This window comes from Corynebacterium hiratae, from assembly GCF_009708045.1.
Classification (GTDB): Bacteria; Actinomycetota; Actinomycetes; order Mycobacteriales; family Mycobacteriaceae; genus Corynebacterium; species Corynebacterium hiratae.
In genome coordinates, this window is record NZ_VIOG01000008.1 from 1 (window position 1) to 114273 (window position 114273).

The window sequence follows — 114273 nt, forward strand, 5'->3', positions numbered from 1 at the left end:
AGCCAACCAAGCCGACTGAGCCGACGAAGCCGACCAACCCGACCGAGCCAACCGAGCCGACCAAGCCAACCGAGCCGACCAAGCCAACCGAGCCGACGGAACCGACCGAGCCAACGAAGCCGACTGAGCCAACGAAGCCGACGGAACCGACGGAACCGACGGAACCGACCAAGCCGACTGAGACTCCGGATGACGGTGACGGTAAGGATAAGGACGACAACGATGGCAGCTCGAAGAAGTCTGACCTGCCGTGGTGGCTGCTGCTCATCCCGGGTCTGGGCCTCATCAAGCTCATCATCGATGGTGGCAACGGCGGTGACGGTGGACATGATGGTGGCCACGATGGCGACCACAACACTGAGGTCACCGAGGATGGCGGCCGTGGCAACAACCACGGTGAGCCGACCGAGGAGACCGGTGACAACACCGGCCGCGATGACCGCGAGGTCACCGTTCTGGACGCAACTCCGCCGGAGGACTCTGGTCAGCCGCTGCCGTCCAACGCAGAGCGCGTGGAGATCAAGCACGTACCTTCCGGTGCGACGAAGCTTGACCCAGGCATGAAGGACTTCATCAAGTAGTCCAGACGGCAACACCATCCCAGCCCTCACGGGTTGGGATTGGTAGGGGCAGAGAACAATGAGGACAATCCCCTCCAGGGTGTAAAACGCTGGAGGGGATTCGTCGTCTGATTTTTAGTCTATTGTTTAGAACGAATAACTAGAGCCAATATTTTTATAAGCTAAATCTCAGAAGCTAGAACGTAGAAGTTAGGAGCGAGGAATAGAAAATGACTGATGATGGTGAAAAGAACGGTATCCCGGAGTATCCCGGTGAATCCTCTGCACCTGAAGACCGCGCCAGCGAAGCGCAGCAGGTAGGCGATGAGAAGAAGAGCAACAAGAAGCTGCTCATCGGTATTGCAGCGCTCATCGCGATTATCTTGGTTATCGTACAGCTAGTGCTCTATGCGGGCCGCAGTGAAGACGATTCCGCGGAGACGAATGCGGCTGAGGAACAGACGTCAACCTCGCAGAGCGTTGAAGCTGAAGCGCCGACAACGAACAATGATCCCTTCGTGGATGACTCGGGTGAGCAGGAACACGAGGTAGAACCAGCACCGGGTGAGTTTCGGGGTTTTGGCGCGATGTCCTTGGGCATTAACGATGAGTTCGCGGCCGTGGACCCGATTCAGGTCACTGATACCGGCATGCTGATTCCCCCGCACGATGTACAGCGCTTGGGCTGGTACTCCGCGTCGGCAGTGCCGGGCGAGGCTGGTCCGGTGGGCTCCAGTGTTATTACCGGTCACATCAACTACCAAGGTCAGGGCACGGGCTTCGCAGAGAAGTTCACCACTATGGAGTTAGGCCAGGAATTTACTGTCTTCATCGATGGTGAGGAGCGTCGATTCCGCGTGACCGAGGCGCCGTACCGCCTGCAGAAGGGGGCGGGTTTCCCGGACGTGGTCAATGACACGCAGGGAGACAACCGCTTGGTCCTCATTACCTGTGGCGGCAAGTTTGTGGGTGGTCAGCTTGGCTACGAAGACAACATCATCACCGTGGCGGAGCCGGTGGCACCGGTGGAGGGTGCTGAGGCACCGGTAGATGGTGGCGTCGAGGCGCCTGCTGAGGCACCGGCGGCTTAAGCTGTCGCAGCGGCCTAAGCAGGTGTACTGCTTACGCCGCAGACTGCTTAGGCGGAGGCCTCCTGCAGGCGGGCAATATGTAGCGTCAGGTAGGAGACCTCATCGGGGGTTAGGGCGCTGTCGAGGCGCAGCTCAATAAGGTTGGCCACCATCTGGGCGGTCTCGACGGCATCGGGGTAGCGCGCGGAGATAGCGGTGGCTACTTGGCGGTCGTCAGAGTCGAGCTGCTGGTGCTCCGCCATGCGCACAAACAGGTAGCGCAGGTGCGTGATGAAGCGGGCGACGGAGATGTCCTCGCTGTTGAGTTCCGTGCCGTTGTGGGAGCCGATGACGGCCAGGATCTGCTGAATCAACCCCGTCATGCGGTAGGTGCCGGAAAGGTCTCCTACTGCGAAGCCGGCGTTGACCAGGTGCAGGGTAATGGCCACGGCTTCGTCGGCAGCCAGTGGTGTGTGTAGGCCTCTGTTGATGGCGGTGAGTAACTTCTGCGCGAGGCTAAAGTCCTCGGCGTAGAGGTGGCGGACCTCAGCCTCGAGGGGATAAGACACCGTGTTGCCGCGGCTGACAGCGCCGTGGATGTGATCCGCAATTGCCACGACCAGCGTGAGCTTGCTGCGTAGAGCCTCAGACATGTCCACGGAGTGCATGGCGTCGATAATCAGCTGCACGTACTCGCCGGGGATGCCGGCGATCATGGCGGCTAGGTGATCCGGGTCGCGGCCGGAGTCAGGAACGAAGACCTTCACCACCTTGGCCGGATCAACCTTAGTGCCAGGCTTTGCTTGGAAGCCGATGCCGCGGCCGGTGACAATGACGTCCTCCGCGCCGCGCCGTGCGAGCACGACGTTGTTATTGAACACTCGCAACAGTTGCACAAGGCACCTTTCTGGTTGAGGTGAAAACGACTAAAGCCGGCCACGATGGCGGATACATCGAGCCAGCTTAGTCAGGGTGCGCTAAAGGGGCGCTAAAGGTTCCCTAGGGGGTGCTTTAGCGGGTCGTGGTGATGACCGTATCGCCGGCGGAGGCGTGGTTGAGGCCAGCCGGGGTGACGGCGGCCAGTGCCTTGGTGTTGGTTACGGCCAGGACGATGGTGGTGTCGTAGCCGGCTTCGGTGACCTTGTCGAAGTCAACGGTGGCAAGCAGCTCGCCCTGCTTGACGGTATCGCCCTTCTTGACGGCTGGAGCGAAACCTTCGCCCTTCATCTTCACGGTGTTGATGCCGATGTGGACGAGGACCTCCACGCCGTCCTCAGTCTTGATGCCGTAGGCGTGGCCGGACTTCATGGCGCTGACGATCGTGCCGCTCACCGGGGAGTAAACGTCATTGCCCTCAGGGACGATGCCCACGCCATCACCCAGTGTTCCAGCAGAGAAGACCGGGTCATCGATCTCAGCCATCGGGACAACCTTGCCGGCAGCCGGGGAAGCAATGTCGGTGGTGGTGCCAGCGGCGGGCTCAGCAGCCTGGGCCGGGGCGTCTGCCTTCGTGGCGGTTGCGGTGGCAGCGCCAGCACCGGCGCCGGCAGTGGCGGTGGCTGCGGTTGCGGGGGCGTCGGCAAGCGCGGCGTTGTCAGCGTTGTCGGCGTTGTCGAGCTCGGCCTTCTCGGCGGCCTCGCGGGCGGCCTTGGCCTCAGCGCGCTCCTCCGGGGTGCGGTAGTCGGTGAAGAGGATGAGCAGGAAGGCCACGAAGAAGGCCACCGCAATAGAGATGGCGTACTTGGCCATCGGGGTGAAGACCGGGATGGTCAGCAGTGAGGTGAAGACGAAGGCATTCGTCGTGATGCCGTTGGAGCCCAGGGTCAGCAGGGCCACGGTCAGGCCGCCGGCGAAGCAGCCCACCAGCATGCGCGGGTAGATGCGCTTGTAGCGCAGGTGGATACCGTAAAGGGAAGGCTCGGAAATACCGCCCAGCAGGCCAGCCAGGAGTGCAGAGCCGGAGGTCTGGCGCATTACGGTGTCGCGGTCACGGATGGACAGGGCCAGCACACCAGCGGTAGCGCCGAAGCAGGCAAAGTTCCATGCGCCCATGGGGCCCTGGATGAAGTCGTAGCCCAAGGTCTGGATGTTGACCAGCATGAGGGCGTTGAGCGGCCAGTGCAGACCCAGCGGGACCAGGAACGGGTAGAGCATCGGGATGGCCAGAGCGAAGACGAACGGAGCGTTGTCATTGAGCCAAGACAGGCCAGCGCCAATGCCGTTACCGGCCCATACGCCGAAGGGTCCAATGATGAAGGCCGTTAGCGGGATGAGGAAAATCAGGGTCAGGAAGGGGACGAAGACCATGTGGACTGCGGACGGGATGAGCTTCTGGAAACCCTTGTAGAAGAGCGCTGCGACGGCGGCCATGATAAGCGGGACGAAGACATTTCCGCCGTAGTCCTGCAGCTGCATTGGCAGGCCGAAGATATCGATGGAGCACTGCTCAGCAGACAGCGTCTCGTTGGTCACGCATTGGACGGCTGGGTTGTCGGCGAGGCCGGTGAACTCCGGGGTGAACATCGCGAACATGACCGCAGCGGGGACCCAGGGGTCGATGCGCAGCTTCTTGCCGGCGTTATAGGCCACCATGACCGGCAGGAAGAAGAAGACGGAACGCCACATGGCGTCGACGAAAAGCCAGGATGCGGGCTTATCCTCAGCGCGGAAGTCGACGATGCCTAGCGCATCCAGCACTGCGGCGAAGGCAATAACTAGGGAGGCACCCAGCAGCACGCCCAGGATGGGGCGGAAGGAATCCGAGAGGTACTCGAAAAAGGTATCCATCCACGGCAGCTTGCCCTTGGCCTTGGAACGGGCAGCAGCCTTGACATCGTCATTGGAGCGGCCGGTAGACGCGCCGGCGTTCTTCATCTGCGGGAGAGCGTTGATCTCGTCATAGACCGTGGCCACGTCGCCGCCGATGACCACCTGGTAGTTGCGGCCACCCTGGGGCACAGCGCCCATGACCTTGGGGATAGATTCGAGTGCTTCCTTATCGGCTTTGGAGGCATCAGCCAGCTCGAAGCGCAAGCGCGTGGCACAGTGCGTGAAAGAGGTGATGTTCTCCGCTCCGCCGATGCCATCCAAGATGGCTTCGGCTGCCGAGCGAGTCTCTGTCGACATGAGAATCCTTTCGAGAGTAGGCAGGCACTGTGGCTAAAAACCACAAAAGACCTAGGCCACAATGGTTCATAGCGAACCATCCCCACACGGCTAAGAGTGGGGAGCCTAGGTCTTGCCCGAAGTAACAATCCTGGTTAGGACCCTACTCCGAAGTGATCACGAGGGGCAAGTTTCTGTGGGATACCGCACTCTATGGTGGTGCGGGGCGCTGGTGGCCTGCAACGTTGGGGATATGAAGCCTCGCTTTGGCGGCGCGAAGGGGTGCGTTCCCGTACTGTGAAAGTGTCGTAGTGTCACTGTGTGCCCAGTTTGTGAGCCCGGGTACACGCTTTCTAAGCAGAGAAAGGTTTCTCATGACCGCCAAGTCCTCACGGAATTCCGCCTTTATTAGCGTCATTGGGCGCGGCTTCGACGGATTGGACGTTGCTGCTGTGGCTCAGGAACTGGGGGCCACCTTCGCCCAGGTCGATGACCTGGGAACCACGCTCAGCGAGGTTCTGGAAAATGCCCCCGCGGGCAACCTGGTCCTCCAGGGCACCGGCGTCATGGATTTTGATGCCAAGGCCGCGGCCGCCCTGGGCCTGCCCTTTGTCCTGATTTCTAACGCGCCCGCCCGCGCGGCGGAGTTGGCGCTGGGCCACGCGCGCTCTGTGGGCGCTACGGTGGTCGGCGCGTTGACCGACGTTTCCTCGGTTCCCGGTGCGATTTCTTCCCTGGAGGAGATCGAGCCCTATATGTCCGCCGAGCTCTTCCAGAAGCAGCTGCTGGACCAGGCCCGCGAGGTCGGAGCGCACATCGTTTTGCCGGAGGGCGAGGATGACCGCATCCTTCAGGCCGCGGGTGAGCTCATCAAGGGCAAGGTGGCGAAGCTGACGATTCTGGGTGACGGGAACGTCGAGAAGCGCGCCCAGGAGCTCGGGATCGACCTGTCCGGTGTGGAAATCATCAACCACCTGGAATCCCCACTGGTGGAGGAGTTCGCCGCGGACTTCGCGGAGCTGCGCAAGAAGAAGGGCGTGACGCTGGAGCAGGCGCGCGAGACCATGCAGGACGTGTCCTACTTCGCCACGATGATGGTGCACAAGGGCTTGGCTGATGGCATGGTCTCCGGCGCGGCGCACACCACGGCGCACACCATTAAGCCTTCCTTCCAGATCATTAAGACCAAGCCGGAGGCTTCCGTGGTTTCCTCCATCTTCCTCATGGTGATGCCGGGCCGCTTGTGGGCCTTCGGCGACTGCGCGGTGAACCCAAACCCGACACCGGAGCAGCTCGGCGAGATCGCTATTGTCTCCGCGCAGACCGCCAAGCAGTTTGGCCTGGACCCGCGCGTGGCGCTGCTGTCCTACTCCACGGGTACTTCGGGCGCTGGCCCGGATGTGGAGAAGGTGGCGCAGGCCGTCGAGGCGGCCCGCGGTATCGATTCTTCCGTGGCGGTGGATGGTCCGCTGCAGTTCGACGCTGCCTGCGATCCAGGCGTGGCGGCCAAGAAGGCGCCCGACTCTGACGTTGCGGGTAAGGCCACAGTTTTCGTCTTCCCGGACTTGGAGGCCGGCAACATTGGCTACAAGACGGCGCAGCGCACCGGTGGTGCACTGGCGGTGGGCCCGATTCTGCAGGGCCTGAACAAGCCGGTCAATGACCTCTCGCGTGGCGCGACCGTTCCGGACATCATCAACACGGTGGCTATCACCGCGATCCAGGCAGGGGTGAAATAGATGGCGTACGTACTCGTTCTCAACTCGGGTTCCTCCTCGGTTAAGTTCCAGCTGGTGGACCCGGAAAGCTCGGCCACCGATACCCCGCTGGTCTCCGGCTTGGTGGAGCAGGTCGGCGAGCCGCAGGGTGCTGTGACCGTGAAGACGGGCGGTGAGGAATTCAAGGAAGAGCTGGAGATTCCCACCCACTCCTTCGGCCTGGACCGCGCGTTTAGCATCATGCATGAGCACGGCGTGGGCCCGACGGATGTGGAGGTCATCGCCGTGGGCCACCGCGTGGTGCACGGTGGACGCCTGTTCAGCGAGCCGCAGCTCATCGTGGACCAGATCGAGTCCATGATCGAGGACCTCATCCCGCTCGCGCCGCTGCACAACCCGGCGAACCTGGACGGCATCCGCGTGGCGCGCAAGCTCTTGCCGGAGATCCCGCACGTGGCGGTCTTCGATACGGCCTTCTTCAACCACATGCCGCCGGCGGCCGCACTCTACGCGATCAATAACGATGTGGCCTCGCAGTATGACATCCGCCGTTACGGTTTCCACGGCACCTCCCACGAGTTTGTCTCGCAGCAGGTGCCGAAGCTGCTGGACATGGACCCGGGGCACGTCCACCAGATCACGCTGCACTTGGGCAATGGTGCTTCGGCGGCGGCGATTCGCAACGGCCGCCCGATCGATACCTCGATGGGCCTGACCCCGCTGGCTGGTCTGGCCATGGGTACCCGTTCGGGCGATATCGATCCGGGTATCATCTTCCACCTCTCGCGTGAGGCAGGTATGTCCATCGATGAGATTGATGACTTGCTGAACAAGCGCTCCGGTGTGAAGGGCATTGCGGGTGTCAACGACTTCCGTGTGCTGCGCGAGCGCATTAACAACGAGGACCAGGACGCCTGGCTGGCCTACAACATCTACATCCACCAGCTGCGCCGCTTCATCGGCGCGTACATGATTGCGCTGGGCCGCGTGGATGCGATCACGTTTACCGCCGGCGTGGGTGAGAACGATACCGAGGTCCGCCAGGATTCGCTGTACAACCTGGACATGTACGGCATTGACTTCGATAAGGAAGCGAACCTGGTGCGCTCCAAGGAGCCGCGCATGATTTCGACCGCGGACTCCCAGGTCAAGGTCTTCGTGGTGCCGACCAACGAGGAGCTGGCGATCGCGCAGAAGTCCGCGGAGGTGGCCGCCATGGCTCGGGAGGCGGGGCTGTACTAAGCCGAGCGTCGGCTATGCCGCCGGCCGGTAGCGCTGGCGGCTAGAACATCGTGACTGGGCGGACCTTGTTGGCCAGGTCCACCAGCGCGTAGCGGTGGCGGGCGAAGGGGGCCTGGCGGGCCAGTGCCCGCAGGGTATCCGCCAGGCCGTAGCGCAGGCCGCGCTGGGTGAAGGGGAACTCGAAGAGATCGTTGGGGGAGGCCGCAGCATTGAGGTCTGATTCGCGCAGGAAGGTCAGCCCGGCGGAGATGACCGCGATCTTGATCTGCAAGAAGCGCGGCTCGTTCTGCGGAATCTCCTCCAAGCGGCGGGCGGCCCTGCGGATGCGGGACTCGGAGAGATCGTGGACGATGAGCTGCAAAACCGTGGTCAAGCGGGCCATGCGGTGGTGGCGCGAGGCGTTGGGGACCTTATCCAAGGTGGCCACGGCGAGCTCAACTTGGTGCTCGGCGCGCAGCTGGCGGGCCAAGCCGAAGGCGGAGGAGACAGTCGTCGGGTTCGTCGCCCACACGATGCCGTAGAGGCGCAGCGAGTTGAAACGCAGGTGGGCGGGGTCATCGGTGACGTGGTCCCAGATGCCGGGCTGATCCTCAAAAGCGTCATTGGGCAGATCCGCGAGCGAGGTGGTGAGGTTGGCGCAGGCGCGGGCAACGGAGGCGTCGATCAGCGCGGCCTCCGAAAAACCTAGCTGCTGCAGAATGAGCTCATTGACCGCGCCGATGGCCAGCTTGGGGGCGGCCTCACCAGGCAGCACGTCGAGGACGTGGGCGAAGTGGGCTTGGGCCTCGCGGTACTTATCCAAAAGCAGCTCGGTCACGCCGGAGTACCAGTGGAAACGCCAGTCCCTCCCCAGGCGGTCCTCGATGGAGTTCAGCCACTCGCGGGCCTGGCCGATGTAGCCCAAGTCAATCATGGAGCGCACCACGCCGAGCGGAATCTCCGCGGACTCCTCATATTCCGGCGCCTCCATGGCCTGGCGAAGTGTTTCCAGCGCTTCCTGCGGCTCCGTGTAGGAGGAACCTTGCAGCAGCGGGGCGCCGATGTCGGAGCGGACGATGAGCGGGATGGGCAGTGCGGAGACCACCTCGGGGGCGGTGATGCGGACGGTGCGGTCGATGCCGTCGATGAGCTGGTCCGTGCGGAAAACCAGGTGCTTCGTGCCGAAGGTCGTACGCTGCGGGGAGAACACCGAGTGCTGGGCCGGGTGCTGGATGCCATCGCGGAGCGCGATGACCTCGCGCAGGACGCCGAAGAGCTGGTCGCGCAGCTCGGAGACCGACGCAAAGCGCTGCTGTGGGTCCGGATCTGTGGCGCGCAAGAGCAGGCGATAGAAGGAGAGGTAGCGGCGCAGCAGCGGCTCCTCCGTGGGGGAAGGCAGGCCGGGCTTGTAGACGCCATCCTCCACCGGCAGCTTCAGCGTCAGGCAGGCCAGTGTGCGGCCGATGGTGTAAATATCACTGGCCACCGAGGGGCCCTGCGTGGCGATTTCCGGGGCCTGAAAACCCTGTGTGCCGTAGATGTGACCGAAGGCGCCGATGCCGGAGACCGCGCCCAGATCGATGAGCTTGACCTGGTCCTCGGTGACGATGATGTTGGAGGGCTTCAAGTCGTTGTAGACCACGCCGCGGGCATGGAGGTAATCCAAGGCGGGCAGGATTTCGAGGATATAGGCAATCGCCGTGTCGACCGGGAAGCGGTCAGTGGCCTGGTCGTTGCGGCGCTGCTTCAGTGAGGGGCCGCCGACGTACTCCATGACGATGAAGCCACCGGGCACGCGGGGGTCATCGATGAAGTTGAAAATCTTCACGATATTCGGGTGCGTGATGTCCGCGAGGAACTCACGCTCCGCCTCCGCGGTGGCGGTCTCCTCGGCGGAGTTGGTGGATTGCATGCCCTTGAGCACCACGATGCGCCCGGAGACGAAGTGGTCGTTGGCCAGGTAAATCCAGCCCAGCCCGCCATGCGCGAGCACGCCCAAGATCTCGTACTGGCCGGCCACCATGTCACCCGGCTTGAGCTGCGGTGGGGCGGCACGGGGCGCGTCCTTGGGATCGATGAGCGCGTCGCGCGGGTTGCCCGGGACAACGAAGGGCAAGGTGGCCATGCCATCGGCCACTTCGCGGTCGGTGCGCTTGGTGCTGCGGCGCTGGCGGAACGTATCGAGCGCGCGGCGCCGCGAGGCTTGCGAGGGGTCCTCTGCTTTGCGGCGATCACGCAGCTGCCCCAGCTCCTCGATGAGCGCGGCGATATTGTCCGAGTCGACGTACTCGCCATCGTCGGGTTGGCCCGTCGCCGTGCCGCTCGTGCCCATGCGATTCGCGGGGGAGAGGCGGGCACCGGTGGCGGCCTCGTAGTCATCGTCATCGTCGTCCGCGAAGGGATCAAAGGGCACGGCGGCGGTGCGGTCGGAGGCTTCGGCGTCGGCGGCGCCGGCAGCTGTTGTTCCCGCGCTGTGCGAATCTGTTGGGGAGACGCTGAGGTGGTGGTCCTCCGAATAGTCGTCATCGTCATCCGCGAAGGGATCGAAGCGCACGGCTTGGGTGGCGTCGATGGTGGCGTCGTTAGAGGCGTCGTTGGAGGCGGGGCGGTCAGCGGTAGTGGCGGCGTCGTTAGTGTCCTCGTGCTCTTCAGGCGTGAGGTGATCGAGCTCATCCTCGGTGAAGCGGTGCGACATTATTGCCCCTCCTTCTTCTCGCCGGGCTGGTCCTTGGCTGTGGAGCTCGGCTGTGATTCCTCTACAGGCGGAGTCTCGTTGAGGTACTCCGGTTCTGGGAGCACGGGCTGCTCCATGTAATTCCCCAGCCAGGTATTGAAGAGCTCCTGCCAGGTGCCGTCGCGGCGGATGCGCTCCAGCGTGGAGTTGATCTGGCGGATGAGCGGGCGCGAGTCATAGGAGGCATCGGGCTTGCGCACGGCCACGCCATAGCTCTGGCTTTCCAAAGGATCGCCGACGATCTCGGTGTATTTATCCTGCGCCAGCATGCCGGATAGCAGGGCGTCATCCACGACGATGCCATCTGTCTGGCCCAGCTGCAGCGCCATGAGGCAATCGCCCCAGGCGCGGGTCTCCAAAATATCGGAAGACGGCGAGTGTTTGCGTATCGCGTCCACCATGGTGGATCCTTTCGCCGCGCACAACGTTAGCCCGGCGGCCTCCGCGATGGAATGGATGCCCGAGTTCTTCAGCACCAGCAACCGCGCATCCGTCTGCATATACGGAATGGAGAAGGCCACTTCGCGCTGGCGCTCGGGGCTAATCGTCATGGTGCGGATGACCATGTCCACCGTGCGATCATTCAGTGCACGAGCGCGGTCGGAGGCCTCCACGAAGCGGAAGTCCACCTTGTTGGGATCCCCGAAGATATCGCGGGCGATTTCGCGGGCGATATCGACCTCGAATCCGCGGACCTCGCCGCTGGCGGTATCGCGGTAGCTGAGCAGGTTATTGGAGCGGTCCACGCCCACGATGAGCCGGCCGCGTGCCAGGATGTTGGGCACGCGCTCCTCCGGCTTCTTATCGTCCGGGCGGTAGGAGCCGTAAACGTCCGCGGTGCTTTGCTTGGACACCTCTCCCGTGCCGGCGGGTTCGATGATGGCGTCCTCCGGCAGCGGCGGCCCCGGGGTGGAGTTGAGATCCGCGCTGGAGGGCAGGATCGGATCCGGCGTGCTGGGCGGCTCCGGCTCGCAGGCGCTGAGTGCCACGGCGGCGCTGAGCAGCAGCACGGCCGCAGTGGCGTGCTGGCGGTGGTCGGTTCGGCGGCGCATCACAGGTACTCCTGCAGGCGGGGGCGGATACCCAGCCACACGGCGATAATCGCGCCGAACGTGGCTAGGAGGACGCCGGTAGACACCATGGTCATGGCATTGAGACCCTGAACCAGGTAGGTGCGCATGGCGTCGCGGGCTTGGTCGATGAGCGCGGCCAGGGAGTTATCCACGGCATTGAAGGCGCTGGCGGCGGTCGGATCACCATCCGGATCGATGGCGGTGGCTTGGTAGAGCGCGGCGTCGTAATGGCCCATGGAGAGATCCTCCATGAAAGCATCGTGGGTGGTTTCCCAATCCTCCAAGGCCTCCTTGGCGCGAGGAATCAAGGAAGGATCGGAGGAGGGGAAGTCGTCGTCGTCAAGCGCCTGCTCATAGTCCCGCAGGGCCCGGTCCACGGAGTACACCGTGGAGTTAAAGTGCACGGACATGTCCTGTTGGGAGGAGCGCAGGACCAGCGCCAGGGTCTCGGAGGTGCGCATCTGCTGGGCCTCAATGCGCGAGGCGGTCAGCGAATCCCAGGGGCGCGACACCGTCTCGAAGCCTTGGTGGCCGGACGCCCACGTGGCGAAGTTGGAGCCAGCGGCCCACACCAGCGCCAGGAACAACAGTCCCGTGGCCACCACGAAACCGCGGTTGAAGCGGCGGCGGGTCAGCCGCCACAGCCACCACTGCGCCAAGCCGAGGAAAATGATCGCCGCGACCAGGCCCGAAAGCGGCACCCACTGCGGGCGGGTTAGGCGCTGCTGTTGCTGGGTCACCTTCGCCGAGGTCAGGGTGAACAGCTCCGCAGCGGCGGGAAGAATCTGGGTGCGCATGAGCGCCGAGGCATTGGACATGTAGGAGTTCGCCACGGCGTGGCCCGCACGGTGATTGACGCGGGCCTTTTCCACCAGGGCGGTGTAGACCGGCAGCTTGCGCTGGATAAACGTGACGAGCTCGCGCACGCGTTCATCTTCGGCGGAGGTGCCGACAATGGCCTGCGTGGCGGCGACGGAGGCGGCGTCGATGGCCTCGTTATAGCGGTCGCGGTTATCCTCCGGCTCCACGCCTGCCTGGACGAAGCCGGTGGTGGCGACGGTATCGGCCAAAGACAGGTTGGTGTAGAGGTGGTGCGCCGCGTTGGACATCGGCTCGGTGGAGGCCAGCAGTGTGTCCAGATCATCGTGGCGCGCGGCCGAGGAGGAGGACATGGAAAAGCCGGCTGCCGCGAGCGCTACGGTGAGAATTAAGGTAACCGTAAACAGCTTGCCGGGAGTGGTGATGGCGAAGCTATAGAGGCGCCGAATGACCGCGCGGGGCCGGCGAAGGAGCTCATCGCCAGCTGAGTGGGGCGGCTAAAAACTGGCGCGGAGGGCTCGGTGACGTCATCGAGCCAATGATCGCCCCATGATTCGGGGGAGTGCTCGCGCAGTTCGGTGGCCGGGCCGGTCATTCCCTTAGGATAGCGCTCTCGTGCGCCTCGCGCGATGATTTCGGGGGCGTTGGCGCGGGGAGTTTGTCGCGTATCGTGTAAGGCATGTGTGCACGCGTTAACCCAGAACTTTCCGGTGATGGCTGGTCGAAGGGCCCGGGCGGGGTGCCGGTGTGGGGCAAGTTTGGAGCAGCTGGTCTCTTCCTCGTGGCGGGGGATGATGTACTGCTCCAGCATCGCGCGACGTGGACGAATAACGGCGGGACCTGGGGAATCCCGGGCGGGGCGCGGGATAAGCCGGAGTCGCCGGAGCAGGCCGCGCTGCGGGAGACGGAGGAGGAAACCGGAATCTCGCCGGCAGACGTCGAGGTGCTGGATGCCGTCGTCACTGCCGGGCCTTTTTCGGAAGGCTGGACCTATACCACGGTGTTGGCCCGGACGGTTTCGGGGCAGCGCTTGGCCACGACTGCCAACGAGGAATCCGCCGAGCTGCGCTGGGTGCCGTTTGGCCAGGTAGAAGAGTTGGAGCTCTTGAAGCCCTTCCGGGAGGCGCTACCGGGGCTGCTGGGACGCTGGGAGGAACTCACCAGCTGATATAGGAGCTGATACAGGCGGCGGGCAGGAACCTGTGGCACTCTGTAGAGCATGATTGAAGTAGCCGGACTGACCAAACAGTACAAGTCTGTCCGCGCCGTCGATGACCTCACCTTTCAAGTAGAGCCGGGCCAAGTGACCGGCTTTCTGGGGCCCAACGGCGCTGGAAAATCAACGACGATGCGCATGATCCTGGGCTTGGACAAGCCCACCGCTGGCACCGCCCTGGTGCACGGCAAGCCCTACCGCGAGCTGAAGAACCCGCTGCGCGAGGTGGGCGCGCTTCTCGACGCCAAAGCGGTCCACGCCAACCGCACCGCCGCCAACCACCTGCTGTGGATGGCGCAGGCTAACGGTATTCCCACCTCCCGCGTCGATGAGGTTCTGGGCCTAGTGGGGCTGGCTGATGTCGCTGGCAAGAAGGCCGGCGGCTTCTCCCTCGGTATGGGTCAGCGCCTCGGCCTGGCTGCCGCACTGCTGGGGGATCCGGGCGTGCTGATCCTGGACGAGCCGGTCAATGGCCTCGATCCGGAAGGTATTCGCTGGGTGCGCTCGCTCGTGCGGGCGCTGGCGGCAGAAGGCCGCACGGTGCTCATCTCCTCCCACCTGCTGGCGGAGATGGCGCAGACGGCGGACCACCTAGTCGTCATTGGCCGCGGCAGGCTCTTGGCCAATCAGCGCACCTATGACTTTGTGAAGGAAAACTCCAGTGCTTCGGTTGTGGTGCGTTCGGAGCACCTGCGCGAGTTCGGCTCGGCGCTCAAGGAGGCTGGAGTGACCTTCCGCGAGTCGGTCGATGAAGAACAGCGCCCGACGCTGGTGATCCCTCACCAGACCACAGACTACGTGGGCAAGCTGGCCTATTCCACGGGAGTGCCGCTGACGGAATTGACCCTCCACCGCGCCTCACTGGAGGAGGCTTATGTGGCCATGACGGATCGCGCGGTGCAGTACCAAGCGGAGGCACCGCAGAAAGGGGCCCAGCTCTAATGTTTTTCAACACTGTTCACGCGGAGTGGACGAAGCTGCGCACGACGAAGTCCTTCTGGTGGACCACGGCGCTCATCTTCCTCATCGTGACCGGCTGGACGCTGCTGAACTCGCTCAACGCGGGGGAGGCGGTGCTGGGTATTAGCCCGCTGCAGCCGCGGAGCTTGGCCTCCATTCTCCTGCTCATGGGCGTGCCGATCATGATGATCCAGGGCGCGATGATGGTGACCACGGAGTACCGCTACAAGACGCAATCCCTCACGTTCTTGGCCAACCCGAATCGCTGGAGCGTAGCCTGCGCCAAGCTTGTGGTGTATGGCGTGATTGCGGCTGTCATTGCCTTCTTAGGCTTGGTGTACATCTTCGTGTTGGCGGATCTCACGGCAAACGAATCCGCGGCGGAGGCCTTCCAGCCTTTCTCCAGCGACGACGGCAAGCACATGCTGTGGGCCTTCCCCATCGCGGCCTTTGGCGCGGTGCTCTTCGTGCAGGGTCTGGGTCTGCTGCTGCGGCAGACCGCCGGCACGGTGGCGATTTCTCTCATCTTGTACATGGGTCTGGAAAACTTGGTGCGCCTGCTCCCGGTGGTGGGAGACAAGGTCATCCACTTCATGCCGTTTACCGCCTTCCAGAACTGGGCGTTGGACTACGTGGATGAGAACGCCCCGTGGAGCTCGATTGGCTTTGAGGCCCTCGTCTTCTTCGGCTGGGCTGGTGTGCTGTGGATCCTGGGCGTTATCGTGCTGGAGCAGCGCGACGCGTGATCCCTTTTCCGCTTCTGGCGACGTTGGCGCTGTTGTCCGCAACAGCGCCCTTCGCTACTGATATGTACTTGCCGGTGATGCCGGAGATCGTCGCCGATCTGGGCACCACCCGGGCCATGGTGCAGTTGACCATTTCGGGCTTCTTCGTCGGCATGGGCATGGGCCAACTCGTCATGGGCCCGCTGTCTGATGCCATCGGGCGCAAGCGCCTCCTTGTCGCCGGCGCCTTTCTCGCTCTGCTGGCTTCCGTGTTAGCGGCGATGGCCCCGACGGCCTCGGTGCTCGTCGTGGCCCGCGTGCTGCAGGGCCTCGGCGGCGGTGCGTGCGTGGTGCTCTCCCGCGCGGTGGTCCCGGACCTCGTGCATGGTGCCGCGGCGGCGAAAGCCTATTCACTGCTCATGGCGCTCCAAGGTATCGCTCCTGCGGTAGCCCCGGTACTGGGCGGCATCCTGGCGGAGCCGCTGGGCTGGCGCGGCATTTTTTGGGTGCTTGCCGGGCTGCATGCGGTGCAGTTGGTCCTGGCCATCGCTATCGTCCCGGAAACTGCGGGCGGCCGCTCTCGCGATGGGTTGCTGCGCACGGTGGCGGGCAATTACTGGGCGGTGCTGACTAACGCCCGGGTCTGGGGCTACCTGGTGACCATGGCCTTCGGCTTCTGTTCGATGTTTTGCTACATCTCCGCCTCGGCGTTTGTGGTGCAGGACCAGTGGGGATTCTCACCGTTGGGCTATTCGATGGTCTTCGGCATCAACTCCGTGGGCCTCTTCGCGGCCACGTTGATTAACTCGCGCGCGATGGATTCGGTCTCCCCGGCGGTCATGCTGCGCACCGGCGTGACTGGCGTCTTCGCATGCGGGGTGCTCTTGTTGCTATCGGTGGTGCTCGGCGCCCCGGTGTGGGTCTGCCTCATTGTGCTTTTTGCTTGCGTGGCACCGACCGGCTTCATCATGGGCAACGCCACGGCGTTGGCCACGGGGTTGATGCGCCCGCGGGCGGGCAGCGTGTCCGCCATCATGGGCTTTGGCCAGTCCATGTTGGCCAGCGCCATCAGCCCGCTCATGGGCTGGGGCTCGAACGCCGCGTTGACCATGGCCATCGGCATGGTGTGCTGCAGCTTCATCTCGCTGTGCGGCCTCGTGGTATCCACGCGGCTGGCTCGTGGAGCTGCGTGAAGTTCAACAGATGTGCACAACGCAGAGAGCGTTCATGCGTATTATTGGCCGCATGGCTACCCCACGTCTCGCTGAGCTTCGCCTGAGCAAGTTCAAGTCCTTCCAAGATGCTGTATTGACTCTGCATCCAGTCACTTTTCTGACTGGCCTAAACAGTTCTGGAAAGTCGAATGCTTTGGATGGGCTGGAGGTTTTGTCCCGCTTGGCATCGGGGGCAGAACTAGGAGACGCACTTGATGGGCGCATGACCCAAACCGGCCCGATCCGAGGTGGCTCTCGTGGTTGCGCCCCGCATGGCACCGAGAGCTTTGAACTGGGCTGTACCGTTGAATCTGGGACAGATACGTACCGCTATGACGTCGAGGTTCAGGTGTATCCGGAGTTGCGTGTTGTCAAAGAAAGCCTCGTGGGTACCGGATATTCCGTAAAGAGCGGCACCCGCACTAGCGATGCAGAGTTGTTTAAGACCCAGCCGGCAGCAGACAACCGAGCTGGGATCTACACGTTAATTTTTAGCGGAAAGCGTGGGGCAAACCCCACCACACTCTTGCGTGACTCTCGCCTTATTTTGGGACAGATTAAAGCGGTGCTTGCGGGAAAGAACCGCGCGGAGAATTCGGTGTTGAAGGGGGCGTCGATTGTGTCCATGGCGCTTCGATCAGTGTTTCACCTCGATCCAGTCCCCAGCCTCATGCGGGATTACGTCCCAAAGAAGAGCACGCAGCTGAAGCGTAGCGGTGAGAACCTCTCGGCGGTGCTGTGGCAGTTGCACAAGGATTCCCCCAAGACTTTCCAAGAGCTAGGGCAGCTGGCCGCTCACGTGACTGGAGTGGATTCCACACTGGACTTTATTGACTCGCCGTTGGACGAAGTCATGCTGACCCTCGTGGAACACTTCGAAGATGGAAAGCAAGAAAGAACGCCTGCTCGTGAAATGAGCGATGGCCTCCTCCGATTCCTCGCAATTGCAACGGCGCTTAAAACTGCGCCCAAGGACTTGGATATCGAACAGCCACTTGAACTTGGTGATGACGTAGAGAACCCAGTAGCTCAAATTGTCGTCGAAGAAATGGAAAACGGGCTCCACCCTTCGCAGGCGCAAAGAGTTATGCAGATGCTTAGCGAATCCGCACGCAAACATGACTCGCAGGTTCTTGTCACGACCCACAGTCCTGCCATCTTGGACCAGATTTCTGGGGAGAAAAACGGTCAGGTAGCAGTGTGCTACCGGGATAGCAGAACCGGGCAAAGCGAGCTCTCGCCTTTGGTGGAGTTACCGGATTTCGTGGAATCCATTTCCAAGCACAGCTTGGGTGCTGCGGTCACCGCTGGTGAATTAGTCGATGACACCGAAACGCAGATTAGTTTCGAGAACATGAATCGGCTTTTTGGGATCGGCTGATGCGCGTTTACTTCATCGATACCTCTGTGCTGGATAACCTGCTTGCGATTCCTCACAAATGCCAAGCTAAAGAACAAGCCAAAATCGATTTTGCGGAACGCCAAAGTGAGAACGCGAAGTTCATCCTGCCGATTACCGCGGTGATTGAAACCGGAAATCACATTGCGCAGCTTCCGCAGGGCGACGTGAGGCGCAATATTGCGGAAAAATTTTCCCAGATGCTAGAGCTGACCGCCCATCAACAAGCCCCATGGATCCTGCATGGCTTTCAGTGGAACAAGGAGTTCATCACCGAGCTCGTCTCAAGGCACCGTGCGGGTCTATCAATGGTGGATATGATGACTCAGCAGGTTGGTGGCGGCGACCTTTGTATTCTGACTGAGCGCGAGCTGTATAAGCGCGCCACCGGAATTACCGCAGAAGTGTGGACGTACGATGCGGCGCTGGGTGCATATTCTGGATAGGTCATGCCCAATCAAGGGCGAGGCACATCGAGCTCGCGGGCGTGCTCCTACTGCAGCGCTGAAGTCAGGCGCATGACGTTGTCCACGTAGCGGCGCAGCACGCCGCGCTCGTTCCACTCTTCGAGGGTGAGCTCGTGGCAGACCTTCTTGTAGTTGGTGGCCAGCTGGGTGAAATCCTCGATGAGGTCGCCCTTGGCCACCAGCATGGTCGATTCATAGTTGAGGCCGAAGGAACGCATATCCATGTTGGAAGACCCGAACATACACAGCGGTTCGCGCTCCGGCAGGCCCGGGTCCGCCAGGATGAACTTGGAGTGCAGCACGAAGGGCTCGGGGAATTGGAAGATCCGCACTCCCGCCTCCAAGAGTGCCTGGTAGTAGGAGGACTGCGCGTGGTGCACCATGAACTGGTCCGCCTTCGCGGATACCAGGAGCTCCACCTCGACGTCGCGGTAGCAGGCGGTGGTCACCGCCTCCAAGAGGGACTCATCCGGAATGAAGTAGGGCGAGCAGAGAATGAGCTTTTCCTTGGCGTGGTGCACCACCGAATTGAACATGCGCAGGTTGGGTTCCGTGGTGTAGCCGGGGCCGGAGGGCACCAGCTGAAGGTGGTTGGAGTCCGCCGTCATGGCGTCGTCATAGGGCTGCATGTCCAAGGACAGCTGCTCCTCTGATTCCAGATACCAATCCACCGCGAACACCGCGGCGAGCGAAGTGACCACCGGTCCGGTCATCTCGACCATGTAGTCGATCCATGCGCGGTCCTTGGTCTTGTATTCACGCTTGATCATGTTCATCGAGCCCAAGAAGCCAGTATGACCATCAATAACCACGATCTTGCGGTGATTACGCAGATCCGGGCGGCGGAAACGTCCCTTATGCAGCTGCAGCGGAAGCATGAGCCGCCAGTCGACGTCAATCTCGGTGAGGCGCTTGCCCAGCGTGAAGTAGCCCTTGTACTTCAGGCTACCGATCTGGTCCAGCAGCAGTTTGACCTCCACGCCGCGCTCGCGGGCGCGCGCCAAGGACTGGAAGAAAACATCGGTCACCTCATCCCAAGACTGGATGTAGATCTCAATGAGCACGTATTTCTCAGCCCGGTCCACGGCCCGCGCCATCGCCAAGATGGCCTCCTCATAGGAGGCGTGGAGGCCCTTGTTGTGCCCGATGAGGGCCGGGTGCCCGGTGAGGTTGCGGTTGAGCTGGATGAGGGATTCCACCTCCGGGGAAAGCCGCCCGGAGGGATGGTTGGGGGTGGAGGCGGTGACGTCGTTTAGCAGCGCATTGGCTTCTTGCTGAATGCGGTGGCGGCGGCGGTTGATGTAGGGCGAACCCATGAGCAAGAACAGCGGCAGCCCCACGATGGGAAGCACAAGAATGGCCAGCAGCCAGGCGGTAGAGCTGGAGGGGCGGCGGCCCTCGGGGACCACGCCGATGGCGATGATCTTGATGCCATAGTCAATAACCAGCAGCACGAGCTGCCAGACGGAGAGATCGACGTTCACGTTCATGGCAGGCTAGCGCACCGACGCGAAATCGGGGACATCGAAATCTGCGATCAGCGGCACGTGGTCGGAAGTCTTGTCACCGGCGCGCTCCACCATGTCCACCTGGGCGCCCTGGACGAGACGCGCTAGTGGCTCGCTGGCTAGCTGGAAGTCGATGCGCATGCCCTCGTTCTTCTGGAAGCGCAGGGACTTGTAATCAAAGTAGGTCCAGCGCTCTTCTTCGGTGAAACGGCGCGTGACCTCCTGCAGCCCGGCCTCCTCCAGCATTTGAAAAGCCGCGCGCTCGGGCTCGGTAACGTGCGTCTTGCCGCGGAAAAGAGAGATGTCCCAGACGTCCTCATCCCGCGGAGCAATGTTGAAATCGCCCGTGAGCAGTAGTTTCGACTGCACGCGGGTTTCCACATAGCGTGCCAAGGAGTAGAGAAAGTCCAGCTTGTAATCAAAGTGCCGGTCCGTAATCTCACGGCCATTGGGAACATAGAGGGACCAAATCTCAATCCCGCGGATGCGGGCTGAGACCGCCCGGGCCTCGCGCTTTTGCTCCTTGGCGGGGTCCTTGTGGAAACCCGGCTGAGCAGGGAAGAAGGTCTGGACCTCCTCCGGTTCTTCCTTGGATAGGATGGCCACGCCATTCCACTGGTTCAGGCCGTGGCAGGTGACGTGGTAGCCGGCCTCCTCGAAAGGCTCGCGGGGGAACTTCGCATCCGCCACCTTGGTTTCTTGCAGGCAGAGCACGTCGATGTCGTGTTTGGCCAGCAAGTCCACCGCGCGCTGGGCGCGGGTGCGGACGGAGTTGATGTTCCAGGTAGCGATGCGCATGTGGTTTAGGGTACTTGAGGCAGGCGACGGGCGTAACGGTGGCGGTGCTGCTCGAGGAACCCGAGCTTCTCATAGAGCCGGATCCCAGCCGTGTTTCCTGCCACGACCTGCAGGTAGGCCTTCTCCGCACCCTGGGACTTGCCCCAGGCCAGCATGTGCGCGCCCAGCGCGGTTCCCAGTCCCTTGCGGCGCCAACCTTCGGCGACCTCCACGGCGGAATAGCCCAGCCACACGGTGCCGTCACCGGATTCGGTCAGCGTGCCCCGCGTAATCGCGATGGTCTCACCCGTCGGGGCGAGCAGGCGCCCAAAGCCCATCGTTCCGTCGATGCGGCTGCGCAGGTACTCCAGCGCCAGCGGCGGGAGCGCCTGGCCGCGGAAGTGGTAGAGGTCGAGCCACTCGGAATCGGGCTGCTTGTCGATACGGAAGCTGACATCCCCCGGGGCAGGGAGATCTGCCAAATCGCGCACCATCACGAGGATCTCCGGTTCGAGCTCCCAGGCTTCGGGTTCGGCCGCCAGCAGCTTCTCCGCGGAGGCACCGATGCGCTCCGGAATGGCCAGGCACACGGGCAGATCGTGACGGGCATAAAACGCTTCGATCTCTTCCATCGGCACCGGGAGGAAACCCGCGGAAGGGCCGAGCGGCACCGCCGAATTGGAGCGGCCCGTCACGCCATCGCCCGCGCGCATGAGCCACTGCCCATCGGAGGTCCACGTGTGCTCCTTGCCCGGGAAAGCCGCGGCGGTGGCCACCTCGACGGCGCGGATATCGGAGTTGCGCACCGTGCGCGGGGAGAGGCGCTTAATAATCTTGAGCTGCTCCGGCGGAATCTCCACCGCGTCGAGCGAAGACGGGTAGCCGCCGACCTCTTGCGGCCGGATGAGCAGTGGATCCAGGCTGAGCACGTGGCCGATGACATCGCTGTACACGCCGTCGAAATCGCGCCGGGCCACGACGCGCTCGCCCACGGAGACGTCATCGGATCGGAAGATGCGGGACATTAGTCGTCGTGCCCGAAGGGGTCCTCGTCCTCGCCCGGCAGCCAGGTAAGCCCGGCCTCGGTCCACCCGTTGCGCTTGATGACCTTCTTGGCCTGGCGCTTGTAGCGGCCGGTGAGCACGTCGGTGTAGACGAAGCCGTCGAGGTGGCCGGTTTCGTGCTGCAGCATGCGCGCGAAGAAGCCGTAGCCCTCGATGGAGATGTCCTCGCCCTTCTCGTTCTTGCCGGTCACGCGGGCCCAGTCGGCGCGGCCGGTGGGGAAACCCTCGCCGGGGACGGAGAGGCAGCCCTCGTCCTCGGAGCCGTCGTCAGCCGGCATGGTCTCCGGGATCTCGGAGGTTTCCAGCACCGGGTTGATAACGCAGCCGCGGCGCATGCCGCCGTCGGGAAGCTCGGTGCCATTGGGACCGTCGGTGTCGGGGCAATGGTAGACAAAGAGGCGCTTGTTCACGCCGATCTGGTTAGCGGCCAGCCCAACTCCGTGCGCGGCGTCCATGGTTTCGTGCATGTCCGCGATGAGCTCCTGTAGCTCAGGAGAGTCGATGGCTTCGGTGACCGGCTCGGTGGGATTGTGGAGGACCGGGTCGCCGTGGATAACGATGGGACGAATAGTCATGGCATACAGTCTAAGCATGCACTCCCTGTCAGACCTAGACGCCGCGATTTTGGAGTTCGAGTCCCACGCCCCGCGCGATATCGGCGCCAAGGAGGAGGCCATCCGCACGCAGCTGGACATCACTCCGGTGCGCTATCACCAGCGCCTCAACGTGCTCCTGGATGACCCCGCAGCGCACGCCTCCTACCCGCTGTTGGTCACCCGTCTGCGCCGGCTTCGCGACGTCCGCGACGACGTCCGGCGCGCCGCACGCGATAATGCCCCAGACTGAGCGAATCAGATACTAAAGTTGCCAATGTGACTAATGTGAATCCGGAAAACTCTGCCTCGTCCGCTGACCACGCGCGCCACGCCGCCGATTCTGACGCGGCTGCCGCCCCGGCCGCCGCTGCCGCTCCTGCGAGCAAGCTCCCCCTGCGCGGGCTCGCCATGGTGCTCATCGCCGTTGCCGTCATGCTCGGCATGTGGGCGCTCTATGCCATGACCTCTGATGATTCCGAGGACACCGCGCAGAACGCGCCGGCAGGCAACGATGCTGTCGTGTCCGGCCCCGCGACTGGCGGCGCCGAGGGCGACGCTGCTGCCGCCGGTGGCGCGGAAGGAGCGGCGGACAAGAACCGCGAGGAGTCGGATGCTGCCGGTGCTGACGCCGAGGCTGGCGCAGACGGCGATGCTGAAGCCGAGCGTGACGCTGCCCGCGACGACAACGCTGAGGAGGGCGCTGCCGCAGGTAGCCCCGACCGTGCCCAGGCGGAGATCCCCGTCAACGTCTACAACAACTCCGGTCGCGCCAACTTCGCTGCCGATGAGGCCGAGCGCCTGAAGTCCCAACACTTCCACATCGCTGAGGTGGGCAATATCAGCGGTGATGTCCTCGTCGCTCCGAAGACCACCGTCTACTTCCCAGAGGGCGATGCGGCCGCCGAGAGCCTCGCCAAGGAAGTTGCCGCCCAGTACTACGGTGCTAACGTGCCGGCGGAAGCGATTGCCCCGTACCCGGCCGAGCTGACCGGGGACTACACCAAGGGCGATGCCGTCGTGGTTGTCCTCGCGGTTCCTCAAGCCTAGGGAATAAAATCTTATTAAATTCATCCGCCCGACGGATAGGATGAATGGGTGAATATTCCGGAAGAGAACTTCGCCCGCTCGCCCGAGCCCACGCTGGGTGTTGAGTGGGAAGTTGCCCTCGTTGATCCAGCGACCTGGGATCTCGTGCCACGCGGCGCTGAACTCATCGACCGCGTGCGCGCTGCTCATCCCGACATCCACCTGGAAAAGGAATTCCTCCAAAACACGGTGGAGCTGGTAACCGGGGTGTGCCGGACGGTGCCGGAGGCGATGGGGGACCTGCGGGCGTCGCTCAGCGCCGTGCGTGAGGCGGCCGACCCCTTGGGCGTGCGCCTGTGGGCCTCGGGCGGGCACCCCTTCACGGACTTCCGGCAAAACCCCGTCTCCAACAAGGAGAGTTACTCCGAAATCATCAACCGCACCCAGTATTGGGGGCAGCAGATGCTGCTGTGGGGCACGCACGTGCACGTCGGCATCAGCCACGAGGACCGCGTGTGGCCCATCATTAATGCGCTGATGACGAAGTACCCTCATCTGCTGGCTATTTCCGCCTGCTCGCCGGGGTGGGAGGGGCTCGATACCGGCTATGCCTCCAACCGTACGATACTCTACCAGCAGCTGCCTACCGCGGGCATGCCCTACCAGTTTGAGAACTGGGAGCAGTGGAAGTCCTACATGCGGGACCAGGCCATTTCGGGCGTCATCAACCACACGGGCTCGATGCACTTCGACGTCCGCCCGGCCTCCAAGTGGGGCACGGTGGAGGTGCGGATTTCCGACGCCGCCTCCAACCTCCGCGAGCTCTCCGCCATCGTGGCGCTGACACACTGCCTCGTGGTGCACTATGACCGCATGATCGACGCCGGCGAAACGCTGCCCACGCTGCAGCCGTGGCACGTGGCGGAGAACAAGTGGCGCGGCGCGCGCTATGGCATGGACGCGCTGGTCATCACCTCGCGCGAGACCGATGAACGCTGGATCAAGGATGAGCTGGCGGATCTCTTGGTGGAGCTGGCTCCGCTCTCGGAAGAGCTGGGCTGCGCCCGGGAGCTGCAGCTAGTGCAGGAGATCATCGATGGCGGGGCGGGTTATGAGCGCCAGCGCCGCTTGTACCAGGAGACCGGCAGCTGGCAGAAGGTGGTTGAGGCCACCGCGGATGAGATGGAGCGGCTGGCGTAAGTACCGAACGATCAATTAAGGCCCGCCGGGGTTTTCAGGGGCTTAATTGATCGAAACGTCCCCCTAGCTAGCTCTCCGCCACCGCGCGCTTGCGCGGCGCAATGAAGCCCCACACGGCGTAGACCACGATGAAGGCCAGGCAGGACAGCGTCCACAGCGAGGTTGCCCACGGCTGGAAGGATTCGATTGCGTCGAGGTTGGCCGAGGACATGGTGAACCACACGGGCACTGACATGAAGGGCAGCGAAAGCACGAACAAGGCCGCCACGGAGGCAAGCCCCGCGAGCTGCTCACCGCCCTTGCCGGACACACGCGAGCTCACCGCCTGGTTAACCGAGACGAAGACCATGACGATGAAGGGGATGGTCCACACGAAGTGGTGGTACCACGAGAAGGGGGAGACCAAGCAGGTGCTCAGGCCCGTCAGCGCGAACGCTGCCGAGCGGTTGCCGCGCAGGTAGGCGGTGCGCAGCGCCAGGCAGGTCAGCGCGAAGACCACGATGACCGCCAGGATCCACCAGATGCCACCGTCGATGCCGAGCTCGCGGAACATGAGCGAGCGCAGCGACTTCGCCCCGGGGTTGGCATGCTCGCCCACACGCGAGGAGTTGAACATGGCATCGGTCCAGAACACCATCGCATCAGGCACGAAGAGGAATCCGAGCACCACCGTGACGAGGAAGGTAATCACCGCACCCGCGGCAGCCCACCAGCGCTTCTCAAAGAGCAGGGCCAGGCCCATGTAGGCCGGGGTCAGCTTGATTCCGGCCGCCAGGCCAATGCCCACGCCCGGCAGGCGGCGCTTGATAGGCAGGAAGTCAAAGGCCACGAGCAACATGAGGAAGACGTTGACCTGCCCGTAGTACAGCGACCCGTGCATCGTCTCATTCGCCGGGGTCAGCGCGGTAAGCAGCACCGCGATGAGGACGGCCGCCGGGGTCATCTTCACGCCCGCTCGCGGAAGATCATGACGATGATGGCCAGCACTGCCAAGAACATGAGCGAAGGCCAGATAATGGTCAGCGCGTCCTTGCTAAAGAACGGCAAGACTTTGAACAGCAGGCCCGCAAAGGGTGGGTAAGTGAAGGGGAATTCAAAGATATAGGGGGCGTCGTAGAGCAGGCCACCGGCGTTGAGATCTTCGCCAGCCATGCGGTAGATGGCGAGGTCGAAGGGGAGGATGAAGGTGAAGGCCTTGTGGCCATCGAACTGGATGATCTTGTACACCATCACTGCGATGCCCAGTGCGAGGACAGCACACATCGTTGGTACGCCTTGCAACTTCTTCACGTCGACTCTCCTCGCCTGACCACCTATTAGTGCCTTTTGCAGCCTATATTATTGTCCCCTCATTTCCCGGCAGAAAGGTACCGTGTCCTTACTTTCGGCGCATCGAACGCGCGGCCGGGCTCTCGTTGCGTGTCATCGAATCCGGCGTGCCGTACAGACCCTCGCGGCGAGCGATACGCGTGGTTCTTTGTGCGGTCACCGGGCTGGTGATCATGGCGAAGAGGACAAGCAGCACCAAGATGCCCAAGTCGCCGCGCTCAGCCACGCTGAAGCTCTCCGAACCCGTCACCTTGATGATCGCGCCCACGATGGTGAAGATGAGCCCTGTGGTCTGTGGTTTGGCGATGGCATGCACGCGCGCCATCGTGTCCTTAAAGCGCGCCACGCCAATCGCGGCCGCCAAGATGAGGATGGAGCCGACGAGGATGAGGATGATGGAGAGGATATCGGCAATCAGTGCGTAACTCATGAATCCCTCTTCCTAAATCGGGTGACAGAGACCGTGGAGATGAAGCCGAGGAGCGCCACGACGATCATCGCGTTGGAGACCGTCGTGTCCAGCGTCCAGCAGATATAGGTGGCCAGGGCGCATTGGAACATGGCCACGAGTCCGTCCATAGCGATGAGCCGGTCGAGCGAGTTCGGGCCGATGACGATGCGCCACGTGGTGATGAGGAATGCCACCACGAGGAAGCCGGCGGCCACGGTGAGCAGGATGTTATACAGGTCCGTATCCATCAGGGGTGGCTCCTTTCAAAGATGGCAATCATATCGGCCTCGAGCTTGCGTACGGCCGCGATTTCGCGTTCCAGGTCCTCTTCGGAATCGGCGTTCAGCAGGTGGATGGTCAACATGCGGTTGGCAATGTCGATATCGGAGACCGTGCCGCCGGGCTGCAGGTTGTACAGGCTGACCGCCAGCGAGAGAATGAACTCGTTCTCCACTCGCATCGGCAGCTTCACAATCGCCGTCTTCGGCACCGGCTGCGGGCGCACCGCCAGCCAGCCGACCATGATGGAGGCCTCCATCAGCTCCACAAACCACTGCGCCATGAAGACGAGCAGTTTGCCCCAGCTCACCGAAATCCCCGCCACGGGCATGGCCGGCAGCGGCAGCGCAAAGACGATGAAGAGGCTGACGAGCAGGCCACCCACCAGGTTCGCTACGGTAACTTCGCCCATGAGCATGCACCACATGACGACGATCCACACCATGAACCACGGCCGGAAGCGGTGCTTAATACCGGAGAATCTCATCGCGACACCTCCTTTTCATCATCGTCCACGGTCGTGGGGAGTGTAGCCGTCGTGCTTGGCGACGACTTGGTGGTCGGTGCCACCGGTTCCGGATCCGGGAGGGGCTGGCTCCGGTTCTTTCGCGAATCCGCGCCCTCCTCGTAGCGCTCAGCAGGATCTAAGTGGCGCGTCGGGTCCTCGGCGGAGTCACCCAGGACGGCATAGCGGTAGATGGAGTCATCCTGCGCCGAGGTGGCCGCGCGGGTGGTGACACCAGAGATGGGGCCCGCCAGGAAGGACATCGATACCGAGGCGATGACGAGCAGGGAGGTCGACGCCAGCATGCCAAAGGGCACGCGGCCGACGTCATCGCGCTCCTCCAATTCGACGTACTCGGTGACTTCTCCCAGTGGGGAAGGCCGCACCATGGCGAGGTTGCCCTCGGGCGCATCGCCGCGGTCGCGCAGGAATCCCTTGGCCCACACGAGGATCATGACGTAGAGGGTCAGCAGGGAGGTGACCACCGCGCCGCCGATGAGGACCCAGGACAGCCAGGAGCCTTCATTCGCACCGGCTTGGAGCAGCATGATCTTGCCCAGGAAGCCGGAGAAGGGCGGGATACCGCCCAGGTTCATGGCCGGGATGAAGTACAAGATGGCGATGAGCGGCGCGGTGTAGATCAACGAGCCCAAGCGCCGCAGCGAGGAGGTGCCGGCTTGGCGCTCGATGAGGCCCACCACCAGGAACAGCGCGGTCTGCACCAGAATGTGGTGCACCGCGTAGAAGATGGCGCCCGACAGGCCCTGCGCGGTTCCGAGGGCAACGCCGAAGATCATATAGCCGATGTGGCTGACCAGTGTGAAGGACAGCAATCGCTTGATATCCGATTGGGCGATAGCGCCCAAAATACCCACGAGCATCGTAGCCAGTGCGACCCACATGAGAAGGACGTCCAGCCCGCCATCAGTAAAGATCGAGGTGCGCGTGCGGATGATGGCGTAGACACCAACCTTGGTGAGCAGGCCCGCGAAGACGGCGGTGACCAGCGAGGGGGCGGTGGGGTAGGAGTCCGGCAGCCAGGCATCCAGCGGGAAGACGGCCGCCTTAATTCCGAAGGCGATGAGCAGCACGGAGAACACCGCGGTGCGGGTGCCGGCGGGGATATCCTCCATCCGGATGCCAATCTGGGCCATGTTCATCGTGCCCACCGTGGCGTAGACATAGGCCAAAGCCAGCACGAAGATGAGCGAGGAGGCCATGGAGACCATGACGTAGCCCACGCCGGCCCGCACGCGCGCCGGCGAGGCGCCGAGGGTGAGCAGAACGTAGGAGGCCACGAGGAAGATCTCGAAGCCCACGTAGAGGTTGAACAAGTCACCGGCCAGGAAGGACACGTTCACGCCCATGGTCAGCAGCATGTAGGTGGGCAGGAAAGCCGCCACTGGCTCGTCCTTCGTACCGTCGCGCACGCCCTGTGCGATCGCGTACCACATGACGGAGAAGAGGACGATGGAGGAGGTAAAGAGCATGACCGTGGACAAACGGTCCGCCACCAGCGTGATGCCCACCGGCGCGTCCCAGCCGCCCACCTGCAGGGTTTGAATGCCGGTGGTATCCGCGATGGCAATCAGAGCGGCATTCACCACGGCGAGCGTGAGCAGCGAGAAGAAAGCGATGCGGCGCTGCGCATTGGTATTGCGCGCAAAGAGCATCGCCAGCGCAGCAGCCAAGGCCGGGATGATGATCGGCAGGGGGATCAGATAGCTGATATACGGCAGCAACAGATCCACTAGGGGCGAGATGGTCTCACTCATCGGTCGCCTCCTTCACGGGAGCCTCGAAGAACTCGGGGCCAAACTTATCGCCTTCCTTGGTGGTGCGGCCGGTGGTCGGGTCATTAGACGCGTCGTGGTCAGGGGCGGCTGAAGCATTGCCCGGGCGCGAGGCAATCGCCGCGATGGCAGCGTCCTCGGTGTCGTCCTCAATCACGTCCGCGGAGCGGTAGCGGTATTGGCGGTAAGCCAAGGTGAGGATGAAGCCGGTCAGCGCCATCGAAATGACGATGGCCGTGAGGATCATCGCCTGGGCCAGCGGATCGGCGATCTGATCGCCGTAGGGGAGAGAGTTCCGGCCGTCGATAGGCGGCGAGCCTGCCTGGCCGCCAGCCATGAGCATGAAGAGGTTCGCGCCGTTGCCCAGCAGCAAGATGCCGAGCAGCATTTTGGTCATGGCGCGGTCGAGCAACAGGTAGACTCCGGCGCCGCAGAGCACGCCCGCAGCGAGCAGGAGCATGAGATTGGCATCCATTAGGCGTGTCCTTTCTCTGCCGTGGTAGCGGCTTCTTTTGCTTGTGTGCGGCGCGCCAGAGAGCGTGCGCGATCGCGGGCGCGTTGCTTACGCATCTCTTCTTCCTCATCGAGCTTCGCGCCCAAGGAGGACAGCACGTAGAGCGTGAGGCCAATGACGATGAGGTAGACGCCGGCGTCGAAAATCAGCGCGGACGGCAGCGACACATCACCGATGAGCGGTATACCTACCTTCGTGTACCCAGAGGTCAGCGGCGGGTAGCCCAAGAGCATCGGGGTAATAACGGCGCTGAGGGAGAACAGCAGGCCTACCGCCATGGTGCGGCCGCCGTCGAGAGGCAGCGCCTCTTCAAGCTCCTCGCGGCCGCCAGCCAGGTAGCGCAGGATCAGCGCGAGAGCGGCGACGAGGCCACCGGCAAAACCGCCGCCAGGGGCGTTGTGGCCACCGAAGAAGAAGTACAGGGACAGCACCATCATCGAGGGGAAGAGGATGCGGGTGCTCACGTCCACCATGAGCGAGCGGTTGAGCGCCTTTTCGGATTCCACGCCCGCGGCCAGCCAGCGGCGGCCGGTGACCTTCAAGGTCGGGCGGCGGGAGGCACGGGTGAAGCTCTGCGTACGGAAAATCAGCGAGGCAATACCCGTTGCGGCAATGACGAGCACCGTGATCTCGCCGAAGGTATCCCACGCACGCAGGTCCACGAGCAGGACGTTGACCGTGTTGGCGCCGTGGCCGATCTCCTTGGCCAGCTCCGGCATGTACTGCGAGATGGGCTCCTCGCGCCGAGCGTTGATGGCAAACATACCCACCACGGTGACGGCGAGGCCAACGCCTACCGCGAGCCAGGCGCGCAGGCGGCCGGTCTTGGGATCTTGCTTCCACTCGGTATTAGCCGGCATACGGCGCAGCACCAGCATGAAGAGCACCATGATGATGGTTTCCACGAGGAGCTGCGTCAGCGCCAAGTCCGGAGCGCCCTGCAGCGCAAAGATGAAGGACAAGGCGTAGCCGGTCACGCCCACCAGGATGACCCCGGAGAGGCGGTTATCCAGCACCGTGGCGGCCACGGCGGCGATGATGATGATCACCGCGGCGATGGCCTGCCAGGGGTTTTCGGCCACGATCATGCGCACGTTGGTGAGATCGCCGCGGATGAGCATGACGATGGGCAGCACCATGAGCGTGGCGAAGATGACCGTGAGGTTGTATTGCAGCGAACCGCGCTGCGTGGAGGCGGTAATGCGCAGGGAGAGCTGGCGCAGGGCGTTGATGATGGCGTCGTAAGCATCGTCGGCAGAGCCCAATGCGGGGTAGGTGAATTGGGCCTTGGTGAGCGCCTGGCGCTGCCAGTGGAGGAGGGAACCCGCAGCGATAATGATCACGGAGAGCAGCAGCGGGATGGTCCAGCCATGCCACAGGGCGAGCTCGGAGGCGTCCTGCGCCCCAAAGGTGTTGTCCAAGTGCTGCGTGATGCCGTGGGAGAGCGGCAGCGGCAGCAGACCGAAGAAGATGGTGAGCAGGGTCAGCACTGCCGGTGGGATCCACAGGAAGGGGCCGATGTGGTGCATGTTTGCTACCGCCTCAGAGGGCTCGTCCTGGCCCTTGGAGGAGAAGGCTCCCCACAAGAAGCGCAGCGCGTAGGCCATCGTCAGCGCGGAACCGACGACGACGGTGACGAGCAGCATGTTGCGCGGCATGCCGACGAGTAGTTCCTCGTGCATGATGGCCTCGAGCGTGGCTTCCTTGGACACGAAACCCAGCAGGGGCGGGATACCGGCCATGGACATCGCGGGGAGGATGGCCAAGACGTACAGCGCGGGATTCTTCTTGCCCAGGCCCGCAAGCTTGTCGATGTCCCTGGTTCCCGTCGAATGGTCGATAGCGCCGACGATCATGAAGAGCGCGGCCTTGAAGAGGGAGTGCGCGAAGGTCAGCGCCAGTCCCGCCTGCATGGCCTCACGGGAGCCGATGGCAATGATGGTGGTGATAAAGCCCAGCTGCGAGACGGTGCCATACGCCAGAACCAGCTTCAAGTCACGCTGCTTGAGCGCCATCCAGCCGCCGAGCAGCATGGTGAAAGCACCCAAGGGGAGGACCACGAGGTGCCAAGTGGGAATGTCATGCACCGAGGGGGCAAGGCGTGCGACGAGGTAGATGCCGGCCTTGACCATGGCCGCGGAGTGCAGGTAGGCCGAGACCGGGGTCGGTGCGGCCATGGCACCGGGCAGCCAGAAGTGGGCTGGGGCGATGGCGGACTTGGAGAGCGCACCACAGAGAATGAGCACGATAGCCACGGTGAGGTAGGGGGTGTTGGCGAGGTCTTCGGTGGCGGCGATACTGCTGAAAGACCACGCGCCGGTCTGGCGGCCGAGGAGGGTAATACCCACCAGCATGGCGAGACCGCCCAGGACGGTGACCATGAGCGCCTGCTGCGCTGATCGACGCGACGAGGCTCGCTCGCCGTAATAGCTCACCAGGAGGAAAGACAGCAGGGAGGTGATTTCCCAAAAGACGTAGAGCAGCAGGAAATTATCGGAAATCACCAGGCCATACATGGCCGTGGCAAAGCCCACCATTTGGCTGCTGAAGAGGGCGAGGCGCCGCCGGGAGTGGTCGAAATAGCCCCAGCAATAGAGCAGGACCAGCGCGCCTACGCCCAAGATGATGAGGCTGAATAACGCGGAAAGCGCATCCATGCGGAAGCTGACATCGAGGTGCGCTGCTGGCATCCAGTTGAGGTCATAGGCCAGCTGGTTGCCGTCGCGCAGCGTGCCATCGGTCAGCCGTTGGAGCACCCAGAAGAACCCAACCGCGGGCACTATTGCCAAGAGGCCGAAGGAACGGCGGCCGAGATAGAAAATCAGGAAGGGAGCGGCGATGGTGGTTAGAACCAAGGCACAAAAGAGAGTGAGCACGAGGTTGCGGTGGCGTCCTTTCCTTGTCGGGGGACTGGGCTAAACCCACCGCACTGGCGGGCGTCTACTAGTGCTCACGATACAGTCTGAAATCCCAATTTTCACTTTTTCATTTCATGCAGTTATATATGCGTCTCCTGTTGGCGTTCTTCCACGTCGCTAGCGGCTCAGGTTGGAGGGGTACTGCGCCGCCCGCCCGGGATGCCCGGGCCACGGGGGCGGCGCTGCGGTGCGCTTAGGCGAAGCGCTGCAGGAAGAGCGCCTCGGCGATGGCGATCTTTTCAATCTCGGTCGGGTCGACCGACTCGTTAGCGGAGTGGATGGTGCACTGCGGCTCCTCGACGCCGAAGAGTGCGATCTCCGCGTTTGGGTGCTTCTCCTGCAACTCCACGGTCAGCGGGATGGATCCGCCCATGCCCTGGGTGATGGTCTCCCCGCCGAAGGCTTCGCCGAGGCACTCGCCGAGCAGAGCCACCGCGGGCTTTGCCGGGTCGGTCTCGAATCCCAGGTTGGCCTCCAAGATGGTGACCTCGATGTGTGCGCCCCACGGGACGTGCTTCTTCAGGTGCTCGGCCACGGCCTCCGCGGTGGCGCGGGGATCCATGGTGGCGGGGGTGCGCAGGTTGATGTTGGCTTCTGCGGTGGCGGGCACAGCGTTGACGGCCTCGGCCACCGGGGTGGAAGTAAAGCCGGTGATGGTCACTGCCGGGCGGGCCCAAATCATATCCGCGATAGCGGTGGCACCGGCCGGGTCCTGCGCGCCCATGACCTCGGTGCCCTCGAGCATCTGGGCATCAGCGCGGAAGTTCTCCTCGCTGTAGGCGGTGTCCTGGCCCTCGGCCAGCGGCCAGGTGCCCTCGCAATCGACGCCGTCGATAGTCGTGCGGCCATACTCATCCGTCAGGGAATCTAGCGTGCGCATGAGCGCCTTGACGGCGTCGGGAGCCGCGCCGCCGAACTGGCCGGAGTGCACGGCCGAGTGAAGGGTGGAGACCTTGACGTTGATCTGCGAGCCGCCGCGCAGGGAGGTCGTCAGCGTCGGGACACCTACCTTGGCGTTGCCGGCATCGGCGATGAGGATGGCGTCGGCCGCGAAGAGCTCAGGGCGCTCCTCGATGAGTGCGGACAGGCCCTCGCCGCCGCGTTCCTCGGAGCCCTCAATAAGCACGGTGAGGTTGAGGTCGGTTCCACCGTTGGCGTCGAGCGCGCGCAGGGCCGCCAGGTGCATGGCGACGTTGCCCTTGCAGTCAGCGGCGCCGCGGCCGTACCAGCGGCCATCGCGCTCAGTCAGGGTGAAGGGATCAGACTCCCACGCGTCGGGGTTCCCGGCAGGAACCACGTCGTAGTGCGAGTACAGCAGCACCGTCTTCGCGCCCTCCTTGCCGGGGCGCTTGGCGACGATCGCCGTGGAACCATCAGCGGTAGGGATGGCCTCGGGGGTGAAGTTGGCGTCGACAAGCGCGGCGTGGACCCACTCCGCCGCCTTCGCGGTCTGGTCCTCTAGACCCGGCTCGTTGTGGACGGAATTGAAGGAGACGAGCTCCTTGAGCTGGTTGAAAATAGTGTCGCGGTCATTGTTCACAAACTCAGAAATCTTGGTCATGCACTCCAACCTACTCGGATCCTCAACTCGGCCTACCGGCCGCTAGGTAGTAACATATGCACGGTTCTAGTCCATATTGTTTATAAGTTCTTTTTAGAAAGGACCTGACATGGCGTCTACCACCGCCGAAGGTTCCCAGTCCACGCTCCGCGAGCTCACGCTGCGCGGCATCATCATTGGTGGGCTCATCACTCTTATCTTTACCGCCGCCAACGTGTATCTGGGCCTCAAGGTGGGCCTGACGTTTGCCACGTCCATTCCTGCCGCCGTGATTTCCATGGCGGTGCTGCGCCGTTTTGCCGGGCACAACATCAAAGAAAACAACATCGTGCAGACCATCGCCTCTGCGGCCGGCACGTTGTCCGCGATCATCTTCGTGCTCCCGGGCTTGGTCATGGTGGGCTACTGGCAGGGCTTTTCCTTCATCGATACCGCCGCGGTGTGCGCCATCGGCGGTGTGCTCGGCGTGATGTACTCCATTCCGCTGCGCCGTGCGCTGGTGACGGGCTCGGACCTGCCCTATCCGGAAGGCGTGGCCGCGGCGGAGGTCCTCAAGGTGGGCGATAGCACCGGTGAGGAGGGCGAGGCCGCCCACGAAGAGAACACGAAGGGCCTGCACGTCATCCTCTTTGGCGGCATCCTTTCTGCCGTCATGGCACTGCTGGCGGCTATGAAGGCAGCCGCCTCCGAGGTGGCCACCTACTTCAAGCTGGGCCCTGGCGCGACGACGCTGGGTAGCTCCCTCTCGCTGGCGCTGGTCGGCGTGGGCCACCTCGTGGGCTTGGCCGTGGGTATTGCCATGCTCGTCGGCGTGGTCATCTCCTACCTCATCCTGCTGCCCATCCTCACTGGTGGTGAGGGGCTGGGTGATCCGGCCACGCTCATGGACACTGTTGATTCCGTCTTCTCCGGCCGGATTCGCTTCATCGGCGTGGGCACCATGGCTATCGCCGCGATCTGGACGCTGATCAAGATCACCGGTCCGATTGCCAAGGGCATGGCTGAGTCCTTCGCCTCCTCCCGTGACCGCAAGGGCGGCCAGCAGGTAGCGGTGGAGGAGCGCGATATTCCGGCGCCCTATGTCATTGGCACCATCCTGGTCCTGATGATTCCGATTGGTCTGCTGCTGTGGAACTTCGTGCGCGGTACCGATATTCACGACCACATGGCCGTCCTCATCACGGTCTCCGTACTCTTCACCTTGCTCGTGGGCCTGATCATCGCGTCGGTGTGTGGCTACATGGCTGGCCTCATCGGTGCCTCCAACTCGCCGATTTCCTCCATCGGCATCATCGCGGTCATCGCCGCCGCGCTGATCATTGCCGCCGTGACCCGCGGGACGGACGCGGAGCCGCTGTCGCTGGTGGCCTACACGCTGTTTACTGCGGCCATTGTTTTCGGTATCGCGACTATTTCCAATGACAACCTGCAGGACCTCAAGACCGGTCAGCTGGTCGGCGCGACGCCGTGGAAGCAGCAGGTAGCGCTCATCATCGGTGTCCTCTTCGGCTCCCTGGTGATTCCGCCGATTCTGCAGGTCATGCTCACCGGCTTCGGCTTCCAGGGCATGGAAGGCGCTGGTGAGGACGCGCTGGCTGCACCGCAGGCCGCGCTGATGTCTTCGGTGGCCTCCGGTATTTTCGATAACTCTTTGCCGTGGGATCTCATCGGTCTGGGCGCGGCTATTGGTGCCGTCATCATCATCGTGGACGAGTGCCTGCGCCACTTCACCGACAAGTACTCCCTGTCCCCGCTGGCCGTGGGCATGGGCATGTACCTGCCGGCAGCTATCACCATTGTGGTGCCGATCGGCGCTTTCTTGGGCTACTTCTACAACCGGTGGGCGGCACGCCAGTCCAAGCCGGACTTTGCCAAGCGCATGGGCACGCTGCTGGCCACCGGCCTCATCGTGGGTGAGTCCCTCTTCGGCGTGGTCAATGCGGGCATCATCGCGGCGTCGGGCGGCGATTCCCCGCTGGAGATCTTCGAGGGCGGCACGGCAGCCAAGTTCGTGGGCGTCATCCTCTTCGTTACCGGCATTGCCGCGGCGTATAAGTGGACGGCTAAGAAGGCTGCGTCTTAAGAGCGACAGGGACTTCGTTGTGACGGGCGGTTCGGTTTAGCGGGCAGTTTACTTTGATGGGCGGTGCTTTCGCACCGCCCGTTCGTGTTGAATCTTGCAGTCGGTAGGTCTGAGTGCCAGAATGGTCGCTAGCACTTCCACATGGCAAGTGCCAGAAATGAATCAAAATCATCTATGTGGTTGGGGCTGGAGAACACTCGCCAGCCGTGCCGTCGCGGGCGTCCGTCATAGATCCAGACGTGAGTGTCGTCCTCAACAAAGCTTAAGGAGCACAAACACATGGCAAAGATCATTGCCTTCGATGAAGAGGCACGTCGCGGCCTCGAGCGTGGTCTCAACACGCTTGCCGACGCCGTCAAGGTCACCCTCGGCCCCAAGGGCCGCAACGTCGTCCTGGAGAAGTCCTGGGGCGCCCCGACCATTACTAACGACGGTGTCTCCATCGCGCGCGAGATCGAGCTCGAGGACCCGTACGAGAAGATCGGCGCAGAGCTGGTCAAGGAAGTAGCTAAGAAGACTGACGACGTTGCCGGTGACGGCACCACTACCGCTACCGTTCTGGCACAGGCTCTCGTCCGCGAGGGCCTGCGCAACGTAGCCGCTGGTTCCAACCCGATGGGCATTAAGCGCGGCATTGAGGCCGCCACCAAGAAGGTTGTTGACTCCCTGCTTTCCTCCGCGAAGGAAGTAGAGACCCAGGAAGAGATCGCCACCACCGCTGGTATTTCCGCCGCTGACCCGGCAATCGGCGAGAAGATCGCCGAGGCTATGTACACCGTGGGCAACGGCTCCGTAAACAAGGACTCCGTTATTACCGTTGAGGAGTCCAACACCTTCGGCGTTGACCTTGAGGTCACCGAAGGCATGCGCTTCGACAAGGGCTACATCTCTGGCTACTTCGCTACCGACATGGAGCGCCAGGAGGCTGTCCTCGAGGATCCGTACATCCTGCTGGTTTCCTCCAAGGTCTCCAACATCAAGGACCTCGTTCCGCTGCTGGAGAAGGTCATGCAGACCGGCAAGCCGCTGCTGATTATAGCTGAGGATGTTGAGGGCGAGGCCCTGTCCACCCTCGTGGTCAACAAGATCCGCGGCACCTTCAAGTCCGTCGCCGTGAAGGCTCCGGGCTTTGGTGACCGCCGCAAGGCCACCCTGCAGGACATGGCTATCCTCACCGGCGGCCAGGTCATCTCCGAGGAGGTCGGCCTGTCCCTGGAGACCGCTGAGATCGAGTACCTCGGCCAGGCACGCAAGGTTGTCGTGACCAAGGACGAGACCACCATCGTTCAGGGCGCTGGCTCCCAGGAGCAGATCGACGGCCGCATCAAGCAGATCCGCGCCGAGATCGAGAACTCCGATTCTGATTACGACCGCGAGAAGCTCCAGGAGCGCCTGGCCAAGCTGGCCGGCGGCGTGGCAGTCCTCAAGGTTGGTGCCGCTACCGAGGTTGAGCTCAAGGAGCGCAAGCACCGCATCGAGGACGCTGTACGCAACGCTAAGGCAGCCGTCGAAGAGGGCATCGTCGCCGGCGGTGGCGTGGCCCTATTGCAAGCAGCTGATGTCCTGGATTCCCTCTCTGACCTCACCGGTGATGAGGCAACCGGCGTCAAGATCGTCCGCGAGGCCCTGTCTGCTCCGCTGAAGCAGATTGCTCAGAACGCAGGCCTGGAGCCGGGCGTTGTCGCCGACAAGGTTGCGTCCCTGCCAGCTGGCCAGGGCCTCAATGCGGCTACTGGCGAGTACGTGGACCTCATGGCCGCTGGCATCAATGACCCGGTCAAGGTCACCCGTTCCGCACTGCAGAACGCTGCGTCCATCGCGGCCCTGTTCCTGACCACCGAGGCAGTTGTGGCGGATAAGCCGGAGCCGGCCGGTGCAGGCGCTGGCATGCCGGACCCCGACGCAATGGGCGGCATGGGCTTCTAATGCTTAGCTCCCCGGACTGAGGCGTCTCGCGGCCGCAGCCAGTAGCAAAACGAACGCTCCCCACGGTCAACCGTGGGGAGCGTTCTCTATTCTGAGACCTTTTTGTGCCCTTATCTCACCCCGGATGGGGGTAGGCGAGCATGTTCTTGCGGAAAATATCTCGCGCTTTTACTTTGTTTGTCAGGCCTATGAATCGCTAATGGAGGGGCTAGCGTTACGTTCTGAAGAAAATTTCTTGGAGCCTCGCGCCTGACTCTGTTTATTTCCGCAGTTAGGGGCGTTGTTGCTGGTTAGGTTAAGGTCGAGTGAATAAATAACGCTTGTTGCATGCTTGATTCGCAATACTCTTCACCCGAAAAATTAACTCGCCTAAACGCTTGCAAAGTCGGGGAGGTGTGCCAAAATAGTTTCTTGTGACGCCCGCTGAGGGTGTCTGCAAAACCGCAAACCCCTCCGGGCACTTCTGAGTCCGGACTTCACAAAAGGAGACCATAATGGATCTTTCTTTCGTTGCTGATCAGCTGGGCAACTTCGCTGACTTCGCTTCCGGCATCAAGAACCTCTTCCAGGGCTTCGCTAAGGCTTTCGACGTCATTTCCGGCGCTGTCCAGCAGGGTGACTCCTACGAGTTCGCTCCGAAGACCAACGAACTCGACGTTCTGTCCTCCAAGTAAGCTTTAGCGCTCTCTGAGCGTCTTGACTACATAAACTTCAATCCCAAGGAGATCAAAATGGGTACTTTCTCTTCCACCGGCATCCTCGGCGACATCCTGTCCGTCCTCTACGCTCTGGGCGACATGGCTTCCGGCGCCAAGAAGCTGATCGGCCTGCTCTAAGCAGCACGCTGTTCACGCAGAACTAAGCGTTAACCCCGCTGACCCACTTTGGGCAGCGGGGTTTCTCATTTGTATAACCCTGACCGGCTAGTTCAGCGGCGCGGTACGTTTTCGCAAACATGCCCTTGGGATCATGTGCTTTCCGGACCTTGCACGCGAAAACGTACCATCGCGTACGCGGGGCGGGTACGGATCGATCAATTAAGGCCCCAGATCTTCGAGTTTTGGGGGAACTATTTGTGAGAAACGTACATTCTGAGCGGCTGCTGCCGCCCGTTTGCCACTACGGGGGTAAATTGGGCGGCGGCAACCAGTTTTATCGCGCCGGATGCCTGTTTCATAGATAGAATTATTGGCATGGCTGACATTAAAGACGACGAACTCCCCGAGATCGACCTTGCGCAGACCGACGGCTACGTCGTCGATGACTCCGATGAAGACGATCCCTCGCTCATCATGCCGGATGGCTCGCCGGTTGAGACTTGGCGCGAGAACTACCCATACGAAGAGCGCATGACGCGCGATGAGTACGAGTCCATCAAGCGCTCCCTGCAGATCGAGCTGTTGAAGTGGCAGAACTGGACCAAGGAAACCGGCCAGCGCCACATTATCCTCTTTGAGGGCCGCGATGCTGCAGGTAAGGGCGGCACCATCAAGCGTTTCAATGAGCACCTCAATCCGCGTGGTGCCCGCACCGTAGCGCTGGAGAAGCCGTCCCCGCGCGAATCCACGTCGTGGTACTTCCAGCGCTATATTCAGCACTTCCCGTGCGGCGGTGAAATCGTCTTCTTTGACCGCTCCTGGTACAACCGTTCCGGCGTGGAGCGCGTCATGGGCTTCTGTACGGAATCCCAGCACGCAGAGTTCCTGCGCGAGGTACCGATGCTGGAGAACATGATTCTCGGCTCCGGCATTTCGCTGACAAAGCTGTGGTTCTCCGTGACCCGTAAGGAGCAGCGCACCCGCTTCGCCATCCGCCAGATCGACCCGGTCCGTCAGTGGAAGCTTTCGCCCATGGACTTGGCCTCTCTGGATAAGTGGGATGATTACACCCGCGCCAAGGAGGAGCAGTTCCGTTACACCGACACTGAAGAGTCTCCGTGGATCACCATCAAGTCCAACGACAAGAAGCGCGCCCGCATTAACGCGATGCGCTACGTGCTCTCCAAGTTTGAGTACACCAACAAGGACCACGAGCTCGTTGACCAGGTGGATGACAAGATCGTCAAGCGTGGTCGCGACCAGATCGGTGACTAGTCACGTCACATTGACCGCTCATTAGCGGCTCGCGAATTTGCGCCAGGCATAAAGAGAAGAGGCGGCAGGAAATCCTGCCGCCTCCTTTCTTTGCCTACCTAGTGTTTCCAGGGCTCAATCGGGTTGCCCTGCCACTCGGAGTTGCTCGGGACTTGGTCGCCGCGCATGACCAGCGAGCCGGGGCCGACGGTGGCCACGCTGCCGATGACTGAAGCAGGCAGCGCCACCGAATGCGAGCCCAGGGTGGCGCCGGCCTTGATGGTGACGGTATCTAGGCTCATGACGCGGTCCTGGAAGAGGTGCGTTTGCACCACGGTGCCGGGGCCGACAGAAGCGCCTTCGCCCACGAAGCACAAGTCCGTCTCCGGGAACCAATAAGAATCAATCCACGCGCCGCGGCCAATCGTCACGCCCAGCGCGCGCAGGCCCTGGTTGATCTCACCCATGCCATAGGTGTGGGTGAAGAACCACGGGGCGGCGACCGCCTCTACGAAGGTGTCCTGCAGCTCGTTGAGCCACACGAAGGCGGACCACAGCGGGTGGTCGCCGGCGGTCTGCGTGCCCACGCAGATCCACTTGACCGCCACGGTGATCGCCATCGCGATGGCGCCGGCCACCATGAGGATGACACCACCGAGGGCCCAGGCGGCGGCGATGCTGAGGGCGTCGGCAAGCGCGTAAAGCGTCGCCAACGTGCCCGCCAGCAGCATGGCCGAGGTCATCGGCGCCAGCAGGCGCATGGTCTCAATCGCACCACGCGCGGCCTTGACCCCAAAGCCCGGGTTATAGGTGAGGGACTCGCCCTCCACACCGTCCACGTGGGCCTCCACGCGGCGCATGCGCTCCGGCGGGGAACCCCACCAGTTAGCACCGGACTTGGTCTTCTTCGGCGTCGAGGACAGCACGGCCACCAGCGAGTTCTTCGACAGCTTGCGGCCCGGACCGGTGATTCCGGAGTTGCCCACGAAGGAACGCTTGCCCACCTTGGTCTCACCCGTGAGCATCCAACCGCCGCCGAGCTCATAGCCGCCGATCATGGTGTCATCCGCCAGGAAGGCGCCGTCCTTGACCTCGGTGAGCTTGGGCACCATGACGGCCGTGGAAATCTCCACGTCCTTGCCAATCGTCGCACCCAGCGAACGCAGCCACGCCGGGGTGAGCTGCGAGGCGTAGATGGGGAAGAGCTGCGTGCGGGCCTCGTCCATAAGGCGCTCGATGGCCCACAGGCGCCAGCCCTTGGCGGAGCGCACCGGTGCCACACCGGGCTTGATACCCAGCGAGAGGATGCGCACGCCCAGCCAGGTTTGCAGCATGAAGGTGGCAAACGCCGCCAGGGCACCGAGCGGAGCGAAGAAGATAGAGCCGACGTAAGGGGAACCGTCGGTCACCGCGATGAGGGCAACGACCACGGCAGCGCCCACGGCCAGCGCCACGATGGGCTGGAAGGCCAGCAAGATAGAGGTAGCGCCGTAGATGGCTACCCACCACGGGCGGCGCTTCGGGGCATGCGACGGGAAGCGGTGCTTGGAGCGGCCCACCTTCTTGGCAGGAGAGCCGGACCAACGCTGGCCGTCCTTGATCTTCTTGCGCCCAGTGACGGTGGAGCCGGCTTCGACGTGGGCATCCTTGCCCACGACGGTGCCTGGGAGCAGCGTCGAGCGCGCGCCCACGCGAGCGCCTTCCTTGACCTCAATGGCGCCGACGTGCAGGATATCGCCGTCGAGCCAGTAGCCGGAGAGATCGACCTCGGGCTCAATCGCGGCGTGCTTGCCCAAGGTCAGCAGACCCGTCACAGGCGGCAGCGAGTGCAGGTCCACTCCGCGGCCCATCTTCACTCCCAGCGCGCGGGCATAGTTGTTGACCCACGTAGCGCCCGCGATCGAGCGCGAACCAGAAGCATCCGCCCAGCGCTCCGCTGCCCAAATACGCAGGTGCGTGGAGCCCCCGCGCGGGTACTCGCCGGGCTTAATACCGGTGGTGATCAGCCGCGCGCCGAAACCACCGATGGGGATGCGGCCGATGGGGGTGACAAAGATGACGAGGAGAAGGATGACCAGCCACCACGGGGTGGTCATGGCCCACTCCACACCCAGCAGGTTCGCCAGGTTTGAGCCCAGCAGCAGCCAGGCCAGCCACGTCGTGGCGGCCAGCGTCATGATGGGCAGCTGGATGAGTGTTTGCGCGATGCGCGTGCCAGCGCCGACGGGCTTGACCTCGCGGGCAGGCCCGGCGTCTTCGACGGACTCGGCACCGGCAAGCTGCTCCGCCAGGGAGCCTAGGCGCGGGTGGTCGTAGAGATCGCGCACGGCCACGGTGGGGAAGCGCTCGCGGATGCGGCCGACCAAGGTCGCCGCGGCCAGCGAGGTGCCGCCGAGGGAGAAGAAGTCTGCGTTGACGTCCTCGACGGACACCCCCAGGGTGTCCACCCACAGCTCCGCCAGCCACTGCTCGGTGGGGTTGAGGCCGTCTGCCTCCACGCCCACTCCCGGCAGCGGCCACGGCAGGGCTTTCTTATCCACCTTGCCGGAGGTTCGAATCGGCAGCTCATCCATGACGCAGATGCGCGGGACGAGCGCTGCCGGCATGGTCTCCGCTAGGCGGGCGTGTGCCGCTTCGTGGTCGAACCCGGCATCCGGGTCATCCAGGGAGACGTAGCCGACCAACACGGACTCGCCGCCCGGTGTCTTCTGCACGGCCACGGCGGAGTTGTAGACGTTCGGCAAAGCGGCGACGTTAGCTTCGACCTCACCGAGCTCGATGCGGCGGCCGCCAATCTTGACCTGGTCATCGACGCGGCCCACAAAGTACAGGCCGTCCTCTTCCAGGCGCACGTGGTCGCCGGTGCGGTAGGCACGCTCCCAACCCATAGACTCCAGCGGCGCGTACTTCTCCGCGTCCTTCACCGGGTCCAGGTAGGCAGCCAGGCCCACACCACCAATGACGAGTTCACCCACCTCACCGATGTTCACGGGGACGCCGTGCTTGTCGACGACCACCAGATCCCAACCCTTCAGCGGCAACCCAATCGATACGGGCCTGCCGGGCAGCATGCGCTGCGCGCAGGCCACGACGGTGGCCTCGGTGGGGCCGTAGGTATTCCACATCTCGCGGTCCTCGGTGGCCAGGCGGTCCGTGAGCTCCTGGGAGCAGGCCTCGCCGCCGACGATGAGAAGGCGGATGTTGTCCAGGGCCTCGGCGGGCCAGAGGCCGGCCAAGGTCGGCACGGTAGAGACCACCGTGATGTCGCGGCGGATGAGCCAGGGGCCCAAGTCCATGCCGGAGCGCACCAGGGAGCGCGGGGCCGGTACCAGGCAGGCACCGTGGCCCCAGGCCAGCCACATTTCCTCGCAGGAGGCGTCGAAGGCCACGGACAGGCCGGCCAGGACGCGGTCGTCCGGGCCGAGGGGGCCGTGCGGGCTATCCGCCAAAAAGAGGGCAGCTTCGGCGTCCACGAAGGCGGCCGCGGAACGGTGGCTCACGGCCACGCCCTTGGGCTTGCCCGTCGATCCGGAGGTGAAGATGATCCACGCGGTGTCTTCGGGGCGTGGCTCGTCGAAAAGCGCGCCGTCTCCATCGTCCTTTTCGTCGAACGTGGGGCGCGCCTCGCGCAGCATGCGGAAGCCCTCATCGGTGAAGACACCGTCGATGTCGGCTTCGCCGAAGACCATCTCGGCGCGTTCATCGGGGTCGTCGGCGTCGACCGGCACGTAGGCCGCGCCGGCGGCGAGTGTGGCCAGGATGGCCAGGTAGAGCTCGCGCTTGCCGGAGGTCATGCGGATGCCGATGCGGTCGCCGCGGCGCACACCGCTGGCGTGGAGCTCGGTGGCCCATGCGGAGACGTCGGCAAGCAGCTCGGCGTAGGTGAGGATTTCACCGTCGTCGAGGGCCGCGGCCTCGGGGTAGTGCTCAGCGGTGGTCTTAACGATGTCCCACAAGGTGCGCGCGGGGGCGGCCTCGTCGCCGAGGAGGTAGTGCTCGGGGACCTCGGGCATCGCTGGGGTCTCGGGCTCATCGGTGCGGAGGGCGTGGCGGCCCCCGGTACTAGGAAGGTTTTCGGGCTCTGTCATTTAAGCATCACCGCTTTCGGTATCGGCGGGTGCGTCCGCCGCGATGATGGCGGCGGCCAGCTTGCGCAGATGCTTGAGCTGCTTGTTGGTGGATTCGTCGAGGGCTTCGTCCTCGGCCTTCGACACCAGGACGGCAAGCTCCTTGTGAGCTTTCACGCCCTTCTTGGTGGAGGCAATGATTTGGCGGCGACGATCTTTGGCATCGCGCTCACGCTTGACCCAGCTGCGGGACTCCAAGGAATCGAGCAGGCGCACCATGTCGGAGGCGTCGATGGCCAAGGTCTCCGACAGTGCGGACTGGGAGGATGCGGTCTCCGCAACGAGGCAGGTGAGCACCCAGTACTCGCGCAGGGTGGTTTGCTGCGTTTGCAGCGCGGCCTCGACGCCTTCGCGGGTGCGGCGGCGGAGGCGCTCCAGCTGGAAGGAGGGGGACTCCAAGAGCGCGGTCGGAATGGATACAGAATTCAATGAAGGCATGCCGACGATACTACGCGCCTAAGGTGGCAAACTTAAATCATGGGTTGTGGCCCATTAGTTTCAGGTTGAGGCTAGCTTCTGCACGATGAGTGTGTTGAGAGAAACGCCTTCCCGTTCTGCTTCGATGGTTAGGTCTCGGTGAAGTGACTGAGGTATGCGGAGGTTGAACTTCCCCGAAAAGCTTCGCTGCCCGAATGGTTCCGGGATGCGTTCATTGTTGCGTTGCATATCTTCTAGAGTTTCTTCGACGACGCTGCGCAACTCGGCTTCTGCGGTGGCCGCGGTTGTGTCCAGCCATGACAGGGAAGGGAACTCTAGGACTGTGGCAACGAACTCGCCATCTTCTTCTGACCAAGCGGTTTGGTAGGTGTATTTGTCTGCGAGATTCATGATCTGCTCCTAGGGGAGGTGGTCGATGGCGGCTAAAACTTGGCGAATCTGAAAGGGCTTCGCTTTCCCGTTGTGCCCCCTCTTGGATATTGACTCGGGGGTCTCCCTGCCATGGGGTTTTATAAACGATGTGCGAAGTTCCACGCCGTTTCTTTCCGGCGCTTTCTTGGCGTTCGAAATAGAAGTCACATACAAGTTGCAGCTCTGAGAAGCGGACGTTTGTCCGTGAGGCCCGCATCTTTGTGAGGATCTTTTCTATCTTGGAAACCACACCTGTATGGTACCGCAATGGTACCACTAGTGGTTTGGGTAAACCATAGGGCAGCCTTGTGCTTTCCAACCATCCGTGCCGCCCTCGACGTTGATGACGTCCCAGCCCTTGGTGTGCTCCAAGTACTGGCAGACCTGCATGCTGCGCCCGCCTAGGTGGCAGATGACGTAGATGTCTTGGTCCGGGTCAATCTCGTCGATGCGATCAACTAGTTCGCCCATCGGGATGTGCGTGGCGCCCTGGGCGTGCTCGGTGTTCCACTCGTGGACCTCGCGGACGTCGATAAGCTGGGCGTTCTCAGGTACTTCCTGTGGCGTTACGTTTCTCATGCCCCATACCCTAGTCACGCATAGGGCCTAGTGTTGTTACTCCACTCGTCGCGTCCACGGAAGAGCTTCAAACTCTGCGCGGTCCCCGTTCACAAACCGTTCAAGGAGGGACAAGGCTTCGTCGATGTCCTCTAGGAGCATCTGGAAGTTTTCTTCCTCACCGTTGTTGTGGCCCCATTCGACGAGGTAGCGTGCCGCTCCTGTTTCTGAGGGTTGCACGCGGTCGACCTGGCAGTAGTCGCCCGGGACTATTCGGTCAAAGGCTGCTACCCACGCTCCCACTTCGGGGAAGCCGTCCTGGCGAACTGCCTCGAGAAGGTCATCGTTGAAAAGATACGCAGCTGAGCCGAAGACCGTGGCGTTGACCATGAAGCGCTCTTCCTCAGGGATATCTGAGGACGACTTCTGATCTTGCCAATTCACTTTGTCCACCAACTGCGCCGGGGAGTAGGTGAATTCAACCATCAAATCCAGAGCAAGGGGCAGTGGGATGGATGGGATTTCGTGTAGGTTCCCGTCGGGGGTGACAAGGTCAAGCGAAACGTTGTCGCCCGTATAGGTTGTTTCCAAGGTATAACGCTCCTGGAAGTCCACCTGACTCCCGGATCGAACCTCAAGCCTCCATCCTGTGAAGAGGCGAAGGCCTGCTTCGAGTACGGAGGAGGAGGTGGTCACCTCCCAAGTGTTCACATACAACTTATCCGCGAGTAGCTTCAACTGGCAGCTCTCAGCCCCCGGAAGCGGCTTGCCCGACGGGTTGTACAGTGCCAGGGAATCATCGACAACAAGCGAAATGCCATGATCCTGCGCCAGATGAGTAAGCCTCTCTATTGTGACCGACCTGACGTCGGCAGGGATGAGCAGCCGAGTGAGTGCTTGTGCCTCCACGTGCTCCTCGGCGAGGAGGATTTCGCTTCCGAGCTTTGAGTTAATCCTCTCAATATATTTCTGCATCCGAGGGCTGGGCTCGCCATTATGGTCAGCGCGGATGCGGTGCATCATGCATACTGATGCTTCAGTCCACTGCTCCTCGCGCTCCGGAAGCTCCATTGCGGTGACCGTGGTGTACGGTGCCGGATCCGAAGATGAAGAGTCCGGGAAGACCGTGGAAATCATCTCGCCGTTGCCGTCCAAATAGTGCTCCGCCACTGCGATGACTTCGTCTGCGATGTCGAAGGTCTGCACATTGTCGGTGCCGAGGTTATCGTAAACCTTCGCGGTCCACTGTCCTTGCGCATTGCGGCCGTAGGCCAGGGAAAACGTTGGCCATTTGTGTAGGTGGACCATCACGCCTGCGGGGAGCTCCTTCACCGCGTCCAGCCGGCGCCAGGGTGTTTCGTGGCGGACTGAAGCATCCAGGATTGGCTTAGATTCGCGTTGAGGCAACGGCTCCCACGCAAGTTCTTCGATCAACGGGTTGTGATCACTGAAGGAAAGCAGAATCTCTCGTGCTTCTTCATAGGTATCGACAGTGAGCGTGCGGAATGCTGGTTCAGTGGCCTCTGGAGGGAGGCTGGACCATATCAGTTCGAACTGACCACTTGCGCGCACGTGCATGGACATATCGAGGCCGTAGCTGCGTTCTTCCGAGCCATAGTTGACTACCTGAAGCCACGTTTGCTCGGACACCGGCAGGCGCAGGGCGTCCTCAAAGGCGCGATCAAGCATCGGTCTGCTGACCTGTCGCCACATAGTTCCCATGCAGTTCCTGATGGAGGAAAGGCCATTGCTGCTCGTGGGGATTCCAGTCGCATTAAAGAGGATGTCCGTGGTTCCAATGAAGACAGTCAAGCCGTGGTAATACGCCAGCAAAGCTAGCTTTTCTTGGAGTTCTAAATTGCTCGAATCCATCGTGACCGTGACGGCCGAATGCGCGGGCACGTCCTGTCCGAAGAGCTTGGAGAGCGCCGCCGATGCTTCTTCCATTTCTGGATCCGGCTTCCGGAAGGAGTCCAGCCCTTCCGTCTGAATTAACTCCAGAAAATAGTCATGGTCAGCAATCTTTTCTCGGTTAAAGCGCACGATGTTGAGCTGCACGTCCATTAAGCGGGGTCCTTCCGGGGTGGGTTGGGCAAGGGCACGGACAAGCTTATGCGTCTTGCGTCACAGTTTCCTTGGGATCCTGTGGATGGTCTCTGTCAGGGTGCTCGTGTAGACGGTGGGCGGGCGCGGGCTTTAGCGGTGTGCGGAGAGGTACTCCAAGATCGCTTTCACGCGGCGGTTGTCCTCGCTGGGATCCAGCCGCAACTTGGTGAAGATATTGGAAACGTGCTTGGCCACCGCGGCGGAAGACAGGACGAGCTCGGCGGCGATGTCCTTGTTGGACTTGCCGCGGGACATTAATTCGAGAACCTCGCGCTCGCGTGGAGTGAGCTCGCCCAGACCGCTGCGCCCGGAGCTCATTAACGCCTGCGCCACGGTGGGATCGATGACGGTGCCGCCCTGAGCCACCACGTCCAGGCTGGAGAGGAAGTCCCGCACCTCGGAGACGCGGTCCTTCAAGAGGTAGCCTGTGCCGGCATCGGGGGAGTCGAAGAGCTCCACCGCATATGCGGGCGCTACATACTGGGAGAGCACCATGACGGGTAAGCCCGGGTATGCATTTCTCAAGTTCACGGCGGCTTTCAAGCCATCATCGCCCATGCCTGGTGGCATGCGCACGTCCGTGATGACGATGTCCGGAAGCTCATCACGCAGCTTATCCATCACGGCCTCAAGCTCCGGGGCGGAGTCCGCCTGGCCCACAATCGAATGCCCGCGGCGCTCCAAAAGGCCAGCTAAACCTTCGCGCAGAATGGCGGAGTCATCCGCCACGACGATTCTCAAACTCATTTCTTAAACTCCTGACTGTCCGCGATCGAGAAGAAGAGGAATCGAGCACGCCAGCCTCGTCGGCCCGCCCGGGGGAGAGGATAGCGTCATCTCCCCGCCGAAAGCCGCGAGGCGCTCGGCCATCCCCGCCAAGCCGTGGCCCGGCACCACCCGCGCGCCGCCTGGCCCCTCATCCACCACGGCGATTTTCAAGGAGGCATCCGCGGTCACTAAAACAGACACCGGCGCGCCGGGCGCGTGCTTGGCCGCATTGGTCAAAGCCTCCGTGCCGAAGAAGTAGCCGCAGGCCAGCACGGAGGCGGAGAGCTTGGGCAAAGGATGCGGGGCGAAGACGCTGACGTGGGGGCCGTGGGAGGAAGCAACGTCGGCAAGCGCGGCCACCAAACCGTGATCCTGCAGCACCTGCGGGTGGATGCCGTGCACCGTGGCGCGCAAGGATTTGAGGCCGCGGTCCACGTCCTGTTTGGCGGCGGTAAGCAGCTCGGCGAGGCCAGAAGGGGCGTCGAGAAGAGCCTCCCCCAACTTCATGCTCGCGGCCACGAGGTATTGCTGCGCGCCGTCGTGTAAGTCGCGCTCGATGCGTGCGCGCTCCACCTCGTAGGCATCCGCGATGGCGCGGCGCGAGGCCGTGAGCTGCGCGATCTTCTCCGCTTGCTGCTGCTCATGGTTGGTGGGGTGGGGCTTTCTTCGGAACACGGTTCACAGCATAACGGGCGCCACCGATGGCAGGGGTAGTGCTGGCACTACCGTAAAGAGCAACGCTAGGGCTGTTCTTTCTGTGGGCCCTTCACGGTGGAATGAGAGACATGGCACAAACACTTTCCCTGACAGACATCACCAAGGATTTCGGCGGCGGCCCGGTGCTCGCTGGAATCTCCCTCAACATCGAACCGGGCGAACTCGTGGCCGTCATGGGGCCGTCCGGCTCCGGCAAGTCCACGCTGCTGCACTGCATGTCCGGTGTGCTCACACCCACGCACGGCAGTGTGCGCTACGGGGATGAGGAGCTCTCCGCGCTTGGCGACGCCCCCCGTTCCCGCACTCGTCTCCGCAACTTCGGCTTCGTCTTCCAAGACGGCCAGCTCCTGCCGGAGCTGAGCAACGTCGACAACGTGGCGCTGCCGGGCATGCTCAACGGCATGGGGCGGCATGCGGCCCGGAAGCGGGCGATGGAGCTGCTGGACCAACTGGGCCTGGGCGATTTGGCGGACCGCCGCCCGGCGCAGGTTTCCGGTGGTCAAGCGCAGCGCGTGACCATCGCGCGTGCGCTGGTGGCGAATCCGGGCGTGGTCTTCGCCGATGAGCCCACCGGTGCCCTGGACCAGTCCACCGGTCATGAGGTGATGCAGATGCTCACCACCATTGTGCGCCAATCCGGGGCCAGCCTGGTCATGGTCACGCACGACCCGAAGGTGGCTGACTGGATGCAGCGCCGCGTGGAGATTCGCGATGGCATCATCCACGATGACCGCCGCCTCGGGGTGATTCGATGAACACCGCGACTTTAGTCTTTGACCTGCAGCGCGAATCGATACGCGCGCGCTCCGGAACGGGCATCGTCTCGGTTCTGGCTATTGTGAGCCTGACCATTGGTTCCGCCATTGCCTTCCTCGTTGCGGGTGGCACCTGGATGTTCTGGGAGCGCGCCCAGCACGTCGAGGACGCCGCCCCGGCTCTCAAGGAGCCCTTCGGCAACGAGATTGAGTTCTTCCTGTATTCGTGGTTTGCTCTGGCCCTGTTGGCCTGCGCCTTCATTCTTCCGGCGCTGTTCAACCTCACAGCCCAAGCCGCTGTCCTCGGCGCCTCAGGCAGGGAGCAGCGCCTGGCCACCCTGCGCCTGTTGGGATTGAGCTCCCGCCAGGTGGAGCGCATGGCCATCGTGGAGACGGGCCTGCAAGCCATCATTGGCATCGTGCTCGGCGGGCTGATCAGCCAGCTCATCGCGCCGGTCTTCACCCAGCTGGACTTCCAGATGCGCTCCATTTCTTTGCCTGAGATTCTGCTGCCCTGGTGGGGTTATCTGGCCGTGGCCGGTGTGCTTTTTCTGCTGGCCATCGGCGCAGCACTCGTCGGCATGCGCCGGGTGCGGGTGAGCCCGCTGGGCGTGGCTAAGCGTCAGATGCCCGCGGCTTACCGCTGGTGGCGCGCCATCGTCTTCCTTGTCATCGTGGCGGTCGGAGGGGCTTTCCTCTTCGGCAAGGCGGGCCCGCCCACCGCTATGGTCATCGTGGTTATGTTCGGCATGCTGATGAGCATCAACCTCATCGCTCCCTTCATCCTGCAGCTCGGCGCGCACATCTTGTCCCTCTTCCCGGGTACCGCGCACTTCGTGGCCTGCCAGCGCGTGGCGGGTAATGCGCGCCCCGCGTGGAGGCGGAGTGCTGCCATCGGCTTCTTCGGTTACTTGGCGGGATTCCTCGTTACCGCGCCCTTGGGCTCCGATGCCCTGGCTCTGTCGCTCAAGGAAGACCCCGGAACGAACGTGGTGTTCAAAGACATCTCCACCGGTGTCGTGTTGACCCTCATCTTTGGCTTCACGCTGACCACCATGTCCATCATCCTGGGACAGGTCTCCGGAATCTTTGAAGACAAGGAGCTCATCCGCTCCCTGGATCTCATGGGCGTGCCGCGTGGCTTCCAGTTCCGGTCCGGCGCGCTTGCGGTCATGGGGCCCGTCGTGGGATTGAGTTTCTTCGGCTTCCTCTTTGGCGGCGGGATTGCCTCGCTGATGTTCTTCTCCAGCGTCGAGTCAAGCGACGTCAATGTACTCGCCCGCCTGCTCATGGCCTTCGGCTTCTTGGCAGTGGGCTGGCTGGTTACGCTCCTTGCCATCGTGATTGTGGAGCCTCTCCGCGGTTACGTGTTGCGCACGGGACGGCGAAAAGAATGAAAACGGTACTGAAAATCTTCGGTGGCCTGTTCGTCGTTGCTCTCATCGCCGTGGTCGCGGCCGTGTACTTCTTCGGCCCCTCCTATGGCGGGGCGTTTGCGGGCAAACCCGTATTCCTCTTCAACGCCAGCGAAAAGCGCATCAACACCGCGATGGTGGATACCGCGGCGCTTACCGGCATCTACGGCGACAGCGATAAATTCCAGCGCGCCCGTGAGGCCTTTGAGGAGGATCCCACGAATGCCGATCTCCTCGATGCCGCCATCGACGCCGCCGGCGGTAAGCATTCCAAGGTCTTTAGCGCCGAAAAGGAAAAGGCTATCGAGAGAACCGATCCCTCCGTCGACTTTGACGACGGCGTCCTGCGCGCCACCGTGCCGTCGATTGGCCGCCACGATGACGGCCAGGCCTACGCGGACACGTTGGCCCAAGGCCTGACTGCCCACCCGGAGGCGTGCGCTGCCGTGGTGGACCTGCGCGGCAACGGCGGCGGTGACATGGGGCCCATGTACGCGGGGCTCAGCCCGCTGCTGCCGGACGGCACCGCGCTCTCCTTCGTTAGCCGCATGGGCACTACCGACGTCACCATCGACGGCAACTCCGTCACCGGTGGCGGCACCCCCACCACCACGTCCGGCGGCAAGCTTGAGGTCCCCGTCGCCGTGCTCACCGACGACGAAACCGCGTCCTCCGGCGAGGCCACCCTCCTGGCCTTCCGCGGCCTGGATAACGTGCGCACCTTCGGCGAGCCGACCGCCGGCTACGCCTCCGCGAACGTGGTTCTGGATTACCCGGACGGCCGCTCGCTCATGCTCACCACGGCCAAGGACAAGGCTCGCACGGGCGAGGAGTTCGCCGAAGATCCCATCGCTCCCGATGCACCCGAATCCGAGCTCGACGGCTGGCTCGCCTCCCACTGTGGCTCCTAGGCACGTTGCGGCTTCCTAGCAGCATCGCTCGCGCTCCCAGCGCCAATAGTGGTGCCATGTCCACGGCGGGGCCACGAAACTGCCCCGCCCTTTTATGACCGCGAGAACCTGCTGGACGGCCACGTCGAGATGGTGTTCAATCGTGGCGGCGGTGAAGTGGAGGGGCCGGTAGCCGCGCTGGATGGCGTCGTTAAGCTTCTGGCGGTCGATCTCGAAACGCTGCCGGTTCTCGCCTTTGTGATAGGCATAGCCGTCCACCTCGATGGCCACCTTGTACTCCTCGAGCACAAGGTCCCAACGGTAGGGGCCAATCTTTAGGTTGTTGCGCACCTTAACGTGCGGCTCAAGACCGCGCGTCAGGTCGCGCTCCGGCTTACTGTCCGCTCCCACGATGGCCTTCTCCAGCACCTCACGCGTGTGCTTGGAAAGTCGGCGAAAATCCAACTGCTCGGTCTCGATGCGCGCGGGCCCATGCGGCCCAGCGAAGAAGGCCTCGATGAAGGCCACAGCGTCTTCGTGCGCCATGGACTCAATGCACTGTAACGGACTGCATACGTTTACCCCGTTCATGCTGCCCAATGCTTTGGGCCGCGCCCGCCGGCTCCGGAAGTACGTGCTCGATGCCATCTTCCTGCGCGCAGGAAGTGAAGCGGAAAAGTCAGTTCTTGGCCAAGATACTGCTGGGCGGCGGAGTAGCCATCCAGAGCTGAATCCGGCCAGCGTCGCGAGACGATTTCAGCGAGTTGGCGCGGTGTTGGCACCGCAGATAAATACAGACCGCGACAAATCTTGATGGCCTGGCCATTAGCCGCGCGGCGAGTCCCCGCGCGTCCCTCGAAAATTTCCATGTGCCCCCGATGAGTACGTTTCTAACAAATAAGCCCCCAGAAACCGCTGTTTTCGGCCCCCTATTTGATCGAATCGTACGTCACGAACGAGGAGTTGTCGCGGTGACAAAGAAAAAGGACGTTTCGATCAACTAAGGCCTCTCAAACCCTCGGATTTTGGGCCCTATTTGATCGAAACGTCCCTTAGAAGTGCGAATTATTTGAAGCGAGCCTTAGCCTCGTCGAGGATCTTCTCTGCCTCAGCCTTGTCGCCCCAGCCGGAGCCGGTAACTTCCTTGTTCGGCTCTAGGTCCTTGTAGTGGACGAAGAAGTGCTCGATCTCGTCCTTGATGTGCTGCTCCACATCGTTGATGTCCTGGTAGCGCTCCCAGCGCGGGTCATCGATGACGGCGAGCAGCTTGTCGTCGCCGCCGGCCTCGTCGGTCATCTTGAATACGCCGAGAATGCGGGCCTCCACGACAACGCCCGGGAAGACCGGCTCCGGGAGGATAACTAGTGCGTCGAGCGGGTCGCCGTCCTCACCCAGGGTGTGGTCGATGAAGCCGTAGTCAGCCGGGTAGGCCATCGGGGTGAACAGGTAGCGGTCGAGGTGGACCTTGCCGGTCTCGTGGTCGATCTCGTACTTGTTGCGGGAGCCCTTAGGGATCTCGATGGTTACTTCAACGCTCACGGCTGAATCCTCCATAACTAATAGGTTGGCATGTGCTCCGCATAGTCTACCGCGCTAGTCTAAAGGGCGATGAAAGCTAAGCATGTCTGGTGGAGTACTGCGGCCCTCGTCACGGCCGGCGTCGTGGCGGCGACGGCCGCAGTGGGCGTAGAAGTCCAACGCACCTACGATCAACTGGACCACGGCCAACCTTATAAGCAGGCAGAACCCGAAACGCTGCTCCAGCCCGTCGAGCCTGGTGAGATAGACACCGCCGCGCTCAAAGCGAAGTTGGATGAACTGGGCAAAGACAAAGCCCTCGCCACTTTCGGCGGTCAGGTCATCGACACCACCACCCACGAGGTGCTGTGGGAGCGCGAACCCGCAAAGCCGCTCACGCCCGCCTCCTCGACCAAGGTCCTCACCCTCGCCGCAGCAACGCTCGCGCTCGATGAAGAAGAGCGCCTCACTACGGAAGTGGTCAAGGGCGATAACGATGGCGACGTGGTCATCAAAGCCTCCGGCGATGTGTGGCTGACGGACGAGCGCCTCGATGAGCTCGCGGAGCAGATCAAGAAGCACATGAGCACCGTCAATCGAGTATCCATTGATACCTCCGTCTGGGCCGGCCCCGACCAGGCTCCCGGCTGGGACGATGACAATATCGACGGCGGCTATGTCGCGCCCATCCAGCCAGCCATGCTCTACGGCGGGCGCATCGGGGAGAAGACCGGGGACGTCCCGCGCTCCCATGAGCCGGCACTCGACGTCGCCCGCGCGCTCGCCAGCCGCCTGGGGACCGATAAAGCCGACATGGCCCCCGCACCCGACAACGCAGAGGCCATCGCCTCCAGCGAGTCCGAGCCGCTGGCCCTGCGCGCGCAGCAAGCGGCCAAGGACTCCGACAACGTCATGGCAGAGGCCATCGCCCGCGAGCTGGCCATCAGCCAAGATGCGGAGGCAAGCTTCGACGGCGCCGCGCAGGCCACCCTCGACGTGCTCAGCGGCGCCGGCATCGACGTCAACGGCGTCACCTTAAAGGACGGCTCCGGCCTCTCCCGCGACAACCGCATCCCCGCAGGCCTCCTCGCCCACATCGCAGATCAAGCCGTAGCCACCGAAGAGCTTCGCCCACTGTTGGGCTACCTCCCCCTCGCCGGCGGCGAAGGAACCCTCTATGAGCGCTATTCCGATTCGCCCGCCCGCGGCTTCGTGCGCGCCAAGACCGGCACACTCACCGGAACCTCCGCGCTGACCGGCACCGCCCAAGGCCAGTCGGGCCGGGTTTATGCCTTCGCCTTCCTGGTCAACGACGGCGAAGTCACCTCCGCCCGCCAGGCCCAAGACGCCCTCGCCGCCGCACTCCATGACTTCTAAGAAACCTTTTTGGCCACGTAAAAGCCCCAACTTCATGGCCTGCCGGGTGGCCGCCCGCGCCGTGGTGGGGCAGCAACCGCGGGCCATAGCGGTGGGTTTGTCCGGCGGGGCCGACTCGCTGGCGCTGACCGCGGCCCTCGTCGCAGAAGGTCATGAGGTCACAGCGCTCTGCGTCGACCACGGCCTACAGGAAGGCTCGGCCGCACAGGCGCGCCGGGCTGCCGACCAGGCTCGTGGATTGGGGGCGGGGGCGGAGGTGTTGCCGGTGGACGTCGCCAAGCACGGCTCCGTGGAGGCCGAAGCCCGCGCCGCCCGGTACCGTGCCTTCGCGCCCTGGGGCGAGGTGGCGGTGGCTCATACCGCCGATGACCAGGCCGAAACCCTGCTGCTGAGCGCCCTGCGAGGGAAGGTGGCGGGCATGTGCGAGCGCTCCGAGGTGGAGGGCGTGCGCGTGCTGCGCCCCCTTTTGCGCGTGCGCCGCGCCCAAACCGAGGCCGCCTGCGCGGAGCTAGGGCTGGACGTCTGGCACGATCCCCAGAACCAGGACCCGGCCTTTCGCCGCGTGGCGCTGCGCCGCGAGATCCTCCCGCGCCTGCAGGAGATCCTAGGCGGTGACCCCGTGCCGGCTTTGGCCCAGGCCGCCCATGACGCCGCGCTTGACGACGCCCTCCTCACCACCCACCCCACCACCGACTGCGCCGAGCTGGCCGTTCTCCCAGAACCGAAGCGCCGCCGGGCGATTGCCGCGTGGCTGCGCGAGGAAGGAGTGGAGGTTACGCGCGAGGCGGTGCGCGGCATCGATGCCCTGTGCGTGCAGTGGCACGGGCAGGGGCCAGTCGCCGTCCGTGGTGAAAAGAGAGGTACAAGGTTGGAAGTCGCACGCGTTGGTGGCAAACTGTCACTATTGCCTCGGTCAGCAAAGGAGCGCTCACGTGCACGACAACCATGATTCAGCCGTCCCCGCCAATCCTTATGGAGAGGACATTAGAAACGTACTCGTCGCCGAAGACGATCTTCAGGCGCGCATCCAAGAGATGGCGGACCGCGTTTCCGAGAAATACAGCAACGCCGATGATGACCTCATCCTGGTGTGCGTGCTCAAGGGTGCGGTCTTCTTCTTGACGGACTTTGCCCGCAAGCTCACCATTCCGTCCCAACTGGAGTTCATGGCGGTGTCCTCCTATGGCAACTCGGCCTCCTCTTCGGGCGTGGTGCGTATTTTGAAGGACCTGGACCGCGATATCGAGGGCCGCGATGTGGTCATCGTGGAAGATATCATCGACTCCGGCCTGACCTTGTCCTGGCTCATCCGCAACCTGCAGGGCCGCCAGCCGCGTTCCCTGGAAGTGGTCACGCTGCTGCGCAAGCCCGAGGTGGTCAAGGCGGAGCTGGATCTCTTCGACGTGGGCTTTGATATCCCCAACGAGTTCGTCGTGGGCTATGGTCTGGATTTTGCGGAGCGCTACCGCGACTTGCCGTATGTGGGCACCCTGGATCCTGCGGTCTACAGCAACGACTAGTCTTTTCTTGCCCTCTTTGGTTTGAGGCCTCGAATTCGCAAGGTAATTAATGAAAAACAAGAACATCATCCGCTATGGCTCGATTGCGGGCCTGGTTCTCATTCTGCTGTACGCCTTTACGTTCTTTAGCAATGATGCCCGCAGCTTCAAGCAGGTCGACACCTCCGTGGCCATGCAGCAGTTGGCGGATAAGAACGTCGAGGAAGCACAGATCGATGACCGCGAGCAGCAGCTGCGCCTCAAGCTCAAGAAGCCGGTGACGGTGGAGGAGCAGGAAGGCGTCGAAGAGGTCATTGCCAAGTACCCGGCCCGCGCCTCCGAGCAGGTCTTTAACGCGGTGAAGGGCTCTGGTGCGGAGAAGTACCAGACCAAGGTGACGCAGGATTCCTTCATCGGTTCCATGATCAGCTTCCTGCTGCCGATGCTGATCCTCTTCGCGCTGCTGTTCTGGCTTATGACCCGCATGCAGCAGGGCGCGGGCGGCATGTTCGGCATTGGTGGCTCCAAGGCCAAGGAGCTGACCAAGGACATGCCCACCAACACCTTTGCGGATGTTGCCGGTGCGGATGAAGCGGTGGATGAACTCCAGGAGATCAAGGACTTCCTGGATGATCCGGAGCGTTACCATGCGCTGGGCGCGAAAATCCCGCGCGGCGTGCTGTTGTACGGCCCTCCCGGCACGGGTAAGACCCTTCTGGCCCGCGCCGTTGCGGGTGAGGCCGGCGTGCCTTTCTATTCCATTTCCGGTTCCGACTTCGTGGAGATGTTCGTCGGCGTCGGTGCTTCCCGCGTGCGCGACCTGTTCAAGCAGGCCAAGCAGAATAGCCCGTGCATCATCTTCGTCGATGAGATTGACGCCGTGGGCCGCCAGCGTGGTTCCGGTACCGGCGGCGGCCACGATGAGCGCGAGCAGACGCTGAACCAGTTGCTCGTGGAGATGGATGGCTTCGGTGACCGTGAGGGCGTCATCCTCATCGCCGCCACCAACCGTCCCGACATCTTGGACCCGGCGCTTCTGCGCCCGGGCCGCTTCGACCGCCAGATCCCGGTGACCAATCCGGACCTGGCCGGCCGCGAGCAGATTCTGCGCGTGCACGCTAAGGACAAGCCGCTGGCCAAGGAAGTGGACGTGGCGCAGCTGGCCAAGCGCACCGCCGGCATGTCCGGTGCGGACCTGGCCAACGTTCTCAACGAGGCTGCCCTGCTCACCGCGCGCATTGGCGGCAACGTCATTACCTACGACGCGCTGGAGGAGGCCACCGACCGCGTCGTCGGCGGCCCGCGCCGCCAGAGCAAGATCATCTCTGAGCATGAGAAGAAGGTCACCGCCTACCACGAGGGCGGCCATACCTTGTCGGCGTGGGCGCTCAAGGACATTGAGCGCGTCTACAAGGTGACCATCCTGGCCCGCGGCCGCACCGGCGGCCACGCCATGACCGCGCAGGAAGACGACAAGGGCATGTACACCCGCGACGAGCTTTTCGCTCGCCTCGTCTTCGCCATGGGCGGGCGTGCCGCGGAAGAGCTCGTGTTCGGCGCACCGACCACCGGTGCCTCCTCCGATATCGAGCACGCCACCAAGATCGCGCGTTCTATGCTGACCGAATACGGCTTCAGCCCGGACCTGGGCACCGTCAAGTACGGCCAGGAGCAGGGCGATCCCTTCAGCTACGCCGGCGGCGGTGGAACCATCGACTACTCGGATTCCGTAGCCGCCAAGATCGATGAGCAGATGGCGTACCTCTTGGACCGCGCGCACCAGCAGGCCTATGACATCCTGTCCGAGCACCGCGACTACCTGGATAAGCTCGCCGAGATGCTGCTGGAGAAGGAAACCCTGCGCCGCCCGGACCTCGAGGGCATCTTCGAGGGCATCGAGCCGCGCGAGGCCTTCGACGTCTTCCCGAACGAGGACGCCCGCTTCCCGCGCCAGGCTGGCCGCGAGCCGGTGAAGACCCCGGTGGAGCTGGCCCAGGAGCGCGGTGAGGAGCTGCCGAAACGCATGACGCTTCTCGACGCCTCCCGTGCCGCCCGCGAGCGCCGCCACGCGGAGCTGGAGCGAGCAAAGGAAAACGGCGGAGAGCCCGCTGACGCCGCCGGGACGGCGGCGCCGGTCAAGGAGATCGGCTTCAGCTTTGGCCAGCACGCAGGTGACTACGTGGATCCGGAGAAGGGCAACACCTTCTTCGGTGAATCCGAGATCACCGAACCTACCGGCCGCGAGCTCAGCGAGGACCGTGCCGAAAGCGATGGGGCACACGATGAGACCGTGGCCCCAGAGCAGACCCAGCCGGCGGCGGAGCAACCGGCTGAAGAGCAGAAGGGCCCCAGCAACGAGGTCACCCAGGAGATTCCGCGCGTGCCGGAGTCCGCTGCACCGCAGCAACAAGCACAGCCGGAATCGCAACCGCAAGCACAAGCGCAGCCGCAAGCACAGCCACGCGAACGCGAGCAAGAGCGCCGCGGCCGCCACGCCAAGCCGGAGGATCACGCCTGGGGCGCGCCCGGCTGGGGAGACAACGAATACCGCAACAACCCGTACAAGGACGGCGAGACCAATGAGCGATAACATCCCGGCGCAGCGCGAGTTCGATCACGAGCGCGCCGAAGCCGCTGTCCGCGAGCTTCTTCTCGCCGTGGGCGAGGACCCCGACCGCGAGGGTCTGCGCGAAACCCCGGCCCGCGTGGCCCGCGCCTACGCGGAGGTCTTTGCAGGGTTGCACCAGGACCCGACCGAGGTCCTCCACAAGACCTTCGCGGAGGAGCACCAGGAACTCGTCCTCGTGCGCGATATCCCCATCTACTCCACGTGCGAGCACCACCTTGTGCCCTTCTACGGCAAGGCGCACATCGGCTACATCCCGGGCCCCGACGGCCACGTCACCGGACTGTCTAAGCTGGCCCGCCTGGCGGATATGTACGCCAAGCGCCCGCAGGTCCAGGAACGCCTCACCAGCCAGATCGCCAATGCCCTCGTGGACGTCCTCCACGCACAGTCCGTCATCGTGGTCATCGAGTGTGAGCACCTGTGCATGGCCATGCGCGGCATCCGCAAGCCGGGGGCTACCACGACGACCTCCGCAGTGCGCGGCGGTTTCAAGAAGAATGCGGCCTCCCGTGCGGAGGTCATGAGCCTCATTAGGAGCTAGTTTCCATGGCAGTCAGCAACCTCACCGTCCCCGGCCGCACGCTGGTCATGGGCATCGTCAATGTCACGGAGGATTCCTTCTCTGACGGCGGACGCTGGATTAATGTCGACGACGCCATCGCGCACGCCCGGCACTTGGTGGCCTCCGGCGCGGACATGATCGATGTGGGCGGCGAGTCCACCCGCCCGGGCGCGGTGCGTGTCGCGGCCGAAGAGGAAGAGCACCGCGTCGTGCCCGTCATCAAGGCGCTGCACGAGGAGGGGATTAAGACCTCCGTGGATACGATGCGGGCCTCGGTTGCCACAGCGGCCGCGGAGGCCGGTGTCGACATGATCAACGACGTCTCTGGTGGTGCCGCCGATCCGGAGATGTACCACACTATGGCGGCTACCGGCCTGCCGGTGTGCCTCATGCACTGGCGCACCGTTCAATTCGGCAGCGCGGCCGGAGTGGCCGACCACGGCGGGGACGTCGTGCGCGATGTCCACGAGTCCCTGGCGAAGCTCGCCGATAACGCCCTCCAAGCAGGTGTCAGCCACGACAATATCGTCGTGGATCCGGGCCTGGGCTTTGCCAAGTCCCCGCAGGATAACTGGGCTTTGCTCAAGGCGCTGCCGGAGTTCCTCCAGGGCGAGTTCCCGCTGTTGGTGGGTGCTTCCCGCAAGCGCTTCCTCGCCGCTATCCGGGAGGATCGCGGTGCCGAGTCCAGCCCACTGCTCGCGGATCCGGCCACCGCGGCCGTGACCGCCATCTCCGCGCAGATGGGTGCGTGGGGCGTGCGCGTGCACGAGGTCGATGTCTCCCGCGATGCTGTGGATGTGGCTGCCGCCTGGAATGCGGGCGCGGCGTATACCGGCGGCGAGCATGCCTCCGGCAGCTACGCCAACGGCGCCGATGGAGGAACCGTGGTCTCGACTTCGCTGGGGAGGCTTAAGCCCATGGCGGATCGCATCGAGCTCACCGGTCTGGAATGCTTTGGCTACCACGGCGTCTTCGAGGAAGAGAAGAAAACCGGGCAGCCCTTCATCGTGGACGTCACATGTTGGTTGGACACCGCGGGCATCGAGGATGACCTGTCCCGTACGGTGAATTACGCCGAGCTTGCCGACGTCGCCGCAAACATCGTCGAAGGCCCCTCCCGCGATCTCATCGAAACGGTGGCCGCTGAAGTCGCCGAGACCGCGATGCAGCGCTTCGAGATCCTCCACGCCATCGAGGTGACGATCCACAAGCCGAAGGCACCCATCCCGCGCACCTTTGCCGACGTCGCGGTCGTAGCGCGCCGCTCCCGGAAGCGGATGGCAGGCTAATGCGCGCTGTCTTGTCCATCGGCTCCAACATGGAGGACCGCCGCGCGCTGCTACAGACCGTTTTCGATGACTTCGCTGCCGAGACCGTCGCGGCCTCCCCGGTCTATGCCACCCCGCCGTGGGGTGTGACCGACCAAGAAGAATTCCTCAACGCGGTGCTCATCGTGGACGTGGACTGCACTCCGCTGGAGCTGCTGCGCCGCGGCCAGAAGCTGGAGGAAGCAGCTGAGCGCGTACGCGTGCGGCATTGGGGTCCGCGCACCTTGGACGTGGACATCGTGCAGATAGACGGCGTTACCTCTGATGATCCGGAGCTCACCCTCCCGCACCCCTATGCGCACGAGCGCGCCTTCGTGCTCGTGCCGTGGTTGGCTGCGGATGAGCATGCACAGCTCAACGGCACCCCGGTGCGCGAGCTCATCGCGGGCCTCGATGAGGACGAGGTCGCAGCGGTGAAGGAAGCGGGGTAGGCGATGAAGAGGACGTCGATCAGCGCGCTCGTCGGCGTGGCCCTCTTCGTGGCCGCAGCGGCCGCCATCCTCACCACCCGCTTTTATGGCTCAATGCTGGCCATCCCGGCAACGGTGTCAATTTCCCTGTGGGCCATGGCGCTGGTCTGTGTGCTGTTGACCCTCAAGGTGCGCGGAGCAAAGGACGATGAGCATGGCATCGGCCTGGATAATTCGCAGCTCAATCCTATGACCATCGCGCAATTCCTGCTCGTCGGTAAAGCCTCCGCGTGGACCGGCGCCATTGTGGGCGGGGCCTATGCGGGAATGGCGGTCTATGTCGTGCCGCGCGCCGGCGAGCTCGTTGCTGCGGCCGGTGACCTGGCCGGGGTGGTGACCTCGGCGCTGGGTGGTGCCGCGATGTGCATTGCCGGAGTGGTGTTGGAGCGACACTGCGAGGTGCCACCTCCATCTGATGGTGCACAAGCGGTAAGTTAGTGGGCATGACGAGTCCGAACCACGCCCCTGAGCCCCAGCACGAGTCGGCCCCGGATGATCGCCCGACGACCCAGTTTTCTGCGCAGCCGGACTCCCAGCCGCCAACGTCGGTGGAGTCTTCCCAGTCCGGTTCGAAGACGGACGCCGGTTCCATCGGGCTCATCGTCTTGGTCATTCTCGCGGTCATTGCCAGCCTGGTCATGCTGATTTCGGGTTCGGCGAATGCGCTGAAGATCGCCTTGCTCGCCTCCCTATGGGCTGCGGTTCTGGGCTTCTTCCTGGTGGTGCGTTACCGCCGTCAGGCCCATGAGGCCAACGAGCTTCTGGCGGTGGAGCGCGCCCATGCCGCTTCCTCACTGACCGCCTCCGGATCTTCCACAGCAGACAATAGCGAGGTTCTGGCGGAGATCCGTTCTGAACTAGAAGCCATCCGCGCCCAGATCGAGGAGATCTCGGGGCGCGAGTGGGTTTACGAGCCTGCCGCCCTGTACGCGGAGGCCCGCCGTATCCAGGAGCTGGAGCGCAAGGCCGGTGGCGCGAGCGTGGATGAGCGCGGCGATGCCACCAACGTGAATTTCACTCAGAAGTCCGGTGGCGCGCCGTCTGCCGACGCCGTGGCAGGCCGCCTCGGCTCGCAGCCGACCCACCCGGTGAGCAACCCGCTGGACAACCTGTTGGCGGATAATGCCCGTGCCAACGCCCAGCAGCCGGCGGCGAAGCCAGCTCAGCAACCCACGCAGAAGCCAGCCGAGCGGCCCGCCGCGAAACCCGCCGGGAAATCCGCAGAACAGCAGGGCGCCCGCCCAGCCCCATCGCCCTTCAGCGCGCCGCAGCCTTCTCAGAACCGTCCCTCGGCGTTTCGCCCAATGACCGAAACGCAGCCTCAGCCGCAGGCGGCACAACAGAAGCCGCAGCCGAAGCCTCAACCCCAGCCGAAGGCTGAGAAGCCACAGCCCCAGCCAAAGGCGCCGGAGTTCAAGACCGATAGCTTCCAAGCCGTGCAGTGGAACCAGGGCGCCGCGGGCGGGCAGCACGTCAAGTCGAACCCTGCCCCCGCGCAGCCGCACCACCGCCACCGCAAGCCGGAGGCTGACACCGCACAGCCCAGCACCCGTGGCCGCCGCCGCAGCGATGAGCACCGCGAGGGCGCGGTCTCCGTGGCGGAGCTCATGGCGCGCAGGAAGCAGCAGAACAAGGGTGACAAGAAGTAGATGAAGGCACCACGCATGCGGGTGGCGGTCTGGGGTAGCTCCCGGGCCGGCCTTAACTTCGCGCGACGCCTCGAGTGGGCGGGCCATACCATCGAGAGCCTTGAGGACCCCGCCCAGTTGGACCGCTTCGATGCACTGATTATCGCTGCAACGGCGAGAGAGCTGGAGGCAGCTGTGGGAGACGTCGCCAAGCACGTGCGCCCGAGACAGATCGTCATCCATACCTCGTTGCTGGCCGGTGTGGAAGCACTCGATGAGCTGGAAATACGAGGCTGTGTGACGATTGCCGCAGCACCATTGGCTGACTCCTATGCGGTGAGCGCGCCCGATGAGGTAGCGGAAACCGTCATTGGTCTGCTGCTATCGGAGATTTCCCAGTCCGCAGAAACGGTGCCGGAGGAGCAGCGCGCCGAACGTGCCGCACGGTTGTACTACGCGGAGATGCTCGGTGAACTCAGCGCGTGGGCGGCGCTTAAGGCGGGGATTATCGAAGATTTTATGGGCAGTTCCTTCGACCTTGACGCTGGCGACATCATCGATGCTTACCCCGCCGCCGTGGAGCTGGGCATGGCGCGCAACTACCGCGACGTCGCCCGCATGGTGGGTGAGAAGAAGAACATGGAAGAACTGGAACTGTGGGCAGTAAGAAAGGAAGCGCCGTGGCAGAGCAACTCTTAGTGGAGGACATTGAGCGCATCCGCATGGTCGGCAGCGCCTACCGCAAGACGGGCAAGCGCGTGGTGCTCGTGCCGTTGGGGCGGGATATCCATGCGGGACATTTGGCCTTGGTCCAGGCGGCCCAGCGCGTGCGCGGCGGCATCGTCGTCGTGGCTGTGGACCCAGAGACAGACATCTCTGCCCTCGACAGTGTTGATGTGGTGTGGCGCTATGGCGAGCAGAGCCAGCGCACGCGGGTCCTCGCGCCCGACCACGGCATGGAGGACGTCAGCGCGGAGCTGACCCGCATTGTCGCGCTGACCTGTGCTTTGGGTCCCAGCGATGTGCTCATGGGGGAGAAGGATTACGAGCTGCTCGTGGCCACCCAGCAGGCCTTTACGGACCTCCACATCGCAGCGCGCGTGCAGGGCGTGCCCTCGGTGCGCATGCCGGACGGAGTGGTGATGAGCCTGCGCAACGCTGACGTCGCACCGGAGGCCCGCGAGCAAGCCAGCGCGCTGTCGGCGGCACTCACCGCCGGTGCGTACGCGGCGGAGTCCGGAGCCGAGGAAGTCGTCCGTGTGGCACGTGAAGTGTTGGCCGCCGCGGGCGTCGAGCCGGAGTACGTGGAGCTGCGCGGACGCGACCTGGGTGAAGCCCCAGCAGAGGGCGATGCCCGCCTCTTTATCGCCGCCACCATCGGCGGCGTGCGGCTCATCGATAACGCGGGCGTGCCGTTGGGAATTGGGTTCCGAAACTTAGAACAGCGCGGATAAAAGTCTGTGGCGCAGGTCTCCACCAGTTAGGTTGGAGGCATGAAGATTGGAATTCTGGGAGCCGGCGCCATCGGCGGATACTTTGGCGGAAAACTGAAAGCAGCGGGTCACGACGTCGCCTTCGTCGCCCGTGGTGAGACCTTGCGGGTGCTGGGGGAGACAGGCGTGACGTTGATCGATGCCCACGCGGAACCCACCACCACCGAGGTCATTAAGGTCCCCGCTGCGCAGACCTTTGCCGAGGTCAAAGAACTCTTGGGTGGGCTGGACGTGGCGATTATCGCGTCGAAGGCGCTGCCGGGTAATGAAACCTTTGGAAGCGCGGAGGACCGCGAGGCCCTGCAGGGAATCCCGGTGGTGACCACGCACAATTCAGTAGAGATTCCGTACCTGGCGGCCGAGGAATTCGGGGAGGAAAACATCCTCGCTGGTGTCGCTCGCGTCTATGCCACGCGCCTGGCGCCGGCACGGATCAAGCGCAACCCGGGGCCCTTGGCTTTGGCTTTCGGGCCGCTGAGTGCTGATGCGCCGGAGTCACTGCGCCGTACGGGCGAGGAACTGTCGGTCGCGCTGAAGGAGGCGGGTGTCTCTAGCAAGTTCCACGACGCCGCGCTTGTCGACGTTTGGTCGAAAGCCATGTTCGTCACCCCGACAGGCACTCTGGGCGCCTTGGTGGATAAGCCCATTGGTTACCTCTGCCAGGAAATCCCCGGCCAGCTTGAGGCCTTCATGCGGGAAGTCGAGGCAGTCGGCCGCGCACTTGGCGTGGAGCTACCGGAGAACGTGGTGGAACAAACCATGGAGTTTGCCCGCCAGCAGCACCCGGATAGCACGTCCTCGATGCAGCGCGATATCAAGGAGGGACTGCCCAACGAATTAGACGCCCAGGTCGGAGCTATCCGACGCATGGGCGTCAAAGCTGGGGTGGCAACCCCGTTGTGGGATTTTGCGCAGGAGGTGCTGGAGGCACAGTTGCGCACCGCCTAAGAGTGCGCACTGCGCAACGTCGGTGCCTTATTCGGTACCGATCTTGCCGTCCTTCTTCCACACCACAACCACGGCCGGGCGCGGGGTGGACTTGCCGCCGTCAGGCCAGTGGGAGGTGGCGTTCTCAAAGGTGGCGTCGTCAGCCTCGCCCGGGTGCTGAACGTTGACCATGACGCGGTCATCGTCGACGATCGGTCCACAGGTCTCCGCGCCCGCCGGGACGGTGAGGAAGCACTTGAGTTCGCCGCGGGTCTCACCCTCGGTGGTCACGGCGTAGAGGCCATCGTTGGAGTCCAGCGCGTTGCCGTCGGTAGAGATCCACAGGTTGCCGTGGTTGTCGAAGGCCAGGTTATCCGGGCAGGAAATCGGGGAGACCTTCTCCTTATCGAAGCCACCGAAGTAGGTGCTGGCCTCACGCGGGTCACCACAGACCAGGAAGAGGTTCCAGGTGAACTTCTCGCCGGCGTGGTCATCCTCGAGCTCCATGACCAGGCCGTTCTTGTTCTCCTTGACCGGAGCCCATTCCTTGGCGTCTTCCTTGTTCTTCTTAGCGTTCTCGCCGGTGGCGCCGCGGTACTTGTTGTTGGTCAGCGCGATGTAGACCTTCTCGGTCTCCGGGTGAACCTCAACGTCTTCCGGACGGTCCATCTTGGTGGCGCCCACCTTGTCGGCGGCCTCACGGGTAAAGACGGCGACTTCTTCGGCGGACATGCCGTCCACGTGGGACTCGAACTTGTTGTTCTCCGTATCGGAGGTCAGCAGCTTGACCCACTCACCGGTGCCGTCGAAAGCACCGTCCTCCGGCAGGACGCCGGAGCCGTCGATTTCCTTCTCTGGGGAGTTGCCCTCCATCTTGGCCACGTACAGGGTGCCGTGGTCCAGAATGGTCATGTTGTGCTTCAGGTCGCCCTCCTTGTACTTCTTGGAGGAGACGAACTTGTAGACGTACTCGAAGCGGGAGTCATCGCCGGAGTAGCAGACCACGGTGCCATCCTTGGTGATGTGGATGTTGCCGGCCTCGTGCTTGAAGCGGCCCACAGCGGTGTGCTTAATCGGGGTGGACTTCGGGTCCAGCGGGTTGATCTCCACGAGCCAGCCAAAGCGGTTCGGCTCGTTCGGCTCCTTGGTCACGTCGAAGCGGTCATCGTACTTTTCCCACTTACGCTCGGACGGGCCCTCCTCGATGCCGAAGCGCTTGAGGGATTCAGCGGCCTTCTCATCCTTGACATCGCCACCGGCGAAATACTGGTCGAAGTTCTCTTCGCCAGAGAGCATGGTGTTCCACGGGGTCACGCCACCGGAGCAGTTGTTGAGGGTGCCCAGGACCTTCTCACCCTTCGGGTCGGCGGAGGTCTTCACCAGGTCGGTGCCCTTAGCGGGGCCCACCAGGGTGAACGGGGTGGTAGCGGTAATGCGGCGGTTGAGCGGGCCGAACTCGCGCTTGAGTTCGCCGGAGCCCTTCACCTTGGAGACCTCGAGGATGGTGTGGCCGTGGCCAGCCCAACCGATCTTTACCTGCTCCTCGGTAGGGTTCTCCGGGTCGTAGTCCGGGAACATCATCGGCTCGGTGGTGTACTCGTGCGAGCACATGTAGATCATGCGGTTCTTGTCATCCGGGTGCTCGATGAGGCCGGCGAAGTCATTGTTGAAGCCGAACTGCTTCTCCGCATCCGCGGCAGTCTGGTTGTTGACGTCGAATTCCGGCGCGCCCTCGATGACCGGGTCACCCCAGGCAATCAGGACGGACTGCTCATAACCCTTGGGGATGACGACCTCATCCTTGGTGTTGGCCTCCACGGCTTCAAAGTGCATGCCCTCGGCGGAGGTGAGCTCGATGTCAGAGCCCTTGACCTCGCTGGTCTTGTTGGAGGAGCTGCCAGCCGCAGACCCGTTGTCATCCGGCGCGGCACACGCAGCCAGCGCAGAGGAGCCACCGACGGCGACGACGGCCAGACCACCGGCGCGCAGAGCAGTGCGGCGGGAGAACTGGTCACCAAAGTAAGGGTTATCGGAGGTGTTCTCGCACTCGCCGAAGCAGGCATTACCGCACTTGTAGGTGCAGGTAAGAGAAGAACGAGAAGAGGTAAACATGTTAGCCAAGAGATTGCGGCCGTTGAGTGCCATGAAAATATGCTCCAAAAATCGAACTCGTTGGTTGCGCGGGGATGTCGCAACGGACGCACTGAGTTAATACGGTTGAGATGGCCGCGCGGTTGATACTGTCTAACGGCTAGATGAACACTCTGTGAACCGGGATCGCGCCAGCGTATGGGGATCGACTACCCTAGACAACCGTGAGCGAGAAGAAGAATACTGAAGTTACTGACGTCCCCGAGCAGCTGCGCATCCGCCGCGAGAAGCGCGCCCGACTGTTGGAGTCCGGCACCGAGCCTTATCCGGTGACCGTGGACCGCACGATCTCCCTGCGGGATCTCCGCCAGCAGTTCCAGGTCGTTGCAGAGGGCGAAGAGCCGGCCGCGGAAGAGGGCGTCACCTACCTCAACGCGGGTGAGGAGACTGACGTCGAGGTGGCCATCGCCGGCCGCCTTATCTTCATGCGTAATACCGGCAAGCTCTGCTTTGCCACCTTGCAGGATGGTGATGGCACCCAGGTACAGGCCATGCTGTCGCTGGCGGAGGTAGGGGAGGAGCGCCTCGCCGCGTGGAAGTCTGACGTTGACCTGGGTGATTTCATTTCCGTACGCGGCCGCGTCATTGCTTCGCGCCGCGGCGAGCTCTCCGTCATGGCTTCCGAGTGGACCATGGCGGCGAAGTCCTTGCGCCCGCTTCCGGTTTCCTTCGCTGACATGAACGAGGAAACTCGCGTGCGCCAGCGCTACAACGATCTCATCGTGCGCGAGGAGGCCCGCAAGAATGCCATGACCCGCGTGAAGGTCATGCGTGCGTTGCGCAACTACCTGGAGGATCAGGGCTTCGTGGAGATCGAAACCCCGATGCTGCAGACCATCCACGGTGGTGCGGCGGCCCGCCCGTTCGTGACCCACTCCAATGCCCTGGACATCGACCTCTACCTGCGCATCGCTCCGGAGCTCTTCCTGAAGCGCGCTGTCGTCGGCGGCATTGACCGCGTCTTTGAAATCAACCGCAACTTCCGCAACGAGGGCGTTGACCGCTCCCACTCCCCGGAGTTCGCCATGCTGGAGACCTACGAGGCATGGGGCGACTACAACGACTGTGCTCGCACCATTCGCGAGTCCATCCAGTCTGTGGCCCGCGCGGTCTTTGGCTCCACCACCGTCACCCTGGCGGATGGCACGGAGTATGACCTCGGCGGCGAAGAGTGGCCGGAAATTGAAATGTACCCCTCCCTCAACGAGGCTCTGCAGCGCAAGTTCCCCGGCCAGCCGGAAGTGACCATCGACTCCACCGTCGAGGAGCTCAAGGCGATTGCCGACGTCATCGGGCTCGACGTCCCGAAGAACGGCGGCTGGGGCCACGGCAAGCTGGTGGAGGAGATCTGGGAGGTGCTCTGCGAGGACCAGCTCGAGGGCCCGATCTTTGTGAAGAACTTCCCGGTTGAGACCTCCCCGCTGACCCGCCAGCACCGCTCCCAGCCGGGCGTGACGGAGAAGTGGGACCTGTACGTGCGCGGCTTCGAGCTGGCCACGGGCTACTCGGAGCTGGTGGATCCCGTAATCCAGCGCGAGCGCTTCGAGGACCAGGCCCGCCTTGCCGCCGGCGGTGATGAGGAAGCCATGGTGCTGGATGAGGACTTCCTAGCCGCCATGGAGCAGGGCATGCCGCCGACAGCCGGTGCTGGCATGGGCATGGACCGCCTGCTCATGGCGCTGACCGGCCTGGGCATCCGCGAGACCGTGCTCTTCCCGATCGTGAAGCCGGAGCACTAGTTTCTCCTAGCCTCCACCTGCCCGCGCCCGCCACTCTGGTGGCTGCGCGGGTTTTCTGGTTTTCTCATTGCTGCGCCTTCAGCCCCCAATGAGGGAAAACTGCTGCGGCAGGCCACAGGATCGACGAGTCCGTGAGAAAATGCAGGTGTGACAAAGCTTCTGAATGCCCTGCCCCTCGCACTGATCGCCTGTACGGCGGCAGCGTGTTCTGCTGCCGAGGATTCCACCAGCGGTGAGCCGCAATTCTACAACGCCTCCACCGCCGAGACTTCCGCCGATAACACTGAATCTACGGAAGCAAGCTCGGCTCCGACGTCCGCGAAGGACAAGGAAGGTGACTCGGGCCTTAAAGAATTAGATAAGGAAGACTTCATCGCCACCAACTTGGGACACGCGACCTCCACGGTGTATGGAGTGAGCAGCCCGAATGACCGCGTGGCCTGCACAGTCACTGAAGATCAAGGTTTGATCGGGTGCAGCGTAATGTTCGCTGATCCGCCCCTGTACCCGGCGACCGGGCAGTCGTTCTGGCTTTCTAACTCCGTCAACTTCGATGCGAACGCTGGCTTTTATCCCAATGTGAAAATGGGCGGAGACGCCGCGGCACCCACCACGCTAGAAGCAGGGAACACCGTCACGATGAACGGTGTGACGTTTGAATCCGTGAATGAGGATGAGTTCACGGTCAAGATCGATGGCCACCACTTCACAGTGAAAGACGATGGTGAGTACTACTCCGATACCTTCCCACCGCAGCCAGATGGGGAAGGGAAAGCTATGACCGGAACCATCTGTGGGGACCTCGGCAATGGCGAGTATGTCTATGCCAAAGAAAACGGGACGAATTGCGCGCGGGCAATGGAAGTTCTTGAGTATTACAAGAACTATGACTTCGCGCCCATGGAGGGCGGCAACCGTGGGTACCTCATGGAAGATGATTTCAGTTGCTCCTATAACGCCGATCCCGGCTGGCCAGACCAGCCCGACTATCGATGGCTTGGCTGCAGCATCGAAGACGGTGGCGCAGTCGTCGTCCTAGACCCGGCCGCGCGTGCACTCGTGTCAGAGAAAGGTGGGCAGCGCTAGATCAGTGCGGGCCGCGAGTTAGCGTGAGTTCGTAGGAACCGCTGGGCGTCGTGAAGCACAGCAGCGAGGTGCCCTCGGGGATGGCTGCGGTAGCTCTCGGCAGCAGCCTGATGGGGCCGTGCGTGCGGATGTGTGGGGAGGATAACTCCGCCGCGAGGAAGCTGCCCACGTTACTCACCATCCAGTTGTCCTCCTGCTGCCAGAAGTGGAGGAAGTGGCGGTGCATGGAGGCGTCATCAGGAGCCAGTGGGAAGTCCCCCGCGCGGCCTGCCACTAGCTGCTGACCTGGGCGCACGACGGCACGTTCCCCAGCGGAGTTAGTGACAAGGAGGTCGCGCTGCATCCAGAGGCCTTTCTGTAGCTTTAGGCAGTAGCGTTTAGAGCTTTGAGTAGCACGGAGGGCGCTGTCACCTTCACACTGCCGTGTGGCCTAACGCACCCGCTGAGATTCCGGGGAGTGCCACCCAACGAGGGCTCACATCTGGCTCGTGTGGCACCCCCGGCCACCAGAGGAATACACTAAATCGCTCACGTGTTGTCTCTTGGGTGCTGACGATGTGAGTAGCAGCGCTGAAGACCCAAAATAGAAAAGTTGAAAGGTGTAGCCGGCCGCATGTCCGCTGAAATCCCTTCGAAGGTAATAACTACCCTCAGCATCCTGGTGCTGGGAGCGATGGTCATGATTCTCAACGAGACCTCGCTCTCCGTTGCGCTACCAGCCATTATGGCGGACTACTCCATTCCTGCCACGAGCGCCCAGTGGTTGTTGACGGGATTCATGCTCACCATGGCTGTGGTTATCCCCACCACCGGCTTCCTTCTGGAAAGGCTTACGACGCGCCAGATCTTCGTTGCGTCCGCGGGGCTCTTCCTGGCCGGAACCGTGGTGGCGGCCCTCGCGCCGAGCTTCTTCATCCTGCTGGTGGGCCGCGTCCTTCAAGCTGGCGGAACCGCTTTGATGATCCCTACCCTTATGACCGTGGCCATGACGCTGGTCCCAGCGCAGCGTCGTGGCACGGTGATGGGCATCATTTCCGTGGTGATCTCTGTGGCCCCGGCATTGGGGCCCACCGTCGGCGGAGCGATTCTCAACCACTTCACCTGGCACGCCATCTTCTGGTCCATGGTTCCGCTCATCGCCCTCATTCTCGTCGCCGGGCTCTGGCGTTTAGACAATGTGGGTGAGAACCGTGATACCCCGCTCGACGGCCTCTCCGTCATCCTTTCCGCCCTCGCGTTTGGCGGGTTGATTTACGGCCTGTCCTCGATGGAAAAGATCCTGCAGGGAGACGGCTGGGTGGACATCGCCGTTACCGTGGTGGGCGTCATCGCGCTCGCCGTATTCATCCGTCGGCAGCGGCGCTTGGCGCTGGAGGATCGCGCCCTGATGGATCTGCGTCCCTTCCGCGTCCGCAATTTCACCCTCGCGGTGATCATCCTCCTCCTGTCCTTTGGGCTCATGCTGGGAATGGTCACGGTCTTGCCCATCTATCTGCAAACCACCCTGGGTGCTACGGCCTTTGCCACGGGGTTGGCGGTGATGCCGGGCGGCATCCTCCAAGCCTTCCTTTCCCCGATTGTGGGCCGGCTCTTCGATTCCTATGGCCCGCGCCCGCTCATGATTCCTGGCTCACTGCTCATGGTGGCCGGGCTGTGGCTCATGGCCACCTTGGGTGAGAACTCAGCTGTGTGGATGGTCGTGGGTATGCACGTGATCTTCTCCCTCGGCATGTGCTTGATGATGACGCCGCTGATGACCACTGCGCTGTCCTCGCTTCCGAAGAAGCTCTACTCGCACGGCTCGGCAATCATGAACACTTTCCAGCAGTTGGCGGGTGCGACGGGAACGGCTTTGCTCGTTGTCTTCCTCACCCGCGGCACCCTGGCTGGCGCTGCCGCTGGGCTAAGCCCGGCCGCGGCGACGGCGCAGGGAACGCACTGGGCTTTCCTGTTTGCCGGCGTGGCCGGCATCGCCATTGCGGTGATAGCACCGCTGCTTAAGCGCGCGGACTAAGTGCGCGGTTTAACACAGAGGTAGGTTGAGGCGGATGTCCTCTGCGTCCTCGCCCCAGACGAGGACGGCGTCGGTGGAGTCCTCGGCGCTCATGTAGAACACCGGCTCGGAATCGGAAATGTCGTAGCTGTACACGGTGCAGCGTCCGTTGGATAGTTCCTGCGCGCCCTGCGTCGGGCCGGCGGCCTCGCGCTGGGTGACGTCCCCGTACCGCGCCACGGAGTAGCTCACGCCGTCACCAACGCACGTAATCTTCGCCTCTTGGCCGTCCTCCGGAGCACGGGATTCGCAGGTGGCGCCGTTGAAGCCTTCGTCGCCGGGGCGGGAGCTGATGAGCCCGGGGTGGCCGTCGGCAAGCGCCTGCTCTGAGTCGGACCACGCCGACCTCCCCAAGAAGAACCACAGCAGCCCACCAACCAGGAGCAGGAGAAGAAGGCCCAGGCCCAAGCCCGCAAAGACCTTGCCCTTCGATTTCGAGGTGCGCGTGGTGGATGAAGCTTCCGCGGGAGTGGAGGCATAGTCAGGCTGTTGCTGCGGCCCGGCCCAGTCCGCCTGCGGGGCGGCGGTGTGTTGCGGAGCTGACTGCCACGGGGCCGCGCCCGGGCCCGGCTGTCCGCGTGTGTGCTGCGCACGGCGTCGATAACGGCGGCGGCTGAGGGGTAGGCGGCCGCGGCGCGGAAGCCTGGGTAGGCCGCGGAGACGAGCTGGGCCAGGCGGTCGATGACCTCCTTCGCGGAGGCAGTGGGGGCGTCGGTAGCGGTGGCTGGGCCGACTGAGGCGAAGAAGGCGTTCGAGCGGTTATCGGTGAGGATGATGCGCCGCGGGTTGAGCGCACGGAGAGCAAAGCCAGCGCGGCCCTGCTGGATAAGGAAGTCCGTGGCGTCGGCCAAGGGAGCAAAGACGGCGAGAGCCTCCTCCTGGGAAAGGTGATGGGCGCCGATGCCAGACGACGTGTACTTCGACAGCTGCTCGCCCGGCAGGCTGCGGCGTACAAAAAACTCCTGACCATTGTTCATCGTGCCCGTACCCACGATAGGGGCAATGGCGCTGTGCTGCAGCTGGCCAACGATTCCGGACTGGCGGAGCACGCCGCGGTGCTCCGGACCATAAATTTCTACGAGGAGTTCGTCCTGCGAGGGATCTTCCACGAGAAACAGCGAGGAGCCCGCCCCTTGGTCCAAGACAGCCTTTTCGCGCAGCCGGTGCTGGGTAGTGAAAAATTCAGGAAGCGTAGTCACGGTGAGAGAAATCCTTCGTGGAGGAGGTCGACGGTGAGGTATAAGAATCTTCCTCATTCTAAAGGCGACACCGTGTCCATGGGCGTGACACAGCGCTCCCGCCACGGTGGGCTAACAGATGGGCAAGCTCAAACGGTCCTCGCGAGCATGCGGACCAGCAAGAACGAGAGCAAAACGCGCGGAGACTCCCGAGGGGTACACTCCCCACGTTCCCGGCTGGTGAGGGATTTCCGCCGAGGTGATGCTGCACGCATCCTGGACTAAGACGTCGAGGCGGCGCGGCATGATGGAGTTACGGTTGTCCTCCGTGCCGAAATCAGCTGCGACAAGCGTGAGGTCGTCGCTCCTGCACACGATTCGAGCTTGCTGCCCCGCTTCCGGCAGCGCGGGGCGGCAGTCGAGGTTGCGCCACGGGGCGCGGCCAGGGTGCTCCGGCAATAGCTGTGGAAATTGTTGGGCCAGAACCTCGTCGTGCTCGTCCCACCCCGCGCCGTACAGCGCTAGTCCTCCGGCGACTGCCAGACACAGCAACACCGCCGCAAGTATGCCCCCGAGGATGCTCAGATGGCGGCGCCGCGGCTGCTGGGCGCGCTCGTGATGGGGGCTGGCCGGTAGCGTAGCAGGGCCGGCGGCAGCATCCGGGGCTGCGGGGCGCGGCGCGGACGCCAGCTCACTCAGCTCCGCGAGCATCTCCGATGCGCTGGCGAAGCGCTGATGGGGATCCGGGTTCAACGCGGTGGCGAAGAAAGTGTTGAGGGCGGGGGCGAGGGGAGCGTCGCCAGGCGCCAGATTATGAGCGGTCAACTGCGGTATCACGCGGCTGTGCGCCCACTGCTGGGGACTGGTGGCGCGGCGCAGATTAACCAGAGTGAGCATCTCCAGCGCGATGAGCGCGAGCGAGTAGCGGTCGCTGGCGGCGGTCGGCTGCGGTGGGTGCTTGACCAACTGCGTGGGGTAGAGCTCCGGCGCCATGTAGGCATCCGTGCCCACGCGCAGGCCTTCGCGGGTCAAGCGCGTCGTGTCCTCATTGATGGCGATGCCAAAGTCCGCCAGCATGACGGTACAGCCCTCGTTATCACTGTGGGCCGTGGGGGAAGGCGTGCTATCGGCGATGATGTTCGCGGGCTTGACGTCGCGGTGAATGACCGGCGAAGGCAGGGCCGCCAGATAGTCCAGGGCCTGTGCGATGGGCGCGAGCAGCTGCACGGTTTCCTCCACCGTGAACTTGGAATTGTCCAAGATCCGCTGGTTGATGTGCGCCTCCAAGCTAGGGCCGCGCAGAAACTTCATAATGAAATAAGGCACGCCACCTGGGGTGATGTCGCCATCGTAGATAGGCACGATGGCCGGATGCTCGAGTGCCGCGACGGTGCGCATCTCCGCCATAAAGCGGCGGACCTCCTCATCGTCCTCGGCCGCATGCTGCGCGATGACCTTGATGGCTACTTCGCGGTCCAAGCTTTCCTTGCGGGCAAAGACGATGGTGCCCATGCCACCCGCACCGATCTGGTGGAACTGCGAGTAGCCCTTGGCGCTGAGCTCGGGCTCAAGATCCAAAGGCAGACCGGAAGCGGTGGGCTGGCTGTTCATGGCTATGCGGCGACGATGATGGGCTGGTGAATGACAAAAGGCTCATAACCGGCCTGCCGGATGCTGATCTCTGCGACGAAGTCGCCGGGGTCGGTGAGCCGAGCAACCAGCGTGCACTCGCCGGACTCACAGTCCACGACGAAATCCTCGCCCTCCTTGAGGTGGTGTGACTGGGTGTCGTCGAGAAGCGCCACCTGCCATTCGGCATTGTTGTCCAGATCCGCCTCGTCCCCACTCAAGTTCGTGGCCTGCACGCTGAGGACAAGGGCACCCCCGGTGGCCCACTGCAGCACGCCGGTTGGGGCAGAGCCGCCGATGGCTCCGTCGTAGCGCCGGTTGTCCAGCTCAACGCGTAGGGTTTGAAAACCATAGGGCTCCACGCCTGAATAGGTGGCCACGATTTCGTTGACCACACCGGGGCCCGCTTCCTTCTTCGTGAGCAGGTAGGTGCCGTCCTCCTGACGCAGGTGCGAAGGTTCGCTGGGTTCTGGGCTCTCGGAGTCGGCCCCCTCGACAGGAACGTCTTCGTACTGGGACAGGGTGGTCTGGCCCGTGACCGTGAATTTGGGCGCATCCTCCGCGGTGTCCTTGTTCGTCGCGCACGCAGACAGCGCGAGGAGCGCTACGCCGAGTCCAGCTAGCGCGCGCGGAGAGACGGAGGCGAACATTGGTTGTCAGATCCTTGCAGAGGGACAGATGAGGGATAGAAGGGGATAAAAATAGAAAGGGGCCAGAATCAGACAAAGAATAACAGCACCGGTGAGCGGCTTAAAACAATAATGCTGAATTGTTATGAAAGGTGCGCATAGTAGTGCGGGTGTGCGGCCGCGAACTGGGCGAGCACAATGCGCCACGAGATTTTCTGGCCCGGCTGGAACTGCGGAACGCCGAGCTTTTGCAAGGTCTCCGCCAGCGTCTGAATCTTGCGCTCTACTTTCTTTTCGGTCCAGTCTAGGGCCTCTGCTAGCTCGCGCTGACTACTCACGACCACCCGTGGCTCCGCAGCGGGGTTGTCGAGGAGTGGCTGAGCGAGGGTCTTGAGCAGCAGGCACTGCTCCTCATTCGGCTCGAAGACGTGGGTGGTAAACGGCCCATCCGGTGGAAGGCTGGGCTGTGGGCTGCGCAGCGACTGCATGACGGTGAGCTCGCACTCGTAGCTCATGGTGGCAGTGGAGAAATAGAGCGTGGAGGTTCCCGGGTGCAGGACCTCAATGCTGCCGGGGCTGATGAGGGTGCGGCCGAAGCCGCAGGCGGCGGGCGGCTGGATCGTAGCGGCGATGAAACTGCCGATGTTCTTGATGAACCACTGTGAGCCATTGGACCACACCTGCAGGAACGTGCGGTGCATGGCGGGATCATCGGAGGCCAGTAGGAAGTCCCCCTGGCGGCCAAGGGTGACGCTTTCGGAGACCTCGAGGAGGCGGGAGTGCCCAATCAGATCGTCGATAAGCAGAGTGCCGTGCTGTGCCTGTTGCATCGGGGGAGGCTCCTTCCCGCGGGGATGTAACCAGTGTTGACTGAAGAGTTACTTTACTTTAAGGCTTGCGCGCAGGCGCTTGGCGATGCCTCCCGCCACCTGTTCGCTACCGGCGTACAGTGGCTCTACCTGGGGAAATGAGGTTTTTGAGTAGGGGGGTGCGGAATTCGCGAATGGAGTGTCCGCCCCGCGCGTTAGAGTGGATGACACATTTACAGCGAAAGGTAAGAGGTAATGTTCGAGAGGTTTACTGACCGTGCTCGCCGCGTCATCGTTTTGGCGCAGGAGGAAGCACGCATGCTCAACCACAATTACATCGGCACCGAGCACATCCTCCTGGGGCTTATTCACGAAGGCGAAGGCGTAGCGGCCAAGGCTTTGGAATCCATGGGGATCTCGCTGGAGGACGTCCGCCGTGAGGTGGAAGAGATTATTGGTCAAGGTTCTCAGCCGCACACCGGCCACATCCCATTTACCCCGCGCGCGAAGAAGGTTCTCGAGCTCTCCCTGCGTGAGGGGCTCCAGATGGGCCACAAATACATTGGCACTGAGTTCCTGCTGCTCGGCCTCATCCGTGAGGGTGACGGCGTGGCGGCTCAGGTGCTGACCAAGCTGGGCGCCGACTTGCCGCGCGTGCGCCAGCAGGTTATCCAGCTGCTCTCCGGCTACGAAGGGAATGAAGGCGAAGGCGGCCAGTCCCAGGGTGGCCCCGGCCCGGTAGGCGCCGGTGCCGGCGCTGGCCAGGGAGGCCGTGTTGGCCCGGGTGGCTCCGGCGAGCGCTCCAACTCCCTGGTGCTGGACCAGTTTGGCCGCAACCTCACCCAGGCTGCGCGCGACGGCAAGCTGGACCCAGTCGTGGGTCGCGATTCCGAGATTGAACGCATCATGCAGGTTCTGTCTCGCCGGACCAAGAACAACCCGGTGCTCATCGGTGAGCCCGGCGTGGGTAAGACCGCCGTGGTCGAGGGCCTGGCCCTCGATATCGTTAACGGCAAGGTCCCGGAGACCCTCAAGGATAAGCAGCTCTATTCGCTGGACCTCGGCTCCCTGGTGGCTGGCTCGCGCTACCGCGGTGACTTCGAGGAGCGCCTGAAGAAGGTGCTCAAGGAGATTAACCAGCGCGGTGACATCATCCTCTTTATCGATGAGATCCACACCCTGGTCGGCGCCGGTGCCGCCGAGGGCGCTATCGATGCTGCTTCCTTGCTGAAGCCGAAACTGGCCCGCGGCGAGCTGCAGACCATTGGTGCTACCACCCTCGATGAGTACCGCAAGCACATTGAGAAGGATGCCGCCTTGGAGCGCCGCTTCCAGCCTGTCAAGGTGGAAGAGCCCTCCCTCGATGACACCATCCTGATCCTCAAGGGGCTGCGCGATAAGTACGAGGCACACCACCGCGTCTCTTATACCGATGAAGCGTTGAAGGCTGCAGCCTCCCTGTCGGACCGCTACATCAATGACCGCTTCCTGCCGGATAAGGCTGTTGACCTCCTCGATGAGGCCGGTGCCCGTATGCGCATCAAGCGCATGACCGCCCCGGAGGGCCTGCGCGAAGTGGATGATCGCATCGCAGAGGTCCGCAAGGAAAAGGAAGCTGCGATTGACGCCCAGGACTTCGAGAAGGCCGCTGGCCTGCGCGATAAGGAACGCAAGCTGGGTGAAGAGCGCGCGGAAAAGGAAAAGCAGTGGCGCTCCGGTGACTTGGAGGAAATCGCTGAGGTCGGCGAGGAGCAGATCGCTGAGGTTCTCGCGCACTGGACCGGCATTCCGGTGCTCAAGCTCACGGAGAAGGAATCCAACCGCCTCCTCAACATGGAAGAGGAGCTGCACAAGCGCATCATCGGCCAGGACGATGCCGTCAAGGCCGTGTCCCGCGCCATTCGCCGCACCCGTGCTGGCCTGAAGGACCCGCGCCGTCCTTCCGGTTCCTTCATCTTCGCCGGCCCCTCCGGTGTGGGTAAGACGGAGCTGTCGAAGTCCCTGGCTAACTTCCTCTTCGGTTCGGATGATGACCTCATCCAGATCGATATGGGTGAGTTCCACGATCGCTTCACCGCGTCCCGCCTCTTTGGTGCTCCTCCGGGATACGTTGGCTACGAAGAGGGCGGCCAGCTGACCGAGAAGGTTCGCCGCAAGCCTTTCTCCGTGGTGCTCTTCGATGAGATCGAAAAGGCCCACAAGGAGATTTACAACACCCTTCTGCAGGTGTTGGAGGATGGCCGCCTGACTGACGGTCAGGGCCGCGTGGTGGACTTCAAGAACACCGTGCTTATCTTCACCTCCAACCTGGGTACCCAGGACATCTCGAAGGCCGTGGGCTTGGGCTTCACCGGCTCTTCGGAGAATGACGCCGATGCACAGTACGAGCGCATGAAGAACAAGGTTAACGACGAGCTGAAGAAGCACTTCCGCCCTGAGTTCCTCAACCGTATTGATGAGATTGTGGTCTTCCACCAGCTCACCCAGGAGCAGATCGTCGAGATGGTGGAGCTGCTCATCGCCCGCGTAGAGAAGCAGCTCTCCGAGCGTGACATGGGCATCGAGCTCACTCAGAAGGCCAAGGACCTGCTGGCTCAGCGCGGTTTCGACCCGGTCTTGGGCGCACGTCCGCTGCGCCGCACCATCCAGCGCGAGATTGAGGATCAGCTCTCCGAGAAGATCCTCTTCGGCGAAATCGGCGCGGGTGAGATCATCACCGTGGACGTTGAAGGCTGGGACGGCGAGTCCAAGGACAACTCTTCTGCCACCTTCACCTTCACGCCGCGTCCGCGCCCGCTGCCGGAGGACACCTTCGACAAGGAGCTCGAGGAGACCGCCGTGCGTGAGGCCGATGAGGAACTGGCCACCGAGATCGATGCCGAAACTCACGGCCCCGACTCCAATGGTCCGGACACGGTGACCCCGGACGTCCTCGACGAGTCTGGCAGTGATTCCGCTGAGGAATCCCACAACGACGATGGCGATGACGGCAACCCGCCGCCGGCAGGTGCCGGTGCTGGCCAGCCGCTCTAAGCGCTGACCTGGGCCCCATAAGGATTAGCCCCGAACCGCATGCGTGTGAAACACTGCCTGCGGTTCGGGGCTTTCTGTGCGTGACCGGTGGGCGGGACGGCCCGGTGGGCGGGATAAGGAATCAGCACACCGTCGCGTGAGATTCGTGCTCCGGGTGCTCGATCTGGATGGTGGAGTCCCGACTATGGACATAACAGACTTAGGTCATTTTAGTGCGGAAAAATCCTACCCCACCACCGGAAACCACCAGGTATGAGTGTCAAAAGTGGCGTTTCTCATCCACCCATGACCGAAGCCGGGTAACAACGACCGTTTCCGTAGAACAGTGCATGCATCTTCGCGAAACGAACCTCGTAGCGCGCAGCGTCTGCGTGCCTCCATCGACGTGCTGGAGGCATTTGGTAAAAGGCGTCTGACAAAAGGCATCTGTCATAAGGCGTTTTCACGGCTGAAAACGCCTTTTACGCCTTGTAGATGGCGTTTTTAGACCCAAAGATGCCGTTTGCCAGATGCCTTTTGCGGGACGCCCTTTTGACTTGGTTCAGTTTCGTGCGGAACAATCCCACCCCACCGCCGAAAAGTACCAGGTAGCAGTGTTAGGAGTGACGTTGCTCGCCCGCTCATGACCTAAGCCGGGCTAGAAGGGAATCAGCACACCGTCTCGTGGGATTCGTGCTCCGGGTGCTCGATCTGGATGGTGGAGTGCTCGATGCCGTGCTCGCGCAGGGCTTGCTGGGCGGCATCCAACAGAGGGCCGGTCTCGACGGTACCGTCGCGCACGATGTGCACGGTCGTCAGCACGTTCACGCCGTCCAGGCTCCACAGGTGTAGGTCGTGGATGTCGGCAACACCCTCGATCTGTCGCAGCGCGGGCTCGATGACGCTGGCGTCGAAGTCCGCCGGGACCTGCTCGAGCAGCACGCTCGCCGAGAGCCGCATGAGCTGCCAGGCGCGCGGGAGCACCATCGCCGCGATCACCAGGGAGGCGATCACGTCCGCCGCCACAAACCCCGTGGTCAGTACCACGACGCCCGCCACGATCACTGCGATCGAGCCGAGCATATCCACCAGCACGTGCAAGAACGCGCCCTCCACGTTGATTGAGGATTCGCGGTGCCGGTGCAACACCCACGCCGATAGCGCATTCGCCACAAGGCCAATCACCGCGATGATCAGCATCGTTGTTCCTTGTACCTCAGCTGGGCTCTGCAGGCGGCGCACCGCCTCGACGACAATCCACACCGAGATCGCCAGGACCATCACCGCGTTCGCTAGCGCAGCAAGCACCTCTACTCGCCGGTAGCCGTACGTGGCCTGGGCTGATGCTTGTCGACGCCCAACCAACACCGCTAACACCGCGATGATCAACCCAGCGGCGTCGGAAAGCATGTGCATCGCATCCGCCATCAGCGCCATTGAGCCCGCCAACCAGCCGCCGATCAGCTCCGCGAAGAAGACGGTTCCGGTAATGCTCAGCGCAATCAGTAGTGCGCGCAGCGGCGTGCTGGAGTGATCGTGGTCGTGGTGCTCGTGTGCCATGCACTCAGTCTATCCCCGCCGGCGCTTATTGACAATTAAATGAAAATGGATGGCGGCGCCAGGGGGCGATTCTAGGATTCGGCAGGTTGGCAGTTTGACGGTGCGGGGACGTCGCGGAAGCGGTCGATGAGGTAGTTCGTGCCCTGCAGAACCGCGCGGACCGTGGGCGCGGCATGGTTGGTGCCCGAGCCTGGGTTCACGTTGACCGCCCAGGCGTCCTCAAAGTAGACGGTCCCGCCGGCAGCACAGAAGTCGTGGGCCATGCGGCGTGCTTGCTGGTAGGGGATGATGTCATCGGTCGGGGAGTTGACCACCATCATTGGGGCGTTGAGAGCGCGCTGGCCGAGGCGCTGCTCGTGCAGCATTCGAGAGGCCACCGGCTTGCGGCGGAGGAGCTCGGCGAAGGACTCGCCGCTCGCGGTCAGCTCACTGGTGCGAATATTTCCCCAGGTAGACATCGATTCGCGCAAACAAAAAGTGGCGGCGTCGGCGAGGAATGTGTGGCCGCGCGGATTCATCTCATCGATGATTTCCCGGGAGAACTCCGGGCTACGCTCCGCAAAACCATTGATGGCGTAGCCCAACACGTGAACGAGCGCTGAGCCGTCGACCGCCTGCATCACCTCGAAGAGGTCCGCTGGAGGTGCACCGGCGAAGGTTCCCTTGACGTTGAGCTCGGGGGCGTAGCTAGCGGCGTATTCGCCCGCAGCGGCAGCTGCACCGCCGCCTTGGGAGTAGCCGACAAATCCCACGGGGGAATCGGCGGGAGCACCGGCGAGCCGGAGCGCGGCGCGGGCGGCGTCAAGAACCGCGTGGGCCTCCTCGACGTTGTTGACATAAGAATGGTGCCCCGGGGTTCCGAGCCCGATGTAGTCCGTGACTACGACGCGCACACCTTGGGAGGCCGCATAGTTATACACGCGCGTGGCCGCAGCTTCATAGCGCTGGTCAACGCGGTTGCCGTCGGCGGCGAAACGGGCTCGGGACGGTGCACACTGGTCACCCGCCCCACGCGTTCCCGGCGCGTAGACGATAGTTGGGCGCTCGCCCGGCCCGTTCCATGGTGCTGAGGGCTCGTAGACCATGCCGGTCACCGTGGTGGGTGTGCCATCCATGAGGGTGGAGGAATAAGAGATAACAGTGGCCTTAACACCGGGTTGTTCTATCGGTGACGCCGATTGGACGCTGCCCGGCTCCACCGCGTGGGCGGCGGGTGACGCCAGAATAAGAGCAGCGGTGGCCGTCAGCACTGTTAACAGGGATTTTATTCGCACAAAGCTCAGAGTAGCCTGCGGCGTCGTGGTGCGCATCCGCGCTAAGCTGGCACGCATGGGAATTTATTATCGCAAGCGCAAGAAGACCGGAAAGAACAGCTGGATCAACCTCTCCGGCTCCGGTGCCTCGATGTCGACGAAGGTCGGCCCCGTGACGTTTAACTCCCGCGGCGGCATGTGGGTCAACCTGCCCGGTGGCCTGAATTTCCGGGGACGCTGGCGCTAATGACATCTCACCCCAACAGCGACTATGTCCGTATGGGGTACGAGGCCGACGTCGTCTTGCGCCTAGGCATGATGCTCATGGGGGCGGGAACGTCCGGCTACCGCGTCCTGCGCGGCATGAAACGTGCCGCCCGTGCGCTCGGCTTTGATCGGCTCGACGCCAACGTTGGCGTCACCCAGATAACATGCACGTTTCACCGCGGCCGCGAGTTTCGCACCGTGGTGGCCCAGCAGCATTCACCCGCCGTCGACGCCTCCCGCATCGAGGCGCTGGAGGATCTCACCCACCACAGGCTGTACGCGGGCATTACGGCCGAAGAGCTCACGGAGATGCTTGATTCCATCGAGTCCACGGTGGTCAAGCGATGGAACCGCTGGCTCTTGGCTGCAGCGGCAGCTATTGCGTGCGCCTCTTTCGCGGTCCTGAACTTCTTCACGCCGCTGGCGATTCTCCTAGTGGCTCTCGCCGCTTTCTGCGGCCAGCTCACCCGCGCGGTCTTGCACGGCAAGCACGTTCACCAGCTGGGCTGCATCGTGGCGGCCGGAACGGTGGCCAGCCTCGTGTACTTCTTCACCACCGAGGCGGTGGCCGCCGCCGGGGTGGCGGACCCGTCGGAGTTTTCCTCGGGCTACGTGGCCGCCGTACTTTTCCTCATTCCCGGCTTCCCGCTTTTCTCCGCGCTCATTGATCTCGCGCGCTTCGACTTCGAGGCCGGACTATCCCGCCTGACCTACGCGCTGACGGTGATCACCGCGGCTACCTTTACCGTGGCCTTAGTTAGCTGGACTACAGAGCTCACCCCGGAACCGGGAATCCCGGACTATGCGCCCGTGTGGTACCTCGCCGCCGCGGCGGCCAGCTTCCTGGGCATTTCCGGATTCGCGTTCCTCTTTAACTCCTCGCGCCGGATGGTGCTCGTGGCGGCCGCGGTGGGAACGGTGGCCAACCTTGTGCGCTTGCTCCTCATCGGGGTCGGGGCCACGGCCTACGTCGGCGCTTTCGTCGGTGGTCTCATCGTTGGGCTCTTGGGCGCGGTGGCCTCCACACGCGCACACCTACCGCGCATCACCACGACGGTGCCGGCGTCCGTCATCATGATCCCCGGCACCTCCATGTTCCGCACCGTCTATCACCTCAACGTGGGCAACATGGACCAGGCGTTGAGCAACTTCGCTACCGCCTCAATGGCCGTGGCAGCCATCGGCTGTGGGCTTATCCTCGCGCGCCTGTTGACCGACCGTGACTGGACCTTCGGCCACCTCATCGACTTCTCACACGTGCCTAGTGCGGCAGGTGAAACAAACCCTCGTCGTTGACATCCATCAACCCATCCTCGAGCAGTGAGGCCTGCGCGCGCGAACGCTGTGCCGCATCCGGCCATACCGCGTCGAGCGCGGATTGCTCGACGGGATGAGGGGTGGCGCGCAGGACGTCGAGAAGCAGCCCTCGCACCTGCCGGTCCGTACCGGTGAACTTTTGCACTCGCTTCTTGGCCCGCGCGGTCTCTTCTTCGCTGGGCTCCGGACAGCCCGCGAGCTGCCAGGCGCACGTGGACTTAATGGGGCAGGCGGCACAGTCGGGGTTCTTCGCCGTGCACACCAGCGCGCCGAGTTCCATGAGTGCGGCGGAAAAACGCGGACCGTTCTCTTCTGGAAGCAAAGCTTCTACCTGCGCCAACTCGCGTTTTGCGGGAGGTGGCGCCAGGAAGCGGCCCTCCTCGGCGCGGGCATAGACGCGGCGGACGTTGGTATCCACCACCGGAACGTTGTGCCCAAAATGGAAGCAAGCCACCGCACGCGCGGTGTACTCACCGATTCCGGGCAACGCCAAGAGCTTGTCGACGTCCCCCGGAACCTCCCCTTCACCAATCTCCTTCGCGCACTCCCACAAGCGCAACGCACGGCGCGGGTAGCCCAGCTTTCCCCAGGCGCGCAGCACATCTGCTTTGGATGCTGCCGCGAGGTCCTGTGGGGTGGGCCAGCGGCGCATCCACTCCTCCCACTGCGGGGCGACGCGCGCGACGGGTGTTTGCTGGCTCATGACCTCGCTTAAGAGCACGCCCCACGCTGAGGTCCCTGGCTCGCGCCACGGTAGGGGACGCTCATGGGCATCGAACCATTCCACGACAGCTTGGGTATCCATAGGCATCTCAGTGTAGGGCGGTGGGGACTAGAGTAAGAATCATGCCTTTAGTAGATGTCCCTCAAAACCCACAGAAGGTGTGGGAAGCCCTCCAGGAAGGTAACCACCGACTGGTGACGGGTAACCTCATCGACGTTAACCAAGACGCGAAGCTGCGCGCTGGCCTGACTCAAGGCCAGGACCCACGCGTCATCGTGCTTGCCTGCTCCGATTCCCGCGCGCCCATTGAGCACGTGTTCAACATTGGTTTCGGCGATGCCTTCGTCATCCGCACCGCCGGTCATATCCTGGACAGCGCGGTGATGGCGTCGCTGGACTATGCCCTGGAGAATCTCAAGGCTAACCTGCTCGTGGTGATGGGGCATCAGTCCTGCGGTGCGGTGGGCGCAGCCGCGGACTTCCTGGCGGGCGGCGATCTGCCGACGGGCCTGCAGCGTCCGATCATTGAGCGTGTGGCCGCTGCCTCGATGGTGGCCAAGCGTGATGGCCGCGAGGAACTCGCCGATTTTGAGCGCGAGAATACCGCGCAGACAGTCTCCCAGATCATTTCTGACGTTCCGGCTGCGCGCCAGCTTCTCGACGCCGGCACGCTCGGCATCGTCGGCCTGCGCTACCTCCTAGAGGATTCCAGCGTGGAGACCGTCGTCCTGCACGGCGTTCACTAGGCTCGCCGGCTGGCCCGGGCACTGGGCGGGACTAAGCGCATAGAAGTCGCTGCTCAAGACACGCGGCCCCGGGCTGGCCCGGGTTGGGCTCTAGTCCCCTTAAACTAAGAGCTGTGACTGAGCCATCCCGTACCCCGAAGCAGCTGCCGCGAGAGATTTACCTGCGTCGCCGCATCGCCGCGCTCGTGGCGATTCTGGTACTCGTGGTCATCCTTATTTGGGCTGCTACCGCGCTCTTTAGCGGTTCGAAGGAGGACCCGGGAGCCGAGTCGCAGCAGGCGGCGGCGTCGGGAACTCTGACTCCGTCGGAGGATGCAACCTCGGCGGTGGAGACGACGGAATCCACTGCGTCTGAGGAATCCACCGAGCCCGAGGCGGGGGAGGCGGACAAAGAAGAACCGACCTCCGAGGCAAAGCCAGCTGAGCTCACCGTTGATCCATCCAAGACAACGTGTTCCCTCCAAGACCTTAAAGTGATGGCCAAGACCAACGAGGACAGCGTCCCCGCTGGCAAGATGCCCACCTTCTACTTGGAGGTATTTAACCCGACGACGGAGGACTGCTCCATCGATCTCGATGAAGAGCAGCTGCGTTTCGAGGTCTACAAGATGGGCTCGAACGAACGCGTGTGGTCCGATACCGATTGCTATGCCTCGGTAGAAACCGGCAAGCAGACTTTCAAGTCCGGTGAGACGCGCTACTTCCAGGCGGATTGGTCCCGCAAGCGCTCCGAGCCGGGCCAGTGCACCGAGCGCGAGGAAGCCGAGCCGGGCGCTTACTTCCTGCATACTGTCATCGGGGAAAACTACTCCCCAGCGTTGCCGTTCAACTTGCTTTAAGCGCTGCAATCGCCTCGCTCAGGGTTGCGGCTTGGCGCACCTGTATGCCGCCGCCGACATCTACCTTTCCGGGCGGGACGATGGCGTAGCGGTAACCCAAGCGGGACGCTTCTGCCAAGCGGCGGTCTAGGTTCGGTACGCGGCGAACTTCGCCGGCCAAGCCCACCTCGCCGATGACCACCGTCTTCGGTGGTAGCGGCTGCTCGTGCAAGGAAGACCACGTGGCGAGCGCTACGGCAAGATCCGTCGCCGGCTCTTGAATCTTCATGCCGCCCACCGTGGCCACGTAAGCGTCCTTATCGTTGGTGCGTTCACCGGCGCGGGCCTGCAGTACGGCGAGCACCATCGGGACACGGTTGGCATCGAGCCCCGTGACCACGCGCCGCGGGTTCTTCGCCACGGGGTCGACGGTCAGCGCCTGCACCTCCGCCAGGATGGGGCGCACGCCATCCATGGCGACGGTCACCGCTGAACCGTCTGGGGTGCTGCCGCGGTGGGAGAGGAAGAGGCCGGAAGGGTCCGCCACCTCCCGGATGCCGCCGGCGGTTTGCTCAAAGCAGCCCATCTCATCGGTGGCGCCGAAGCGGTTCTTGAGTCCCCGGAGCAGGCGCAGGGAGGATTGACGGTCACCTTCAAAGTTCAACACGACGTCCACGAGGTGCTCGAGCACGCGCGGGCCAGCGACGTTGCCGTCCTTGGTCACGTGTCCGACGAGGAGGATGGGGATGCCGGTGGTTTTGGCCAGCGTGGTCAGGGCTGCGGTCACCGCACGCGACTGTGCCACGCCACCGGCTACGCCCTCCACCCCGGCCGCGTGCATGGTTTGGACGGAGTCCACGATGAGGAGGCTGGGCTTGAGCTGTTCGACGTGACCAAAGACGACATCCAAATTCGATTCGGCCGCGAGGTAGAGCGTCTCGTGCAAGGCCCCGGTCCGCTCGGCTCGGGCGCGGACCTGCCCGGCGGATTCCTCGGCCGTGGCATAGAGGGCGGTGCGGCCCAGTTGCGCCCAGCGGGAGGCGACCTCCAATAACAAAGTGGATTTTCCGACTCCCGGCTCACCCGCCATGAGCACCACCGAACCGGGAACGATGCCGCGGCCAAGAACGCGATCGAGCTCCCCGATGCCAGTGTTGAGGGCCTTCGTGGCGGCAGCGCCCACCTTCGTAATCGGAACCGCTGGGCTCGTCGGTGTCAGGCCGGTTGGTCGGCGTCCAGACACAGCGGCTTGGGCCGCGGTGCTGCTTTCTGACGCCGCGGTTTCCTGCAACGTTCCCCATGAACCGCACTCGGGGCAGCGGCCAAGCCACTTGGGGGAGACGAAGCCGCATTCAGAGCACGTGTGGACGGGACGAACCTTTTTTGCCATGCCCATCACTCTAGTAAGTGGTGTGGACATTCACGTCGCGGGCAGGATCGCACCCTTTTCATCGCGCGCGATATGCACAGAGGCGCTACAGTGTTAGCCAGGTTACATCTTGTGTGTGCCTGCCCCCTCTTTATCCCCGTCCGATTTCTCACAACAAGAAGGTATTTCCATGAAGATTCGTCGTACCCTCGTCGCCGCTGGCGCTGCTGCCGCCGTCGCCCTCGCTGGCACCCCGGCTGCTTCTGCCGCACAAGCTCCCGAGCCGCTGGCCACTGTTCTGACCGAGATCACCAACGTCGCTGGCTATGAGGCTCAGAACCTCATCCTCGTACCGGCGGCGCTGTCCTCCTTGGGCTTCCTGTCGAACCTGCTGTCCTAGTCCAGTTCACTTACCCCCACACCTCACTATTCAAGGAGACCCCATGAAGATTCGTCGTACCCTCGTTGCTCTGACCGCTGCTACCTCCCTGGCTGTAGCTGGCGCCCCGGCCGCTTCCGCCGCTACCTACCCGGAACCGCTCAACCAGGTTATGGATGAGATGGTGAAGTACGGCGGCCCGCAGGCGCCGAACCTGCTTCTCATCCCGGCTGCCCTGTCCTCTCTGGGCATTCTTAACTCTCTGCTTGTGATGGCTACGGCATCCTCGCGAGCTTAAGAGTTTTCTGCGTTCGCTAAGGAGCGTTAAACGCACACCGCCCCAACTGCCAAAGTTGAAGCCCGTGATTCGGGCGGGAAAACTTTGGCGGCTGGGGCGGTTTTCTATGAAGAAAAGGCTTACTTGTTCTCGGCGTAGCCCTCGGTGGACTGCGGGTCGCGGTCAAAGTCACCGGACTGCAGCGGGGAGGCGGACACGGTGGCGTCAACCTCGATGGTGCCGGTGTTAAAAGTGAAGGTCACCGGGCGGGAGCCGCCGAAGGCGAAGCCGTCGTTCTCCAGGGTGGTGGCCACGTAGGTGATGTTCTTGTCCTTGCCGTCCTTCGGGAGACGGTCCAGGTTCGTCTGGGAATCAGCGTAGAGGGCGTGATCGCGAGGAAGCGGCTCTGCGCCTTCCAGTGGTACGTCCTGGCCGTCGACGCTCACGGACTCGAGGACGACGTCGTCGACCTTGTAGCCCTGGTTGACGGCCACGAACTTCAGGGAGGTCTCACCGGTGTCCGGTTCAACCTGAATGGTGACGTCACGCACGGCCACCTTGCCATCTTCGGTGCTTGCGGATGCGCCGTCGACAGCAATGACCTTTTCCGCGGTCTGTGCAACATGACCGGCCGAGCAGGACGCCAAGGCCAGCGCGGAGAGGGCGGTAACTGACATGATGGCACCGCAGCGAGCGGCGGACTTCAGGGACTGCACTGTGAGTGTCCTCCATTGAATTGCGATCACAAAGCTTATCAACGCTTTAGCCTAGTACCTCCGCAGTAAAAGCACACAGTTTCCGACAAACCTCTTGGGTAAACCGGGGGTAGCCGCGCTTTATGTTGGCCGTCATCGTGGTGTAAAGCGAGCTGCTCTACGGGCTTGGGTGGGGGAGCAGTGCCGGAAAACTGCGTGCTAGAGTAGATACCCTGTATATGCGGCCCACTGAGAGTACGCCGAGAGCGCACGATGGGCACCGTCTCAAAGGCTTCATAAGGAGTGGCAATGGAATTTAAGGTCGGAGAGGTCGTCGTCTACCCCCACCACGGCGCCGCCAAGATTACGGCGATTGAAAAGCGCGAGATGGGCGGCGAGGAGCTCGAGTATCTCGTCCTCCAGATCAACCAGTCCGACCTCGTGGTTCGTGTGCCCTCCAAGAACGTTGAGATGGTGGGCGTGCGTGATGTTGTGGGCAAGGAAGGCCTCGAGAAGGTCTTCTCCGTTTTGCGCGAAGAAGACGTGGAGGAGGCCGGCAACTGGTCCCGCCGCTATAAGGCCAACCAGGAGCGCCTTGCATCCGGCGATATCAACAAGGTGGCAGAAGTCGTGCGTGACTTGTGGCGCCGCGATCAGGACCGCGGCCTGTCCGCCGGTGAGAAGCGCATGCTTGCCAAGGCCCGCCAGATTCTGGTCGGTGAGCTTTCCCTGGCTAAGCCGGTCGATGACAAGAAGGCGGACACCATGATGGAGGAAATCAACGCCACCATCGAGCGCCACCGCGCCGCCGGCTTGGTCGAGGACAAGTCCATCACCACCGACATTGACAATGACGTCGATCTCGATGACCTCTCCTTCGACGACGAAGACTAATACCCGCCGCGTGATCGCCCTCGTCGCGGCGGCCGGTCAGGGAACGCGCCTTGGCGCTGATATTCCTAAGGCCTACGTGGAGCTGCGCGGAAGTACCCTGCTTGAACGCTCCGTGAAGGCCATGATTACCTCGGAATTTGTCGATGAAGTCATCGTTCTCGTCAGCCCCGCCATGGAGGATTATGCCGCCAGCATCCTCGACCGCATCGATTCTGATGTGCCCGTACGCATCGTCCACGGCGGGGGTGAGCGCGCCGATTCCGTCTGGGCGGGCCTGCAAGCCATCCCAGATGAGGATGCCGTGGTGCTGGTCCACGACGCCGCCCGGGCGTTGACGCCGCCGGGGATGATCGCGCGCGTCGCCAAGCGCGTGCTCGACGGGGCCACCGCAGTTATCCCGGTCCTTCCCGTGGCGGATACCATCAAAGAAGTCGAGGGGACCACGGTGCTGTCTACTCCGGATCGCTCCCGCCTGCGCGCCGTGCAGACCCCGCAGGGTTTTAACCTGGCCGCGCTGCGCCGCGCCAACCTAGACTATTGGGCGCAGGACCCTGACTTTGTCGCCACGGATGACGCCAGCCTGATGGAATGGCACGGCGCGCGCGTGGAGACCGTGCAGGGAGACACCTTCGCGTTTAAAATCACCACTCCCATCGACCTCGTCCTGGCGAAGGCCGTGACGGATGAGGCCGAACCGACCATCTTCGAGGTGCCTAGTGACTAACCCCATCATCCCGCGCGTGGGAATCGCCACCGATGCCCATCAGATCGAGCCCGGAAAACCCTGCTGGATCGCAGGCCTTCTCTTTGAGGACGTGGATGGCTGCGAGGGCCACTCCGATGGGGACGTGGTGAGCCACGCGCTTGTCGACGCTTTGCTCTCCGCCTCCAACCTCGGCGACCTCGGCTCCTTCGTCGGTGTGGGCCGGCCTGAGTACGACGGGGTTTCCGGCGCTCAGCTGCTGCGCGAGTGCCGCGAGCTGCTGGAAAAAGAAGGTTTCATCATCGGCAACGCCGCCGCCCAATTGGTTGGTCAGAGCCCCAAGATGGGCCCGCGGCGTAAGGAAGCCGAGGCCGTGCTGAGCGACATCCTCGGCGCCCCAGTGTCCGTCTCTGCGACGACGACGGATCATCTCGGCTTTACTGGCCGCAAGGAGGGCCGCGCTGCCGTGGCCACCGCCGTGGTCTGGCGCGCCTAGGCCGTCCCGCGCTAGCCGCCGGACGCGAGTCAATTAGACTAGGCCAGGTGAGTACTTTGCGCATTTTTGATACCGCCACCCGCAGCCAACGTGAGTTCGAGCCGGTTCGCCCCGGCCACGCGTCGATCTACCTGTGCGGTGCCACCCCGCAGTCCCAGCCGCACATTGGCCACCTGCGCTCTGGTGTTGCCTTCGACATCCTGCGCCGCTGGCTTATCGCGCAAGGCTATGACGTGGCACTCGTGCGCAACGTCACCGATATCGATGACAAGATCCTCACCAAGGCTGCTGAGAATAACCGCCCCTGGTGGGAGTGGGTATCCACCTATGAGCGCGAGTTCACCAAGGCCTACAACACCCTGGGCGTTCTGCCCCCTTCCGTGGAGCCGCGCGCGACGGGCTTTGTCACCCAGATGGTGGAGTACATGCAGCGGCTTATCGACGCCGGCTTTGCTTATGCCGTGCCTGGCACAGACGGTGTTGGCTCCGTCTACTTCGACGTCGCGGCGTGGAATGCCACGGAAGGCTCTGACTACGGTTCGCTGTCCGGCAACCGCGTCGAGGAAATGGAACAGGGCGAAACGGACAACGCGGGCAAGCGCAGCCCCCAGGACTTCGCTCTGTGGAAGGCGGCTAAGCCGGGCGAGCCATCCTGGCCCACCCCGTGGGGTCGTGGCCGACCGGGCTGGCACTTGGAGTGCTCGGCCATGTCCACGTACTACCTAGGCAGCGAGTTCGATATTCACTGCGGTGGCTTGGACTTGCAGTTCCCGCACCACGAAAATGAGATCGCGCAGTCCCATGCGGCGGGGGACAAGTTCGCCAACTACTGGATGCATAACCACTGGGTCACCATGGCCGGTGAGAAGATGTCGAAGTCCTTGGGCAACGTCCTCTCCATTGCCAACATGCTGGAGATCGTCCGCCCGGTGGAGCTGCGCTACTACCTGGGCTCCGCGCATTACCGTTCGGTGCTCGAATACTCCGAGGCGGCGCTGACCGAAGCTGCGGCTGGCTACCGCCGCATCGAGGATTTCGTGGGCAAGTTCGAGGGCGTCGAGAAGGGCGAGTGGACCCCGGCCTTCGAAGAAGCGATGAATGATGACATCGCTGTGCCGAAGGCGCTGGCGGAAATCCACACCACCGTGCGCGCGGGCAATAAGGCGCTGAGCGACGGCAACCGTGAAGAGGCTGAGCGCCTCGCCGGGGCCGTGCGCGCCATGGCCGCGGTTCTTGGCTTTGATCCACTGGATGAACAGTGGAAAGATAGTGGCGAAGAAAGCGGCGCTGAAGCGGCCCTGGACGTTCTCGTTCGGGCCGAATTGGAGCGTCGCACCACCGCCCGCGCAGAAAAGGACTGGGCTACTGCGGACGCCGTGCGCGACCGCCTTGCAGCCGCGGGTATTACCATCACCGACACCGCCGACGGCCCCACCTGGTCCTTGGCGGATTAACGTCCTTGGCAAAGGCCAAGGACAGCACAGAAGCCGAGGACAACAAAGGAGAAGAATTATGGCACGTACCCATGGCCGCGGCGGCGCAGGTATCCGCAAGACGAAAAAGAAGGGCGCCACGAAGGGCTCTGGTGGCCAGCGCCGCAAGGGCCTAGCTGGCAAGGGTCCCACGCCTAAGGCAGAGGACCGCGTCTACCACGCCAAGCACAAGGCGAAACTGGAGCGCGAGCGCCGCAATTCGGGCCGCCACCAGAAGGAGACCGCGGAGATGGTCGTTGGCCGCAACCCGGTCATCGAGTGCCTGCACGCCAAGGTGCCTGCTACCTCCCTTTACATCGTGCAGGGCACGCGCAATGACGCTCGCCTTTCCGAGGCGGTGGCCATGTGCAATACCCGCAACATCCCGATTCTCGAGGTCCAGCGCCACGAGATGGATCGCATGACCGGAAACGGCATGCACCAGGGCATTGGCCTGCAGATCCCGCCGTACAAGTACGCCGATGTGCACGATCTCATGGACCGCGCGCGCGATGCCCAGGAACCGGGTATGTTCGTCATCCTCGATAACATCACTGACCCGCGCAACCTCGGCGCGGTCATCCGCTCCGTCGCGGCCTTCGGCGGCCACGGCGTTATCATCCCAGAGCGCCGCTCTGCCTCCGTCACCGCGGTGGCTTGGCGTACCTCTGCCGGCACTGCTGCGCGCCTGCCGGTGGCTCGCGTGACCAACGTGACCCGCACAGTTCAGGACTTCCAGAAGGCTGGCTACCAGGTCGTCGGCCTGGATGCGGGAGGCGAGCACACCCTCGATACTTACAACGGTGGCACCGACCCCGTTGTCATCGTCATCGGCTCTGAGGGCAAAGGCATTTCGCGCCTCGTCCGCGAGAACTGCGATGCCATCATGTCCATACCCATGACCGACTGGGTTGAATCCCTCAACGCCTCCGTGGCGGCAGGTGCGGTGCTTTCCGAGTTCGCCCGCCAGCGTCGCGCGGCCCAGAAGTAGGCTCACGCTTTCGTCGCCATGTTCCTCACGAGTGTGCGTCCCGCCCCGGAGCTTATTGGGGAGGGACTGCCCGGCGTGCCGGAACACATGCGCCGCCTGGGCGTGCTCATCGCAGCGCTGCCCGGCGGCGCCTTGCGTTTGCCTACGCCCGTGACCGTCGTCGTGGGGGATAACGGCGCCGGAAAATCCACGCTGCTCGAGGCCATCGCCGTGGGGCTTGGCGTCAATCCCGAGGGCGGCTCGCGCCACGCCCGGTTTGCCACCGGCGACGAGGACTATCCCGAGTGGCTCATCTGCTCGCGGGCGCACAACCCGCGCGACGTGTACTTCTTGCGCGGCGAGACCTTCCTCAACTTGAGCGAGTATCACCACCAGATCCACAGCCCGGAGAATCCCGATCCGCTCAGTGACCTGCCGTTTCTCAGCCACGGCCAGGGTCTGCTCGCCCTCGTCGAGAGACGCTTCCATTCTGACGGAATGATCATTCTCGACGAGCCGGAAGACGGCTTGTCCTATCCCCGGCAGGTCGAGGTTGTCACGCAGCTCGAGCGCCTCGCCGCCCAGGGCGCGCAGGTCATCCTCGCGACGCACTCGCCAGTCTTCCTCAGCATGCAAGGCGCGACCGTCTACGCGTTCGGCGACAAGGGGATTGCGCCCGTCGCTCCCGAAGCGACGGAAGCTGTCCACGCCGCGCGCGAGTTCCTTGCCGATCCATTGGGGACCGCCGCGTTTCTTATTGGGGAGGGCGAATGAGAGACTTCTATGTCGACGCCTATGCCGCGCTGGACGGCGGCCACGGACCTGAGTGGGTGTCCTCCGTTCCTGGTTTCGTGGCGCTGCGACGCCAAGGACTGGACCTGCGTGCGCCGGTGACCGTGCTGACCGGGGACAACGGGGTAGGAAAGTCGACGCTCGCCGAGGGCATTGCCTTCGAGTACGGCTTTCCTGAGCGCGGTGGGATATGGGGTGTGCAGCGCTCCGCCGGTCCCATCAATCCCCTCCGGAGGTGGGCGAGCCTGCGGCTAGGTACCGCGCCCAAGGACGGCTACTTCCTGCGAGCGGAGGCGCACTACAACGTTGGTTCGACCGCGATGTCGCATGGCGAGTCCGTCATGGACGTCGTGCAGCGTTCCTTTGATGGGCGCGGGCTCTACATCCTCGACGAGCCGGAATCTGGGCTTTCGCTCGTGCGGCAGATGACGCTCATGGCGGAAATCCATCGCGCCGCGGAGGCGGGTGCGCAGTTCATCGTGGTGACGCACTCGCCGATTGTGGCAGCCATCCCCGGTGCGCGGATTGTTGAAATTACAGAAGATGGGTTCTTCCTTGAGCTGCGCGACGTGACACAGACGCTGGCGTTTCAGTCGTTGCGTGAGTTTCTCTACGCCTCCGGATGCTAGATTCAGGGCCGAGAAAGCTGGATGGCGATCTTTACTTCTTGGTTGCTGGCCAGTACTTCACATCTTGAACATTCAGATTGCGTGCGTGTGCCGAATACAAGGTTCTGGAGGATTGGGGTTCCACGGCTTAGAGACGAGGACGACTCGGTCCTTTGCCTGCCGTTTTCACCTTGTACAGATTCAGCTGCGGGTAACTTGAAGAATCTTCGCCAGCAAACCGTGACATCGAGAGTACATACATGCACAGACGTGTGCAACATCACGCTGTGACGTAATAATTCTCTAGATAACAACGGGTCGCAAGTGTGATTAGTCAGTACGCGAGAAAAGAAAACCTACGCGATGGAACGCGACCTCTACGCGATCGTCAACGACATTGCCGACCACTACAACAAGGTTCACTGAATGATGAACTGAAGGATCTTTTATCCCTTGTAGGCCTTTCATTGCACCACAGTGTTTCCTGCGAGCATGCTTCGCTCGGTATGAAACAGCGTCTAGGAATCGCCAAAGCACTGGTCGGTAATCCACAATTATTGCTTCTCGACGCTCACCTACGAACGGCCTCGACCCGAGGTTGGGGCTGAGTGGAGTGAGACACGATGGGGCGCACGTGCAGTCTAGAGCCCGAAGAATTCCTCCACGAGCTCGGCAGCGATGAAGGAATCCGTGTTTTTACCCAGGCGTGGGTCCAGCTCGTTGCCCGACGGGATGACGTGGCCCATGCCCTCGACGCTCACGAGCTCGACCGGCGCGCCGGTGGCGTCTGCCGGCTCCCAGCGGTCGACAACGGTGTCGGGGAAAAGGTGGGTGCGCTCTGGGCCGGCGGCATGGTTGAGCTCCGCGAAGCGTGCGGCGTTCTCCTGCGCGCCGGTGACGGCACCGCGGGTGCGCTTCGGGTCAATGCCCGCCGTTCCGCCCGTATAGGGCGCGAGCCGGTCGCCCGTGCCGTGGACGAACATGACCGGGGTGGGTTGGTACGCCGAGTCCGGATTGGTGGGCGCATGGTTGGCGCCGGCGCCGAGAGTGGAGGCGAAGACGCAGGCGGCATCGGCAAGCCCGGGGGCGTCGAAGAGCAAGCGGATAACCATCTGCCCGCCGTTGGAGAAGCCGCAGAGGAACACGCGGCCAATCTCCTGCTCCGCGCGCAGCTCGTCGAGGATGGTGCGCGTGAAGGCGACGTCATCGATGCCCAGCTCGCGCGCGGCGACGGGCAGGGTGGCGCGGGCATCGTTAAAGTGCTGTTCCACGCCGGTGGGGTAGACCGCAAGCATGCCGTGGCGGGTGGCGAGGTCATCGAACGTGCCGTTAGTGAAGCGGCGGATGACGTTCGCGGATTGCAGGGAGCCGTGGAAGAACAGGAGGAGGTCTCTCTGGCGCTCGACGTCATCATTCGGGCGGTACACGAGGTACGTGCGGGTGCGGTCTTGTAATTCGAGGCTACGGCGTTCCAAAGTCACGCATCTAGCCTAATCCTGATGCGCGCAGTGCTCATCGTGCGTCGAGGTGTGGTGTGTCTCGGCGTCGGCGCGATCGGTGGCGGCGCGGAAGTGTTCCTGGGAGGCGCGGCGGGCGGCGACGTCGTCGCGGACGGCCTTGCGGCTGCGAGCCCAGCCGATGCCGCGGCAGACCAGGTAAATAACAAAAGAGATGCTCGTGACGAAGACCGAGACGGGCAGGCCCGGCGCCAGGGAGAGGACCAGGCCGCCCACGGCGGAGACCTCCGCGAAGATGGTGGACCACACCACCGCGCGCAGCGGGGAGGAGGTAATCTGTACCGCCGCTGCGCCCGGCGTGATGAGCAGCGCCATGACGAGCAGGGAACCGACGATCTGTACGGACTGTGCGGCCGTCAGGCCCACGAGGATGGCGAAACACACCGCTAGGGACTTCACTGGCACGCCGGCGGCTTGAGCCATGACGGGGTCCGCGGAGGCGAAAAGCAGCGGGCGCCAGAAGAGCACCACGACAGCAACCACGATGGCGGTCGTGGCGGCGAGCAGCCACACCGAGGCGGAGGACACACCGACGATTTGGCCAGTGAGCAGCGTCATCGCGGTCTTGGCGTTGCCGGGGTAGAGGTGCAGGAATAGCACTGAAAGGCCGAGGCCGAAGCTCATGACCACGCCAATAGCGCTGTCCTGTTGTCCTTTGAGCCCCAGCACCGCCAGGATGATGGCCGCGACGATGGCGCCGGCAATCGCGCCGAAGCCGATGTTGAGGCCGAACAGCAAAGCGGCGGCCGCGCCCATGAGCGCGAGCTCCGAAGTAGCGTGCACGGAGAAGGACATTTGGCGCAGGACGATGAGCGAGGTCATCACTCCGGAAAGGATTCCCAGCAGCGCGCAGGCGATGAGCGAGGACTGGACGAAATCAACACCCAGCAGGTACTGGGTGTCCTCGATGAACTTAGACAACGATGAGCCTCCCATCGAGGTTGAGGACGGTCACGGAAGATCCATAGAGCTCCGAGAGCACCTCGGAGCGCATGACTTCGTCGACCGGGCCGAACGTGTGACCATTGGGCGCGAGGTAGAGCACCTTATCCACGACGCCCAATACCGGGTTGATGCCGTGGGTAACAAAAAGCACGGAGGTGCCGCGCTCGTGGCGCCATGCATTGAGCTTCTCGACGGTCGCCTGCTGCCGCGCCGGGTCCAAAGACAACAGCGGCTCGTCCGCGAGGATGAGCTCCGGGTCGTTGGCTAGGGCCTGGGCTTGGCGGATGAGCTGTTGCTGCCCGCCCGAGAGCTGGCCCACGCGGCGGTCAGCGATGCCGGTGGCACCGACTTCGGCGAGGAGCTCGTCCACGCGCCCCCGGGCAGGACGTCGGTTGCGCAGCGTGCCATGCGCCAGGGACAGCGACACGAGATCCCGGGCGCGCAGGGGCAGATCCTGAGGGAACATCCTTTGCTGCGGGATGAAACCAACGCGGCAGTTGATATCTACGCTGCCCGCGGTGAGCTGGCGGGTACCCAAGATAGTGCCGAGGAGCGTGGATTTGCCCACGCCGTTGGGGCCTAAAACGGCGATGAACTCGCCGCGGTCTACGGCGAGGTTCATATCCGACCACAGCGGTTCTACTGCGGCGTTCTTAAAAGAGATGAGCACTTACACAGCCTCGAGTGCGTTGACGACTTCCTCGTAGTAGTCGAGGAAGTTGGTCCCCTCCGGCGGGGTTTCACCAATCTCTACCACCGGGATGTTCTTATCCTCGGCGGCGGCGCGGATGCGCTTGGCCATGTCGGTTTCGGTCTGCGGGTTAAAGATGAGCAGGTCGATCTTGTCCTGCTTGATATCTTCGAGGAAGCGGGCCAGGTCGGCGGCGGTGGGCTCGCCCTCAGCGACGGTGGCCTTGCGGTAGCCCTCCGGGGTGGCGTCGGTGCTGTCGGTGTACTTGAAGATGTAGTCCGCGATGGGCTCGGTCTGCGCGTAGTTGCGCTGCGGGAGCTTCTCGATGCGTGCCTTCAGGCCCTCCACGCGCTCGACTAGCGGATCGGCGGTGGCCTTAGCCTCTGGGTTGGTCTCGTTAACGAGCGTGGCGACCTCCGTCGCCACCTTCTCGATGGCTGCGGCGTCGTACCACACGTGCTCGTTGCCATCGATGTTGGTGACCTGCTCGGGGTGCTCGGCTGCGATCTTCTTGGCCTCGTCCATGGTCACGGTGTCGCCTTCGTGAGCGTGGTCATGGTCATGCCCGTGTTCGTGCGCATGCTCGTGTCCTTCTTCATGACCATGTTCGTCATGGTCGTGCGCATGGTCGTGCCCTTCTTCATGCGCATGCTCATCATGCGCATGGCCACCATGATCGTGCGCGGTAAGCGGGAGCGCGTGAATGATCTGGTCCTGGTTCTTGACGGCCTGGTAAAGCCAGGCGTCGTAACCGCCGCCACCGGCGATGATGACGTCAGCCTCGTTGGCGCGGGCGATGTCCGCGGCGGTGGGCTCGAAGTGGTGTGGATCCACGCTGTTGCCGCTCACGATGGGGTGAACGTCGATGTTCACGTCGGTCTGCGCGGTGTTGACGACCGCCTGGGCCACATCAGCCCAGATGGAGGTCGAGGCGACGACCTGAATGGTCTCCTTGTCGGAACCGGCATCCGAGCCGCCATCGGCGTTATCGCCGCTGGAAGAACAGGCGGTGAGCGAAGCGGCGCCCAGGGTGGCTGCGAAGAGGAGAGCGGTGGGACGTCGGAAAGCACGGCGTGAGAGGGAAGTGGTCATGCCCCTATTTCTACGTTTAGTGAAAATTGTTGTCAAATGATAATGAGTTGAAAAAGGGTAATGTTGCCGTCATGTCCAAACGCAGCACGACGCTGGCCTCCCTAGCGGCCGAACTTGGGGTTTCGCCCACCACGGTGTCCAACGCGTACAACCGGCCGGACCAGCTGGCGCCTGCCACCCGCGAGCGCATCCTCGCCGCCGCGGCTGAGCGTGGATACACAGGCCCGGATCCCACCGCACGCAGCTTGCGCACGCGCCGCCAAGGTTCACTGGGTGTTCTGCTCACCGAGCACCTTTCCTATGCCTTCGAGGACATGGCTTCTGTGGACTTCCTCGCCGGCATGGCGGAGGCCTCGGCGGGGGCGAGCACGACGTTGACTCTCATCCCTGCCGGGCCGGATACCGCCGGCGCGCCCAACGACGCCCAGGCAGCGCAGCTCGTAGGTTCGGCTGCCGTCGACGGTTTCGTGGTCTATTCCGTGGCAGCGGGAGATGCTTACCTCGACGCCGTGCAGCGCCGTGGCCTGCCGGTGGTGGTGTGTGACCAGCCCACGGATTCCGGCCTGCCCTTCGTGGGCATCGATGACCGCGCCGCGATTGCCCCGGCGGCGCAGGCGCTTGTCGACGCCTCCCATACCCGCATCGGTATCCTTGCCATCCGCCTACACCGCGAGCGCCTCGACGGCGAAGTGACGGCCGCACAACTGGCCGCGGCGGACATGCACGTGCAGCGCTCACGTGTATTGGGTGCGCTCGATGTTTTTGCAGACGCGGGACTCGATCCTGCAGACATCCCCGTGGTGACGCGACACATCAACGATTCGCGTACGGCTTACGCGGCCGCGGAGGAGCTGCTGACTAAGTACCCGGATCTCACCGCGGTGTTGTGCACGACGGATTCGATGGCGCTCGGGGTTATGGCTTATGCGCGCGATCATGGAATCGCGGTTCCCGAGCAGCTCTCCGTCACCGGCTTTGATGGCATCGCGCCGGCCCTGGCGCTGGGCCTGAGCACCGTCGTGCAGCCGAACAAGGAAAAGGGGGCGGCGGCGGGGCGCATGCTGGCCAGCCTCATCGAGGGGCGCGGCGAGGTGCCGCGCGTGTTGTTGGAGACCACCTTCCGCCCGGGGCGCACCGTGGCGCCGGTCGGGGCTTAAGAGCTGTGCTGCGCGCGAGCGGCGGCGAGTTCTTCGAGGAACTCTGTCACCGCCGCGATATCGGGCACGCGCAGCGCCGCCTGCGTTGCGCCCTCACCAACCTTGACACCGAGGTCCGGCGGCTGATTGAGCGCGGCGAAGCCGTCTTCGTCGGTGGTGTCATCCCCTAAAAAGACCACCGCTGTGGCCCCGACGCGGTGACGAAGCTTGTCAATCCACGTGCCCTTCGTGGCCTGCGTTGCGGAGAACTCGACGACGCACTTGCCCGCAGTCTTGGGGAAACCATCGGCGCTTAAGGCCTCGCCTTCCGCATAAGCAGCAGCGGCGGCGTCCGGGTCTTGCAACTCCAGCGCCCGCAGGTGCAGCACCCGCTGGAAAGGTTTGATCTCCAGCTCCGCGCCGGGGTGGCGGGCGATAATCTCCTTGATTTCCGCTTCCTTCTTGGCCAAGTAGGCTTCCATCTCCGGGGTGAGCGCGGATTCTTCCCACGAGGATTCGGCCCCATGCGAGCCACCAAAAAGCACCGGCTCGCGCAGCGGGCATACTCGCATCAGGCCATCGAGGTGGCGCCCAGAGAGCACTGCCGCGGTGGTGTTAGGTAGTTGCGCCAAGGCAGCGAGAGCATCCAGCGAGCGCTGCTCGGGGCGCACTGCGTAGGCGTTGCGCGCGAAGCCGGCCAAGGTGCCATCGAAGTCGGAAACAACCGCTAAATGTTCGGCGGCGGCGAGAGCATCAATCATGCTCCCCACCCTAGCGCTGAAACTTCGGAGCTATAGCGCGGCCATGCGGATAATCGGTGAATCCACCTTGTCGGTGCGCAGCGTCAACACGAGTTGGTTGTTGGGGTTGAGCGCGAAGTCGAACTCATGGCCTTCGGCGATGAGGTTGCGCATCAGCGAATCAGCCCATTGCATCGAGCCCTCGCAGTCGCCGCTTCGCGGTGGGCTTTCATAGGTGGCTTTCTCCACCCGCATGATATCGCCCTCCCAGATCGTGGAGGTTTTGTCATCCTTGTGGAAGGACACCTCAGCGGTAAACGGTACGCAGCCAGTTGAGCCCACCGCGGTGTGCTCACCGAAGCTCATATGGGGCACGTGTGCAGTATCGGCAGGGAGGGAGGAAGGAGCGTCCGGTGAGGTGTAGAGGTTGATGACCTGCCAATCCTTGCCCACGATGCGGTCATCGCCGCGCGGGGCAGGTTCCTCCTCAGCGGAGCTGCATCCAGCTAGGCCAAGCGCAAGCAGCACAGTACTGAGCACAGCGGTGAGCCGGCGCCGCATCATGCTTCCTCCTGGTTCAGTGCGCCGAGGAAGGACTGCGACCACAGCGCGATATCGTGCTGACGCACCTGCTCGTTCATAGCAATCATGCGCTCGCGCATGGTCTCGGGGGATTCCTCCAGTGCCTTGACCGCAGAGAGCAGCGCACGTTTGATGGATTCGATGTCGAAGGGATTGCACAGGTTGGCTTGGGTAAGCTCTGCCGCCGCGCCCGCAAACTCGGAGAGCACGAGCGCTCCTGTGCCGTCGCCGTGGGAGGCCACGTATTCCTTGGCCACTAGGTTCATACCGTCCTTAAATGGCGTGACCAGCATGATGTCCGCGAGCCGGTAGTAGCGGCGCAGGACCTCCTTCGGAACGGAGCTGTGCTGGTAATGCACCACCGGCGCGCCGAGGCGCCCGAAGCGCCCGTTGATGCGGCCCACGGCTTCCTCCACCTTCGAGCGCGTGGCGCGGTAGTGGTCGATGCGCTCGCGCGAGGGTGTGGCCAGTTGGACGAAGGTTACCTCGTGTGGGTCCAGCGCACCGGTCTCGAGGAGCTCCTCGAAGGCGGTGAGGCGCTGCAGGATCCCCTTCGTGTAATCCAGGCGGTCCACACCCAAAATGACGTGCTTGGGGTTCCCCAGCTCAGCACGCAGCTGGGCGACGTCCCCCGCATCGCCTCCGTCAGCGAATTCACCCGCCGCAATGGAAATGGGGAAAGCGCCTACCCCGACAGAATGCCCGCTACCGGTCACGATGCGAGCGGTGACCGCGCGGGTGCTGACCTCCCCTTCTACGTCCAGCCCTTGGGTGCGGGCCAGCTCCAAGAAATTGCGGGCGTTGGATTCGAGGTGGAAGCCGATCAGGTTGGCGTCGAGAAGCCCCCGCACCAACTCCTCACGCCACGGCAACTGGCGGAAGAGATCCGGGGACGGGAAGGGAATGTGCAGGAAGAATCCAATGGTGAGGTCGGGGCGTAGCTGGCGCAGGATGCCGGGGACGAGCTGGAGCTGATAGTCCTGCACCCACACCGTGGCATTCTCTGCGGCGACGGCTGCTACCTCGTTGGCAAAACGCAGGTTGACCTCGCGGTAGGCATCCCACCAGTCGCGGTTGTAGACGGGGGTGACGATGAGGTCGTGGTAGAGCGGCCACAGGGTGGCGTTGGAAAAGCCCTCATAGAAGGCCTCAAAATCCTCCTGTGTCAGGCGCACCGGGTGAAGGAGGACACCGTTATCCGTGGTGAAGGGCTCGGGAGCTTCGTCGGCTACGCCCGGCCACCCCACCCAGCAGCCCTGGTGTTCTTCCAAGACCGGGGAGAGCGCGGTGACGAGGCCGCCGGGGGAGGCCTTCCACTCGCGGGTGCCATCGGCGGCGGTCTCGAGGTCCACTGGCAGGCGATTGGCTACGACGACGAAGCTATTGGTGCGCCCGGACATAGCTAGGCCTTCTTTGCGGCCTTTTTAGTTGCCTTCTTCGTGGCCTTCTTAGTTGTCTTCTTGGTGGCTTTCTTCGTGGCCTTCTTAGTCGTCTTCTTCGTGGATTTCTTAGAAGCCTTCTTCGTGGCCTTCTTGCTGCTCTTCTTGGGGGCAGCATCGGCTTGCTCGGCCAGCACCTTGCGGTGGACCAAGCCTTCTGGCTCGACGCCCAGCATCGACATGAGGGTCACGCCGTCGAGGAAATCCTCCGCATAGGTGGCGACAACGCGGCGCGCGGAGCGGGCGGTCTCCTCCTCTACTGCGTGAGTCTGGTCAGCCGCGGGCTGGGTATCTGTGACCTTTGGTGGCACGGAGTCCTCCTGGGATGAAGTATGAAAGCTTTCAGACCGGCTATTCTACGCTATTGCGACTTCGTTGGGGCGCTCGGGTCATCTTTGCCGGGCACCGTGTAGGTGGGGCGCTGCGCCGGAAATTGCGTGGTAACGGGCCACATGTCCGTGATGGCATCGCCCTGCTGGAAGCGCGCCTGCTGTGCGGGTGTCGGTGGTTTGGGCCCATATTGCGGCGGCGGGGCCGGCAGATTGTGGCGCGGGGCGAAGGGAGACAGGGGCACGCGCGGGATACGGGCGCGCTGCGCCAGGCGGGTGGCGCGCGCGAAGGAGAACGTGCCCAGGCGCTTGAAGGCGGTGTAGGGGCGGAAGTACTGCGGGCGGCGCAGGCGGCGGGCGACTCGCTCGCCGAAGACCACGCCGGCGGCAAGTGCACCGGCGATGGCGAGGGCGCTGGCCAGGTTGGTTAAGCCGGTGATGAGCTGCTCGTTGAGCATGGCGTACATGCCGCGGTACAACGTCAGGCCTGGAAGCATGGGCGTATAGCCCACGATCATGGTGATGAGTGGCGGCATCATGTAGCGACGGGAGAGCAGGCCGCCGGCCAAGCCCACCGCTGCGGCAGAAATGCCCGAGGCAATGACGGCCCCGACGCCCAAGAAGACGACGAGGAAGTAGTAGAACACCATACCGGCGGCGGCCGTGAGACCGGAGATGGTGACCTCGGACCAGGAGGCTCCCAGCGCCAGTGCGAAGGCGGCGGAGCCGATGCCGCCGCACAGTACGAGCAGTGGGATTTGGTGATAGACGGGCGGGGCGAGCGTGGCTAGTGGGGGAAGGCTAAAGCCCAACCACGACGCCACCTGGATACCCAGGCCCACGCCGGCGATGATGGCGCCGGTGGACATGAGAGCCTCAAAGAACTTCGCGGACGAGGTCACGGGTGCGCGGGTGATGCCGTCCACGAGGCACTGTACGAGCGTTAGTCCCGCCACCAGCACGACGATGCCGGAACCGATGATTTGGGAGGGCAGCATCTGGATGCCAAATCGCGCGAAAACGTTGTAGAGGATGGCCGCGGGAATGACGGCAAGCAGGCCGCCGACAAGGTTCTGATAGAACGGCGGCAGCCGGTAGCCGGCGAGGAACATATTCGTGCCCATGATGAGTGCCGAAATGAGGAAGGTGACAACACCGACGAGAAGGTCACCGCCCAGCATCACGGCGATGAATCCACCCATGGCACCCCACGCGCTGACGATGGTGGTCTTGGAATAGGGGTTCTTCATCGCATCGATGTCATCCAAGATCTTCTCCGCCATTGCCGGTGGCGTAGCACCGGAATGGATGGAACGGATGAGCCTGTCAACGGCGGATAGTTTGGTGAAATCCACGGCGATGCTCGGCGCCACGCGGAAGACGTGGAGGTTGTGCCGATCCGGCCCTGTGCCGATGGCGGTGTGGATAGTGATGGTGTTCATCAGGATCGACACGTGGCAGTAGTGCAGGCCATAGGAGGATGCGACGAGGTGAATCTGTGCCTGCACGTCGGTATTGGCTGAGCCCGCTGCAATCAGGATTTCGCCGACGCGCGCGGCGATCTCCATGACGCCGGTGACCTGGGCCGGATCGGTGAGATCGACTGGGGCGAGCGGGGAGGGCGGCGGTGCGGCCTTAGCGGCGTCAATGGTGGCGACCGGAGCCGACCGGTACAGCAGGCGCTGGCGCAAGGAAGAAAGAACAGACACGGAAAAGAAAGACCTCAACAACACTTCTGGGTTCGGTAAGTCAGCACTTTAGTAACTGCCGCGGATTTATGCACCTGCCAGTGCTTTTCGGGCCCCTGACGGCCGCTTTTTCGCAGTGCAACCACCCTGGCTTTCCGTCCATGGGGTGGGCTCAGGTACGATTCCCCATAGCGGATGAGCCGCGGTGCTGGAGTGGCGCAATCGGTAGCGCAACGGTCTTGTAAACCGTAGGTTGCGAGTTCAAGTCTCGTCTCCAGCTCAAAAGGGCCTTTTTCAAGGCCCTTTCTCTCTTTTAGGGCCTATTCGGCGAGGTGGCCCAAGGCGACGTCGATAAGCGCGCGGCGCCTTTGCGGCGGCAGGGGGCGGTCGGTGAGGTGATCGTGGACCCACAGGCCGTCGGCGATGATCGAGGCCAGCACGACGGATTCATCCTCCGAGACAGGATCGGGGAGCCAGCGCCTGTCGACGTCCCTCCACACCTTCTGGAAGTCCGGATGGGACTGTGAGTGGATGGACATGAGCAATTCAATGAGCGGGTCATTCTTTCCCATGGACTCCAGCGCGGCACGGTAGCGCTGGCGTGGGCTCAGCTGGTCTGCCGTCTTGCCGTCGGAGAGACCGACGAGCTCTTCCTCCCAGCGCTCCGCGCAGAGCTTGTGGCAGTCAATGAGCAGCTCGTGGCGGGTGGGGAAGTGGTAGATGAGCCCAGACTTACTCATACCCGTTGCGGTGGCCAAGGAATCGTAGGTCAGTGCGTGGACGCCATCCTCTTCGATGATGGCGAGCGCCTTTTCGAGCGCCTCGACCTTTTTACTAACGCGTGGCATCGGCACCTCCTGAGGTTGGATTGCTGCGGAAGCACCAGCCGGTGACCGCGGCAAAAATGAGCATGACTACGCCGAGCCCAGCGGCGGTGGCTAGGTAGGCGTCGTTATACGCGGCGCCGGCGGCCTCCGCGAGTGCGGGGTTGTGGAGTGCTTCCATGCCTAAGTCCTGGATGTCCTCGGGGAGCCCGCTCTTGTAGAGCATCGGCAGCACTGATCCAGTGACCGCAATGGACAGCAGCGTACCGAATTCATAAGACACTTCCTCCACGCCCGCGGCCATGCCGGAGCGTGACGCAGGAGCGGCACCGATGATGGCAGTGGAGGACACCGACATCACGAACCCCGCGCCGAGGCCAGTGATGAACAGACCAGCCAGGTATGCGGGGAAGACCTCGTGCGTGCCGCCCCACACCACGCCGCCGATGCCCGCTGCCATGGCGAGGAAGCCGCCGGCGATGATGGGCAAGAAACCCCAGCGGTGCAGGTTAGCTCCGCCCAGCGCGGACATCGGCAGCGCCGCAATCGCGATGACGGAAATGATGAGCCCAGCGTGCAGCGGGGAGTAGAGGTCCACCAACTGCAGCTTCTGCGTGGTGGTCATTTCCAGCCCTGCCATGCCAAACATGGCGCCGGCTGCGGCCAACACGCCGCCGCTGAAGATGGGCGAGCGGAAGATATCGAAGGTGAGGAGTGGTTCCTCCAGCTTGTGCTGGCGGCGAGTGAAGAGGATGGCACCGATGAGGCAGGCGGCCAACGCGCCGCCAATAAGCATGGCGTTGAGGTGGGAGCTGGCGACAGACTTGATGACGAGCACCAGCGAAGCCAGCGTGATGAGCGCGTAAAGGGAAGACAAGAAATCCCACTGCTTCGCCGGGTTCGCCACATTAGGCGGGGCGAGGAAGGCAGTGAGGATGAGGGCGATGATCACGATGGGTACGTTGACCAAAAAGACCGATCCCCACCAGAAGTGCTCGAGTAGGAAGCCGCCCACCGTGGGGCCCGCCGCCGCGCCCACGACGGCGATGGAGCCCCAAATGCCGATGGCGGTGTTGCGCTCAATCTCATCCTCAAAGGTCAGGCGAATCAGCGCCAGGGTAGCGGGCATCATGATGGACGCACCGAGACCTAGGAAGGCGCGAGCGGCGACGAGCTCCCACGCGCCGGGGGCGAGTGCGGCGGCCAGCGAAGCGATGCCGAAGACCCACAGGCCGATGACGAACATGCGGCGGTGGCCGATTTTATCGCCCAACGTGCCGGTGCCTAGGAGGAGGCCAGCGAGCATGAGCGCGTAGGCGTTGATGATCCACAGCTGTTGCAGCGAGGTGGCGTGGAGCTGCTCGGAGAGCTCCGGCAGGGCAGTGTAAAGGATCGAGTTGTCCAAGCCGATCATGAGCAGACCCAAGGAGATGACACTAAAAAAGATCCACCGTCGGGTCGCTGAGGTGCTTAAGGCCTCTGCGGAGGCTTTCGTGTGAACGTCTGTCATGCTGCGAAACTATAGCGAACGGTCGTTGCAGTTTCAAAGGCTTGAATGTCGACTTGTTGTTAAAGTCACAAAGTGCGCGTGACGTGAGAAGGCAGCTTTATGGTGGCGAAACACCACCGGGAGGGAGAACACTGGGGTCCGTTAGCGATAAAAGTTAGAGAGGTACAACATGGCACGCAATTACGCCACGCAACTCGTAGAAACCTTGGAAGCCCAGGGAGTTAAGCGCATCTATGGGCTTGTCGGTGATTCCCTCAACCCCATCGTGGACGCGGTGCGGCAGTCCTCCATCGAGTGGGTCCACGTCCGCAACGAAGAGGCCGCGGCATTCGCCGCTGAGGCGGATTCCCTCACCACCGGCAACCTCGCCGTGTGCGCCGCCTCCTGCGGCCCGGGAAATACGCACCTTATTCAGGGGCTTTACGACGCCCACCGCAACGGCGCCAAGGTCCTTGCCCTAGCCAGCCACATTCCTTCCCGCCAGATCGGCTCGAAGTTCTTCCAGGAAACCCACCCGGAGGCCATCTTCCAGGAGTGCTCCGGCTACTGCGAGATGGTTAATTCTGCTGAGCAGGGAGGCGTGGTCCTGCACCACGCCATTCAGAGCACCATGGCCGGCAAGGGTGTGTCCGTCCTTGTTATCCCGGGCGATGTCTCCACTCAAGAGGCGGACGAGGACACTTTCACCTCCTCCGTTATTTCCTCCGGCCGCCCGGTTGTCTACCCGGACCCGGCAGAGGCCGCCGCACTGACCCAGGCCATCAACGAGGCCAAGACCGTCGCCCTCTTCGTCGGTGCTGGCGTCAAGGATGCGCGCGAGCAGGTTCTTGCGTTGGCCGAGAAGATCAAGGCTCCTATCGGCCACGCCCTGGGTGGCAAGATGTACATCCAGTACGACAACCCCTTCGACGTCGGCATGTCCGGCCTGCTCGGCTACGGCGCGGCACACGAGGCCACCCACGAGGCAGACCTGCTCATCCTGCTGGGCACGGACTTCCCCTATAACGACTTCCTGCCGGATGCCAACGTGGCCCAGGTCGACATCGATGGCTCCCACATTGGCCGCCGCACCCGCATCAAGTACCCGGTGACGGGCGATGTAGCCGCCACCATCGAGAACATCCTGCCGCACGTCGATGAAAAGAAGGACCGCTCCTTCCTCGACAAGATGCTCAAGAAGCACTACGACAAGCTGCATCACGTCGTTGAGGCCTACACCTCCGGCGTCGAGAAGCACACGCCGATCCACCCGGAGTACATCGCCGACCTCATTGACCAGCAGGCCGATGAAGACGCCATCTTCACCGTCGATACCGGCATGTGCAACGTGTGGGGCGCGCGCTACATCACTGCGAACGGCAAGCGCGAGCAGATCGGTTCCTTCCGCCACGGCACCATGGCCAACGCCCTGCCGATGGCCATCGGTGCGCAGGCAGCGCACCCGGACCGCCAGGTCATCACCTTCTCCGGCGACGGCGGGCTGTCCATGCTCATGGGAGAGCTGCTCACGGTGAAGCTGCACAACCTGCCGGTGAAGATGTTCGTGTTCAACAACTCTTCCCTCGGCATGGTCAAGCTGGAGATGCTGGTCCAGGGTCTGCCGGAGCATGAGACCGACCACGAGCACGTCAACTACGCCAAGATTGCGGAGGGTGCGGGCATCAAGCACTTCCGCATCGAGGATCCGAAGGACGCGCCGCGCCTCATCAAGGAGGCTTTGGCCTACGATGGGCCTGCGCTTATCGACGTCGTCACGGACCCCAATGCCCTCTCCCTGCCGCCGACGCTGACCTTTGAGCAGCTGCTCGGCTTCTCCAAGGCGGCAACCCGCACCGTCTTCGGTGGTGGCGTGGGCCAGATGCTCTCCATGGCGAAGTCCAACCTGCGCAATATTCCGCGCCCGCAGGACTTTTAATGTGTCGGCGTTAAGCGCCGCACATTAAAAGGGGCCCACACCCTGCGGCTCCACCCCGCGAAAGCGTTATGCTTTCGCGGGGTCTTTGACTGGGATGAGGACCAGCGCGCCAACGAGCAAGACTAGCCCGATGGCGAGCACGCCTCCCCGATCTCCCTGCCCGAGCAGGGAAACGAAGACACCGAAGAGGAAGGGCGTCAACCACGCCACGGCCCGCCCGGTCGTGGCGTAGAGGCCAAACATCTCGCCTTCGCGCCCCGGCGGGGCGACGCGCGCCAAGAAACCGCGGGCGGAAGCCTGGGCCGGTCCGACGCAGAGACACAGGATGAGCCCGCAGATCCAGAAGGCCGTCGGTCCCTGCGCCACGAACATGATGCCGGCCATGAGCGTCAAGATAGCCAGGCAGGTGAGGATGATGGCTTTGGGCCCCACGTGGTCGTCGATAAGCCCGCCCGCCACCGCGCCCAGCGCGGCCGCAACGTTGGCGGCAACACCGAAGATGAGGACGTCGCCAGGCGAAAGCCCATAGACGGATACGCCCAGCACGGCGCCGAAGCTAAACACCGCGGACAGGCCATCGCGGAAGATGGCAGAAGCGAAGAGGAAGGCAAAGGCGTTGCGGTCCTCCCGCCACAGCGTGTGCACCGTGCGCCATAGCTCCCGGTAAGAGGCCGCGAGGCCGCCCGTTCTTTCACCCGACGGTGCAATCTCCGGCACGCGCAGCAACACGGGGATGGCAGACAGCCCAAACCACGCCGCCGAAAGCAGTGCCACGAGCCGAATATTCCAGCCACCCTCCGTGGACAGCCCCAGCCCGCCGCCCTCGCCGGAGACGAAGCCGAAGTAGCAGATGAGCAGCAGCACGATGCCGCCGAAGTAGCCCGCCGACCAGCCCAAGCCGGAGACCCGGCCCACCTTGTCCTCGGTGGCCACCTGGTTGAGTTGGGCAAAGTAGTTGGCCTCCGCGAATTGGATGGTCACCGAACCTACCGCTAGGCCGATGAGGCCGAGCCAGAAATACACTGGCGCGTCGTTGCGGATGAAGAACAGGCTGGCCATGACCAGGAAGGTCAGCAGCGACCAGAAACCCAGCGCGCGCCGCCGCGTGCCCAACCGGTCCGAGCGCTGCCCCATCACGGGGGTCACCGCAAAGATCACCAGGCCCGCCACCGTCATGGACCACGACAGCCACTGCGCCGGGGTGAACTGCGAGTCAATCTGCTGTCCCACCGAATCGGTGAGATAGACCGAGAAAATAAACGTCACGAGCACCGCGTTGAAGGCAGCCGAACCCCAATCCCACAGGGCCCAAGCAGCCACGGTGAGGCGGTCAGTGCGCTTCGAGGCTTGCGTCATGCTTCATTATCGTAGGCAAAAACACCTGCCGAGTGGATGGAGTTGCACTTAACGCGACGTGAACTTTTAGGCTCAACGACATGCGTAACGACTACAGCATCGGCGATGTGGCCGGCATTTTGAAAGTCACTACCCGCACCCTGCGGCACTGGGATGACATCGGCCTGCTTAGCCCCCAGTGGCGCACCGGGGGCGATCACCGCCTCTACACCGAAGATGACGTGCAACGCGGGATGGACATCCTGATTTATCGCAGCGTCGGGATTGAGCTGAAAGACATTGCAGTGCTTCTCGACGCCCCCTCGTCCGCCACCCTGCCCCGCCTCCGCGCCCAACACGAGGCCCTGCAGAAGCGGCGAGCCGACGTCGACGCCATGTTGTACGCAGTGGAAAGACTAATTGAGGAGACTGAAATGGATAAGAACCTAAGCCCTAGCCAAAAAGTGCGGAACCTGGGTGACGCATGGCCCCAACTGCAGGAAGAAGCCCACGAGAAGTGGGGAGACAGCAAAGAATGGGCGGCCAGTGCGGCCGTCGCAGATTCGATGGGAAAGAAGGACTGGGAGGGATTCTCCGTGGACCATGAGAACTTTGCGGCCGAGCTAGAGGAAGCCGCGGACGCAGGACTTGAACCGGGCGGCGAGGAGGCGAAGGTAATCGTCGACAAGCACCGCGCCCTCATCGCCCAGTGGTACCCGGTGTCGAGGTCCAAGCAGGTGATCCTGGCGCGCATGTACTGCGAGGATCCGCGCTTTGATGAGGCCTACCGCGGTAACGCCGACTATTTACGCCAGCTGATTGAGGCGCAAGCCCAGGCGGAAGGGGTGGATCTGGACAATCTCGCCTGGGACTAGTCGGTTCACAGCGCACGTACAGACTCCGCTCAGTACCCTTGGAAGCCAGAGTGCAATACTTCTCACCTTGAATGAGATATCCCTGGCGCCACCAGGCGTTAAGAGAAGCGGAGAAAGGACCAAAGCGGGACCATGGATGATTCGAAGGACGTCAAGGTACTTGTCGTCGATGACGAGCCCAATATCGTTGAGTTGCTCACCGTCTCCTTAAAGTTTCAAGGTTTCGACGTACACAGCGCCAACTCCGGCAACGAGGCCCTGCGCATCGCGCGTGAGATCAATCCAGACGCTTACATCATGGACGTCATGATGCCGGGCATGGACGGCTTTGAGCTGCTGGGCAAGCTACGCGCAGAGGGCCTCGACGGCCCCGTGCTCTACCTGACCGCCAAGGACAGCGTGGACCAGCGCATCCACGGCCTGACCATTGGCGCGGATGATTACGTCACCAAGCCCTTCAGCCTGGAAGAGGTCATCACCCGCCTGCGCGTGATTCTGCGCCGCGGTAACGCGGTGGATGACCAGGACGGCGACGCCACCATGACCTATGCCGACCTCACCCTCAACGATGACACCCACGAGGTCACCAAGGCGGGGGAGATCGTGGAGCTTTCGCCCACCGAGTTCAACCTGCTGCGCTACCTCATGCAGAACCGCGAGGTGGTGCTGTCCAAGTCCAAGATTCTGGATAATGTCTGGCACTACGACTTTGGTGGTGACGGCAACGTGGTTGAGTCTTATATCTCCTACCTACGCCGCAAAATTGATACCGGCGATACCCCGCTTATTCACACCGTCCGCGGTGTCGGTTACGTGCTGCGCATGCCGCGCTCGTAGGCTCATCCACTATGAGCGAACCCACCGCGAATATTCAGGCCCCACAATCCGGGGTGACGCTGGTGCGGGATAAAGCCCCGCGCCGGCGTATGCAGCGCCCCAAAGCGTTGCCCCTGCGCACGTGGCTACTCGTCCTCATGGTGCTGGTATCGGGGCTTGGCCTGGCCATGTCCTCCCTGGCGGTGTCGTCGATCATGCGCAACGTGCTCTACACCCGAGTGGACACCGAGCTTAACGACGCCCACAGCTCCTGGGCCAGCAACCTCGACGAGTCCTTTTATATGCCGCAGGACGGAAGCCGCCGACCCCCGACGGACTATGTGGCGCTGGCGTACTATCCCGATGGCTCCGTGGTGTCTACGCGGCCGATCGCGGCGTTGCCCGATGCACGCAACGTGATCGTCGGCGGGGAACCCACCACCGTGCGCTCGATTCAGGGCGAAACCGAATGGCGGGCCGTGGCCAAACTCCAACGGGATGGTTCCGTGGTGGTCGTCGCCAAAGACATGACGACGGAAAACTCCATCCTGAAAGGGTTGGCGATTGTCCAGGTGATCATCGCGGCCTTGGTCATGCTGATCATCGCGGTGGTGGGCATGTGGCTGATCCACCGGGCGCTGCGGCCGCTGCGCGTGGTCGAGAAAACGGCTTCCCAGATCGCGGCGGGCAACCTGGACAAGCGCGTGCCGGAGTGGCCGTTGCACACTGAAGTGGGGCAGCTTGCCGCAGCGCTCAACGTCATGCTGGGGCAGCTGCAGAATTCCGTCGTCGATGCGCAGGAAAAAGAACAGCAAATGCGCCGCTTCGTCGGCGATGCCTCCCACGAGCTGCGCACGCCGCTGACCAGCCTGCGCGGCTACACGGAGCTGTACCGCTCGGGGGCTACCCAGGACGCGGAGTTTGTCTTCAGCAAGATCGATGCCGAGTCTAAGCGGATGTCGTTGCTCGTGGAGGATCTGCTGGCCCTGACGCGCGCGGAGGGCTCGCGCCTCGACATGCGCGAGGTAGACATGCTGGAACTTGTGCTGTCAGTGGGTTCCTCGGCGCGGGCGGCTTTTGCGGGCCGCACCATCAACGTCAACAACGAGGCCTCCGGGATTCCGATGGTCAACGGAGACCCGGACCGCCTACACCAGGTATTGCTTAACTTGGTGTCCAACGGTATTCGCCACGGCGGCGAGGAGGCGTCGGTGACGCTGACCTTGCGCGACGACGAGGAGCACGTGCTTATCGACGTCGCCGATGACGGCAAGGGCATCTCCCCCGAAGACGCGGCCCATATTTTCGAGCGCTTCTACCGTGCAGACACCTCGCGCACCCGCGATACGGGTGGCTCGGGTTTGGGCTTGGCCATCGTGAAATCACTCGTCGAGCAGCACGGCGGTTCAATCTCCGTGGATTCGGAGCTGGGCAGCGGAGCGGTCTTCACTATCTGCCTGCCCAAGGCGGCAGCTAGTGCCTAGCTGCCGAAAGGTAGCAGTCAGCTCTTAGCTGTCGCGGCGGCCATCCTCGTCCGTGCCGAGGTGCTGGCGGATACGCGCGGCGGCCTCGTCCATGGCGGCGGGGTCGGTGGCGTCGGCAGCGAAGGCCTTGGCGAAGTCGTAGTCTTCCATCTTCTCGGTGGGGAAGAGGTGGATGTGGGTATGGGGAACGTCGAAACCAGCGATGATGTAGCCCGTACGCGGGGTGTCGA

107 protein-coding genes, 1 tRNA gene and 2 pseudogenes (1 of these 110 only partly in view) are annotated in these 114273 nt (G+C 63.1%); 58 read left to right on the forward strand and 52 right to left on the reverse strand.

Translation table 11 applies throughout. The features are described from left to right. A pseudogene (locus FME68_RS13045) lies at positions 1–581 on the forward strand (hypothetical protein); the annotation flags it as partial. A gap of 209 nt (positions 582–790) precedes the next feature. Beyond that, positions 791–1651: a class F sortase gene (locus tag FME68_RS07980; RefSeq protein WP_158397119.1), complete on the forward strand. Its 861-nt coding sequence runs from the start codon at positions 791–793 to the stop codon at positions 1649–1651. Positions 1652–1698: 47 nt separating this feature from the next. Here the strand turns inward: FME68_RS07980 and FME68_RS07985 are convergent, their stop codons facing one another. Together FME68_RS07985 and FME68_RS07990 are read right to left on the reverse strand one after the other, a co-directional pair. Then, positions 1699–2526 (reverse strand): PRD domain-containing protein, encoded by an 828-nt coding sequence (locus tag FME68_RS07985; RefSeq protein ID WP_328287779.1) that lies wholly within the window; start codon positions 2524–2526, stop codon positions 1699–1701. A 115-nt stretch (positions 2527–2641) separates the two neighbouring features. Beyond that, positions 2642–4756 carry a glucose PTS transporter subunit IIA gene (locus tag FME68_RS07990; protein WP_158397121.1) on the reverse strand — a complete coding sequence of 705 codons (2115 nt, stop codon included), beginning with the start codon at positions 4754–4756 and terminating at the stop codon, positions 2642–2644. A 353-nt stretch (positions 4757–5109) separates the two neighbouring features. Here FME68_RS07990 and pta point away from each other — a divergent pair, with 353 nt between their 5' ends. Both pta and FME68_RS08000 read left to right on the forward strand, forming a co-directional pair. Continuing rightward, complete coding sequence (gene pta, locus FME68_RS07995; protein ID WP_071409514.1) at positions 5110–6474, forward strand: phosphate acetyltransferase; 1365 nt, start codon at positions 5110–5112, stop codon at positions 6472–6474. Continuing rightward, positions 6475–7695 (forward strand): acetate kinase, encoded by a 1221-nt coding sequence (locus tag FME68_RS08000; protein ID WP_070821373.1) that lies wholly within the window; start codon positions 6475–6477, stop codon positions 7693–7695. A 40-nt stretch (positions 7696–7735) separates the two neighbouring features. On the opposite strand, the gene FME68_RS08005 is transcribed toward FME68_RS08000, so the two are convergent. The 3 genes from FME68_RS08005 to FME68_RS08015 are packed head-to-tail and all read right to left on the reverse strand — an operon-like array spanning position 7736 to position 12749. Further along, positions 7736–10369: a serine/threonine protein kinase gene (locus tag FME68_RS08005; RefSeq protein WP_158397124.1), complete on the reverse strand. Its 2634-nt coding sequence runs from the start codon at positions 10367–10369 to the stop codon at positions 7736–7738. Then, on the reverse strand, positions 10369–11460 hold the full coding sequence (locus FME68_RS08010) for a glutamate ABC transporter substrate-binding protein (protein WP_158397126.1): 1092 nt from the start codon (positions 11458–11460) through the stop codon (positions 10369–10371). The genes FME68_RS08005 and FME68_RS08010 overlap by 1 nt, the downstream gene beginning before the upstream one ends. Next, a complete protein-coding gene (locus FME68_RS08015; RefSeq protein ID WP_500683224.1) occupies positions 11460–12749 on the reverse strand; it encodes a GlnX family signal transduction membrane protein in 1290 nt (429 codons plus the stop codon). Before FME68_RS08015 ends, FME68_RS08010 begins: the two co-directional genes overlap by 1 nt. A 230-nt stretch (positions 12750–12979) precedes the next feature. Here FME68_RS08015 and FME68_RS08020 point away from each other — a divergent pair, with 230 nt between their 5' ends. The 6 genes from FME68_RS08020 to FME68_RS08045 are packed head-to-tail and all read left to right on the forward strand — an operon-like array spanning position 12980 to position 18260. After that, positions 12980–13468: an NUDIX domain-containing protein gene (locus FME68_RS08020; protein ID WP_158397128.1), complete on the forward strand. Its 489-nt coding sequence runs from the start codon at positions 12980–12982 to the stop codon at positions 13466–13468. 51 nt (positions 13469–13519) lie between these two features. Further along, positions 13520–14458: an ABC transporter ATP-binding protein gene (locus FME68_RS08025; protein ID WP_070516158.1), complete on the forward strand. Its 939-nt coding sequence runs from the start codon at positions 13520–13522 to the stop codon at positions 14456–14458. Then, on the forward strand, positions 14458–15222 hold the full coding sequence (locus FME68_RS08030; protein WP_046647168.1) for an ABC transporter permease: 765 nt from the start codon (positions 14458–14460) through the stop codon (positions 15220–15222). The genes FME68_RS08025 and FME68_RS08030 overlap by 1 nt, the downstream gene beginning before the upstream one ends. Then, the gene (locus tag FME68_RS08035) at positions 15219–16394 is read left to right on the forward strand and encodes a multidrug effflux MFS transporter (protein ID WP_328287780.1); all 1176 of its coding nucleotides are present in this window, start codon (positions 15219–15221) and stop codon (positions 16392–16394) included. Before FME68_RS08030 ends, FME68_RS08035 begins: the two co-directional genes overlap by 4 nt. Positions 16395–16446: 52 nt before the next feature. Continuing rightward, complete coding sequence (locus FME68_RS08040) at positions 16447–17796, forward strand: AAA family ATPase (RefSeq protein ID WP_195914095.1); 1350 nt, start codon at positions 16447–16449, stop codon at positions 17794–17796. Further along, positions 17796–18260: a hypothetical protein gene (locus FME68_RS08045; protein WP_158397133.1), complete on the forward strand. Its 465-nt coding sequence runs from the start codon at positions 17796–17798 to the stop codon at positions 18258–18260. Before FME68_RS08040 ends, FME68_RS08045 begins: the two co-directional genes overlap by 1 nt. A gap of 47 nt (positions 18261–18307) precedes the next feature. On the opposite strand, the gene FME68_RS08050 is transcribed toward FME68_RS08045, so the two are convergent. From FME68_RS08050 to FME68_RS08065, 4 genes are read right to left on the reverse strand one after another with little or no spacing between them, the layout of a single operon-like run. After that, positions 18308–19771, reverse strand: a complete 1464-nt coding sequence (locus FME68_RS08050) for a phospholipase D-like domain-containing protein (RefSeq protein ID WP_049154686.1) — start codon at positions 19769–19771, stop codon at positions 18308–18310. Between the two features lie 6 nt (positions 19772–19777). After that, positions 19778–20587 carry an exodeoxyribonuclease III gene (locus tag FME68_RS08055; protein ID WP_158397136.1) on the reverse strand — a complete coding sequence of 270 codons (810 nt, stop codon included), beginning with the start codon at positions 20585–20587 and terminating at the stop codon, positions 19778–19780. A 5-nt stretch (positions 20588–20592) separates the two neighbouring features. Continuing rightward, positions 20593–21591 (reverse strand): N-acetylglutamate synthase, CG3035 family, encoded by a 999-nt coding sequence (locus FME68_RS08060; RefSeq protein ID WP_158397139.1) that lies wholly within the window; start codon positions 21589–21591, stop codon positions 20593–20595. Continuing rightward, positions 21591–22205, reverse strand: coding sequence for a peptide deformylase (locus tag FME68_RS08065; RefSeq protein WP_070516170.1), 615 nt, complete (start codon positions 22203–22205; stop codon positions 21591–21593). Before FME68_RS08065 ends, FME68_RS08060 begins: the two co-directional genes overlap by 1 nt. A gap of 16 nt (positions 22206–22221) precedes the next feature. On the opposite strand from FME68_RS08065, the gene FME68_RS08070 reads away from it, so the two are divergent. The 3 genes from FME68_RS08070 to FME68_RS08080 are packed head-to-tail and all read left to right on the forward strand — an operon-like array spanning position 22222 to position 24452. Further along, on the forward strand, positions 22222–22476 hold the full coding sequence (locus FME68_RS08070) for a DUF3263 domain-containing protein (RefSeq protein ID WP_070511158.1): 255 nt from the start codon (positions 22222–22224) through the stop codon (positions 22474–22476). A gap of 26 nt (positions 22477–22502) precedes the next feature. After that, positions 22503–23273: a LytR C-terminal domain-containing protein gene (locus FME68_RS08075; RefSeq protein ID WP_328287781.1), complete on the forward strand. Its 771-nt coding sequence runs from the start codon at positions 22503–22505 to the stop codon at positions 23271–23273. Between the two features lie 48 nt (positions 23274–23321). Continuing rightward, complete coding sequence (locus FME68_RS08080; RefSeq protein WP_328287782.1) at positions 23322–24452, forward strand: glutamate--cysteine ligase; 1131 nt, start codon at positions 23322–23324, stop codon at positions 24450–24452. 67 nt (positions 24453–24519) lie between these two features. On the opposite strand, the gene FME68_RS08085 is transcribed toward FME68_RS08080, so the two are convergent. The 9 genes from FME68_RS08085 to FME68_RS08120 all read right to left on the reverse strand — a co-directional run bounded on the left by FME68_RS08085 (position 24520) and on the right by FME68_RS08120 (position 33802). Beyond that, on the reverse strand, positions 24520–25395 hold the full coding sequence (locus FME68_RS08085; protein ID WP_230308945.1) for a glycosyltransferase 87 family protein: 876 nt from the start codon (positions 25393–25395) through the stop codon (positions 24520–24522). Between the two features lie 2 nt (positions 25396–25397). Beyond that, a complete protein-coding gene (locus FME68_RS13255) occupies positions 25398–25742 on the reverse strand; it encodes a glycosyltransferase family protein (protein WP_230308937.1) in 345 nt (114 codons plus the stop codon). Between the two features lie 88 nt (positions 25743–25830). Next, complete coding sequence (locus FME68_RS08090) at positions 25831–26211, reverse strand: monovalent cation/H(+) antiporter subunit G (RefSeq protein WP_158397150.1); 381 nt, start codon at positions 26209–26211, stop codon at positions 25831–25833. After that, positions 26208–26480, reverse strand: a complete 273-nt coding sequence (locus FME68_RS08095) for a monovalent cation/H+ antiporter complex subunit F (protein ID WP_046647179.1) — start codon at positions 26478–26480, stop codon at positions 26208–26210. The genes FME68_RS08090 and FME68_RS08095 overlap by 4 nt, the downstream gene beginning before the upstream one ends. Continuing rightward, the gene (locus tag FME68_RS08100) at positions 26480–26998 is read right to left on the reverse strand and encodes a Na+/H+ antiporter subunit E (protein ID WP_158397152.1); all 519 of its coding nucleotides are present in this window, start codon (positions 26996–26998) and stop codon (positions 26480–26482) included. Before FME68_RS08100 ends, FME68_RS08095 begins: the two co-directional genes overlap by 1 nt. Beyond that, positions 26995–28791 carry a Na+/H+ antiporter subunit D gene (locus FME68_RS08105; protein WP_158397155.1) on the reverse strand — a complete coding sequence of 599 codons (1797 nt, stop codon included), beginning with the start codon at positions 28789–28791 and terminating at the stop codon, positions 26995–26997. The genes FME68_RS08100 and FME68_RS08105 overlap by 4 nt, the downstream gene beginning before the upstream one ends. Continuing rightward, positions 28784–29284 carry a Na(+)/H(+) antiporter subunit C gene (locus FME68_RS08110; RefSeq protein WP_144013605.1) on the reverse strand — a complete coding sequence of 167 codons (501 nt, stop codon included), beginning with the start codon at positions 29282–29284 and terminating at the stop codon, positions 28784–28786. Before FME68_RS08110 ends, FME68_RS08105 begins: the two co-directional genes overlap by 8 nt. Further along, on the reverse strand, positions 29284–32199 hold the full coding sequence (locus tag FME68_RS08115; RefSeq protein ID WP_328287783.1) for a Na+/H+ antiporter subunit A: 2916 nt from the start codon (positions 32197–32199) through the stop codon (positions 29284–29286). Before FME68_RS08115 ends, FME68_RS08110 begins: the two co-directional genes overlap by 1 nt. Positions 32200–32434: 235 nt before the next feature. Further along, a complete protein-coding gene (locus FME68_RS08120; RefSeq protein WP_070680044.1) occupies positions 32435–33802 on the reverse strand; it encodes a dipeptidase in 1368 nt (455 codons plus the stop codon). A 109-nt stretch (positions 33803–33911) separates the two neighbouring features. Here FME68_RS08120 and FME68_RS08125 point away from each other — a divergent pair, with 109 nt between their 5' ends. From FME68_RS08125 to ppk2, 5 genes are all read left to right on the forward strand, one after another. Beyond that, on the forward strand, positions 33912–35885 hold the full coding sequence (locus FME68_RS08125) for an OPT family oligopeptide transporter (RefSeq protein ID WP_158397157.1): 1974 nt from the start codon (positions 33912–33914) through the stop codon (positions 35883–35885). Positions 35886–36164: 279 nt separating this feature from the next. Then, on the forward strand, positions 36165–37811 hold the full coding sequence (gene groL / locus FME68_RS08130; RefSeq protein WP_046647185.1) for a chaperonin GroEL: 1647 nt from the start codon (positions 36165–36167) through the stop codon (positions 37809–37811). Positions 37812–38305: 494 nt separating this feature from the next. Beyond that, positions 38306–38485: a PorH family porin gene (locus tag FME68_RS08135; RefSeq protein ID WP_158397158.1), complete on the forward strand. Its 180-nt coding sequence runs from the start codon at positions 38306–38308 to the stop codon at positions 38483–38485. Between the two features lie 57 nt (positions 38486–38542). Then, entirely contained in the window at positions 38543–38647 is a 105-nt protein-coding gene (locus tag FME68_RS08140) for a porin (RefSeq protein WP_158397161.1), read from the forward strand. Positions 38648–39004: 357 nt separating this feature from the next. Then, positions 39005–39904, forward strand: a complete 900-nt coding sequence (gene ppk2, locus FME68_RS08145) for a polyphosphate kinase 2 (protein WP_049154699.1) — start codon at positions 39005–39007, stop codon at positions 39902–39904. Between the two features lie 98 nt (positions 39905–40002). Here the strand turns inward: ppk2 and FME68_RS08150 are convergent, their stop codons facing one another. From FME68_RS08150 to FME68_RS08180, 7 genes are all read right to left on the reverse strand, one after another. Then, positions 40003–43971, reverse strand: coding sequence for a Pls/PosA family non-ribosomal peptide synthetase (locus FME68_RS08150; RefSeq protein ID WP_158397163.1), 3969 nt, complete (start codon positions 43969–43971; stop codon positions 40003–40005). After that, positions 43972–44448 (reverse strand): MarR family winged helix-turn-helix transcriptional regulator, encoded by a 477-nt coding sequence (locus FME68_RS08155; RefSeq protein ID WP_049154701.1) that lies wholly within the window; start codon positions 44446–44448, stop codon positions 43972–43974. It abuts the gene before it with no gap. 60 nt (positions 44449–44508) lie between these two features. After that, positions 44509–44838: a type II toxin-antitoxin system HicB family antitoxin gene (locus FME68_RS08160; RefSeq protein WP_144013600.1), complete on the reverse strand. Its 330-nt coding sequence runs from the start codon at positions 44836–44838 to the stop codon at positions 44509–44511. A 297-nt stretch (positions 44839–45135) separates the two neighbouring features. Then, entirely contained in the window at positions 45136–45438 is a 303-nt protein-coding gene (locus tag FME68_RS08165; protein ID WP_158397166.1) for a rhodanese-like domain-containing protein, read from the reverse strand. A gap of 36 nt (positions 45439–45474) precedes the next feature. Continuing rightward, a complete protein-coding gene (locus FME68_RS08170; RefSeq protein WP_158397168.1) occupies positions 45475–47481 on the reverse strand; it encodes a hypothetical protein in 2007 nt (668 codons plus the stop codon). Positions 47482–47613: 132 nt separating this feature from the next. Continuing rightward, positions 47614–48270, reverse strand: coding sequence for a LuxR C-terminal-related transcriptional regulator (locus FME68_RS08175; protein WP_070562396.1), 657 nt, complete (start codon positions 48268–48270; stop codon positions 47614–47616). A gap of 3 nt (positions 48271–48273) precedes the next feature. Continuing rightward, entirely contained in the window at positions 48274–48966 is a 693-nt protein-coding gene (locus FME68_RS08180; RefSeq protein WP_328287784.1) for a sensor histidine kinase, read from the reverse strand. A 110-nt stretch (positions 48967–49076) separates the two neighbouring features. Between FME68_RS08180 and FME68_RS08185 the strand changes: the two genes are divergently transcribed. Genes FME68_RS08185 through FME68_RS08195 form a run of 3 tightly spaced genes read left to right on the forward strand, consistent with a single transcriptional unit; the run spans position 49077 to position 52089 of the window. Beyond that, positions 49077–49763, forward strand: coding sequence for an ABC transporter ATP-binding protein (locus tag FME68_RS08185; RefSeq protein WP_158397170.1), 687 nt, complete (start codon positions 49077–49079; stop codon positions 49761–49763). Continuing rightward, complete coding sequence (locus FME68_RS08190) at positions 49760–51160, forward strand: FtsX-like permease family protein (protein ID WP_042532379.1); 1401 nt, start codon at positions 49760–49762, stop codon at positions 51158–51160. Before FME68_RS08185 ends, FME68_RS08190 begins: the two co-directional genes overlap by 4 nt. Continuing rightward, entirely contained in the window at positions 51157–52089 is a 933-nt protein-coding gene (locus FME68_RS08195) for a S41 family peptidase (protein ID WP_158397172.1), read from the forward strand. Before FME68_RS08190 ends, FME68_RS08195 begins: the two co-directional genes overlap by 4 nt. A 15-nt stretch (positions 52090–52104) precedes the next feature. Here FME68_RS08195 and FME68_RS13265 read toward each other — a convergent pair whose 3' ends face one another. Then, positions 52105–52614 carry an endonuclease domain-containing protein gene (locus FME68_RS13265; protein WP_230308938.1) on the reverse strand — a complete coding sequence of 170 codons (510 nt, stop codon included), beginning with the start codon at positions 52612–52614 and terminating at the stop codon, positions 52105–52107. A gap of 519 nt (positions 52615–53133) precedes the next feature. After that, positions 53134–53607, reverse strand: coding sequence for an inorganic diphosphatase (locus FME68_RS08205; RefSeq protein WP_070685816.1), 474 nt, complete (start codon positions 53605–53607; stop codon positions 53134–53136). A 69-nt stretch (positions 53608–53676) separates the two neighbouring features. Between FME68_RS08205 and dacB the strand changes: the two genes are divergently transcribed. The 13 genes and pseudogenes from dacB to FME68_RS08265 all read left to right on the forward strand — a co-directional run bounded on the left by dacB (position 53677) and on the right by FME68_RS08265 (position 65520). Beyond that, entirely contained in the window at positions 53677–54963 is a 1287-nt protein-coding gene (dacB, locus tag FME68_RS08210; RefSeq protein WP_158397177.1) for a D-alanyl-D-alanine carboxypeptidase/D-alanyl-D-alanine endopeptidase, read from the forward strand. Then, positions 54953–55912: a tRNA lysidine(34) synthetase TilS gene (gene tilS / locus FME68_RS08215; RefSeq protein ID WP_158397178.1), complete on the forward strand. Its 960-nt coding sequence runs from the start codon at positions 54953–54955 to the stop codon at positions 55910–55912. Before dacB ends, tilS begins: the two co-directional genes overlap by 11 nt. Beyond that, positions 55896–56483: a hypoxanthine phosphoribosyltransferase gene (gene hpt, locus FME68_RS08220; protein WP_328287785.1), complete on the forward strand. Its 588-nt coding sequence runs from the start codon at positions 55896–55898 to the stop codon at positions 56481–56483. The genes tilS and hpt overlap by 17 nt, the downstream gene beginning before the upstream one ends. Before the next feature lie 49 nt (positions 56484–56532). Continuing rightward, positions 56533–59052, forward strand: a complete 2520-nt coding sequence (gene ftsH / locus FME68_RS08225; protein ID WP_158397180.1) for an ATP-dependent zinc metalloprotease FtsH — start codon at positions 56533–56535, stop codon at positions 59050–59052. Next, complete coding sequence (gene folE, locus FME68_RS08230) at positions 59042–59632, forward strand: GTP cyclohydrolase I FolE (protein ID WP_070562366.1); 591 nt, start codon at positions 59042–59044, stop codon at positions 59630–59632. Before ftsH ends, folE begins: the two co-directional genes overlap by 11 nt. Before the next feature lie 5 nt (positions 59633–59637). Continuing rightward, positions 59638–60489: pseudogene (gene folP, locus FME68_RS08235) on the forward strand (dihydropteroate synthase); the annotation flags it as partial. Between the two features lie 81 nt (positions 60490–60570). After that, the gene (gene folB, locus FME68_RS13270) at positions 60571–60942 is read left to right on the forward strand and encodes a dihydroneopterin aldolase (RefSeq protein ID WP_070564117.1); all 372 of its coding nucleotides are present in this window, start codon (positions 60571–60573) and stop codon (positions 60940–60942) included. After that, positions 60942–61412, forward strand: a complete 471-nt coding sequence (gene folK / locus FME68_RS08240; protein WP_158397182.1) for a 2-amino-4-hydroxy-6-hydroxymethyldihydropteridine diphosphokinase — start codon at positions 60942–60944, stop codon at positions 61410–61412. The genes folB and folK overlap by 1 nt, the downstream gene beginning before the upstream one ends. A gap of 3 nt (positions 61413–61415) precedes the next feature. After that, positions 61416–61889, forward strand: a complete 474-nt coding sequence (locus FME68_RS08245) for a DUF3180 domain-containing protein (protein WP_158397183.1) — start codon at positions 61416–61418, stop codon at positions 61887–61889. A gap of 5 nt (positions 61890–61894) precedes the next feature. Next, positions 61895–63100, forward strand: coding sequence for a DUF6779 domain-containing protein (locus FME68_RS08250; protein ID WP_158397184.1), 1206 nt, complete (start codon positions 61895–61897; stop codon positions 63098–63100). Further along, entirely contained in the window at positions 63101–63778 is a 678-nt protein-coding gene (locus FME68_RS08255) for a Rossmann-fold NAD(P)-binding domain-containing protein (RefSeq protein ID WP_158397185.1), read from the forward strand. Then, positions 63760–64533, forward strand: a complete 774-nt coding sequence (locus tag FME68_RS08260; protein ID WP_328287786.1) for a pantoate--beta-alanine ligase — start codon at positions 63760–63762, stop codon at positions 64531–64533. The genes FME68_RS08255 and FME68_RS08260 overlap by 19 nt, the downstream gene beginning before the upstream one ends. Positions 64534–64572: 39 nt before the next feature. Beyond that, positions 64573–65520 (forward strand): 2-dehydropantoate 2-reductase, encoded by a 948-nt coding sequence (locus tag FME68_RS08265; RefSeq protein WP_158397186.1) that lies wholly within the window; start codon positions 64573–64575, stop codon positions 65518–65520. A gap of 27 nt (positions 65521–65547) precedes the next feature. Here the strand turns inward: FME68_RS08265 and FME68_RS08270 are convergent, their stop codons facing one another. Continuing rightward, complete coding sequence (locus FME68_RS08270) at positions 65548–67644, reverse strand: PhoX family protein (RefSeq protein WP_158397187.1); 2097 nt, start codon at positions 67642–67644, stop codon at positions 65548–65550. A gap of 170 nt (positions 67645–67814) precedes the next feature. Here FME68_RS08270 and lysS point away from each other — a divergent pair, with 170 nt between their 5' ends. Together lysS and FME68_RS08280 are read left to right on the forward strand one after the other, a co-directional pair. After that, on the forward strand, positions 67815–69389 hold the full coding sequence (lysS, locus tag FME68_RS08275; protein WP_070680080.1) for a lysine--tRNA ligase: 1575 nt from the start codon (positions 67815–67817) through the stop codon (positions 69387–69389). Between the two features lie 147 nt (positions 69390–69536). Beyond that, a complete protein-coding gene (locus FME68_RS08280) occupies positions 69537–70475 on the forward strand; it encodes a hypothetical protein (RefSeq protein ID WP_158397188.1) in 939 nt (312 codons plus the stop codon). Between the two features lies 1 nt (position 70476). Here FME68_RS08280 and FME68_RS08285 read toward each other — a convergent pair whose 3' ends face one another. Further along, complete coding sequence (locus FME68_RS08285) at positions 70477–70818, reverse strand: hypothetical protein (protein ID WP_070821346.1); 342 nt, start codon at positions 70816–70818, stop codon at positions 70477–70479. A 270-nt stretch (positions 70819–71088) separates the two neighbouring features. On the opposite strand from FME68_RS08285, the gene FME68_RS08290 reads away from it, so the two are divergent. Then, positions 71089–72489 carry an MDR family MFS transporter gene (locus tag FME68_RS08290; RefSeq protein ID WP_158397189.1) on the forward strand — a complete coding sequence of 467 codons (1401 nt, stop codon included), beginning with the start codon at positions 71089–71091 and terminating at the stop codon, positions 72487–72489. Positions 72490–72498: 9 nt separating this feature from the next. Here the strand turns inward: FME68_RS08290 and FME68_RS13275 are convergent, their stop codons facing one another. From FME68_RS13275 to FME68_RS08310, 5 genes are all read right to left on the reverse strand, one after another. Next, entirely contained in the window at positions 72499–72720 is a 222-nt protein-coding gene (locus tag FME68_RS13275) for a hypothetical protein (protein WP_230308939.1), read from the reverse strand. Beyond that, the gene (locus tag FME68_RS08295) at positions 72717–73727 is read right to left on the reverse strand and encodes a hypothetical protein (protein ID WP_230308940.1); all 1011 of its coding nucleotides are present in this window, start codon (positions 73725–73727) and stop codon (positions 72717–72719) included. The genes FME68_RS13275 and FME68_RS08295 overlap by 4 nt, the downstream gene beginning before the upstream one ends. 111 nt (positions 73728–73838) lie before the next feature. Next, positions 73839–75317: a serine/threonine-protein kinase gene (locus FME68_RS08300; RefSeq protein ID WP_158397190.1), complete on the reverse strand. Its 1479-nt coding sequence runs from the start codon at positions 75315–75317 to the stop codon at positions 73839–73841. A 2-nt stretch (positions 75318–75319) separates the two neighbouring features. Next, positions 75320–75985 carry a hypothetical protein gene (locus FME68_RS08305; protein WP_071409489.1) on the reverse strand — a complete coding sequence of 222 codons (666 nt, stop codon included), beginning with the start codon at positions 75983–75985 and terminating at the stop codon, positions 75320–75322. A 122-nt stretch (positions 75986–76107) separates the two neighbouring features. Then, on the reverse strand, positions 76108–76794 hold the full coding sequence (locus FME68_RS08310) for a hypothetical protein (protein WP_070511101.1): 687 nt from the start codon (positions 76792–76794) through the stop codon (positions 76108–76110). Positions 76795–77028: 234 nt separating this feature from the next. Between FME68_RS08310 and FME68_RS08315 the strand changes: the two genes are divergently transcribed. Continuing rightward, a complete protein-coding gene (locus FME68_RS08315) occupies positions 77029–79806 on the forward strand; it encodes an ATP-dependent Clp protease ATP-binding subunit (RefSeq protein ID WP_070515872.1) in 2778 nt (925 codons plus the stop codon). Between the two features lie 648 nt (positions 79807–80454). On the opposite strand, the gene FME68_RS08320 is transcribed toward FME68_RS08315, so the two are convergent. Both FME68_RS08320 and FME68_RS08325 read right to left on the reverse strand, forming a co-directional pair. Beyond that, positions 80455–81345: a cation diffusion facilitator family transporter gene (locus tag FME68_RS08320; protein WP_046647215.1), complete on the reverse strand. Its 891-nt coding sequence runs from the start codon at positions 81343–81345 to the stop codon at positions 80455–80457. Between the two features lie 71 nt (positions 81346–81416). After that, positions 81417–82676 (reverse strand): lipase family protein, encoded by a 1260-nt coding sequence (locus tag FME68_RS08325; RefSeq protein ID WP_230308941.1) that lies wholly within the window; start codon positions 82674–82676, stop codon positions 81417–81419. Between FME68_RS08325 and FME68_RS08330 the strand changes: the two genes are divergently transcribed. Both FME68_RS08330 and FME68_RS08335 read left to right on the forward strand, forming a co-directional pair. Beyond that, complete coding sequence (locus tag FME68_RS08330) at positions 82675–82845, forward strand: DUF4236 domain-containing protein (protein WP_080975064.1); 171 nt, start codon at positions 82675–82677, stop codon at positions 82843–82845. The genes FME68_RS08325 and FME68_RS08330 overlap by 2 nt on opposite strands. Continuing rightward, the gene (locus tag FME68_RS08335) at positions 82845–84161 is read left to right on the forward strand and encodes a threonine/serine exporter family protein (RefSeq protein ID WP_070546288.1); all 1317 of its coding nucleotides are present in this window, start codon (positions 82845–82847) and stop codon (positions 84159–84161) included. Before FME68_RS08330 ends, FME68_RS08335 begins: the two co-directional genes overlap by 1 nt. Here the strand turns inward: FME68_RS08335 and FME68_RS08340 are convergent. Then, on the reverse strand, positions 84127–84987 hold the full coding sequence (locus FME68_RS08340; protein WP_070700921.1) for an HhH-GPD family protein: 861 nt from the start codon (positions 84985–84987) through the stop codon (positions 84127–84129). The two genes, FME68_RS08335 and FME68_RS08340, sit on opposite strands and share 35 nt — an antisense overlap. A gap of 41 nt (positions 84988–85028) precedes the next feature. On the opposite strand from FME68_RS08340, the gene FME68_RS08345 reads away from it, so the two are divergent. Together FME68_RS08345 and FME68_RS08350 are read left to right on the forward strand one after the other, a co-directional pair. Further along, positions 85029–85652, forward strand: a complete 624-nt coding sequence (locus FME68_RS08345) for a carbonic anhydrase (RefSeq protein WP_049154728.1) — start codon at positions 85029–85031, stop codon at positions 85650–85652. 113 nt (positions 85653–85765) lie between these two features. Beyond that, positions 85766–86491 carry a hypothetical protein gene (locus tag FME68_RS08350; protein WP_049154729.1) on the forward strand — a complete coding sequence of 242 codons (726 nt, stop codon included), beginning with the start codon at positions 85766–85768 and terminating at the stop codon, positions 86489–86491. On the opposite strand, the gene radA is transcribed toward FME68_RS08350, so the two are convergent. Beyond that, positions 86478–87860, reverse strand: a complete 1383-nt coding sequence (gene radA, locus FME68_RS08355) for a DNA repair protein RadA (RefSeq protein ID WP_070511201.1) — start codon at positions 87858–87860, stop codon at positions 86478–86480. The two genes, FME68_RS08350 and radA, sit on opposite strands and share 14 nt — an antisense overlap. Before the next feature lie 169 nt (positions 87861–88029). Here radA and FME68_RS08360 point away from each other — a divergent pair, with 169 nt between their 5' ends. Beyond that, positions 88030–88239 (forward strand): hypothetical protein, encoded by a 210-nt coding sequence (locus FME68_RS08360; RefSeq protein ID WP_049154730.1) that lies wholly within the window; start codon positions 88030–88032, stop codon positions 88237–88239. A 43-nt stretch (positions 88240–88282) separates the two neighbouring features. Further along, positions 88283–88516 (forward strand): hypothetical protein, encoded by a 234-nt coding sequence (locus FME68_RS08365; protein ID WP_070680095.1) that lies wholly within the window; start codon positions 88283–88285, stop codon positions 88514–88516. A 119-nt stretch (positions 88517–88635) separates the two neighbouring features. Here FME68_RS08365 and FME68_RS08370 read toward each other — a convergent pair whose 3' ends face one another. Further along, positions 88636–89211, reverse strand: a complete 576-nt coding sequence (locus tag FME68_RS08370; RefSeq protein WP_049154731.1) for a hypothetical protein — start codon at positions 89209–89211, stop codon at positions 88636–88638. A 288-nt stretch (positions 89212–89499) separates the two neighbouring features. Here FME68_RS08370 and FME68_RS08375 point away from each other — a divergent pair, with 288 nt between their 5' ends. The 8 genes from FME68_RS08375 (at position 89500) to FME68_RS08410 (ending at position 95733) form a co-directional block, all read left to right on the forward strand. Then, positions 89500–90084 (forward strand): CarD family transcriptional regulator, encoded by a 585-nt coding sequence (locus FME68_RS08375; protein ID WP_070511088.1) that lies wholly within the window; start codon positions 89500–89502, stop codon positions 90082–90084. Next, positions 90056–90808 (forward strand): 2-C-methyl-D-erythritol 4-phosphate cytidylyltransferase, encoded by a 753-nt coding sequence (gene ispD, locus FME68_RS08380; protein WP_158397192.1) that lies wholly within the window; start codon positions 90056–90058, stop codon positions 90806–90808. The genes FME68_RS08375 and ispD overlap by 29 nt, the downstream gene beginning before the upstream one ends. Further along, complete coding sequence (gene ispF, locus FME68_RS08385) at positions 90801–91283, forward strand: 2-C-methyl-D-erythritol 2,4-cyclodiphosphate synthase (RefSeq protein WP_070515858.1); 483 nt, start codon at positions 90801–90803, stop codon at positions 91281–91283. Before ispD ends, ispF begins: the two co-directional genes overlap by 8 nt. A gap of 47 nt (positions 91284–91330) precedes the next feature. After that, positions 91331–92737: a cysteine--tRNA ligase gene (gene cysS / locus FME68_RS08390; protein ID WP_328287787.1), complete on the forward strand. Its 1407-nt coding sequence runs from the start codon at positions 91331–91333 to the stop codon at positions 92735–92737. Positions 92738–92795: 58 nt separating this feature from the next. Next, the gene (gene rlmB / locus FME68_RS08395; RefSeq protein ID WP_158397195.1) at positions 92796–93746 is read left to right on the forward strand and encodes a 23S rRNA (guanosine(2251)-2'-O)-methyltransferase RlmB; all 951 of its coding nucleotides are present in this window, start codon (positions 92796–92798) and stop codon (positions 93744–93746) included. An 18-nt stretch (positions 93747–93764) separates the two neighbouring features. After that, positions 93765–94499 (forward strand): AAA family ATPase, encoded by a 735-nt coding sequence (locus tag FME68_RS08400; protein ID WP_010188884.1) that lies wholly within the window; start codon positions 93765–93767, stop codon positions 94497–94499. Beyond that, a complete protein-coding gene (locus FME68_RS08405; RefSeq protein WP_010188886.1) occupies positions 94496–95146 on the forward strand; it encodes an AAA family ATPase in 651 nt (216 codons plus the stop codon). Before FME68_RS08400 ends, FME68_RS08405 begins: the two co-directional genes overlap by 4 nt. Before the next feature lie 305 nt (positions 95147–95451). Beyond that, on the forward strand, positions 95452–95733 hold the full coding sequence (locus FME68_RS08410) for an ATP-binding cassette domain-containing protein (RefSeq protein WP_080550367.1): 282 nt from the start codon (positions 95452–95454) through the stop codon (positions 95731–95733). A gap of 33 nt (positions 95734–95766) precedes the next feature. Here FME68_RS08410 and FME68_RS08415 read toward each other — a convergent pair whose 3' ends face one another. Genes FME68_RS08415 through FME68_RS08430 form a run of 4 tightly spaced genes read right to left on the reverse strand, consistent with a single transcriptional unit; the run spans position 95767 to position 99370 of the window. After that, positions 95767–96606, reverse strand: a complete 840-nt coding sequence (locus FME68_RS08415) for a CE1 family esterase (protein ID WP_070511078.1) — start codon at positions 96604–96606, stop codon at positions 95767–95769. Between the two features lie 9 nt (positions 96607–96615). Next, on the reverse strand, positions 96616–97578 hold the full coding sequence (locus tag FME68_RS08420) for a metal ABC transporter permease (RefSeq protein ID WP_195914096.1): 963 nt from the start codon (positions 97576–97578) through the stop codon (positions 96616–96618). Continuing rightward, positions 97556–98257, reverse strand: a complete 702-nt coding sequence (locus FME68_RS08425) for a metal ABC transporter ATP-binding protein (RefSeq protein WP_070821334.1) — start codon at positions 98255–98257, stop codon at positions 97556–97558. The genes FME68_RS08420 and FME68_RS08425 overlap by 23 nt, the downstream gene beginning before the upstream one ends. Beyond that, entirely contained in the window at positions 98258–99370 is a 1113-nt protein-coding gene (locus FME68_RS08430) for a metal ABC transporter solute-binding protein, Zn/Mn family (RefSeq protein ID WP_158397199.1), read from the reverse strand. A gap of 71 nt (positions 99371–99441) precedes the next feature. Here FME68_RS08430 and FME68_RS08435 point away from each other — a divergent pair, with 71 nt between their 5' ends. Next, entirely contained in the window at positions 99442–100527 is a 1086-nt protein-coding gene (locus tag FME68_RS08435; RefSeq protein WP_070511070.1) for a LacI family DNA-binding transcriptional regulator, read from the forward strand. Here FME68_RS08435 and otsB read toward each other — a convergent pair. The 5 genes from otsB to thrE are packed head-to-tail and all read right to left on the reverse strand — an operon-like array spanning position 100524 to position 105305. Next, positions 100524–101267 carry a trehalose-phosphatase gene (gene otsB / locus FME68_RS08440; protein WP_070511068.1) on the reverse strand — a complete coding sequence of 248 codons (744 nt, stop codon included), beginning with the start codon at positions 101265–101267 and terminating at the stop codon, positions 100524–100526. The two genes, FME68_RS08435 and otsB, sit on opposite strands and share 4 nt — an antisense overlap. A 30-nt stretch (positions 101268–101297) precedes the next feature. Next, positions 101298–101810, reverse strand: coding sequence for a hypothetical protein (locus tag FME68_RS08445; protein WP_046649275.1), 513 nt, complete (start codon positions 101808–101810; stop codon positions 101298–101300). Beyond that, a complete protein-coding gene (locus tag FME68_RS08450; RefSeq protein ID WP_158397201.1) occupies positions 101807–103228 on the reverse strand; it encodes an alpha,alpha-trehalose-phosphate synthase (UDP-forming) in 1422 nt (473 codons plus the stop codon). The genes FME68_RS08445 and FME68_RS08450 overlap by 4 nt, the downstream gene beginning before the upstream one ends. Before the next feature lie 2 nt (positions 103229–103230). Continuing rightward, a complete protein-coding gene (locus tag FME68_RS08455) occupies positions 103231–103578 on the reverse strand; it encodes a hypothetical protein (RefSeq protein WP_046649277.1) in 348 nt (115 codons plus the stop codon). Positions 103579–103628: 50 nt separating this feature from the next. After that, positions 103629–105305: a threonine/serine exporter ThrE gene (gene thrE / locus FME68_RS08460; protein WP_046649278.1), complete on the reverse strand. Its 1677-nt coding sequence runs from the start codon at positions 105303–105305 to the stop codon at positions 103629–103631. Positions 105306–105491: 186 nt separating this feature from the next. Between thrE and FME68_RS08465 the strand changes: the two genes are divergently transcribed. After that, a tRNA-Thr gene (locus FME68_RS08465) sits at positions 105492–105564 on the forward strand. Between the two features lie 40 nt (positions 105565–105604). Here the strand turns inward: FME68_RS08465 and FME68_RS08470 are convergent. Then, entirely contained in the window at positions 105605–106132 is a 528-nt protein-coding gene (locus FME68_RS08470; RefSeq protein WP_046649279.1) for a TetR/AcrR family transcriptional regulator, read from the reverse strand. After that, on the reverse strand, positions 106119–107618 hold the full coding sequence (locus FME68_RS08475; protein WP_158397203.1) for an MFS transporter: 1500 nt from the start codon (positions 107616–107618) through the stop codon (positions 106119–106121). Before FME68_RS08475 ends, FME68_RS08470 begins: the two co-directional genes overlap by 14 nt. 169 nt (positions 107619–107787) lie before the next feature. Here FME68_RS08475 and FME68_RS08480 point away from each other — a divergent pair, with 169 nt between their 5' ends. Next, positions 107788–109533 carry a pyruvate dehydrogenase gene (locus tag FME68_RS08480; RefSeq protein WP_070515843.1) on the forward strand — a complete coding sequence of 582 codons (1746 nt, stop codon included), beginning with the start codon at positions 107788–107790 and terminating at the stop codon, positions 109531–109533. Between the two features lie 66 nt (positions 109534–109599). On the opposite strand, the gene FME68_RS08485 is transcribed toward FME68_RS08480, so the two are convergent. Beyond that, positions 109600–110889 (reverse strand): MFS transporter, encoded by a 1290-nt coding sequence (locus tag FME68_RS08485; RefSeq protein WP_158397205.1) that lies wholly within the window; start codon positions 110887–110889, stop codon positions 109600–109602. A gap of 80 nt (positions 110890–110969) precedes the next feature. Here FME68_RS08485 and FME68_RS08490 point away from each other — a divergent pair, with 80 nt between their 5' ends. From FME68_RS08490 to FME68_RS08500, 3 genes are all read left to right on the forward strand, one after another. Next, the gene (locus FME68_RS08490) at positions 110970–111743 is read left to right on the forward strand and encodes a MerR family transcriptional regulator (protein ID WP_158397207.1); all 774 of its coding nucleotides are present in this window, start codon (positions 110970–110972) and stop codon (positions 111741–111743) included. 132 nt (positions 111744–111875) lie between these two features. After that, positions 111876–112580: a response regulator transcription factor gene (locus FME68_RS08495; RefSeq protein ID WP_046649284.1), complete on the forward strand. Its 705-nt coding sequence runs from the start codon at positions 111876–111878 to the stop codon at positions 112578–112580. A gap of 11 nt (positions 112581–112591) precedes the next feature. Then, positions 112592–114043 (forward strand): sensor histidine kinase, encoded by a 1452-nt coding sequence (locus tag FME68_RS08500; protein WP_158397209.1) that lies wholly within the window; start codon positions 112592–112594, stop codon positions 114041–114043. Positions 114044–114067: 24 nt separating this feature from the next. Here the strand turns inward: FME68_RS08500 and FME68_RS08505 are convergent, their stop codons facing one another. Next, positions 114068–114273, reverse strand: the 3' portion of a protein-coding gene (locus FME68_RS08505) for an HIT family protein (RefSeq protein WP_046649286.1). 223 nt of this gene lie beyond the right edge of the window; 206 of the gene's 429 nt are visible here — the last part of the coding sequence; its start codon lies off the right edge, out of view; the stop codon is at positions 114068–114070.

Bases quoted from the DNA above. Each gene is read 5' to 3' on its own strand.
- rlmB (WP_158397195.1), top strand. From the start codon at position 92,796: ATGGCACGTACCCATGGCCGCGGCGGCGCAGGTATCCGCAAGACGAAA.
- FME68_RS08290 (WP_158397189.1), top strand. From the start codon at position 71,089: ATGTCCGCTGAAATCCCTTCGAAGGTAATAACTACCCTCAGCATCCTG.
- FME68_RS08345 (WP_049154728.1), top strand. From the start codon at position 85,029: ATGCCTTTAGTAGATGTCCCTCAAAACCCACAGAAGGTGTGGGAAGCC.
- FME68_RS08025 (WP_070516158.1), top strand. From the start codon at position 13,520: ATGATTGAAGTAGCCGGACTGACCAAACAGTACAAGTCTGTCCGCGCC.
- FME68_RS08065 (WP_070516170.1), bottom strand. From the start codon at position 22,205: ATGACTATTCGTCCCATCGTTATCCACGGCGACCCGGTCCTCCACAAT.
- FME68_RS08335 (WP_070546288.1), top strand. From the start codon at position 82,845: ATGACATCTCACCCCAACAGCGACTATGTCCGTATGGGGTACGAGGCC.
- folB (WP_070564117.1), top strand. From the start codon at position 60,571: ATGGCGGATCGCATCGAGCTCACCGGTCTGGAATGCTTTGGCTACCAC.
- FME68_RS08405 (WP_010188886.1), top strand. From the start codon at position 94,496: ATGAGAGACTTCTATGTCGACGCCTATGCCGCGCTGGACGGCGGCCAC.
- FME68_RS08255 (WP_158397185.1), top strand. From the start codon at position 63,101: ATGAAGGCACCACGCATGCGGGTGGCGGTCTGGGGTAGCTCCCGGGCC.
- groL (WP_046647185.1), top strand. From the start codon at position 36,165: ATGGCAAAGATCATTGCCTTCGATGAAGAGGCACGTCGCGGCCTCGAG.
- FME68_RS08285 (WP_070821346.1), bottom strand. From the start codon at position 70,818: ATGCAGCGCGACCTCCTTGTCACTAACTCCGCTGGGGAACGTGCCGTC.
- FME68_RS08305 (WP_071409489.1), bottom strand. From the start codon at position 75,985: ATGTTCGCCTCCGTCTCTCCGCGCGCGCTAGCTGGACTCGGCGTAGCG.
- FME68_RS08030 (WP_046647168.1), top strand. From the start codon at position 14,458: ATGTTTTTCAACACTGTTCACGCGGAGTGGACGAAGCTGCGCACGACG.
- FME68_RS08000 (WP_070821373.1), top strand. From the start codon at position 6,475: ATGGCGTACGTACTCGTTCTCAACTCGGGTTCCTCCTCGGTTAAGTTC.
- otsB (WP_070511068.1), bottom strand. From the start codon at position 101,267: ATGATTGATGCTCTCGCCGCCGCCGAACATTTAGCGGTTGTTTCCGAC.
- FME68_RS08330 (WP_080975064.1), top strand. From the start codon at position 82,675: ATGGGAATTTATTATCGCAAGCGCAAGAAGACCGGAAAGAACAGCTGG.
- FME68_RS08040 (WP_195914095.1), top strand. From the start codon at position 16,447: ATGGCTACCCCACGTCTCGCTGAGCTTCGCCTGAGCAAGTTCAAGTCC.
- FME68_RS08495 (WP_046649284.1), top strand. From the start codon at position 111,876: ATGGATGATTCGAAGGACGTCAAGGTACTTGTCGTCGATGACGAGCCC.
- FME68_RS08450 (WP_158397201.1), bottom strand. From the start codon at position 103,228: ATGTCCGGGCGCACCAATAGCTTCGTCGTCGTAGCCAATCGCCTGCCA.
- dacB (WP_158397177.1), top strand. From the start codon at position 53,677: ATGAAAGCTAAGCATGTCTGGTGGAGTACTGCGGCCCTCGTCACGGCC.
- FME68_RS08300 (WP_158397190.1), bottom strand. From the start codon at position 75,317: ATGAACAGCCAGCCCACCGCTTCCGGTCTGCCTTTGGATCTTGAGCCC.
- FME68_RS08490 (WP_158397207.1), top strand. From the start codon at position 110,970: ATGCGTAACGACTACAGCATCGGCGATGTGGCCGGCATTTTGAAAGTC.
- FME68_RS08165 (WP_158397166.1), bottom strand. From the start codon at position 45,438: ATGAGAAACGTAACGCCACAGGAAGTACCTGAGAACGCCCAGCTTATC.
- FME68_RS08320 (WP_046647215.1), bottom strand. From the start codon at position 81,345: ATGGCACACGAGCACCACGACCACGATCACTCCAGCACGCCGCTGCGC.
- folK (WP_158397182.1), top strand. From the start codon at position 60,942: ATGCGCGCTGTCTTGTCCATCGGCTCCAACATGGAGGACCGCCGCGCG.
- FME68_RS08435 (WP_070511070.1), top strand. From the start codon at position 99,442: ATGTCCAAACGCAGCACGACGCTGGCCTCCCTAGCGGCCGAACTTGGG.
- FME68_RS08480 (WP_070515843.1), top strand. From the start codon at position 107,788: ATGGCACGCAATTACGCCACGCAACTCGTAGAAACCTTGGAAGCCCAG.
- pta (WP_071409514.1), top strand. From the start codon at position 5,110: ATGACCGCCAAGTCCTCACGGAATTCCGCCTTTATTAGCGTCATTGGG.
- FME68_RS08485 (WP_158397205.1), bottom strand. From the start codon at position 110,889: ATGACGCAAGCCTCGAAGCGCACTGACCGCCTCACCGTGGCTGCTTGG.
- FME68_RS08175 (WP_070562396.1), bottom strand. From the start codon at position 48,270: ATGAGTTTGAGAATCGTCGTGGCGGATGACTCCGCCATTCTGCGCGAA.
- FME68_RS08020 (WP_158397128.1), top strand. From the start codon at position 12,980: ATGTGTGCACGCGTTAACCCAGAACTTTCCGGTGATGGCTGGTCGAAG.
- FME68_RS13265 (WP_230308938.1), bottom strand. From the start codon at position 52,614: ATGGCGCACGAAGACGCTGTGGCCTTCATCGAGGCCTTCTTCGCTGGG.
- FME68_RS08170 (WP_158397168.1), bottom strand. From the start codon at position 47,481: ATGGACGTGCAGCTCAACATCGTGCGCTTTAACCGAGAAAAGATTGCT.
- FME68_RS08150 (WP_158397163.1), bottom strand. From the start codon at position 43,971: ATGACAGAGCCCGAAAACCTTCCTAGTACCGGGGGCCGCCACGCCCTC.
- ftsH (WP_158397180.1), top strand. From the start codon at position 56,533: ATGAAAAACAAGAACATCATCCGCTATGGCTCGATTGCGGGCCTGGTT.
- FME68_RS08050 (WP_049154686.1), bottom strand. From the start codon at position 19,771: ATGAACGTGAACGTCGATCTCTCCGTCTGGCAGCTCGTGCTGCTGGTT.
- FME68_RS08310 (WP_070511101.1), bottom strand. From the start codon at position 76,794: ATGCAACAGGCACAGCACGGCACTCTGCTTATCGACGATCTGATTGGG.
- FME68_RS08010 (WP_158397126.1), bottom strand. From the start codon at position 11,460: ATGCGCCGCCGAACCGACCACCGCCAGCACGCCACTGCGGCCGTGCTG.
- FME68_RS08190 (WP_042532379.1), top strand. From the start codon at position 49,760: ATGAACACCGCGACTTTAGTCTTTGACCTGCAGCGCGAATCGATACGC.
- FME68_RS08400 (WP_010188884.1), top strand. From the start codon at position 93,765: ATGTTCCTCACGAGTGTGCGTCCCGCCCCGGAGCTTATTGGGGAGGGA.
- FME68_RS08005 (WP_158397124.1), bottom strand. From the start codon at position 10,369: ATGTCGCACCGCTTCACCGAGGATGAGCTCGATCACCTCACGCCTGAA.
- FME68_RS08090 (WP_158397150.1), bottom strand. From the start codon at position 26,211: ATGAGTTACGCACTGATTGCCGATATCCTCTCCATCATCCTCATCCTC.
- FME68_RS08250 (WP_158397184.1), top strand. From the start codon at position 61,895: ATGACGAGTCCGAACCACGCCCCTGAGCCCCAGCACGAGTCGGCCCCG.
- FME68_RS08085 (WP_230308945.1), bottom strand. From the start codon at position 25,395: ATGACCCCGGCGGCCGTCCTCATCGCGGTGCTGCTTACCGCGCTGACC.
- FME68_RS08100 (WP_158397152.1), bottom strand. From the start codon at position 26,998: ATGAGATTCTCCGGTATTAAGCACCGCTTCCGGCCGTGGTTCATGGTG.
- FME68_RS08270 (WP_158397187.1), bottom strand. From the start codon at position 67,644: ATGGCACTCAACGGCCGCAATCTCTTGGCTAACATGTTTACCTCTTCT.
- FME68_RS08470 (WP_046649279.1), bottom strand. From the start codon at position 106,132: ATGCCACGCGTTAGTAAAAAGGTCGAGGCGCTCGAAAAGGCGCTCGCC.
- tilS (WP_158397178.1), top strand. From the start codon at position 54,953: ATGACTTCTAAGAAACCTTTTTGGCCACGTAAAAGCCCCAACTTCATG.
- ppk2 (WP_049154699.1), top strand. From the start codon at position 39,005: ATGGCTGACATTAAAGACGACGAACTCCCCGAGATCGACCTTGCGCAG.
- FME68_RS08140 (WP_158397161.1), top strand. From the start codon at position 38,543: ATGGGTACTTTCTCTTCCACCGGCATCCTCGGCGACATCCTGTCCGTC.
- FME68_RS08125 (WP_158397157.1), top strand. From the start codon at position 33,912: ATGGCGTCTACCACCGCCGAAGGTTCCCAGTCCACGCTCCGCGAGCTC.
- FME68_RS08120 (WP_070680044.1), bottom strand. From the start codon at position 33,802: ATGACCAAGATTTCTGAGTTTGTGAACAATGACCGCGACACTATTTTC.
- FME68_RS07980 (WP_158397119.1), top strand. From the start codon at position 791: ATGACTGATGATGGTGAAAAGAACGGTATCCCGGAGTATCCCGGTGAA.
- FME68_RS08135 (WP_158397158.1), top strand. From the start codon at position 38,306: ATGGATCTTTCTTTCGTTGCTGATCAGCTGGGCAACTTCGCTGACTTC.
- FME68_RS08105 (WP_158397155.1), bottom strand. From the start codon at position 28,791: ATGAGTGAGACCATCTCGCCCCTAGTGGATCTGTTGCTGCCGTATATC.
- FME68_RS07990 (WP_158397121.1), bottom strand. From the start codon at position 4,756: ATGTCGACAGAGACTCGCTCGGCAGCCGAAGCCATCTTGGATGGCATC.
- FME68_RS08325 (WP_230308941.1), bottom strand. From the start codon at position 82,676: ATGCGTGCCAGCTTAGCGCGGATGCGCACCACGACGCCGCAGGCTACT.
- FME68_RS08360 (WP_049154730.1), top strand. From the start codon at position 88,030: ATGAAGATTCGTCGTACCCTCGTCGCCGCTGGCGCTGCTGCCGCCGTC.
- FME68_RS08070 (WP_070511158.1), top strand. From the start codon at position 22,222: ATGCACTCCCTGTCAGACCTAGACGCCGCGATTTTGGAGTTCGAGTCC.
- FME68_RS08195 (WP_158397172.1), top strand. From the start codon at position 51,157: ATGAAAACGGTACTGAAAATCTTCGGTGGCCTGTTCGTCGTTGCTCTC.
- FME68_RS08430 (WP_158397199.1), bottom strand. From the start codon at position 99,370: ATGACCACTTCCCTCTCACGCCGTGCTTTCCGACGTCCCACCGCTCTC.
- FME68_RS08185 (WP_158397170.1), top strand. From the start codon at position 49,077: ATGGCACAAACACTTTCCCTGACAGACATCACCAAGGATTTCGGCGGC.
- FME68_RS08445 (WP_046649275.1), bottom strand. From the start codon at position 101,810: ATGATGCGGCGCCGGCTCACCGCTGTGCTCAGTACTGTGCTGCTTGCG.
- FME68_RS08475 (WP_158397203.1), bottom strand. From the start codon at position 107,618: ATGACAGACGTTCACACGAAAGCCTCCGCAGAGGCCTTAAGCACCTCA.
- FME68_RS08500 (WP_158397209.1), top strand. From the start codon at position 112,592: ATGAGCGAACCCACCGCGAATATTCAGGCCCCACAATCCGGGGTGACG.
- FME68_RS08155 (WP_049154701.1), bottom strand. From the start codon at position 44,448: ATGCCTTCATTGAATTCTGTATCCATTCCGACCGCGCTCTTGGAGTCC.
- FME68_RS08045 (WP_158397133.1), top strand. From the start codon at position 17,796: ATGCGCGTTTACTTCATCGATACCTCTGTGCTGGATAACCTGCTTGCG.
- FME68_RS08340 (WP_070700921.1), bottom strand. From the start codon at position 84,987: ATGGATACCCAAGCTGTCGTGGAATGGTTCGATGCCCATGAGCGTCCC.
- FME68_RS08420 (WP_195914096.1), bottom strand. From the start codon at position 97,578: ATGGGAGGCTCATCGTTGTCTAAGTTCATCGAGGACACCCAGTACCTG.
- FME68_RS08265 (WP_158397186.1), top strand. From the start codon at position 64,573: ATGAAGATTGGAATTCTGGGAGCCGGCGCCATCGGCGGATACTTTGGC.
- FME68_RS08375 (WP_070511088.1), top strand. From the start codon at position 89,500: ATGGAATTTAAGGTCGGAGAGGTCGTCGTCTACCCCCACCACGGCGCC.
- FME68_RS08110 (WP_144013605.1), bottom strand. From the start codon at position 29,284: ATGGATGCCAATCTCATGCTCCTGCTCGCTGCGGGCGTGCTCTGCGGC.
- ispD (WP_158397192.1), top strand. From the start codon at position 90,056: ATGACCTCTCCTTCGACGACGAAGACTAATACCCGCCGCGTGATCGCC.
- FME68_RS08095 (WP_046647179.1), bottom strand. From the start codon at position 26,480: ATGGATACGGACCTGTATAACATCCTGCTCACCGTGGCCGCCGGCTTC.
- FME68_RS08315 (WP_070515872.1), top strand. From the start codon at position 77,029: ATGTTCGAGAGGTTTACTGACCGTGCTCGCCGCGTCATCGTTTTGGCG.
- folE (WP_070562366.1), top strand. From the start codon at position 59,042: ATGAGCGATAACATCCCGGCGCAGCGCGAGTTCGATCACGAGCGCGCC.
- FME68_RS08055 (WP_158397136.1), bottom strand. From the start codon at position 20,587: ATGCGCATCGCTACCTGGAACATCAACTCCGTCCGCACCCGCGCCCAG.
- FME68_RS08160 (WP_144013600.1), bottom strand. From the start codon at position 44,838: ATGAATCTCGCAGACAAATACACCTACCAAACCGCTTGGTCAGAAGAA.
- FME68_RS08365 (WP_070680095.1), top strand. From the start codon at position 88,283: ATGAAGATTCGTCGTACCCTCGTTGCTCTGACCGCTGCTACCTCCCTG.
- FME68_RS08245 (WP_158397183.1), top strand. From the start codon at position 61,416: ATGAAGAGGACGTCGATCAGCGCGCTCGTCGGCGTGGCCCTCTTCGTG.
- FME68_RS08060 (WP_158397139.1), bottom strand. From the start codon at position 21,591: ATGTCCCGCATCTTCCGATCCGATGACGTCTCCGTGGGCGAGCGCGTC.
- radA (WP_070511201.1), bottom strand. From the start codon at position 87,860: ATGGCAAAAAAGGTTCGTCCCGTCCACACGTGCTCTGAATGCGGCTTC.